Raw genomic sequence first — 113,719 nt, 5'->3', positions numbered from 1 at the left:
CCGATCGATCCCGAATCCGCAGAAGTCCAGCAGTTGAAATCGGCGGCGATGCCGCTGCTCTTCCAGCTGCGTGAAGACCAGAAGAGCGAAGTCCGTTCGCTCGCCCGCATCATCGGCCTGGAAAAAGTCGCCGCGATGATCTGAGCGGCGCGCGCTGCGATTGCGGTGCTGCCGGTTCCAATTCCCTCACCATGACGTGCCGGAACATCGGCCCATGCCACGCGTTGCCCGCGTGGATGATGGAGTCGGATTATGCGGATATCGACGGCGTATTTTGCAGGCGTGGGAACCGTGATCGTGGCGGTCGGCGCCGGTCTCGGCGGTGGCTATCTGGCCGCGAACATTACCAGCCCGCCTTCGCAGACGGTGTCAAAGCTGGAACGCAGGATGTCGGCGGAACCGATAACCGTTTCGACGGCGCCAGCGGAGCCGGTGCCGCATGTGGCAGCGACGGCTGCCGCGCCCGCCCAGGAGCAGACTCAGCAGCAGGCTCAGCAACAGCCGCCAACGCAGCAACCGCCGAACAAGCAGCAGCAGCCACAGCCGCAAATAGAGGGTGCAGCTCCGTCCGCCGGTCCTGCCCGCGCCGAAGAGAAGCCCGCCAACAACGTAGCGGCCGCGCAACCCGTCCAGTCACCGCCGCCACCTTCGAAGCCTGCCGAACAGGCCGAGGAAAAGACGGCCGCGCCTCGGGATACCTTCGCCAGAGCCCGCGACGCCGACATCAAACGCGCGGACGCCGAAAAGCGGCGCGCGGAACGGCGACAGCAATGGGCCGACAAGCGCGGCTTGAAACAGCCCCGTGAGCGGGAGCTCGAGGCGGTCGAAGAGAGAGTCCGGGAAGTGACCGAGCCGCGGCGAATTAGAATCCGGGAAGAAGGCGAGCCAAGGGACTTGTTCGCCGAGCCCAGGAGAAGAGATATGTTCGCCGAGCCGGCCAGAAGCGAAATGCCCCGGATCAGGCTGTTCGATCAGGATGATTGATTCTTTCCGGCGATCGCGACTGCACGTTGGAGCGTGATGACCTTGAAACGTCATCGCGCTCCTTCTGTTTGAGCATGGTCTCCGGGCAAGCCCTTCGTGTTGTCCCGAGAAAACCGGTAACGACTTTTTCCGGATGAGGCGCTAGCCGCCGCGCGATTCCACCACCTTGCGGCAGCCATCCGACAGCTTCGCCTTGTTCGCTTTCAGGCAGGCATTCATCTGCGGCGGCTTGCCGACATGTTCGGCGCAGAATTTTCCGGCATCCGAACGGCAGGCCATCTGCTCCTGGGGCGTGGGGCCGGATTGCGCCTGCGCCAGCGAGCCGGCGGCGAACGACACGATCAGCGCGGCGGCTGCGGCGGCCGGGACGTGGGTTGATTTTATCATGGATCACCTTTCGACGAGAATAGGAGGGCTGAAAGCGCGCGGAAGCTCGTCGAGGTTGCGCCCGTGGTCCATGCCATGTTCATGGCGTCGGAGATCGGCCCTGCGCACGCCCACACCATTTTCATGGGATGTTGCCGCGCCCCTCGATGGACCATGTACATCTCGCGTCGGCTGCGGTGACCGATCGGCACATCGCAAAGAGCTGCACGCCCAATTCGGGAGAGATGACAGATGTTGAAGAAGACAGGTTGGCTGAGCGCTGGTCTGACGCTTACGGCGTTCTCGGCCGTGGCTTCGCTGGGCGGTGTGGGTTCGGCCCAGGCCGCGGTGGTTTACTGCAAGACGGTCGGCGTGTCGAAGGGCTGCGTGGTGCGGCCGACGCCGGTCGCGGCAGCGGTGGTTGCTACACCGGTCGTCGGCGTCGCCCGTGTCGGCGTCGGCGCTCCCGGCGTCGGTGTTCGTGCCGGCACCCCCATGAACCGCGGTGGCCCGGTCAATCGCGTCGGCCGCCGCTGAAGCAAAACACGCTAGTCAACCGACAGCGCCTTCGCTGTCGGGAAAGCGGTGGGGCAATGTCAGTCTCACGCGCGTGCCTGGATGAGTCCCTTGGGCGCAGGAGCTCAGTTCCAGCTCCGCGCCACAGCGCGCCGCGCGGCTTCGCATGTTGCGCAAGCCGCGCGCCGCTTTTATCGCGCCTGCCGCCGCGCCATCAGGCGCGATCTCAAAACCCTTGCCGTCGTCCTCGACGGTGATGCAGCCGCGATCGAGGCCGTCGGCGCCGGCAAGCGTCTCTATCCTTACCGTGATACGCTTCGCATTGGCATGCTTGACCGCGTTGGTCACGGCTTCATCCAGCAGCCGCACGATCTGAATCACATGCCACGGCCGCAGCTCGGGATGCACCGGCAGGCCCTGCGCCGTGACCGCGCGCCAGTCCAGCGCGATATCATGCGGACGCAGCTGTGCCGTGGCGCGTTCGCGCCACGAGCCCAGCGCCAGCATCAGATCGCCGCCGATGTCGTCCATCGAATCGATGACGAGGCGCAGATCCTTCAGCGCCGCGCGCGCTGCATCGCCGATTCCCGCGCTGCCATTGCCGCGCTCGCTCAGCGCCACGATGCTGACGAGCTGGCCGCCGAGCCCGTCATGCAGGTCGCGCATCAGCCGCGTGCGCTCGCGCGCCAGCGCCGCGGCGCGGGCGCGTTCCTCCTCGCGGGCGAAACTGGCCTTCAGCTTCTCCTCGGCTTCGCGTACCTGGGTAACCAGGCGACTGGCAAATCCGTCGACCTCGTTCAGCGCGCGGGCGAACCGCCAGGTCAACCCCGCGCCGATTGCCACCAGCATCGCCGAATAGGACAGCCGCGCGGTGAAGATGCGATTGGGCATCATCTGAAATACCGAGAGCAGGTCGACAATCCAGCAGGTCAGCATGATCGTGACCGCGCAGCCGAGCAGGAGGCTGGCGACATTCCGCCGCTTCAGCATCGAGCGGGCGGTGACAACGGCCATGATGAGAAGCGAGACGCCCACCATCGGCACGGCGAGATACAGGAACAGCGCGCGCACCATCGCCTGGTTTCCGAACAGGCCGGCCAGCGCCAGCAGTGCGCCGGGAATGAAAATGATCCAGCCATAGCGCTGCCATTTCCACCCCGAGAACAGCAGCGCAAATGTCAGCACCAGCCCGCTTTCAATCGGAGCCGAAGAAATCAGGATCACGTTGAGCCGGGAAAATGGCGTCTCGCCCATCGGCGTTTGCAGGAACGCCTGCCCGACACCCACCGCCATTGCCGCGGCCAGAACGCCATAGGCCGGCTCATGGCGCCGCATCACCCACATGATTCCCAGGATGACCGCGAGGATCGCCTGCCAGGACGAGAACACCACCGGCAAGGTGACGAAGATCAGCGTTCTCAGATTATAGCTCGGACGCAACAGCTGGTCCGGGCCGACCCAAATGCGGTCCAGGAAGCCGGAGATCGGGCCCCAGATGAACAATCTGATTGAAACGTCGTTGCTGCCGTCGTGCAGCACCGATGCGGGGATCACCGCGATCTGCGCCGTGTTGCGGTCGGGACGGTTGGCGGCGGGATCGCGCCGGCTGTCGAGGATCACGACGCCGTTGACGGTGACCTCGACGCCGTTGGTGAACCGCGGCAGAAACACCGACCAGGCACGCGCGGCCTCACTGGCCGGCCGGATGAACTGTCCGGCGAAGCGCGGCGGGTCGTTCATCGCGTGGCGCAGCGGTGAAAAATACGGCAGCGTCACCGCGCGCTCGGCGCCGCTTTCCGAGAGCCTGAACGCCGTGACTTGATATTCGGCGGGAGGCCCCGGCAGCGACTGCCGCAGCGCGAAGATGCATGCGGCCACGATCAGCGCCTGCAGCAAAAGGTATTGGACGAGACGGGACGTCTGCAGCCGCCGCCGCTCGCGGGCGGGCAGTTGTTCCGCCGTCGCGTCCTCGTCGTGGTCGTTCACAGCTTTATCAAGCCCTGCTGGACCGCCTCGAACACCGCTTCGCCCCGGGTATGAACCTCGAGCTTGCGATAGATATTCTTGATATGCCCGGGCACGGTCTGGCGCGACAGGCCGAGATGGCTCGCGATCTCCGCGTAGCTGAAACCCTTGGCGATGCCCCAGAGGATGTCGATCTCGCGCGGCGTCAGCTTGGCGGTGTTGAGTGCGGGGCCAGGCGGCGGTTCGGGCGTGTTCTGGGTCCGGCGCACGATGAAGCGCGCGATCGAGGCCGATATCGGCGAATGCCCGGCGACGAGATCGCGCACGGTGGCGGCGATATCGGTCGGGAACGCGTCCTTGAGCAGATAGCCGGTGGCGCCGACGGTGATCGCCGAGATCACGCTCTCCTCGTCGCCGAGGATCGAGATCACCATGATTTCGGTGTCGGGAAAGCGCTGCCGCGTTTCGCGGATCAGGTCGACGCCATGGCCGTCGGGCAGTTGAAGGTCGGTCAGCAGCACCTTTGGTGCGCCTTGCGCGAGGCAGGCGCGGGCTTCCGTGAGCGTGCCGGCGGCCCTGACCTGATATCCGGCCTTGGTCAGCGCGTCCTGCAGCCGCCAAAGCGTCGGCGCGTCGTCCTCGACCAGTACGACCGTGATGGCCTCCACCTTCGGCTCATCGCTCAATGAATTCATCTGAAAAACTCCGGCCGCCTGTCCCTGCGGCCCCCGCAAGTTTAACCCCGCGGCTGCATTTTGCGACACCCATGTTCATGGGGCGGGAGTTTTACGAGATTCGGGGGAGGCACGGCGGGCGAAAAGGCTTATACGGTTGCCTCTCAACGAGGCCCCTTCAGATGCCGAAAGCCCCCAAAAACGCTCCGCCAGACCCGCACGCTTCCGAAGCAGGTCTTGCCGTCACGCCTGGCGACGTCACATCAGCGGCGGCTGCGATCCGCGATTCGGTCATCGTCACCGAATGCGACCAGAGCCGGACGCTGAGCGAGATCTGCGGCTGCAATCTCTGGCTCAAATTCGAGAACCTGCAGTTCACCTCAACGTTCAAGGAGCGCGGTGCGCTCAACCGGCTGCTGGCGCTGTCGCCGGACGAGCGGCGGCGTGGCGTGATCGCGATGTCGGCCGGCAACCATGCGCAGGGCGTGGCCTATCATGCCAACCGGCTCGGCATTCCCGCCGCGATCGTGATGCCGATAGGCACGCCGATGGTGAAGATCGAGAACACAAGACGTCACGGCGCGGAGACGATCATTTCCGGCAAGACGCTGGAAGAGGCCGCCGAGTTCGCGCGCGAGCATGGCAAGGCGAAAAACCTCACCATGATCCATCCCTACGATGATCCGCATGTCATCGCGGGGCAGGGCACCATCGCGCTCGAAATGCTCGCCTCCGTGCCGCAGCTCGATACGCTGGTGGTTCCGATCGGCGGCGGCGGACTGATTTCCGGCATGGCGATTGCTGCCAAATCGCTGAAACCGGAGTTGCAGATTGTCGGCGTGCAGGCCGAGCTCTATCCTTCGATGTACAACGCCATCAAGGACGAAAGCCTGCCGATGCGCGGCGACACGCTCGCCGAAGGCATCGCCGTCAAGTCACCAGGCCGGATCACCACCGAAATCATCCGTCGTCTCGTCGACGACATCGTTCTCGTCACGGAGGATCAGATCGAGCGCGCCGTGGCGATGCTGATCGCGATCGAAAAGACGGTGGTCGAAGGCGCAGGCGCCGCGGGCCTTGCCGCGGTGCTGGCAACGCCGGAGCGTTTTGCCGGGCGCCATGTCGGCCTCGTCCTTACGGGCGGCAACATCGATACGCGGCTGATCGCCTCGGTGCTGACCCGCGAACTCGCGCGCGAGGGGCGGCTGACGCAGATCGCCATCGATATCGTCGACAGGCCCGGCCAATTGGCGGCGGTCTCGGCGCTACTCGCCGAAGCCGGCGCCAACATCATCGAAGTCTCGCATCAGCGCACATTTTCGGACCTGCCTGCCAAGGGCACCCTGCTCGAAGTCGTGATCGAAACGCGCGACCGCGCGCATCTGGACGCGGTGATGAAACGTCTCGGCGAGGCCGGCTTCGTCGCGTGGCTGCCGGGGCGGCGGTAGGCGCAGCATTTCGAGCGAAGCAGATACCGGTTCGCGTAAAGAAAACCGCGTCAAGACAAAATGCCGGGCGCAGACCCGTGCATTCAAAGTGACGGATGGACGCCTGCTTGGGTGACGAGCGCGCGCTGTATCACTGATAACCCGATGGATCGAGAGCGGCGCCAACAACGAGCCGCACCTCCGTTAGTTAGTCAGGGGTCGGGGTTAAACCTCCGCGCGTTTAGAATTCGTGAATTGACTTTGCCCTTAACGAGGTCAGGTTTTGCCCGTCGATCCGTCGCGTGATCGAATGCTAGGTTAGGCATCTCGGCGTACGCTACTCGTTGCGCTCAATGACACGCACGGCTCGAGCCGAGCTGACACGGTTCCTAATGTATCCAGTCAGCCCCACCTTCATCTTTTCGCGACATGTCAGGTGCCGCTGCCTGAATCCTTTGCCGCTGGTGCGATAGCCGCGGTGAGCTACCATCGAAGTTTCGGGTCCGGTACGCCGCGGATTGCAGCTATCGGCACTGTTCACGAAGTACTTCAATTCTCAGATTTCAACGGCCTCCTATGTCTCGATTACCGGGAGAAGAGACATGTTGAAGCGGTCATTTATTTTTTCTTTGGCGGCTGCCGCGAGCTTCGTCGTCATATCGCCAGTTGTCTGGTTTGTTCTGGATGCTGATGTGCAGTTGAAAAAGGCGAATGCCACGACTTCAACCACCGCTCTGTCATCCAAGGCCGTAGCTCCCGAGCCTTTCAAAATGTCCTACGCCGCTAACCAAACGACGGCGAGGCTACTTGCACTGGATCGGAGGCAGCATTTGGCTTTCTGGACCGTCGTTCTGAAAAATAGAAAGCAGGTTTGCGATGTTGTTGTTCGGACCAGGTATCAAGGCGGTACTGAATCCGGGGTCGATAACTGGAGCATTGGCTGTCAGGACGGTCACAAATATTCGATAAATGTTAATCCAGACGCGCAGGACTCAGTCTGCACTCGAAACACATTCGCCCCAAGTGCTGAATAGCGCCTGATCTTTCAGCGCGCAGCGACATCGCCTCTAGATGCCATCGGCTATACCTTCACGCCCTCGTGTGCGCTGACATTTCACAGCGCCTGTTGTGAATTCTGGGGTAGACTGAGGGGTCTGGTGCTCTGCCGATGGGAGACACCCATGAACGTTGCGGCTTGGTTGCGCGGTCTGGGGTTGGGGCAATATGAGAAGGCGTTCAGCGAAAACGACATTGACGCCGCTGTCCTTGCCCGCCTGACCGCCGACGATCTGATCGGGATTGGCGTCACCTCGGTCGGCCACCGCCGCAAACTGCTTACCGCGATCGCGGAGTTGTGTGACGGGGCGACGCCGACGCCTCCTCCTGCCCCGAGCGCACCGGCCTCGATATCGGGCTTGGCTTCGCCGCTGCCGGAGGCCGAGCGGCGGCAGGTGACAGTGCTGTTCGCTGACATCGCCGGCTACACGAAGCTCTCCGACGAACTCGACGCCGAGGAGGTGCACGCCCTGCTCGGAAGCTTCTTCGATCTTGCCGACGCAAGCGTCGTCGATCACGGCGGGACTGTTGACAAGCACATCGGTGATTGCGTGATGGCGGTCTTCGGTGCCCCGGTGGCATATGGCAACGACCCTGAGCGATGCGTCCGGGCTGCCCTCGATATCGGGAGCCGCATGCCCCTGGTCGCGGCCGATCTCGGCCGCCCTATTGGCGTGCACATCGGCATTGCCAGTGGCGAGGTTATGGCCAGCGGCACCGGCAGCGCGCGTCACGTTGAATACACTGTCACCGGCGAGTCCGTGAACCTGGCCTCACGCCTGAAGGATAAGGCGGCCACGGGCGAGATCTTCATTTCGGATTCAGTCTACCGGGCGCTCGCCGAACGGGTCGACTGCTCCGAGGTCGGTGAGCTTGCCATCAAAGGGCTGGCAAAGCCGGTCAGGGCGTGGCGACTGCGCGCCTTTCATGAGCCGGCCCGCTCGGGCCGCCAAGCCTTTGTTGGACGGACCCGCGAACTGCGGCAGCTCGAAGCGGCGCTGGCCCAGTGCCGTGACACGAGACGCGGCCGTGCCATCTACATCCGCGGGGAGGCCGGCATCGGCAAAACCCGCCTGCTCGAGCAGTTCCAGGCGAAGGCCGAAGAGGAAAACTTCGCCTGTCACAGCGGGCTGGTGCTCGACTTCGGAATGGGCTCCGGCCAGGACGCAGTCCGCTCGCTGGTCCGCAGCCTGCTCGGTCTGACGGACGAAAGCAGCCGGGAAGAGATCGGCGCAGCGGCTGAGAAGGCCCGCGACGATGGCATGCTTGCTGACGAGCGACGGGTGTACCTGAACGACCTCTTGAACGTGCCGCAATCAACCGAGCTGCGTACGCTCTATGATGCGATGGACAACGCGGCCCGTGACCGGGGCAAGCGAGCCACCGTCGCCGAGCTCGTCACCCGCGCGAGCGGCCGTCGTCCTCGGCTGCTGGCGATTGAGGATCTGCACTGGGCTGACCAGCCCACACTCGATCATCTAGCGAGCCTTGCCGAGACAGTCCTTGGGTGTCCCGCGCTTTTGGTCCTGACCTCGCGAATTGAGCGCGACCCGCTCCATGAGCTGTGGCGCCCAACGATTGCCGGTGAGCCGATCCTGACGATCGACCTCGGCTCGCTCCAGCCGCGCGAGGCAAACCAGCTCGCCGGGGCCTATCTTGACGCACTCGGCGAACTCGCCCTGCGCTGCATCGAACGGGCCGCCGGCAATCCGCTGTTTCTGGAGCAACTGTTGCGGCATGCCGAGGAGAGCGCCGATGGCGGCGTCCCGGGATCGATTCGGAGTTTGGTACAGGCGCGCCTGGATCGGCTCCCGATGCCCGACAAGCGGGCGCTGCAAGCAGCCTCCATTCTTGGCCAGCGTTTTACTGCCGAAGCGTTGGCAGCTCTGCTCGATCAACCCGGGTGGAATTGCGCTGACTTGATGCGGCATCGCCTGGTGCGCTCGCAGGGCGATCACTTCCTCTTTGCCCACGCGCTGATCCAGGAGGGCGTCTACGACACGCTGCTCAGGAGCCGCCGCCGCGAGTTGCACCGGCGGGCGGCAGAATGGTTCAGGAGCCGTGACCTGACGTTGTGCGCACAACACCTCGACCGGGCCGACGATGAGCACGCCCCTCGGGCCTACCTGGAAGCGGCACGCGCGCAAGCAGCGGAGTACCGCACCGAACGGGCCCAGCGTCTTGTCGAACGCGGGTTGGTCTTGGCCAGGAAGCGGGCCGATGTGAGTGCACTATCGCTGCTCCGGGGTGAGATCCTGCATGACCTCGGTTCAATCTCGGAATCGATTGCGGCTTTTGAGCAAGCCCTCGCAGTCGCCGATGTTGACATCGAGCGGTGTCGAGCCTTGCTTGGGCTCGCTGCCAGCCTGCGTGTGACGGATCGTTTCAACGAGGCCTTTACGATGTTGGACAAGGCCGCGACGGCTGCGGCTACCGACGACCTTGCCGCGGAGCGTGCACGGATCCACCACCTGCGGGGCAACCTCTGCTTCCCGCTCGGAAGGCTCGTCGAGTGCCTGCAGGAGCATGAGCGGGCGCTCGATTGCGCCCAAAGAGCTCGCTCGCCAGAGATGCAGGCGCGTGCGCTTGGCGGCCTGGGTGATGCGGAATACGCACGCGGCCGTATGGCCAGCGCCCATCGGCACTTCAGCCGGTGCGCGGAGCTGTCGCGCGCGTCCGGCGCCGGACGTATCGAAGTCGCTAATCTCAGTATGGTCGCCCACACTCAGGTGTACCTCAACGATTTCTCCGGCGCGCTCGCGACCGCCCAAATGGCAGTCGAGTTGGCGGCGCGGGTTGGGCATCAGCGGGCGGAAATTATCGCCCACAACGCGGCGTGCAACGTGTTTCGCACGAACGGGAAGTTTGCACGTATGAGGATGCCTGCCGAGCGGGCGCTGATGCTTGCTCGGCAGCTCGGCGCCAAAAGATTTGAGGCGATCAGCCTCAATGATCTGGCCATGGTCGCTCGTGCAGAGGCGAGCAGCACGAAAGCGATGGACCTGCTGTACCGTGCCTTGGCGATCAGCCGGGAGACCGGGGTCAGCTTTGCGGGACCGTGGATCCTCGGCCACCTTGCGGTCACGACTGAGGATCCCATCGAACGTCAAACGGCGCTGACGGAAGGCGATGAGATTCTCCGCAAAGGCGCGGTGAGCCACAATCATTTGTGGTTCTTCCGGTACGCGATCGATGCCTCGCTGGACTCTCAGGATTGGGACGGAGCGGAGCACTACAGCGCGGCGCTTGAGGACTATACGCGGCCAGAACCGTTACCCTGGGCCAGCTTCTTCGTCCGATATGGACGCGCCGTTGGTGCACATGGTCGGTGCCCAACCGGACAGGAGACGACATGCAAGCTTGGCGACCTGCTGACAGAGGCCGAGCGCCTTGGCATCGGTCCTGCGCTAGGGGCCCTCGCGTTACTGCAACGGGCCCGTCGCCAGCAAGAAACGTGATGTGAATGCAGACGGGGAATTTTTAGCGGAGGACCGCTCGGGGTCAAATAGAGTCCATCGATACCGCCGGCCGAACTTGATTCTTGACCAACACGACCTTCGCGTGATTTTTCCAAGTGCTGTCAAATGCCATCGAGCACCGCCATGGCCTCGCGGGAATCGACGGTTTCGAAGCCCTCGGTGAACGAGCCGTAGATCTTGGCGAGTTCCTCGTAGGCTACCGCTCGTTGATCGCCTTCCGCCAGAAGTCGCGTGAGCCTTGTACTGCCTCGCAGGAGAAGCGCGCGGGCATTTTGGACTTGTGCGCTCTCCATGGCGTGCCGGAGGCAGCATTCCGCCTTCGCTTGGTCGCGGGTTGCCAGAGCGAGATCGCCCTCGAGCAGGTGCAGACTGGCGTCGGCCCAATGCTCCTCATTGCGCTCGGCGGCCGCGCGGGCCTCGGCGAGAGTGACGATCGCCTCCTCAAGCCGCTGCGCTCGGCGGTAAAGGTCAGCAAGGATTCCCAAATAGTGCGGTAAACGCAGCTCAGCCCCGGTGGCCCGGAGGTCCCGCACGCCGACGCGAACGCGTGCAATACCATCCTCGATGTCGCCTTCCTCGGCGACGGCCCAGCCGTTCATGATCGCGGCCCAGGCATCATAATAGCTGAACCCGTGTTCGGTGCAGATTGAGCGGGCCGCGTCGGCACGAGCGCGGACCTCCGTCGGCTCGAGACGGAACTGGTGCAGCATCGCCGCGTAGGCGAGCGCCACTGCCAAGCTAAACGGGTGGATGAGTCGATGGGCCAGATCGATCGCATCCTGCGCCGCCCGAAGCGCGGTGTCCGCGAACCCAAGATGCCAGTCGACATGAGCCGTATAGGCCCGGCCGAAGACGTGAATGTTGACGCCGAGCGACAAGGCATTGGCGGGATCGCCGGCATGCAGGATCTTTGCACTGCTGATCTCCAGGTGCTCGCGCGCCGATCGGTGCTCGCCCTGGTGGAACAGATTGAACGCCAGGGCATTGTGTGCGTCGGCCTGCATCACGAGATCGTCGCCTTGCTCGACCAGGTCGACGAGTTCGGAGCACAGCTCGCTCGTGCGCAGGATGTGACCGCGTACGTGATTCACATAGCACAGGCCGCGCAACGCTCTGGCGAGATGGCGACGGTGTCCGTATCGTCGCGCTAGATTCTCCGCTCTGGCGTGCGCCGTCTCGACCTCTGGAGCGGCAAAGCCTCTTGTTGCGGTCAGCGGGGGACCCAGCGCAATCTGCACCTCGAGCTCGCGGCACAACTGCTCATCGGTGGGCGGCTGGCTCCCGAGCATCTCAAGGGCCGTGGTCAGATGACTTATCGCCTCCCTGTTTGCCGATCGGCCAACCGCGAGCTGTCCGGCCCGTAACCAGAAGTCGATCGCCCGATCGGCGTTTCCGGCTGCGGTCAGATGGTGCGCAAGGAGCTCGGGCTGACGCGCGACAAGGTCGGCGAACCGCGCCTCGAGGACGGCAGCAATCCGGCCGTGGAGCTCGCTCCGTCGACTCTTAAGCAGCGAGGCGTAGGCGACGTCCTGAACCAGCGCATGCTTGAACGTATAGACCGCCTCGGGCGGTGTGCCGCGCTGAAAGACGAGCTCCGACTTCACGAGCCGGGCGAGCGCCTGGTCGAGATCAGCCGGTTCTCGTGCGGCGACTGCATCGAGGAGCTCGTAGGTGAACTCACGGCCTATGGCGGCGCCAACCTGGACCAGATCCTTGGCCGAAGCCAGGTGATCGAGCCGGGCCATGAGAGAGTCCTGCAGGCTCGCCGGAATGGCAAGCGCGCCACGCGATGCGACCAGAGCGAGACCCTCGGGCGTATTGCGCAGCATGCCCGATTCCAACACGGTCTTGGTAAGTTCTTCGATGAAGAGCGGAACGCCCTCGGTCTTCGCGACAATCTCGTCCACCACTGCCGGAGGAAGACGGCGCGCACCTGATGTTTGCTCGACAAGAGCCGCCGCTGCCCGGCGCGCAAGGCGATTAAGCGTCAAGGCCGTTACATGGGGGAATGACGGCCAGGGCGGCGTCATCTCCAGCCGGAACGTGATGATTACGAGCACCGGCAGGCGCTGCACCCGCTCTAGGATCAGCCCGAGGAGCTCGAGCGATGTTGGATCGAACCAGTGCGCGTCCTCAAGCACTGAGAGAACCGGCCGTCGCTGGGCCAGGCCTTCGAGCTGTGCGAGAAGCACCTCCAGTGTCTTACGCTTCTGGGTCTGCGGCATTAGGTCGAGCGGCGGGTATCGACCGTCCGTAGGAATGCCGAGGAGAGCCGCGATGAGCGGCACGGCTTCGGTGAGATCGTCGGTCCCTTGCGCAAGCAAAGACAAGAGCTTGGAGAGCCGCGTCGGAGGCGTGTCGTCGCGCTCGAACGCCGCTGCTCGCTCAAGCTGGTCGATGAATGGCCAGAGCACAGTATTGGCGTGGTAGGGCGAGGCACGATGGGAGATTCGAGTGTGCGGCTCGTCGGCGATCCGCTCTCGGAGCGCCTCGATGAGTCGCGACTTGCCGATTCCGGCCTCCCCGGCGAGAAGCATCGCCTGACCCTCGCCATTCTTGGCGAGATGCCAGCGCTCGAGGAGAAGTCCCAGTTCCTGCTCCCGCCCAACGAGCGGGTTCAGGCCCGCTGTGTGGAGTGCCTCAAAGCGGCTCTCCGCTGCGCCCGAGCGGACGATCCGCCAAGCGTTGATCGGTTTTCCGAAGCCCCGCAGTTCGCATGGTCCGAGGTCTTCGAGCTCGAACAGCCCGCCGATCAGGCGCCGTGTTTGCTCAGCGACGACGACTTCGCCGCTCCCGGCTACGGCCTGCAGGCGGGCGGCGAGGTTCGGGGTGTCGCCGACGACCGCTTCCTCCTGCGCCGCACCAGTGCCGAGGAGATCACCTACGACGACGAGCCCTGTCGCGATCCCAATCCGCGCGGCAAGCGGGTGGCCGTCTGGCGACCGCAAACGGCCCACGGCCTCGACAGTCGCGAGGCTGGCTGCCACCGCCCTCTCAGCCTCATCTTCGTGCGCGCGCGGCCAGCCGAAGTAAGCCAGCACGCCGTCACCCATGAACTTGGCAAGGTGTCCGTCGAAGCGTGCGATCTCGCCCGCGACTGTGTTCTGGTAGGTAGTCAGCGTCTCCCGCATATCCTCAGGATCGAGCCGGGTGGAAAGGGATGTCGAGCCGACAAGGTCGACGATCATCACAGTGAGTTGGCGGCGCTCCGCGTGCGACGGCCGCCGGATTGAGGCGGTGGACGACGGCGCGGCCTCCAGGGCAGCGATCGCCGTTAGCAGCTTTTTTCGGTGTCCGAGCGGCAGACCAAGCTTCTCGAAGTCGGCGTCTGTGAGCGACGGCAGCACGCCAGCATCGATGGCCTGCTCGCGGAACAGCGCCGCATATTTGGAAAGGCCGAGATCTTCAAGCCACTGCGCGACGTCCATTCCGCGACGCTCCGCCAGCCAGCCGCCGCAGTGAAGTCTAGCAGAGAACGAGGGACCACGCGGGGATTGCTGGCCTGCGCTTGCTGGTCGCAGCAGCCTCTTTCACCCGGCTCGCATCGACCGGACATCCCGCTGGCAACGGCCAGCCATCGACAGGCGACGCGGTGCAATTTAGCAACCGTCCCGTTCAAAACTAACCGACGCATTGATCAAGAATTGATCGGAGCGAGTGGCGAAGCAGGTTTAATGCGAGCACCATTGTGCTAAAGTAGAAAGCATAACGGTCGAGTAGGACTGCTCTTGCGGAGCGGCCTGCATCGTTAGCGAAGTCTGCCGTCCCGCGGTCAATACCGTTCAAGGGAGGATAAGATGTCGCTTGATCGTCGTCATTTCCTTGCAGCTACCGGGGGCGCTGTGGTTGGCCTCGTTGGCGGGTCATGGAGTGGACGTGGTGTCCAAGCTCGCGCACCAGTCTCAAAAAATCAGGTGCCAGGATTCTACCGGTTCAGTCTCGGACAGTTCCAACTCACAGTCGTGAGCGACGGCACAATTGCTTTTCCAGCGGAGATGCTGTGGCCAGAAGCGCCTAAAGTGGAACGCGATGCCGTCCTTGCGTCGGACTTCCAGCCAGTGGACAATTCTACGCTCCAGGTGAATGTGTTGGCCGTGAACGCGGGCGATCGGCTTGTGCTTATCGACGCAGGCTCCCGCGGAAAGATGCAGCCACCGCGGGCCGTCTACTTCAGAACCTCGCCGCCGCCGAGATCAAGCCGGAGGAGGTCGACACGGTCCTGATCACGCATGCCCATCCGGATCACCTGTGGGGGGTCGCTGACGCCAGTGACACCGAGCGGACGTTTCCAAACGCCGAGTATGTGATCGGCGAAGCGGAATTGAACTTCTGGATGCAGCCTGACCACCCGTTGGCAAGTGATGCTGTTTGGGGCGACATTTACCGCCAGAACATGAAAACACTGGCGGCGATCAAGGATCGCACCCGGACTGTGAAGCCAAACGGCGAGGTGGTCCCGGGCATCACGGCGATAGCCACGCCCGGGCACACGCCGGGGCACACCTCGGTGCAGATCGCGTCCGGTTCCAACCAGATTTTTTGCACTGCAGACGTTGTTGGGAACCGCGCTGTCGCCTTCCAGCACCCCGACTGGCGCGGTGGGTTCGACCTGGACCTCGACCAAGGCGCGAAGACACGCCGAGCCTTCCTTGATCGATGCGCGAGCGAGAAGGTGATGGTCTCGACCTACCATCTACCGTTCCCCGGGATTGGCCATGTCGTTCGCGCCGGCACAGCGTTCAGCTGGCTTTCAAGCGATTGGAGCTGGGACGGCGTAAGTCCCACTTAAGTTCACCTAGCCCAACTGGCCGACCATTGTGTGAAAGAGGAGGAGATCATGCAAGCCATGGCCACTGAAACCTTCATCGGCAACATGCGCGGCCCCGTCATCAGGCGAACGGACGCCGACTATGATGCCGTGCGCAGCCTCTACAACGGGATGATCGACAAGAGTCCCGAGATGATTGCGCGATGCACCGACGTCGCTGACGTCGTCACCGCCGTCAATTTTGCAAGGCGGAACGATCTCCGGGTCGCGATCCGCGGAGGCGGGCACAACGGACCAGGCCTTAGTAGTGTCGATGACGGGTTGATGATCGACATGTCTATGATGAAAGGCGTGCGCGTCGATCCCACTGCCCGAACCGTCCGCGTTGGCCCCGGCTGCACACAGGGCGATGTCGACCACGCCACGCATATTTATGGGCTCGCCGTGCCGGCCGGCATAGTCTCGACGACCGGTATCGCCGGCCTCACGCTGGGCGGCGGCATGGGATACCTCACCCGCAAGCATGGCCTCACTATCGACAATCTGCTCGAGGCGGATGTCGTGCTCGCCGACGGTCGCATTGTCACCGCCAATAAGTCTGAGAACGCTGACCTCTACTGGGGGCTGCGCGGCGGCGGCGGTAATTTCGGCATCGTCACGAGCTTCCTGTTCCAGGCTCATCCGGTCAACTTGGTCTATGCCGGTCCAGTCTTCTGGGATCTCGAAAATGCCCGGACCGTCATGCAGAAGTACAGGGATTTCCTGCCTGGCGCTCCCGAGGAGCTCGGGGCCTTTGTAGGGCTGAAGACTGTTCCACCGGTGGACCCGTTCCCAGCAGAGCATCAGGGCAAGCGCGCCTGCGCCATCATCGCATGCTACACTGGCCCAACAGAAGACGGCCAAGCGGTCATGGCCAAGTTGCTCGGTGAACTGCCCGCGCCGCTTTTCAACTGGATGGGCGAAATGCCCTATCCGGCTCTCCAGTCTATGTTCGATCCGTTCTTCCCGAAGGGCTTGCAATGGTACTGGCGTGGCGATTTCGTGAAAGAACTGACCGACGAAGCAATTGATGCTCATATCGCCCAGGCACAGAAACTGCCGAGCACGCTCTCGCTCATGCATCTTTATCCGATCGACGGCGCTGTCCGTCGCGTGGGCAAGAGCGACACCGCGTGGAACACGCGCGACGCGACCTGGTCGATGGTCATCGCCGGCATCGATCCCAATCCGCAGAAGGCGGGCGAAATCACGCGCTGGACCAAGGGCTATTGGGAGGCCGTGCATCCTTACTCGGCTGACGGCTGCTATGTGAATTTCATGATGGACGATGGGGACGCCAATAGGCTCAAGGCCACCTATGGCGACAACTACGACCGCCTCGTCGCATTGAAAGCCAAGTACGATCCGACAAACTTCTTCAGCATCAACCAGAACATCAGGCCACTCAACTCGTAGAGGATCACGTCTGCCGCGCGGTTCAATCGCGCCAAAGAGTCTTGTCGGAGCATTCTTTCGCTTCATGGAACGAAGGAGCGCTCAGGCTTGCCAAACCATCATTTGCGTCCGCCTCTCTTGCCGTTGACCTCCGCATCGGGCTCGACAGCGGACATATTCCACGCCATCCGGCCCGGCCCGCTTCGTGCCGTCAGCCGCGATGCAGGTGCAGACTTTGAACAAACTATCAACGACGAGGTCTATGAACCTGCCGATGCTTTTGTAAGCGGCTCCATCAGTGCCTGCACTGAGAATGGTATCGATAGAAAGCGCGATGCATCCAGAGTCCATCGCAGCCAGCAAGTATTACTGAGCGGCGCGTCTCCGTTGCTATCCGACGCGAGTGCGTTGCTCAATGTTGGCCGCCGGTCCTCCTGCGCGGACGTTGCGAGTGCCCGATGGAGGTGTTTGTGAGCCCGCCATGCTTTTCCACGGACCGATAGTTTCGACGATGATATTTATTCCGGCGACCGCGCTGTCGATTTGGCGCTGCACGCTTTCGACCTCGGACTTCAGGAATTCTTGCATTTTCTGGAGTTCGAAAGCCAACTTGTGAAGTTCGTCTATCGAATTTGTAGTCAACCGGGCGACGGACGAGTTGAATCGTTCGGCGCTGATCTCCAGCGGGCCGGAGGGATTCGATTTCTCTTTGCTGGGTTGTGTCGCCACAGTCGCCTCCGGCGGAGGCGTTTTCTCGTCGGGTGCGGCAGACGTTGGGGTATCCATCAGTTCCTCCCTTGGTGCCCGCAGCCCACTGCAATAGGCGTCGTTGAGTCGTTAGGCGATTTGGTGGCGTGGCGGTGGCGATCCGGGGCCAAGCCCCGAGGTTTCCGGTTGACCCCGGTTAAACTTCGATCATATGGCACTGAGAACGCCACGCCCCTAGTTCACCAGCCGCACCGCGCCTGTGTCGCTGACATCATAGCCGCCGAGTTCGGCGGCACGGTCGCGCAGCACGGAAGAGCGCATGAACTCGAACAGTGCCTGCGGTCCCTGCATGAAATAGTCGCGCTGCCGCAGCACGAGGTCGAAGCGTTCCCAGGCGAGCGGCAGGAAATCGAGCCCGGCCGATTTCGCCACGCTTCGCGTCGCAATGCCGCAATCGATGCGGCCGGCGCGGATGGCCTGGGCGATATCCGGTCCTGTCGGAAAGGCGGGCTTTGCCAGTTTCAATTCGTCGAGGCCGATGCCGCCGCGCGCCAATAGCGCGAGCAGCAGCAATTGCGCGCCGGCGCCGGTGGGGCGTTGCGCCATGCGCGCGCGGGAAGTTGCGATCGAGGCCATGTCGCTTAAGGCCAGCGGATTGCCCGGTGCTACGAGAATGCCTTGCTCGCGCCGTGCAAAGCTGAGCACTACCGCATCGTGCAACCCCGCCGCGTCGGCGACCGCGTCGAGATTGGCCGTTTCGTCATCGCCATCGAGCCAGTGCAGATGGATGGCCGCGACCATCACCTCGCTTTGGGTCAGCCGCCGCAGGCCTTCCTCGCTACCTTCGGGCAGGCTGGCGAGGCCGGAATTGCTTTCGCGTAGCGCCCATTCCAGCAGCGGATCATGACTGCCGCCGACGATCGGCGGCGCCGCCACCTGTGCCAGCGCGGCCGGCGCGATCAGTCCGGCGGAGACCCAGCGGTCCAGTGCCGCGCGGGGAAACAGCCAGCGCCCCGTCACCTTGCTGCAGGGCACGGCGCGCTCCGCCACCAGCTCGTAGAGCTTGCGCTCCGAGAGCCGCAGATACTCGGCCGCCTCGTCAGTGGTGAGCAGTTCCGGCATAGGCACCCTATATGCATATGAATGCAGATGTTACGAAAATTGACCATATTGGCCCCATCTGCGCAAGATGTCTGCCGAACGGAATTTCCATGCCCAGCGACGCAACAGCCCTTCAACTCGTGCTCAGTGGCGATCCCGCGCTGTTCGCCATCGTGCGGCTGTCGCTCTATGTGAGCCTGTCAGCGGTGGCGCTGGCCGCGCTGATCGGCATTCCCCTGGGTGCCTGGATTGCGCTGACGAAATTCCCCGGGCGCCAGGGCGTCATCGTCCTGCTCAACGCACTTATGGGCCTGCCGCCGGTCGTCGTCGGTCTTGCGGTGTATCTGGCGCTGTCGCGCTCCGGGCCGCTCGGCGCGTTCGGCCTGTTGTTCACGGCGGGCGCCATGATCATCGCGCAGTCCGTGCTGGTCACCCCGATCATAGCTGCACTGACGCGCCAGACCATCGAGGATCTCTGGATCGAATACCGCGACGAACTCACCGCGATGAATCTCGGCCCGCTCGGGCGGGTCACGGCGCTGATCTGGGATGCGCGCTTCAGCCTCGTTACCGCGCTGCTCGCCGGGTTCGGCCGTGCGGCGGCGGAGGTCGGCGCCATCATCATCGTCGGCGGCAATATCGAAGGCTTTACCCGCACGATGACGACGGCGATTGCGCTGGAAACTTCCAAGGGCGACCTGCCGCTCGCGGTCGGCCTCGGCCTCGTGCTGATCGCGATCGTGATCGCCGTCAACGCGCTGGCCTGGACCGCCCGCCGCGCCGGCGAACGACTGGCGGGATGACCATGCGCGCGCCTTCGAGCGAACTGCCTATTGTATTCGATGGCGTTATGGTGACGGCAGGCGGTGTTACGATCCTCGACGATATCGCGCTGACGCTGGCGCCGGGTCCGCCCACGGTGCTGATCGGCCCGAACGGTTCGGGGAAATCCACGCTGCTGCGCGTGGCGATGGGGCTGCTCGCGCCTTCGCGTGGACGCATCACCTGGGGCGGCATGGAAAATGTCCCGCCGCTGAAGCGCGCGATCGTGTTTCAGCGCCCGGCGATGCTCCGCCGCAGCGCCGCTGCCAATATCCGCTTCGCGCTGCGCGCCGCCGGCATCCCGCGCGTGGAGCATGCGCGCCGCATCAGCGAACTGCTCGAACTGGTCAGTCTTGGTCATCTTGCGGACCGCGCCGCGCGCAGATTATCCGGCGGAGAGCAGCAGCGGCTGGCGTTGGCGCGGGCGCTCGCGCGCGATCCAGCGGTGCTGTTCCTCGACGAGCCGACCGCGAGCCTCGATCCCACCGCCACCAAGGCGGTGGAAGACATCATCCGCGCGGTAAGTGCACGCAACATCAAGGTCGTGATGGCGACCCATGATCTCGGCGAAGCGCGCAGACTCGCCGGCGACATTGTCATGCTTCACCGCGGCCGCATCGTGGAAACCGCCGCCGCCGCGTCGTTCTTCGATAGGCCGCAAACCGGCGAGGCCAAAACATTCCTCGCGGGCGAACTATTGGTTTAATGGAAGGAAAACACCCCATGAACATGCTCACGCGCCGTTTGCTGATTGCGGCGACCGCCACTCTCGTATTCGCAGGCCACGCCTCCGCAGAGGAGAAATCGATCGTGGTGGCCTCGACCACCTCGACGCAGGATTCCGGCCTGTTCGGCCAGATCCTGCCGATGTTCAAGGCCAAGACCGGCATCGACGTGAAGGTGGTGGCGCAGGGCACCGGGCAGGCGCTCGATACTGCGCGCCGCGGCGATGCCGACGTGGTGTTCGTCCACGCCAAACCTGCGGAGGAAAAGTTTCTCGCCGAAGGCTTTGGCGTCAAGCGCTATCCCGTGATGTACAACGACTTCGTCCTGATCGGCCCGAAGGGCGATCCGGCCGGCATCAAGGGCTCGAAGGATATCGTCGCAGCCCTCGGCGCGATCAAGGCCAAGGGCGCCGACTTCATCTCGCGCGGCGACAAATCAGGCACGCATCAGGCTGAACTCAACCTCTGGAAGGTCGCCGGCATCGACATCGCCAAGGACAAGGGCCCCTGGTACAAGGAAATCGGGCAGGGCATGGGCGCGGCGCTCAACACCGCGTCGGCCTCCAACGCCTATGTGCTCGCCGATCGCGGCACCTGGCTGTCGTTCAAGAACCGCGGCGATCTCGCAATCGCGGTCGAAGGCGACAAGCGCTTGTTCAACCAGTATGGCGTCATGCTGGTGAACCCGGAGAAGCATCCGAGCGTCAAGAAGGATCTCGGCCAGCAGTTGATCGACTGGCTGGTGTCGTCGGAGGGCCAGAAGGCCATCGCCGACTACAAGATCAACGGCGAGCAGTTGTTCTATCCCAACGCCAGCGATTCCGGCGCGTGATACGGCCGCGGCTTTTGGTTGCCCTTGCGGCTCTCGCGATCATGACGGCGCCTGCCATGGCAGAGGAAACAGTCTTGCTTCACGCCGCCGGCAGCCTGCGCGCGGCGCTGACTGAGACGGCAAAAGCTTTCGAAGCCGCAGGCCTCGGCAAGGTGCAGGCGAAGTTCGGCGCATCCGGTCTGTTGAAAGACGAGATCGCCACTGGCGCCAAAGCAGAGGTGTTCGCCTCCGCTAATATGGAGCACCCGCAGGCGCTGGCCGCGGAGAAGCGCAGCGGCCCCGTGGTGCTGTTCGCGCGCAACCGGCTGTGCGCGCTGGCGCGGCCCGGCCTCGAGGTTACGCCGGCCGCGCTCTTGGATCGTATGCTCGACCCGCAAGTGAAACTCGGCACCTCGACGCCGAAGGCCGATCCGTCGGGCGATTACGCCTGGGAGGTTTTTCGCAAAGCCGAGAAGCTCAAGGCAGGCGCCTCGGCCACGCTCGAGAAGAAAGCGCTGCAACTCACCGGCGGGGCCACGAGCCCGCCCGCGCCGCAGGGCCGCTCGATCTATGGCGAGCTCGTCACGCAAGGCGCCGCCGATATCTTCCTGACCTCCTGACATATTGCACCAGCGCGCTCGCCGCGCAGCGCGAGAATCCGGCGCAGCAGATCGTCGCATTGCCCGATGCGCTCGCGGTCGGCGCCGATTACGGCCTGACCGTGATGAACGGCGCCTCGGCGCCGGCGTATCAATTCGCAATGTTCATTCTCTCGGCGGAAGGCCAGCGTATGCTCGCAAAGCACGGTTTTGCCGCGCCCGCTCTGCCGCAATAGGGGATTTTCGATGCTCCGCTCAGGCCTCGTCGCCATTGCGCTGCTCGCTTTGCTCGGACCGGCCGAGGCCGCCGACGACGGCTGCGAAAAATTCGCATGGCCGCTCGCGGGTGAGCGCGTGGCGTTCGCGGCAACCGGCAAGACGACGATTGCGGCCGGCGAGGCGCTATCGGCGCTGCCGGCGGGCGCGCTGGTCATTCGCCTGCAGCCGGCGGCGCAAGCCTCCTTCGAAATGCCGCCGGAGCGCAAGCCGCGAACGGAGCAGTGGCATGGCGGCATGGTGCGATTGCCCGCGCTGGCCAAGCCCGGCGTCTACCAGATCACGCTGTCCGAGGACGCCTGGATCGACGTGATCCAGAACGGCCGCTACGCCCGCTCCGTCGGCAGCACCGGTCGCAGCGATTGCCCGGGCGTGCGCAAGAGCGTTCGGCTCGATCTCGACGCAAGCCCGGTCGTGCTGCAGGTGAGTGGTGTGGCGCCGGATACGATCGCGGTTACGATCGGTCCGGTGCAATAGCGTTGCAGTCGCCGGTCTGCGCGCCCGTGTCGACCTGCTGCTCGGTCTCGATCGCAGGCTCTGCGATCTCGATCGCAGGCTCTGCGATCTCGATCGTCGGCTTCACGATCTCGATCGCAGGCTCCACGATCAATCGATAGGTCGGCACCCACGCGGTATCCCACTTCTCGAGGGTCGCACCGCAAACCGTGCATTCAAAACTATCGATCTCGCGCGAGGGCGCCATCGCTTCGATGCGATAATAGATCGCGCCACATCTGCACTGTCGCTGCTTTTCGATCATCGCAGATCTTTACGTCCGCGCGCATGATCGAACAACGCTACTCTCGTCGCAGACGCGTTGATCTACATGAACATTCGTTCAAGCAACGAGGGAGGTCTTTATGTCGCACGCCGGAACGTCGCGCGCGCCGGCCGGTTAGCCCCGACACGTTTCACTGGAGTTCGATGATGAAGAAACTAGCTATCGTGTTTGCCGTTGGTACCGCCGCTGTGATGGGAGGTTCCGCGGCCTACGCCGCCGACAACGCGGTGAAGTCGAAATCCTCGACGGATGAATCCCGGATTGCCAGGCAATCTCCGACCGACATCAGCGCGCAATACCGCCATCGCCACTGGGGCCACCGTCACTACCGGCCGTATTACGGGAGCTACAACTACTACGCCCCGCGCCGGTACGGCTATTACGGTCCGCGCTACTATGGCGGCTACGGTCCCCGCTACTACGGCGGCGGGCCCGGCGTAACCTTCAGCTTCGGCAGCGGCGGCTATCGCTGGTAGGATGAACCGATGAGACAAGGGAAGCCCGCGAGCGACGCGGGCTTCTTTCGTTTAACGACAGATGGACGATAGTTACAATTCCCGTGCCGCCCTCGATGACCTGGTCCGGCCAGCGGTCGAAGATTCCGACGCGAGACGCACGGCTTGTTTCCCCGGCTTACGCGCAGATCCCTTTGCAGCCAGCAGCACAGCGCGGGCTTTTGTCTTTCGGGATGCCGCACTGGCATGTCGAGCCGCCGAACCTGCGGCAACGCGCAGTCTCCTGGCGGCCGCGGTCTTCCTTTCCTCGGCTTCGCCAGCTTCCGCCTTGCGCAACATCGCGCTGGCGGAAGGCGTCAGGTCGACATTCACGGCGGCGGTCTGGTCTTGCCGTGACAGGCCGCCGACGCCCTCGCATGGCGCTTTCTTTGGCAGATCGGTCGGCATGTGGACGGTGCTCTCTTCGGCAGTCCAGGCTTCGGCCTTGTGACCGGTGATGATCTTGACGTAAGCGCGCGTTTCAGCAGGCAGCGAGCTGCGCCGCGAAAGCCACTTCTCGATTCTGCCGCCGCCCGCATTATACGCTGCCGCCGCAAGCCCGAGATTTCCGAACTGATTATAGAGCTTGCGAAGAAATTTTGCCGACGCAGGGATCGCCTGCAGCGGATCGAACGGGTTTCTCAGACCCATTTCGACGGCCGTTTGCGGCATGAATTGCGCAATGCCCTGCGCGCCTGCCGAACTGACTTCTTCGGAACGAAACCTGCTTTCCTGCCAGAGCAGGCGCACGAAAAATCCGATCGGAATATCGTGTTCCTCGGCGGCAGTCTTGACCGTTTCGCAGATCACATCCGCTGACTTGGACTCATTGTCTCCCGACGCTGACTTGGACTCGTTGTCGACCGAGGCGGCTGCATGAGCATCGGCGTCGGCTGCCGTTGCCTTCTCGTATGGCGCGGCAACGACGTCCAACGCTAGCGAAGACTCAACGGACGCGGTCACAGTTCCAGTGTGCGAATTCGATGTCGTGGCAGGTTCCGATTGCGCTTCGGCAACGACGAAAGATGGTTCCATCCATATCGACCTGATGTCGGAACATTCAAAATCCACCGCAATCACGAACACAGCAATCACGGCGGCGAAAAGATATCGCATCAACTTCCATCCATGTGGTGAAGGCCCGCCGGATAGAAGTCGGATGTGGACATTTCGCGGATGAACTGCGGCAGAGCTGTGTTTTCTGACCCGTAGTTCTACCGTGCGCGTGACGAGTTCCCGGACGTTCGTGCTCAAACGGTGGCGCGCCGATCGAATCCGCTTGACCCGCCACAGTGGTGGCCCCGGCGTAACCTTCAGCTTCGGCACCGGCGGCTGTCGCTGGTTGGACAGGTTGAAGGAAAGCGAGGATCGCGCGAGCGATACGGTTTCTTTGCATGCTCTGATGATGATGACGCGCCATTGATCGATGGCGCCAGTGGCTGGATCAGTGTACGCATGAGCACGCGCCGGCAGCGTGGCGCCAATCCCTCTGTTGAAAGAACCAAAATGAGCGAGCGACTTGAAACGCTGAATAAAGCCCGTGCACGCATGATCGAGGACAGGGACATGCATGCGAAGGTGCTGGCCGCTCCTTTCGACCGCGACAAGGCCGAACGGGCCCGCAACAAGTTCATCGAGATTCAGATGCTGATCGACGCCCTGGACCGCGCGATAAGTGGAGAGGGAGTGCCGCGCCAAATGGTTGAGCCCGGGGCGCAGGCCGGATTGGAGCCGAAGGCGTAATCCGCCGTTCCACGCGATCGCCAGAATCGACCTTCGCGGCTGGTGACGAACGACGAAACGGACGTGAGGTGCTTGCCCGTGCGGCGCGAAGTGCTGCTTCAATGCGAGCGGAGTCCTCACGATCAGACATGCGCGGCCGCTTCTCTCCGGCGCGGCACGCGAGTGCCTGCGAAGGCGTGACGTGTCAATTGAATGCACCGCCACCGTAATCCCCAGTGCCGGCTGACACCGCGTCACCTTGTCTCGGCTGGACTTGGCAAAAATGGACTTGCCATGACGGGATGGCCCGTATCCTGCTTTGACAGGTTCGCGCTGACCTGATCCATTTCCTTGATCGAGCGTGATCAGGCATTCACCACCAGTGAGGGAGCCGGCCCATGAAAGAGCGGGAACTTCGAGACCTGATTGCAGACGTCAAGACCGGCCGGTTGTCGCGGCGGGAATTTGTCCAGCGAATGATTGCCGTAGGCCTTTCGGCGCCGATGGCCGGGATGATGCTGAGCCGGTCCGGGGTTGCGATGGCTGCGACCGCGCTTCCCTACAAGCCGACCAAGGCCGGCGGCGGCGGCGTGCTGAAACTGATGTATTGGCAGGCCGTGACCCTGCTCAATCCGCATTTCGCCGTCGGCACCAAGGACCAGGAAGGCTCCCGGATCTTTTACGAGCCGCTGGCCGGATGGGATGGCGACGGCAACCTCGTTCCGATCCTCGCTGCCGAGATTCCGAGCAAGGAGAATGATGGATTGGCCGAGGACGGCCGCTCGGTGGTTTGGAAGCTGAAGCGCGGCGTCAAATGGCATGACGGCATGCCGTTCACATCAGACGATGTCGTCTTCAATTGGGAATATGCCAAAACGCCGGAGACCGCGGCCGTCTCGATCGCCAACTACAAGGACATCACGGTCGAGAAGATCGACGACTTCACCGTGCGCCTCACTTTTGCCAAGCCGACGCCGTTCTGGGCCGATGCCTTTGTCGGCAACTACGGCATGATCATCCCAAAACACCTGTTCAGGGATTACGTCGGCGCCAGGTCGCGCGAGGCGCCGAACAATCTTAAGCCGGTCGGCACTGGCCCTTATCTGTTCGTGGATTTCAAGCCGGGCGACATGATCCGCGCCAGGATCAATCCCAACTACCACGTCGCCAACCGGCCGCATTTCGACGAGGTGGAGGTCAAGGGCGGCGGCGACGCGGTGTCGGCGGCGCGCGCGGTGCTGCAGACCGGCGAATATGACTATGCCTGGAACATGCTGGTCGAAGAGGAGATCCTGCTGAAGCTGGAGGCCGCCGGAAAGGGCAGGGTGAACATCACGACGTCAGGCAATGTCGAATTCATGTCGCTCAACTCGACCGATCCCTCAGTCGAGGTCGATGGCGAGCGCGCCAGCATCAAGACCAAACATCCGCTGTTCAGCGATCCGGCCGTGCGCCAGGCCATCAATCTCCTGATCGATCGCGCCTCGATCGAGAAATTCATCTATGGCCGCACGGCGCTGGCCACCGCGAACTTTCTCAACAACCCGGAACGCTTCCGGTCGAAGAACACCAGGTTCGAATTCAACATCGAGAAGGCCAACCAGATCCTCGAGGCCGCCGGCTGGAAAAAAGGCGGCGACGGCATTCGCGCCAAGGACGGCAAGCCGCTGAAGTTCGTGTTCCAGACCTCGATCAACGCGCCCCGGCAGAAGACCCAGGCCATCGTCAAGCAGGCGTGCCAGAAAGCGGGCATCGACGTCGAACTGAAGTCGGTGGTGGGATCGGTGTTCTTCTCCTCCGACGCCGCCAATCCCGACACCTACCCGCATTTCTATTGCGACGCGCAGATGTACAACACCACCATGCCGCAGGCCGATCCGCAGTTCTTCATGAACCAGTATGTGTCGTGGCAGGTGGCGAACAAGGAAAACAAGTGGCAGGGGCGCAATGTCTCGCGCTGGCAAAGCAAGGAATATGACGAGATCTACAAGCAGGTCGAACGGGAGCTCGACGCGGTGAAGCGCGCGGCGTTGTTCATCAAGCTCAACGACCTCGTCGTGACAGACAATTACATCCAGCCCATCGTCTCCCGAACCCGGGTCGCGGCGCTCAGCGGCAAGCTGACGGTGCATATCTCGGGCTGGGACAACGATCTGTGGCAGCTCGCGAGCTGGTACCGGGAGGGGTGAGAGCGGGGTTTTGGATGTGCCGGGCGTAGCAGCCCGGCCGCGCGATTGGCCGGCGCTGCACAGAATTCGTGGTGCCCTGGCCGGAATCGAACCAGCGCTTCCTGCTTAATTCGAGCGGGTTTATCGGTGCAGGTCCAAACGCTCTGGATTGCGACTGGCACTCCAGAACAGCAGGATGTCGACGATGCGGGCGTCCTCATCAACGGTGTATACGATCCAGCATTGGGTTCTGCGGCCGACGCGAAAGAGGTACGCGCGATAGGGCGCGCCGGTAAGTGGGAAGTAGCCCCAGGTGAGCGGGGCTTCGCCGAGATTTAGACGCAAGATTTCCGTCAAGGCGCTCGATCTGCTCGATGGCGAAGTCTTCGCTATAGTCCGAGAGCCATGTGGCGAATTGTTCGATCTGGCCAAGCGCAACCGGATCGATCCGCACGCGGTAAGTCATATGGCGTTAACGCTTGCCGCGCCGGTAGATGGCGATCAATCGGTCCTTGAAGGCCTTTGGCTCGTAATCGACGGCCTTGCCGGCATTGATGCGCGCCTCCGCTTCCTTGAGCGAGGTCGTCATTTCGCCGCGCTCCCGCTCGGACAGCACCGGGATCTCTTCCATCGTAGTAACAGGCACCATGGTGGTGCGGCGGCCGATCGATTTCGTCTGATTTGCCATGTGCACAACGTAGCAAATGCTGAGGGATTTTGACAGGTGTTGGTGCCCCTGGCCGGAATCGAACCAGCACTCCTTGCGGAACTCGATTTTGAGTCGAGCGCGTCTACCAGTTCCGCCACAGGGGCCTTCGGTCGCTGGGCGGAGGCCCGGTGCGGCGAAGCGGGCGGAATATAGCGGGCGGCCTGCGCGGGTCAACCCGCGCGGATGTGATTGTGGCGTGGCTCGACACCCGGGCGGAGGCGGGATACGACGCTATTGCCTGTTTGAGCATGAATTGTGCTCCGGAGAACGTCCGTGACATCTGAAGCCGCCCATTCCCGGCCCGTGCGCCATGCCGCCGATCCGGCGGCCGTCGCGGCTCTGGCGATTGCGGCCACAGCCGCGGCGACGCTGGCGGGCGCCTGGTTCTTCGAGCTCGTGCTGGATATCCGCCCCTGTCCGCTCTGCCTCGAACAGCGCTACGCCTATTATCTGGCCCTGCCGCTCGCCCTCGTGGTGGCGTTTGCCGCCTCGCGCGGGGCGCCGCGGCAGGTAGTGCTGGCCGGGTTTGCGGTGCTTCTGCTCGCGGCCCTCGCCAATGCCTGGCTCGGTGGCTATCACGCCGGCGTCGAGTGGCAGTTCTGGCAGGGCCCGACCGATTGCTCCGGCCCGGTCTCCGATCTCGGCAGCGCCGGCACGCTTTTGCAGCGGCTCGACACCGTCAAAGTAATCCGCTGCGACGAGGTGCAGTGGCGCTTCCTCGGCCTCTCGCTCGCCGGCTACAACGTGCTGATCTCGCTGGCAATGGCGATGATGGCCGTGTGGGGCATCGTCTCGGCGAAGCGGACCACGTAGACCGTTGGGCCGTAGGATGGGTGGAGCGAAGCGATACCCATCATCTCAGCCATGACTGCGGTGACCGCGATGGGTTTCGCTTCGCTCCACCCATCCTACGATCCGCCCGCAATGACGAGACTACCCTAATCGTCCACGTCCTCCTGCGGCCGCCCGAACAGATGCACGATCCCCGGCGTCGTGATCGAGACGAACACGAAGCGCGACAGATGATGGGCGCCGACGAAAATCGGATCGATATGCAGCGTGAGCGCCAGCGCCAGCATGGCGTCCATCGCGCCAGGCGCGAACGCCACGACGACGTCGGCGAAGCGCACGTCGGTCGACAGCATGATCACCGTGACGAAGATGGCGGATATGGCGATGGCCACCGCAAACGAGCCCAGCCCGGCATTGATATGGCTGACGAGCGTCGACTTGCTGATCCGCGCAAACCGCGTCCCGATCACCGCACCGATTCCGACCAGCGCCACGCCGCGCATCCAGGGCGGCAGGCCGCCCTCGATCAGGGCGGTGCCGTGCAGCACGCTGGATGCGATCATCGCGCCGAACATCCAGCTTGCCGGAAATTTGGCGAGCCGCAGCAGCAGCGCGACGGCGACGGCCGCGGCGGCCAGCACGGCGAGTTCGAGCGGCGAGGCGATCAGACTGGCCACCTCCACCGGCGCCGTCGACGCAATGCCGGTCAGCGCCAGCAGCAGCGGCAGCGCGGCGGTCAGGATGATCACGCGCATCGTCTGCACCACGGCGATCGCGGCGACATCGGCGCCCTTCTCGGCGGCGAGCATGGTGATCTGCGACAGCGCGCCGGGGCTTCCGGCCAGCAGCGCCGAGGTCTGGTCCCAGCCGTGGAAGCGCTGCAGATAAAAACTCGAGCCGAAGGTCGAGCAGAAGGTCGCGAGCGCCAGGAGGCCGATGGTCAAGGGATAGGCGCTCATGTGCTGGATCAGTTGCCGCGACACCAGCGAGCCCAGCGTGATGCCGAGCAGCACCAGCACGGTCTGCGTCAGAATCGGCGGCATGGTGACCGGCCGCCCCGCCAGCGCGGCGATGCCGACGGCGACCATCGCGCCGGAGATCAGCCCGCCCGGCAGGTTAATCCACAGAAACAGCAGGCCACCGGCGGCGCCGATGACGAGCGTCTCGAGCGTGCCGAAAATTTTGGCGCGGTCGGCAATGGCGGAGGATATCGATGCGGGGATCAGGCTCACGCCGCGTTATGGCAAATCCGTCATCGAGGTACAAATGCGTCACGCGATTGCAGCAATGCGCGGCGGCGCCGGCGATGGCCCGCCGGCGTCATCAAAAATGCGGAAGGTCCCGATATGGCCCTCGCGCAGGAGGGCGGGGCGGTTACTTCGCCTTTTCGGCGGCGGCCTTCTTGCACGCGGAGCGGAATTTCTTGCGCTCCTTGCCGTGAAGCCCCTTGGCATCGGCTTCCTTCGAACATTCGAGCGAGGCGGCGGTGCGCGGCTTCTCGGCCTTCTTTTCCGCCGATGCCTTGGTTTCGGTCTTGGTCGTTTCGGTCTTGGCCGGCGCCGTGGTTTGCGCGAAGGCGGAGCCCATGAGCAGAAGGGAAACGGCGGTTGCAGTGGCGAGGGAGGATATTTTCGTCATGGGGCACCTCGGATTGAAACAAGGACGCAACCGTTGCGTTGCCATGCTGAACCACAGGTGAATGAAGTTGAACTGGCTGACACAAAATTTTTTACCGGAGGGTCGATCTGCGCGTTGTCGCAAGCTGTGGTTGCGCTAGGATGGCGCCCGCAGATGACTTCTCCAAGGAGACCAGGGATGACTATTCAAGCAAAAATACTGGGTGCGATTGCGGTGTCGGGTTTGGCTGCGTTTGCGATGACGACGTCGCCGGCGCAGGCGCTGACCGCGCAGGAATGCAGCGCCAAATACCAGGCTGCGAAAACCGCCGGCACGCTGGGCGGCCAGAAGTGGAACGACTTCCGGAAAGCCCAATGCGGCGCCGACGCTGCGCCGGCTGCCGCCGCCGCTCCGGCGGCTGCACCCGCTGCGGCTCCGGCTGCCGCGCCCAAGGAAGCCAAGAAGGAATCAAAGAAGGAAGCCAAGGAGGCTGCGGCGCCGGCCGCACCGTCAGGCCCTGCGGTCTATCCGAACGCCGTCGATCCCAAATACTCCAAGGAGACCGCCGGCAAGGCCCGCATGCACACCTGCGTGGATCAGTACAACGCCAACAAGGCCACCAACGCCAATGGCGGCATGAAGTGGATCCAGAAGGGCGGCGGCTATTACAGCGAATGCACCAAGAAGCTGAAGGGCGCAGCCTGAGCAGCAACCGACGAGGGCGCGGCCGGATGCTTCGGCCGCGCCTACAATTCGCGAAGCAATGTTTCGGCCGATTTCGCCACCAGTTGCGCGCGCTTGCGCGGGCCCCGTTCGAGAAACAACAGGCTCTGGCCGAACACGAAGCAGTAGAACAGGAACGCCTGCGCATCGGCTTCCTCCGGAGGCAAGCCGGTCGCGCGGTAGAGATGCCCGACATTCTTCAGCCGCGCCGCATCGACGCTCGCCACCGCGTTGGCCGCGAGCTCGTCGGAGCGGGCCCATTGCCGGATCGCGAGCTCAACCGCCATGCCTTCGGTATTCATCCGTTCGGAGTAGAGCGCGATCAGCGCCTTCAGCCGCTCGCGCGCCGTGGCGCCGTCGAGGCTGGTATGCTTTACGATCGCGGCGATGCGCCCCGCGCTCCAGCGTTGCAGCATGGCCTCGAGCAGGGCCGCACGGTCGCGAAAACGGCGGTAGAAGCCGCCTTTGGTCACGCCGAGGTTTTTTGCCAGCACCTCCACCCGCACTCCCCCGACGCCGGACCTGGCGATTTCCTCAAAGCCGGCTTCGATCCAGCTCTCGCTCCGCCCCTCGCCGATTCGCGTGTCTGCCTTGGCGTCGCTCTGGGGATCGCTCATGGTCCGGTCTCACCGATTCTTGATACGGTGCCGTATTGCTAGCCCGAATATGGCCTGATACGCTACCGTATCAGAACTAAAAAAGCGGGAGCAAACGATGGAGACGGACGCGACCTATCGCGGCACGGTCTATCCTTGGCAATGCGATCATGTCGGGCACATGAACATCATGTGGTATGTCGGCAAGTTCGACGAGGCGAACTGGAATCTGTTCGCAAGGCTGGGGCTGACGCCGTCATACTTGCGCGAGTCCGGCCGCGGCATGGCCGCCGTGCAGCAGAACATCACCTACAAGCGCGAGCTGCTGGCCGGCGACATCGTCGAGGTCAGGAGCCGGCTCGTGGAAATCCGCGACAAGTCGATCCGCTTCATGCACGAGATGCGCAACGCCGAAACCGACGAGATTGCCGCGACTTGCGAATTCGTCGGCGTGCACATGGACCGGCAGGCGCGGAAGTCCGCGCCGTTCGCGCCCGCGATCCGTGACGCGGCTGAAAAGCATCTCGAACCGGCGATGGCATGAACCGCGTGTCGCGCTTCGAGCCGAAGAATCCGGATTACCGCGCGATCGCAATCGCCACGTTCGAGCAGCAGCGGGCGATGAAGACGCTCGGCATTTCGATCGCGCGGCTGGAGCCGGGCGAGGTCGATCTCAAGATGGACTATCGGGTCGACCTCACCCAGCAGCATGGCTTCATCCATGCCGGGATCATCACCGCAGGGCTCGATAACGCCTGCGGCATCGCGGCCTTCACGCTGATGCCGGCGGCAACCGGGATTCTCACCGTGGAATTCAAGACCAACCTGCTCGCGCCCGCACGCGGCGAGCGCTTCGCGTTCCGCGCCACCGTCGTCAAGCCCGGCCGCACGCTGACGGTGTGCGAGGGCAGGGCCTATGCCGAGCAAGACGGCAATGAGACACTGATCGCGACCATGAGCGGCACGCTAATGGCGCTGCCGGCCCGTGAAGGTGCGGCGTCGCAGGGGAGTGCGCGGGCATCGGCCTGATGCGCTGATCTCTGTTGCAGTGCAGCTTTGTGCTGCAGCCATGGCGATCCGGAGAAATTCCTTCTATGGTCCCGCCGTGCAACTGAGTCTTTCAATTTGATCATCTCCACCGCGCAAGGCGTGCTGGGACTGGCGTCGGGGATGCTGGTCGGGTTCTCGCTCGGCCTTGTCGGCGGCGGCGGCTCGATCCTCGCGGTACCGCTGATGGTCTATGTGGTCGACGTGGCGGAGCCCCATGTCGCGATCGGCACCAGCGCGATCGCGGTGGCTGCGAACGCCGCGATCAACCTGTCCAACCATGCGCGCGGCGGCACCGTGATCTGGTCCTGCGCGCTGATCTTCGCCGCAGCCGGGATGGCCGGCGCCTTCGGCGGTTCGATCCTCGGCAAGATGGTCGACGGCCAAAAACTGCTGGCGCTGTTCGCACTGGTGATGATCGTCATCGCGCTGTTGATGCTGAAGACGCGTTCGCGCATCGGCCTGCCTGACGTCAAGGTCTCGATGTCGAACATGCCGGCCATCGTCAGTCTTGGTCTGGCGACCGGGACGATATCGGGATTCTTCGGCATCGGCGGCGGCTTCCTGATCGTGCCGGCCCTGATGCTGGCAACCGGCATGCCGATCATGAACGCGGTCTCCTCGTCGCTGGTCGCGGTCACCGCGTTCGGCATGACCACGGCCGCCAGCTATGCCTGGTCCGGGCTGGTGTCGTGGGCATTGGCCGGGCTGTTCGTGGCGGGCGGCATCGCCGGCGGATTGGCCGGCACGCGTTCGGCACGGCACCTCGCCGAGCGCCGCGGTGCGCTCAATATCGTGTTCGCCGTGGTCATTATTGCGGTGGCGCTCTATATGCTGGCGCGTAACATATCCCCATCTCCGGCGTAGACAGGGGATGCAGCCCTTCGCGAGACCCACATGATGCGATCGAACAATCCGGCCGGGACCGGCCCGGGATGCACACGGCGCACGGCGCTCGGCCTGCTTGGCGGCGGTGCCGCGCTGCTCGGCGCCGGCGCGGCACAGCGACCGGCGTTCGCGCAACGAAGCGACGACGTGCTGACCGAGGCGCTGGTGCTGCGCGACCCTGATGTGCCCTCCACCGGCAATCCCGACGGCGACATCAACATCGTCGAATGGTTCGACTACAACTGCCCGTATTGCCGCAAGATCGCGCCCGAGATCAGCCAAGTGGTGCAGGACGACGGCAAGGTTCGCCTGGTGCTGAAAGACTGGCCGATCCTGGGCGAGGTCTCGAAATTCGGGGCGCGGATGGCGCTGGCGGCGAAGTATCAGGGCAAGTACATGGCCGCGCATGAGGCGATGATCGGCGTCAGTTCGAAATTGACCGAACCGCGCATTCGCGAATTGCTGGCCGGCGCCGGCATCGACATGGACCGCCTCAACCGCGACGCCACGGCCAACGCCAAGGCGATCGATGCCATCCTCACCCGCAACCACGATCAGGCGGTGGCCTTTGGATTCAAGGGCACGCCGTCCTTCATCGTCGGCAAGTTCCGCGTGCCGGGAATCCTGACCATGGCGGAATTCGAGATGGTGATTGCCGACGCGCGCAAGGCGAAGAAGACCAACTAGAGATCAGAAAAAAACGCCGTCGCGAATGACGACGGCGTCAATCCTGTGCTCTGTCGCCGAAATTACTTCGACGAAATCTTGACCCATTCCTCATGGGTGCGCGTCTTCAGCGTCTTCCAGTCGGCCGCCGCGACGTCCCAGTTGACGATGGTGCGGTTGGCCTGCGCGACCTGGCCGCTCGCGACGCTCGACGTCTGCATGGAATCGTAGACATAAACGCTGCCAACCAGCAGCAGCGCACCCAAAATCATTCCGACAAACGTCTGCATGGCAATCCCTCCGTTGCGGCTGATAACGCCGCACCCGGAGGATGGTTCCATGTCTACGGGCCATCAAGCCATTGCAGCATTTCCGCATTCATCTCGCGCGGATAGGTATGGCTGAGATCGTCGACTTCGCGGTAGGTGACCTTGGCACCCGCGGCCGACAGCGCCTGGCTGGTCTGCCGCGCCACCTGTACCGGAAACATCCAGTCGAGCCGGCCATGCACGATATGAACGGGCAGGCCGCGCAACCTGTCGGCATCGGCCATTTCCGCCATCAGCGGATGAAACGTCGCCGCCACCGGGGCGAGGTGGGTAAAAGGCGACGCGCTATCGAACCCCGTCACGTAGCAGAAGGTGCCGCCGTCGCTCATTCCGGTCAGCAGCATACGCTCCGCATCGATGTTCCATCGCAAGCGCACGGATTCCAGGATGCGCATCAGGTTCGGCGTATCGCTGTCATCGCCCATCAGCGCCCAGGTGCTGCCGGTGGCGGTCGGTGCGATCACGATCGCGCCGCGGCTGCGGGCGTCGCGCAGCCAGCTCCAGAGGAAGCCGCGGCCATTGCCGCTGCCGCCGTGCAGCGCCATCACCAGCGGCCAGGCGCGATCGGGCGTGTAATATTCCGGCACATACAGCGAGAAGCCGCCGCGGCTGCCGGGCTCGTTCTGATTGTGGAAGACGCCGGTGTTTTCATTGGCCGGCGCCGCCAGCCGCGCCGCGAGATCGGCGTCGCCGTGCAGTGCAGGATCGACAAAGAACTGGTTCACCGGCGGCAATCTTGCCGACAGCGCATACAGCGCCTCCTGCGCGCGCGGAGCGTAACGCAGCGCGCGAAACAGGCTGACGAAATCGCCATGGCCGCTTTGCACGACGCGCAAGGCTTCGAACGCAGCGAGCGCCGCATCGCTTGCTGTTTCGAGCGGAATCTTGATGTCAGCGAAACCCTCGGGCCATTGCTCGAGCCGCGGCCGAAGCGCGCGCAGCGCGTCGTCCGGCTTGCCGGCAGCTTGCATCACGCGGTCGAAATCCGGCGGATTGAGATAGCGCGCGATGAAGCCGAGGGCTTCCAGCGATTGCAACAGCGGCGGCAGCACGGCCACGATGTCGTCCACCACGGCCTCACTCATTATGCATTCCTATCCCAAAGCGTTTTCCAGCAAAGCATGTCCTCGGACTTGATCCGGGGATGGTGATCGGTTCGCGTCAAGAAAACGCGTCAAATCAAAAATCCAGAACCCAGTTTCGATTCCATCGGAACGGGGCTCTAGTGTAACCGTGGCGCCTTCAACAGCCTGGCGCGGTCGGTCGAACTCAGCACCACGTCGAAGGTGACGCCCTCGTGGTAGACGGTGAGCGGCACGTCGACGCCGGCAGCGCCGAGCGACCAGAGTTTTCGGTAGAAGCCGGTCTGGCTGGTGATCTTGTCGCCATTGACCGCGAGGATGACGTCGCCGGTCTTGAGTTCGGCGCGCGCTGCCGGTCCCTTGCTGGCGATGCCGACCACCACGACGCGGTTGTCGATTTCGGTGGTGTACATGCCGAGCCACGGCCGCGCCGGCTTGTTGACGCGGCCGAATTTCCTGATGTCGTCGAGCACGGGCTTCAGCAGATCGATCGGCACGATCATGTTGACGTGCTCGGCCTTGCCCTCGCGCTCGCGTTCGAGCTGCAGCGAGCCGATGCCGATCAGTTCGCCGCGGCCCGAGATCAGCCCGGTGCCGCCCCAATTGGGATGCGCGGGATGGGTGAAGATCGCCTCATCCAGCAGATATTCCCAATAGCCGGCGAATTCCTGCTTGGCCGCGATCTGGCTTGCGACCGAGCGGGTGCGCCCACCGGCGCCGCCGACCACCACGCGATCGCCGATCTGGGCGGCGGCGGAATTGCCGAGCGGCAGCGGCTCGAGATCGAGGTCGCCGAGCGCCTGCACCAGGCCGAAGCCGGATTCGAAATCGAAGCCGAGCGCGTGGCCTTCCACCACGCGGCCGTCGCCGCGATGCAGCCACACCGCTTCGGCCTCAGTGATGAGATAGCCGATCGTCAGCACCAGCCCGTCATCGATCAGCACGCCATTGCCGGCGCGTTCGGTGCCGAGCGTCTCCGCGCTGAAGGCGTCGGACGGAATGATCGAATGCAGCCCGACCACCGACGACAGGGCTTTGTCGAGGTCGAACGCGTAGTCGCCCGGACGCGGCTGGTTTGCGGGCGGCACTCTCCATTCGGTCAAAGAGGGCATCGATGGTCTCCTGGCGAGCCGGCGCGCTTTAATGCGAGGAGCGCGCGGGAATTCATGACAATCTATGCTGCAAACGGCCGTCTTGAAAGTGTCCCCCAAAATGGGCCGTCATGCGACTCATAAGAGGGCAGATTCACAAATGTTCCGTGGCCGTTGAGGATCATTCCGCATTCGCCCGCGCCCGGGCCGGCATGATCCGGAAGTCGCGGTTGTCCTTCAGCCAGCCTGCGCGCTCGTCACGCAGCAGCGTACGGCGAACCTTGCCGGAATCGTCACGCAAGCCGACGGTGCCGGCCTCAAAACTTTCCGGGTGCTTGTAACGGCTGAGCCGGTCGGCCAGGAATGCGGCCATGCCGTCGGCAACCGCTTGCGCATCCGTGCTGCCGTCGAGTTCGAGGATGGCGTGCACGCGCTGTCCGAATTCCGGATCGGGCAGGCCGACGACGACGCAGGAGCGCACCTCGGGATGTTCCGTCACCGCCGCTTCGACCTCGGCCGGATAGATGTTGGCGCCGCCGCGTAAAATCATGTCGGCGAGGCGGTCGCCGAGATAGAGATAGCCTTCCGCATCCAGCATTCCGATATCGCCGAGCGATTCCCAGCCGTCGGCGCGGCGCTTCGGCTCGGCGCCGAGATAGTGATAGGTCGAGCCGGCGCCGTCATTGGGCAGGAAGTAGATCTCGCCGGTTTCGCCGGTGGCGACCTCGTTGCCGTCTTCGCCGATGATGCGCAGGCGCGCGGTCTCGCCGATCTTGCCGACCGAGCCGCGGTGTTCGAGCCATTCAATGCCCGATATGATCGTGGCGCCCTGTGCTTCGGTGCCGCCATAGAGTTCGTAGATGCGCTCGGGCCCCAGCCACTCGATCCATTTTTCCTTCAGCCATGGCGGCATGGGTGCTGCCATGTGAAACACGATCTGCAGGCTCGACAAGTCGTAGCGGTTGCGCACCTCGTCGGGCAGCGCCCAGATCCGGTGCATCATGGTGGGCACGAAATTGACCCACTGTACCCGGCTGGCCTCGATCAGGCGCAAGCATTCCTCGGCGTCGAACTTGATGAGGCCGGTGACGCGTCCGCCGTTGAACAGCGCGGTGTGCGAAACGATGAAGGGGGCGTTGTGGTAGAGCGGGCCGGGGTTGAGCAGGGAAGCGCCGGGTGGCATGCCGAGCGCCGCCGGTCCGGCGGTATCGACCACGGCGGGCTTGTGATCGAGGATCACTTTCGGCCGACCGGTCGAGCCGCCGCTGGTCATCGCCTTCCAGTAGCGCGCCACCGGATTGTTCACGGGCTCGTCTGACACGCCCTCGGGCACGAAATCGGCTGGCAGTGAATTGGGCGCGTTCCAATCCGGCTGGCCGCCGACCACCAGCGATGGCTTGAGAATATCGAGCACCGCGGCAGCCTCGCCGCGCGGCAGCCGCCAGGTCAGCGATGTCGGCGTCGCACCGCATTTCCACACCGCAAAGGTGGTCTCGAAAAACACATTGCTGTTGGGCAGCCCGATGGCGACGAAATCGCCGGGCTTGACGCCCTTGGCGGCAAAGGCGCGCGCGCGGCGGTTGGCGTTGCGCTCGAGTTGCTCCCAGGTGATGGCATCGGCCCCGTGACTGACCGCGATCGTGTCCTTCGGTTTCCGTTCGGCATACCAGCGCGGCACGTCGGCGATGGGAATGAGCATGGCGTTTCCGTTGGCGGGCGTGGATGCCGCTCTTGTGTTCTGACGAGGCGGGCGCCTCAAAAGTATCGTGACAGAATTAGGTGGCTGAGTGAAGGGAGACCGGAGCATGTGTGCTGGGTCGGAACGCATTTGCCCGGACATTGTTACCGGCTTGAATCAGCGCAGTGGCGCCATGTTTGACGCAAGGGATCGGCGCGCTGCGAGGCAGACCGCGAAATGAAAAGGCCCCGCCTCGGCGGGGCCTTCCTACGCGGGCGTCGGGCGTCTACGCGATCAACTCACCAGTCAGAAACGACAATGTTGCCGTAGGGCGCGTAGTCGATAGGCGCCGGCGCGCCAAACGCCGGGGCCGGCACATAGGTCCGGCGGCTCACCACGACGGTGCGTGGCCGCACAATCGGCGGTGCTCCGATAACCGGCCCTGGTGCGACGTAAACGCTGCCCGGAGCCACTGCCACGGGATACGGGTCGGCTACGGGATAGGCGTCGGCATATGAATCGACATAGATTGCCTGTGCCGATGCACCGGTGACGCCGAAGGCCAACAAACCGGCGATTGCCAGGCCGGCCGTCGAGCAAATGCGCGATCTCGTTGTCATGTTCCGCAATCTCCTTCACTGCTTGTTACGGCTTGCAACCGAACAACCGAACCCACACCGCGCGCGGTCGTTCCCGGCGCTCACGAGGTTTTTGACCGCAAGTTCCACCGTGATAGCCTCGCAGCTTACGGACCGGCCAGGATATCGGTATCCAGCGGGCGATCGCGAGAAGCAAACCATTCGGCGCGAAGCGCTGCATGGCGGCGAGCGCGATCGTTGATCGGCAGCTTCAACCCCTCGAGCAGGCCCTCAACCTCGCAGAGCGCGGGGAGGCGAGAGACCTCCCCATCGATGCCGGGCATTGTTTCGCAGAGCGCGTCCAGCGCGGTGAGTCCCCGGGGAAAAAGGTCGCGATAAATCGGGCGGTCGTGAAAGCCGGGTACAACCCGGAAGCCTGCATTGAGGGCCAGCTCCTGCAAGCAGCCGCAAAGAACTTGGGCGGTCGATGATCGTTGCGGCGAAATCCGGTTGCGCACGACCACCCAATCGATGTGGGCGCCATCGACCGGCCGGCGATGGCGACGCGTCTCGCGCACCAACTCGCCGTAATGGCTGATCCCCGTGACCGTCAACGTGACCGGATCGAGCGTCGCCAGCACATCGAGGTCGACAAAACTGTCGCTGAGCGGCGTCACCAAGGTGTCGGTGATCGAATGGGCGAGCCGCATCAGATAGCTGTCATGCGGAGGCGTATCGATCACGACGAAGTCATGGTGATCCTGTGCAGCGGCAATCGCTCGCTGAAAATCGGAGCATTCGGCGGCCTCGTTTTCCGCCACCATGGCACCTTCGACGCGCGCGATGCAGAAATGCGTCGGCAACTCCAGATCGACTTGGTTCCGCCGGGCCCAGCCGCGCCGGCTCTCGACATAATGGGTGAGGGTCCGCTGCCGGCTGTCGAGGTCGACGGTTGCGACGCGCTGGCCGGCCTTCAGCAGCGCAACAGCGAGGTGCATCGCCACCGTGGTTTTTCCCGACCCGCCCTTCTCGTTTCCGACCACGACGACATGCGGCGGCACGCGCAATTGGTGTACGGGCGCGGTAAGCACGGTGCGCCTCGAACTGTCGGTTGCTTTCAAGCCTGCTCAGGAGGCACGCAGCCCCTGCAGGCCAAGGGGTTAAATAACTGCGCAAGCAGCCGGTTTGTTCCTAGACGCCTCCTAGTCGCCCGATGCTACCGGTCATTTTTCGCAAGCCCCAAGGTGACTGGCGGGCCTGCAATGGCGCGCCAATCACCGGAGATTCAATTTCACAATGGCGCGTGTGCCTTCGGGGACGGAACGCATTTGTGTTGATGTCGTTGCCGGCTCGAACCGAAGGCCAACCGATGGATGGCGCGATAAATCCGCGCGACCAAATCCTACGGATCGAGCTCGGTATCCCAATAAAGATAATCCAGCCAGCTATCGTGCAGATAGTTCGGCGGAAACAATCGCCCGTTCCGATGCAGCTGATGCACCGTCGGCGCGAACGGGTGTTGCCTTGGAAACATCCGCGCCTGCTGCGGCGTCAGATTGCCCTTGCGCAGATTGCATGGCGAACAGGCCGCGACGACATTTTCCCAGGTGGTCTGGCCGCCCTTGCTGCGCGGGATGATGTGATCGAAGGTGAGGTCGTCATGCGCGTGGCAGTACTGGCAGACGAAGCGGTCGCGCAGGAAGACGTTGAACCGGGTGAAGGCGGGATGCGTGGTCGGCTTGACGAACGACTTGAGCGACACCACGCTCGGAAGCTGGATCTCGAAGCTCGGGCTGCGCACCGCGCGGTCGTAATGCTCGACGATATTTACGCGATCGAGAAACACCGCCTTGATCGCGTCCTGCCACGACCAGAGAGACAGCGGGTAATAACTCAGCGGCCGGAAATCCGCGTTCAGCACCAGTACCGGCCAACCGCCCTGCGAGACATGTGCGTTCAAGTAACGCTCCTGACCCCCATGTTAGCTGCGAAGCAGCATGCGCCCTGCATACTACAGGCAGCGTGACGGGATTGTGAAGAGCGTTCCGGGGCTTATCCAGCGAGGGGAACGCGGGGTTTGTCGACCGGAGCCCGGAAAAAGCCTCGGTTCCTCACCCGCCCATGCCGGGCGTTTGCAGTCAATCCATCGTGATAGGGGCCGGGGCAGGCGATCTGCGCTCTGACGAGACGCAGGCACACGCCTCCGATGGCTTCAAGCAGGACACCGGCTACGGTTTGGCGGCGCTGGTGACGAGCTTCAGGCCCAGACCGAACATGACAGCACCGGCCGCCCGATCAACCCACGACTTGTACGACAGATAAGCCCGCTGCGGGCCTGACGACGAGAAGAGAAGGGCGACCAGTGCATACCAGGCGGACTCGACGAGAAACACGGCTGCAAGCAGCGCGGCAGCGAACCCCAGCGAGAAGGACGCGGGGAGAAAGGCGGCGAACACGCTGGCATAGACGATGGCTGTCTTCGGGTTGCTCACCTGCGTTGTGAAGCCCAGCCAGAACGCACCAAGGGGCCGGCTGCTGCCCTTGCCGCTGTCGGCGACGGCCACGAGAGGCCGCTGCGCCGATCTGAATATGAGAAAGCCGAGGTAGCAGAGATACAGGCCTCCCAGAACCCTGAGCCCTGCATAAAGCGCCGGCACCGCCAGCAGGACGCTCTGCAGCCCGAGCAGCGCCGCCGCGCCGAAGATGGCGCCCCCTGCGCCCATGCCCAGCGCGGTGGCAAGCGCCCGGATTCTGCTCGATGCGACAGCCACGCGGGCCACCATCACGAAGCTCGGCCCGGGGCTGATCACCCCGACGCTGAGCGCGGCGACGATGCTGGCGAGCGTTGCAAGTTCTTGCATTGTGATCCTCCGGGGTGGCTTGCACGGGCTTGAGCATAACAGGCACGACTATTCAGTGTGCGGCGGAGCTTTGACCGCCCATTCCGGATCGGCACCGAACGGGTGATCCATGAAGAACACCCAGCTGCCATCAGGCAACCGGCGGTGAACCTCCATGCCGTGGTGATGCACCTCGGTCGGCTTGCCGTCTTCGCCGATGCCCTTGATCAGCCATTGCGACCGCGTCATCGCAAAATCGCCGGAGACCGTGGTGTGATGGGTCACGACATCCATATGCGGCTTCAATCCGACATAGGCGGCCATCGTCTGGCGAATGCCGTCCGCGCCGCGCGCAATGCTGCTGCCGCCATGGACTTCGTCGACCTGAACGATCGAGGCGTCGGGGTGGTACATCGCGGCCGCGGCATCGACGTCCTGCGCATTGAACGCGCGTGCCAGCCAGAGATTGCAAAGTTCGGGGGACGGAGCACCCATGGCTCAACTCCCATGTTCAGGGTTGATCGATCAGCGAATTGACGGAGCCGCCTCATGCGCCGGCGTAAAGCTGCACTGGCATCGTGCTGTGTTCCCTCATCTCGCTTTCGCGTTGCTCCGACAGGTAACGTCTGGCGGAGCGGAAAGCACGTTGGAAATACGCCAGCGCGACTTGCGAAACTGCAAGGGACCCCTAGCTGTGCAGCCATGGAGGACTGGAACGAGCCCCAACTCGTGTTGGCGGTGCATCGGGCAAGCAGCCTCACCGGCGCCGCCAAAGCGCTTGATATCGACCATTCGACCGCGTTCCGGCGCCTGAATGCGCTGGAAGCGCGGCTCGGCGTTCGCCTGTTCGAACGGCTTCCCGGCGGCGCATACCAGGCGACGCCGGCGGGCGAGCGCATGGCGACCGCGGCCGAGCGCATGGAAGACGAGGTGCTCGCCATCGACCGTGACATTGCGGGCCGGGACCACCGTCTCTCCGGCCGCTTGCGCGTCACTGCCTCGGAGACGCTCGCGTATCGAAAGCTGACCGGTCATTTGGCAAGGTTCCGGCAAACCCATCCCGGCATCGTCGTCGAACTCGTGGTCGACAATCGCGTGCTCAACCTCTCGCGCCGCGAGGCTGATATCGCGCTTCGCCCGATGCGGCCGAAGGAGGGCGATCTCTGGGGCCGCAAGCTCGCCGACGTCGCATGGACGATCTATGGCGCTGCTGGCTATCTCGAAGAGAGCGGCGGGGCCGTTTCATCCCCGGAAGATCTCGGCCGCCACGCGCTGATCGGATGGGAGGATACCGCTGGCGGCATCATGGCGGCGGACTGGCTGAATCGGATGGTGCCGGGTGACGCCTTCGTTTATCGGACCAACAGCCTCGTCAATCAGTTCATCGCCGCCAAGGCCGGCATCGGTCTTGCGCTGCTTCCCTGCTATCTCGGCGACGAAGATTCCGATCTCGCCCGCGCGCTGCCTGGTCTTGTGCCGGACCTGGCTGGTGAACTCTGGATCGTGACTCACGCTGACCTGAAACGAACCGCGCGGGTCCGCGCCTTCTTCGATATCGTTGGAGAGGGCCTTGCGCGTGAGCACAAGTTGTTTGACGGGCGAGGCCGGTCCCTTCCTGCAGCCTAGATCTTCTCCAGCTTCTGCAGGCAGCGGCTCACCCGAACCTCCGGTGGCATCGGCGTATCCGGAAAACTGGTCTTCCAGTCGGTGACGCCGACTTCGCCGACATAGATGTCGCCCCTCGAATCCATCGCGATGCCGTGGGGCGCGAGGAATTTGCCGGCCTCCAGCCCCGGGCCGTTCTCACCGCCGAGGCGGGCGATGCGCTTGCCTTTTGAATCCACGATCGAAAGCCTTGGGCCGAGATTGGGCACCTTGCGATTGACGGCCATGCCGGGCCCGAGTTCGCCGACAATGAAGGTCGGCTGCTTGCCGCTACCGCAGCGGCACAGCGCGCAGGGCCGGTGCAGAAAGTTCCACTGCGTCTCGTATTTGCCGTCGCCGTCGAACACCTGCACGCGGTGGTTCTCGCGGTCGGCGACATAAACCCAGCCGTCGGCATCGGTTGCGATGTTGTGGACGATGTTGAACTGGCCGGGATCGGTGCCGGGCGCGCCCCAGGTTTTCAGCAGCTTTCCATCAGGCGAATATTTGTGGACGCAGGCATTGCCGTAGCCGTCCGAGACATAGATCTCGCCCTTCGGCGACAGCGCCGTATGGGTACAGCGGTGAAACGGCTCGCCGCTCATGAACAGTGCCGGCTTGTTCGGGATGCCGATCGTCAGCAGCACCTTGCCGTCGGTCGTGCACTTGCGCACGGTGTGGTCGCCGTCATCGGTGCAATAGAGATTGTCGTCGGCGTCGATGTGCAGGCCGTGGGCGCGGTTGAACAGGCCTTCGCCCCAGCTCGTGATGAAATTTCCCTCGCGGTCCAGCACCACCATCGGATGGTCGCCGCGGTTGAAGACGTAGATGCGGTCCTTGCTGTCGACCGCGACCGAAGCGGCGTCGGTCAGGCTCCAGCCGTCAGGCAGCTTGGCAAAATTCTCCACCACGCGGTAGCGGTGCTCGCCCGAGCCGAGAATGGTCGACATGCGTTTCTCCCCATTTGATATTTTGTTGGCGGGAGTGTTGCAGAGACCTGTCCGAAGCACGAGTGGGATTTGCGCATGGCACGTTTCTTCCAGACTAGCTCCCCATATCCTCCGCCGCGATGATCCGCTGGCGAAGCGCCAGGCGTACCAGTTCGATGTCGGAGGCGACGCCGAGCTTGGAGCGGATATGATAGCGCGTGTTGGCTGCGGTCTTGACGCTGATATGCAGCGTGTTTGCGATCTCGTCCACGGATTTCTCCGCCAGCAGCATGCGCAGGATCTCGAATTCCCGTGCGCTCAGCGCATCGATCGCCGAAGGCTCGCCGGCGAGGCTGTTGAGGGCGAGTTCGTGGTCGATGTCGGGGCTGAGCGCGATGCGCCCGGCCATGACCTCGGTGATCGCGCGCAGCAGCGCCTCGGGCGGGTTGCTCTTGGTGACATAGCCGCGTGCGCCGGCCTTGATCGCCTGCACCGCATAGGCGGCGCTCTGGTGCATCGTGAATACGAGGATGCGCGCGGACTTGTCCCATTGCCGGATCCGCCTGATCGCCTCGACTCCGCCAATGCCCGGCATCGACAGGTCCATGATGACGAGGTCGGGCCTGGCTTCCTTGTAGACGCGATAGGCGTCGGCCCCGTTGTCGGCTTCAGCAACGACCTGGAGGCGATCCTGCTTCTGTAACAGCGAGCGATAGCCCTCGCGCACGATGGCATGGTCGTCCGCCAGCATCACGCGCGTGCGGCCTGCGGTGTCCGCCAAGTCTAAGGCTGCCATGGCTAAGGCTCCGCCCGCATGGTGGGAATGCGCGCAACAAGCCGGGCGCCGCCCGCCTCGCGCCGCTCGAATTGCAAGGTCCCTCCGAGCGAAACCACGCGCTCCTGCATGCCGAGCAGTCCCATGCCGGCTTTTGGCGTGAGGCTGGCGCCGGCGACTTCGCCGTCGTCCTCGACGGTCAGGACGATGTCGGCGTCCCCGGCCTCGAGACGCAGCTGCACGTGCCGGGCCTGCGCGTGCTTTGCCGCGTTGGTGATGGCCTCCTGCGCGATCCGATAAAGACTGGCGCTGACGCCGGGCGGCAAATCGTCGGCCTCGCCAATGACGGCAATCTCAAACCGGGTGCGGCCCTTCTCAAAACCGTTCCAGCTCGCCACCAGGCTTTCGAGGCTGAGGGTGAGGCCGAGTTCGTCGACATCGGGCGGACGCAGGCGCACCAGCGCGCCGCGCAGGGTTTCCATCATATGCGCCGTCGTGCGCGAGATGCCCCGGCATTCCTCGTAGAGTGGCGGGCATTCGCGCTCCGCGGTATGGGCGGCGGCGGCAGCCTGCGCCGCGATGGCGGAAAGCGACTGGCCGAATTCGTCGTGCAACTCGCGTGCAAGATGGCGCCGCTCCTCGTCCTGCACTTCGATCAGCTTTCGCGTCAGGGCGTTGCGTTCGGCGAGGGTGGTCTGCAGCCGCTCGGCAAGGGTGTTGAAGACGCCGGAGATGACAGACAGTTCCGCGAGATCGAAACGGGGCAGGCGCGCGGAAAGGTCGTTGGCCGCAAGCTGGTTCAGCCCAGCGCTAATCGCCTGGGTCGGCCGCAGCGCGCGCGCCAGCGCGGCATAGACCGCAACACATAGCCCTGCCAGCGCAAACGCCATGATGGAGAGCAGCCGGCTCGCCTCGCGCCAGCTCTGGCCGATCTGGGTGGCGGGGTCGAAGGTCGCGATTGCCATGCCCCGGGCACTGCCCGCCACGACGACCGGCATCGAGACCGGTTCACCCGGACGAAAGATGGCGCGGTAGAGCGACGCGAAGATTTCGGGCGCGGCGATTTCGTCGGCGAGCGCCCCGCTGCAGACTCCTTGCCGAAACGCGCCGGCGTTGTCGCGGTAGGCGATGCAGAGCCCCGGCTCCATCAGCGCCGCGATCCCCTGCAAATCCGGCGTTGTGTTGATGGACACCGAGACCCATTGCGCCCGCGATTGCTGCAACGAGATATCCCGGGCCACGATCTCGGCGATACGGCTTGCTTTGGCCTTCGCGGCACGGTCGCTGTCAAACAAGGCGTAGGCCGCGACGGCAATGAAGCAAAGGCCAGCGAGCGCCGCGACGCGTAACGCCAGCCGCAGCTTCAGATCGATGGCGGGCGGGCGGCTCGCCACGGAGTTGGATGCCTGTCGCAAGCTTCCCCCTAAGCTTCCTTCCATCAGCTTCGAATAGTGAGGCAAATTTCGCCGGGAAGGAAGCGGGGCAAGAGCGACAGGACAAGATCGGGTATTTCACCCGGCCCTTTCAGGGAAGGCTGCCGTTTCGGCAGGGCAGCAGATAGGGCGATGTCGCAACGATTAAGGTAGTTCTGAGTTGGCAGTTCCGAGGTGATCCATGCGCTCCATCGCCCTTATCCTCGCACCGGCAATGGTGCTTGCAGCGCTCGCGGCGGCTGGGGCCGCCGAGACGGCCGCGCCGTCGCCGATCAAGATTGCGGTGTTTCCGTTCGAGCTGGAGGATTTCAGCGCCGGGGCCGCCTACGTTCCCCCTGATGACATCGACCGCGAGCAATTGCGGCTGTCGACGGAGGAAGCCCGTCGGCTGATCGCGGCATCCGGGCGCTACCAACTGGTCGACGTCGGCGCTGCGAACGACCAGGCGGCGAAAGCAGGCAAGTTGCGCGATTGCGACGGCTGCGACGCCCGGATCGCCGCCGGCCTCGGCGCAGATCAGTCGATGATCGGGATCGTCACGCGCATCACCCGAATGGAATACGCGGTCACTTACAAGCTCCGCGATGCCAGATCCGGCGCGATCGTCGCGGTCGCGCAGACCGACCTGCGGATGGGCGCCAACGTGGCCTGGAGCCGCGGGGCGCGGTGGCTGATCGAGAACCGTCTGCTGGTGCAAGTGAAATAGTTGCCAGAACGAGACGCAAGTTGCAAAGGAACCATTTGCGATGGAAAATCTGATGAAACTACGGATGTTGAGCCTCGCTTTGACCGCCGCCACTGTTGTCTGCGCCTGTTCTGTCCGGCAAGGTCGGGCGCAGGCGCCGACGCTCGTGCTCGCCGTCGCCGAAATCCACTATGTCGACACCTCGGGTGAGGTGATCGATCAAAGCGCCGACCATCGCCGGCGGCTGCGTGAATTCGAAGCCGCGTTGCGCAGCGATCTGGTAGCGAGCGGAAAGATAGCGAATGCAGCGCTTGAATGTCCGCCAAACGCCTGCTCGGTGGGCGACATCCATGACGGTCAACTGCTTGGCAAGGCGAAGGAGGCCGGCGCCACCCATCTATTGATTGGCCGCTTTCACAAGATGAGCACGCTGATACAGCAGGCGAAATTCGACGTCATCGACGTGAAAGCGCGGAAAGTCGTGTTTGATCGCTATATCAGCTTCCGCGGCGACAATGACGAGGCCTGGCGCCGGGCGGAATCCTTCCTTGCCCGGCAAATTCTCGATCACGGCGAATGGTGAGCGGCAGCGCTGGCGTCAGCGCTGCAGCAGCCCCTCCTCGATCGCCTTGATCTGCAGCGCCAGGTGCTTTGAGCCGATGCGGCATTGCGCGAGGCCGCCGGCGATCAGCCAGAGGCCCGGCTGGCCGGTGCGGGTGTAAATGTTGCGCAACTCCTGGGCCTCGCCAAATCCCCAGATCGTGCCGACGCGCTTTTCGACCAACGCGCCGAACAGCTTTCGCACCAGCTCTTCCTGGCGCTTGTAGCCGGTCGCCAGCACGACGAGGTCGGCGGCGACAGTCTCGCCGCTTTTCATCCTCGCGCCGCCGGCCGTGAACGTGTCGATATCGGCGAATTGCCTGAGCGCGATATCGCCTTTGACGATGAGATCGGAGCAGCCGACGTTGAAATAATAGCCGCCGCCGCGCGTGAGATATTTGAACTGCCAGCCGGTATTGTCTTCGCCGAAATCGAGCTTGAAACCGACGCGCTCCAGGCCATCGAGCAATTCCTTGTCGAGCGCCTTGGATTTTTCCGCCGTCAGCGCGTGGCTCTTGCGCGCCAGCTTGAGCGGCATCGAGGTTGCGATCAGGTCGTTATCCTCCAGCGTGCCCTCGTTATAGGGCGCGTAGACCAGCTGCGCCGATGGCTCGATGCTGACGATCAGCGTGGAAGAGCGCTGGAACAGCGTGACGTCAGCGCCGCTGGAATGCAGGTCCTGCGCGATGTCGTGGCCGCTGTTGCCGGTGCCGATCACGATCGCGCGCTTGCCCTTCCAGTTCTCGCCGTCGTCATACTGGCTGGAATGCATCACCTTGCCGGCGAAACCTTTAAGGCCGGGGATGTCAGGCACGCTCGGAATGCCGCTGACGCCGGTCGCCAGCACGACATGGCGCGGATGCATGGTACGCTTAGCTCCGTCGGCGCGGCGCAGCGTCACCGTCCAGCGGCCTTCCTTCTCATCATAGGTGCCGCCCTCGAACTCGGTCTCGGTCCAGAAGTTCAGCTCCATGGCCTCGACATAGGCTTCGAACCAGTTTGCGAGCTTGTCCTTCGGGATGTAGGTCGGCCAGTTCGGCGGGAAATGCAAATAGGGCAGGTGGTTGACCTGCACTTGATTATGCAGCGTCAGCGCGTGGTAGCGCTTGCGCCAGTTGTCGCCGATGCGCTTCTCACGATCGACGATCAGCGTATCGACGTTCAACTGCTTCAGCCGCGCGGCAATGGAAAGACCGGATTGTCCGCCGCCGATGACGAGGACGGTCGGGTCGCGGCCGGCATATTCGGCGGAGGCCTTGCGCAGGTCGAGCCAGTTGGGGCCACGAAAATCGCGCGAATAGGCATTGCCACGCGGGCGCGCGACGCCGAGTTGTTCCTCAAAACCCTTGAGTTCGCCAAGCTCGGTCAGCAGCGTCCAGGCCTTGAGGCGGTTGCCGTCGTCCGCATCCGGAATCAGCCGGATGATGCCGCTGCCGCGCCCGACTTTGGTTTCGAATTTGAAGATCGCCTCGATCGCATTGGTGCCGGCGCGCATCACCTTGCGCGGCGCGGCGCGATCGGGCGCAATGGCAAAGGCGCTCGGCTCAGCGCTGCGGGCCAGTGGCGGCAGCGCCTTCAGGATGGCCTCTCTGCCGTTCAGCGTTTGAATGTTCCAGCTCAGCGCCAGCACGTCGCGCCAGTAGCTGTCGGGATGGAACAGCGTCTTCAGCAAGGCTTCATCGGGTTTCGCCAGCGCCTCCTCGAACTGCGCGAGCCAATTGTCCGCGGCTACCGAACTGTCGTCCGTTCTGTCGAGCATGAGCGTTTCCCGTCACCAGCCGTCTGCGCGGCGTTCCCTGTCCTTCGAGCCTATACCCAACCGGGACGGCGCAGAAAGGGCGCGGGGAGATGCCGCCTATTCCGATAGAGAGAGGATAAGCCCCTGATCCGGCGGCACGCGGCCGTTGAGGGTATCAAGATAGGCGCGTTGAACGGCCGCAGGCCCGTGGCTCTCGCTCACTTTCACCCACTGATCCAGCCTCGGGACGAAGCCTGACCATGCGGCGCCAAACCGCATGTCGACGCCGCCCGGTCCCCATTCCTTGGCCCGCTTGCGGATCTGGTCCGGCGCGAAGAACCAACTCGGCTTCGCGCCCGGCAATTCCGGCTCGTCGGCCGCCGTGCTGCGATGGGTTAGCCCGACCCGGCCGGAGTATTTCATCTGCTCGCCGAAATGCCGGTGCAGTTGTTCGCGCAAGGAACTGTTGCCCGCCATGTCGACATACGCCACGGGCAGGTCCGCCGCCATCGAGTTCACACGGTCATAGGTCACAACGTCGTCGTAGCAGCCGAGCGATTTGACGAACTCGCTATTGCCGGCCGAAGTCAGGCCGATCACCTTGATGCCTCTCGCGTGCACAAGATGCGCAAGGCCATAGGCGGTCTTGCTGGAGGCCGAGGAGAGCATCACGCGCTTTGCGCCATAGAATTCATTCTCGGCGAGAAAGTCATCGACCAGGAACGACAGCATGAACAGCGGTCGCAGCAGCGCCTGATAGTCGCCCTGCTTGCCGGTAAACGCCGGATCGCCGCTAACGCGCGCATAGGCGTTGTAGACCGGCGCCACGCCTTGCCGGTGCGCGGCGCCATCGCGTAGGCCGCGCTTGCTGACGTCCGCGGCTTCGATCACAAGATGCGTCGCCATCGGAAAATAGCCGAACAGCGTTTCGCCTGCGGCAATGGCAGGATGCTTCGAGGCAATCACCTCGCCAAATCCCCATACCGGGACGTTGCCGAAACCTTCGGGCGCCGGAAACAGCTGCCAATACTTCAGACGATCGCCGAGCACGGCATAAGTGATGTTATTGGCGGTGAAGGCGAAGCGGGTGACCTTCACCAGCAGCGCTTCATCGGGCAGTGCAGTTGCGTCAGGCAGTTGCGTCTCGATTACCTTGCATTGCTGAAGATCATTGCGGGCAACGATGAAGTCGGTGGCTTGCATTGTTTCGATCCCTGCTTCTTACATGCAGCGATCTTTGCGCCGTCCGATGACCGTTTTGCAACAGCAATGATGTTTAAAACGCTGTTCGGATTTCATGCAGGAATGCCCGCAATCGCCGGTTCCGTCATTGCCTGCGACAAACGCGAAGCGTTTGCGCAAGGGAGCGCAGCGACGAAGCAATCCATGCCTCCGCGTGTGGCGCTATGGATTGCTTCGCTTCGCTCGCAATGACGCGGAGAGTGCGGAACGTATCCCTCACCCAATCGCACGCAGCCTACCTTCGGCATGGAGATCGCGCAGCTTGCGCTTGAAAATCTTGCCAGTGGCTTCGCGGGGCATCGCGTCCATGAACTGGATGTCCTTTGGCACCTTGAAGTTGGCGAGACGTCCGCGCAAGAACTCCTGCACGGCGCCCGGCGACAGTGCGGCATCCGCCTCCGGCTCGATGCAGGCAAACAGCCGCTCGCCGAACTCGTCGTCGGGGACGCCGAACACCGCGCAGTCGCGCACGCCGTCCATGCCGATCAGCGCGTTCTCGATCTCGGCGGGATAGATGTTGACGCCGCCGGAGATCACCATGTCGCGCTTGCGGTCGCACAGGAACAGATAGCCGTCTTCATCGAGGTAACCGACGTCGCCGACGCTGACGAGGCCGTCGCGGCCTGCTTCAGCGCGAGCCTCGGCCTTGCCGTGATAGTCGAAATCCGGCACCGACATCTGCCGCATGAAGATTTCGCCGGGTTCGTTGACGTCGCACAGCGAACCGTCCGGGCGGAAGATCCTGACGATGCCACCTTCGATGGCGCGACCGACGGTGCCGGGTTTCGCCAGCGCCTCCTCGGCCGAATGCCATACCGGGATTCCGGTTTCGGTCGAGCCGAAATATTCGTTGATGACCGGTCCCCACCACTCGATCATGGCGCGCTTGACCTGCGGCGGGCAGGGGGCCGCCCCGTGCACGATGAAGCGCAGCGACGACAAATCGTAGCGCCGCTTCACCTCATCCGGCAGTCGCAGCAGGCGGACGAACATCGTCGGCACCATGTGCTGGTGTGTGACGCGATGCCGCTCGATCAGTTGCAGCATGTCCTCGGGATCGAAGCGCGGTTCGAGCACGATTGTGCAGCCGCTGCGGAACGCCAGCATGCCATAGGAATTCGGCGCCGAGTGATACATCGGGCCGTTCATGAGAATGATCTGATCCTCGTTCGGCTTGACGCCATAGGCGATGCCGCCGACGCGCGCCGAGGCCGTGGCCTGTTCCGGCGTCATCGGCTTCCGGCGCACCCCCTTGGGCAGGCCGGTCGTGCCCGACGTGTAGAACATCGGTCCGCTGCCGACCGGAGCGTCCTGCAACGGCGCATGCGTGTCGCTCCAGCGGTCCCAGTCGGTCATGCCGTCGGGGACCTGCGTCAGCGAAGGCGCAACGTTGAACGCCGCGGCGATTTCCGGCGGCGTCGTCACCACCAGGAGCCGCACGTCTGCGGGCAGGCCGTCCTTGATCTGCGGCAGAAAATCAGCGTGGCAGACCAGGATTTTCGCGCCGCTGTCGGCCAGGATATAGGCGACCTCCTCGGCCTTCAGATGCCAGTTGATCGGCACCACCGGGCTGCCCAGCGCCGCCGCGCCGCCCGAGACTTCGAAGAACGCAAAATCGTTGCGCAGCATCATGCCGACGGGCGTTCCGCCACTGACGCCGAACGCCCTGAAGCCCGTCGCCGCCCGCGCGATGCGGGCGTGGATCTCGGGATAGCCGATTTGGCGTTCGCCACTGATGATCATGACAGGCACTCCAGTCCTTACGGTTCTTGATCTTCGATCAACTCGCCAAAGCCAATCCAGCTCTTGCCGTCGAATCGCTGCATGCGGAGCTGCTGGAACAGCAGATAGTCGTCGGGACCGGTGGTCACGGTGACGCCCGGCAGCAGCAGCGGCAGCGAGACCTTGTTCAGCGAGGTGGCCTTCTTCAGCACGTTAGCACGGCTCAGATCGTCGCCGCACGCGCGCAGCACGTGCGCCAGCAACACGGTGCCGGTATAGCCGCCGGCGTAGGTGGTGTCGTGCGGATCGGCTGATGGCATGTACTGCTTCATGAAGGCGAAATATTCCTTCACGTCGGCATCATCGGCCCATTGCGGATCGTTGATGTTCTTCTGATAGGCCGAGGACACCAGCCCGGTCGCGTTGTCGAGCCCTGCGGGCGTCAGGATCGTCGCGATCGAGGTCACCGAAGTGGGCACTAGGAACAGGTCCGGCTTGAAGCCCATCTCGGCGCTGCGGCGGATCATTTGCGAGCCGAACTTGCCGATGGCGACGCCGTAGAACACGTTGGCGCCTGAAGCCTTCAGCGTGGCGAGCTGTGAATCGATCGTCGGCTGGGTGGTCTCGTAGACCGCCTCGGCCACGATCATGCTGGCCGCCTTGTCGCCGAGGCCGCGCTTGAACGCGGAGACGTAGTCACGGCCGAAATCGTCGTTCTGCGACAGGATCGCGATCTTGGCATCGGGCTTGGTGCGCAGCACGTGCTTGGCATAGATGACGCCCTCGGACTGGTATGAGGCCATTCCGGCCATCGTCCACGGAAAATTCTTCGGGTCCGCCCATTTGCTGGCGCCGGTGGTGATGAAGAGATGCGGCACCTTCTTGCCGTTCAGGTAGCGGTGGATCGCGCTGTTGGTCGGCGTGCCCAGCGTCCCGAAAATCAACAGGACTTCGTCCTGCTCGACCAGCCGGCGCGTCTGCTCGACGGTCTTGGGTGGCGAATAGGCATCGTCGAGGCTGAGCAGCTTGAGCTTGCGGCCGTTGATGCCACCTTCCGCATTCACCTTCTCGAAATAGGCCTGCGCGATCTTGCCGAGCCCGGAATAGCCCGACAGCGGACCGCTATAGGGCATGGTCTGCCCGATCAGGATTTCGTCGGCGGTAACGCCGTTTTCCGCGCGGGCCGTGCCCCCCGCAAGCGCCAGCAATCCGGCGCAGCATATCGTAACGGCTCTCATCATTTCACTCCCCTTTGGTTTATTTGATCGGCTGTTGAAACCGGCGCGTCTTAGGCGCGCGCTCGGTTGAGAAAGTCACTGCTGGCCTCGGTGAACTCGTACTTGAGGCGTTCCACCAGTTCGGCGACCGGCGGCGCGTCCGCGATCTGGCCGATGCCCTGGCCGGAGCCCCAGATGTCGCGCCATGCCTTGGCCTTGGTGTTGCCGCCGGAGCCGAAATTCATCTTCGACTTGTCGCTGAGCGGCAGATTGTCAGGATCGAGGCCTGCGGCCACGATCGAGGGCCCGAGATAATTGCCGTGCACGCCGGTGAACAGGTTCGAGTAGACGATGTCGTGCGCCGCGTGCTCGACCAGCGCGGCCTTGTAGGCCGGATCGGCGTTGGCTTCCGCCGTCGCGATAAAGCGGGTGCCCATGTAGGCCGCATCAGCGCCAAGCGCGAGCGCCGACGCGATGCCCCAGCCGTCGGAGATCGCGCCCGACAAGAGGACGGTGCCCTTGAACCATTGCTTGACCTCGCGCAGCAGTGCGAACGGCGACAGCGTGCCGGCATGGCCGCCGGCGCCGGCGCAGACCAGAATGAGACCGTCGACGCCATGGTCGGCGGCTTTCCGCGCATGCTTGACGTTGATCACGTCATGGAAAACCACGCCGCCATAGGAATGTGCGGCCTCGACGATTTCGATCGGCGGCCGCAGGGAAGTGATGATGATGGGCACCTGGTGCTTCACGCAGGTCTCCATGTCCTTCATCAGCCGGTCGTTGGAGGCGTGGCAGATCTGGTTGACCGCGTAGGGCGCGACCTTCTTCTCCGGATGCAGCGCCTTGTACTCGCCAAGCTCGTTCTCGATTCGGCTCAGCCACTCGTCGAGCTTCTCCACGGGGCGGGCGTTCAGCGCGGGGAACGAGCCGACGATGCCAGCCTTGCACTGGGCGATCACGAGTTCCGGTCCGGACACGATGAACAGCGGCGAGCCGACCACCGGCAGTTCGAGCGAATTGGCAAGCGAAGCGGGCAGCGGCATTCGGTTCCTCCTTGATGGCGCAGGGCCGGTTACGTCCGGAGCGCATCCATTGATGTTGATTTGAGAGCTTCAGGCCGGGCGGAGCCGCTGGCCTGCGCTTGTTACCGTCCATTATAGGGCTGGACGGCACGCTCCAGCCGTTCAATATTGAACAGATAACCAATCAGGAATGAACAGTGCGGCTATGGCGTCGCGGGGGGAGCCGATGGACTGGGACCTGTGCAAGACCTTCGTCGCGGTGGCCGAGACCCGCAGCTTCGCCGCCGCCGCGCGGCGATTGCGCTCCAGCCATCCGACGGTCGGCCGCAAGATCGCCGAGCTGGAAGGCCAGCTCGGCATTCCCCTGTTCGCGCGCTCCAATGAAGGTCTTTCGCTGACCGCGCAGGGCCGCAAGTTTCGCGAGCATGTCGAGGCCATGGCGGCGGCGGCGCTGCGTGCGGAAGCCGCGGTGTCGGCGACGGGGGCGCAGGCGCGCGGCGTCGTCAAGCTGTCGATCGGTTCGACGCTCGCCTCGCACTGGCTGATGCCGAAGCTCGGTCCGTTCCTGCGCGCGCATGACCATATCCAGCTCGAGATCATCACCCATCCGTATCCGGCCAGCGTGCGCCGACGCGAGGCCGATGTCGTGTTGCGGCCGGTGGACAGCGGCGAAGAGAACTTGATCGGGCGCAAGATCGGCCGCCTCGGCACCGGCTTCTACGCCTCGCGGGATTACGCCGCGCGGCAGCGGCTCCCCGAACGGCGCGACGAATGGAAGGGCCACAGCGTCATCGGCTTCGCCGACCGATTGTCGAACGAACGGCTGGCGCGCTGGAGCGACGCGATCACGCGGCAGGGGTCGATGGTGATGCGATGCTCGTCGCAGGGCGACATGCTCGGTGCGGCGCGCGCGGGCCTGGGGATTTCCACGCTGTCCTGTTTTGTCGCGGCCGCCTATCCGGATCTCGTCCGCGTCGCGCCACAGAAGCTCGCCAGCGTGGCGGACCTCTGGCTGCTGGCGCATCCCGATCTCGTCGAACTTCCGGCGGTGCGTGCCGTGATCGATTTCGTCACGGCTTCCGCGCGGGAAGACCGGGTGAGGTTGCGGGGGTGAGTTTGTCGGCCAGCACGCCCTCGCGCTTTTTCAGCACCCGATAATAACTCCACCACAGATGCGCCGCCGCGCCACGCAAGGGACGCCACGGCTCGGCAAGCGGCGCCATCTGCTTGGCGTTAGGTCGCGCCTGCAGGCCAAGCCCGATCTTGATCGCCTCCTGTATGGCGATATCGCCCGCCGGCCAGGCATCGCCATGGCCGAGACAGAACAGCAGGTAGACGTCGGCGGTCCACGGGCCGATGCCGTGCAGCGCGGTCAGGGTGTGGTGGGCGGCATCCGCATCCTCTTCCGCCAGCACGTCGAGATTGAGCCGCTCGGCGGCGAGTTCGCGCGCGATATTCTTCAGCGTCTTGATCTTGGCGGCCGAAAGCCCGAGCCGGCCGAGGCGGTCGGTGCGGGCCTTGCCGATGGTGTGATGATCGAACGGATCGAACGCGGCCGCCAGCCGCGCCCAGATCGCGCCGGCGCTCGCGGTGGACAATTGCTGTCCGCACACGATCGCGGCCAGCCCAGCAAAACCCGGCTCGCGCTGCCGCAGCGCCGGCATCCCCGTCAGCTCGAGGATGGGTTTCAGCCGCACGTCCTGCTTGACCAGCGCGAGGACGGCGTCTTCGAGGTCGGACTGGCTGCTGAGGTGGATGGTCATCAAGGAATCTTCTTCGTCATGGCCGGGCATGGTAATCTGCCTTGTGCAGACTGCGAATAGCCGTCTGCGGTCTCCGGCTGTCGATATCTTTCTGCCTCGGCGGACAGGTCACAGCCCGCCCCTGAGCTGGAAAGATGAGTTTGAGAAGCATCCCACCCGAGATGGATGGCGAGAAGGTCGCGCTTATCGATGCGCTGCTCGATCGCATAGCCTGCGAGCATAAGGTATTCTTGCCGCTGGCCATTGAGAGCGGAAGCCGTGCATGGGGCTTTTCCTCGCCTGACAGCGACTACGATTGTCGCTTCGTCTACGTGCGGCGTATTGCGGAGCATATCACCCCTTGGCCAGCGCGAGACGTCATCGAGTTCCCGCCCAAAGATGACCTGGACGCGAACGGATGGGATCTTGGCAAGGCGCTCCGGCTGCTGCTGAAGGGCAATGCGGTGATTGTCGAGTGGTTGTTGTCGCCCGTGATCTATCGCGGGCAGGCCTGGTTCCGGGACGGTTTCCTGGAGTTCGCCCGGCATGCCGCGACCCGCGAGGCCATTGGTCGCCATTACCTTCATCTTGGAGAGCGCCAGAGACGGGTTTATTTTGGCGATGGGACAAGCGTGGCGCAGAAGAAAATCTTCTATGCGCTCCGTCCCGCCGCAACCTTGCGCTGGCTGCGGGTGCACCCGATGGAAGCTATCGCGCCAATGCACTTTCCGACACTGATGGCGGAATGCGATCCCCCGGCCGCGTTGAGCAGGGAGGTTGCCGATCTCATGCGCCGCAAGCTTGCGACGCGCGAGCTTGGCGCCGCTCCGCTGCCGCCGATCGTCGCGAGCTTCATCGATTCGGAATTCGAATTGGCGCGGGCGTCGTTTGAGAGCGGTCGCGCGCGGGCGCCCGAAGAAGTCGTCGCGCAGGCCGAACGATTCTACCGGGCGGTCGTCGAGCGCCTGGAGTGGGATGGCCATGGCAGCCCCGATATGCCGGGAACTGCGTGATGCCGCCACCCGTTTTCCGATTCGCGCCGAGCCCGAACGGCTACCTCCATCTTGGCCACGCCTATTCGGCGCTGCTGAATTTCGACCTCGCGCGTCGCGCCGGCGGCCGGTTCCTGCTGCGGATCGAGGATATCGACGCCACAAGATGCCGGGGCGAATTCGAGGCGGCGATCTATGAAGACCTCGCCTGGCTGGGGATATCCTGGGAAACGCCGGTGCGGCGGCAATCGGAACATTTTGCGCGCTATCGGGAGGCGGTCGAAAGATTGGCAGGCTTGGGCCTGATCTATCCGAGCTTCGAGAGCCGCGCGGAAATCGCCCGTCTGGTCGCGCAACGCGAAGCCGATGCACCGTGGCCGTGCGATCCCGACGGGGCGCCGCTCTATCCGGGGCCTGCGAAATCGCTGCCGCCGGACCAACGCCGGCAGTTGATCGCGGAAGGCACGCCTTACGCGCTGCGGCTCGACATGCAGGCCGCGCTCGCGCGCACGAAAGAACTGGCCTGGCACGAGGATGGTGAAGGCCCCGGCGGCGAGACCGGCGTCGTGAGCGCGGAACCCGAAGCCTGGGGCGATGTCATCCTGGCGCGCAAGGAGACGCCAACAAGTTATCATTTGTCCGTCGTGATCGATGACGCGCTGCAGGGCGTGACCGACGTGGTGCGGGGCAGGGACCTGTTCTGGTCGACGAGCGTGCACTTGCTGTTGCAGCAACTGCTCGGTATCCCGCAACCGGTCTATCGGCATCACCGGCTGATCGAAGATTCGTCGGGACACAAGCTCTCGAAATCGACGCGAAGCACCGCCTTGCGCGAACTGCGTGGGCAAGGTGCCACCCCTGCGGATATTCGCAGCCTCGTCGGCTTGTCCGACGACTTCCGTAATACTACTGGGGGTTGTTGAAAACGTCTCCGTGACATCGGCCGCCATCGCGTGTCATGCTGGTTGCGGCAGAGGAAGGGGGACCATGGCGGCGAAGCGGCGCTCACGGCGCATCACACGGCCAGTAAAGAAGCGGCCAGCGAAAAAGCGCGTATCCAGCGCCGCGGCAAAAGTGCGCGGTGCCCGCAAATCCGCCGTCGCCGTCTCCGGTATGGTCGAGACCGCGCTGGCGGCATTTGCGCACGAGGTCCGCACGCCGCTCACGGGCATTCTGGCGATCAGCAATCTGCTCGCGACCTCCGATCTCGACGAGCGCGAACGGCGCTGGGTCGACACCATCAAGGCGGGCGCGGAACATCTGGCGAGTCTGGCGACCCTGTTCGTCGATGCGGCGCGCAACGGCGGTCCCGGGCTCGAGGTGCGGCAGGACTTCTTCGACCTGCGCACGCTCGCGCGCAATGCCGGCGATTCGTTGACCGGGCGTGCGGCGGCGAAGGGCCTGCAGTCGTCGGTCGTTATTTCTGAAAAACTCCCGGGGTTTGCGATCGGCGATCCCGTTCGCCTGCGCGCCGCGGTGGAGAACCTGATCGACAATGCCGTGAAATTCACCGAGCAGGGCAGTGTCGCCCTTCAGGTCACGCCCCTGCGCAGCCCGAAAGGCAAGGTCGCCGTTGCATTCGAGGTCTCCGACAGCGGGATCGGCCTCACGCTGAGCGAGGTCAAACGCCTGTTCCGGCCGTTTTCGCAGGCCAATGTCTCCATTGCATCGCGCTTCGGCGGCGCAGGGCTCGGATTGTCGTCGGTCAAGCAACTGGCGCGCGCCATGGGCGGCGATGTCACCGTGACGCAACGCCGTGGCGGCGGCGCCACCTTTACCTTCAAGGTCGTGATGTCACCGGCAAAGGACGCGGTGACGGCGGCGTCCGGCGCCGATGGCGAGGTATCGATCGGTTCGCCGCGGCCGTTGCGCCTGCTCAGCGTCGAGGACAATCCGTTCGGCCGCGTCGTCCTCAACGCGATCCTGACCGAGCTCGGTCACCAGGCCGAATTCATCGGCCAGGGCGAGGCGGCGCCCGAGCGGCTCACGCAGGGCGCATTCGATGCGGTGCTGATGGACATGGTCCTGCCGGGGATCAACGGAATCGAAGCGATCACGCGCATTCGCGCGCTTCAGCCGCCGCTCGGGCGCATTCCGATCATCGGCATATCCGGTCGCGGCGAGGACGAGGCGGCATCGCGCGCCGCCGGCGCCGATATCTTTCTGGTCAAGCCTGTGTCTCCGCGCGCGCTCGCGACTGCGCTGCATGAAGCGACATCCCCTTCGGCAATCGCGACTTCATGATGGCCGCATTCAGTTCGCCGCCGTAAACGAAAATCGCGGCAATGAAATACAGAAACACCAGCGCGATGATGACCGAGGCAAGCCCCGCATACATCGTCACGTAGTTGCTGGCGAAGCGCGCCAGATATTGGCCGAAAACGATGCCCGAGATCAGCGACGCCACCATCGTAAAGATGATGCCCGGCAGGATCTGCAGAAAACTTCGGCGGCCGCAGGGTAGCCAGGCATGCAGGACGAACAGCGCCACGATCATCGCCGTGATGGTAATGCCGTAGCGGGCGAGATTGAGAAGGCTTTCATTGGACTCGACGAAAAACGGAATGTGGCGGCGTGCCGTTTCCAGGATCAGCGGACCGAGCACGATCAGGAACGCCATCGCGAGCGAGGTGAAGGCCGCGACCAGCGTATAGCCGATCGATTCCAGCCGCAGCCAGTACCACGCCCGCGGCTCGACCACCGAATAGGCGCGGTTGAGCGCGACCCGCACCGCCTCGACGCCGTTGGAAGCGAAATAGACCGCCAGCACCGCGCCGACGGTCAGGATATCGCCGCGCGTCGTGGTCAGCACGTCGTGGATTTCGCCCGACAGCGCGTCCGCGACCTGTTGCGGCCAGGTCTGCAGCAGCAGCCCCACCGCGCCGTCGGCGAGCTCCTTGGAGCCGAAAAAGCCGGCCAGCGACGTCAGCACGATCAGGAACGGGAACAGCGCCATCAACGTCGACAGTGCGATATGGCTCGCGATCGCCCAGCCGTCATCGGCAAGGAACGTATAGAACGCCTCCATGACAACGAGGTAGACGTAGCGAATGAGCCTCACATCTCACCTCGATCAGGGTACGGCGATCCGGTCCCGAAACTTGGGCTAGCATCTGATATTATTGGCTTAAAAGCCAGATCGTCGAGCGGTGCGCGAGGGTTGTGCGAGGGATTGTGAACGTGTGGAAGTCGGCGCTTGCCGGTGTTATGTAGCGCCGATGGCATCCTTTCTGAGTTCGATCGTCCTCCCGGTCGCGGTTGCGGCGGTAGCCATCGTGCTGCTGCTCGGCCTCGTCAACATGATGCGCGGCGGCTCGCCGAGCCGCTCGCAGAACCTGATGCGGCTTCGGGTGTTGCTGCAGTTCGTCGCCATCGTCCTCATCATGGTCACGGTCTGGGCGATGGGCAAATAAGGGCAAGATAAAGGGACGCGCCAATGGTCGTACTCAACCGCATCTATACCAGGACCGGCGATGACGGCACCACGGCGCTCGGCAGCGGCGAACGCCGTCCGAAATACGATCTGCGCATCTCGGCCTATGGCACCGCGGACGAGACCAATGCCGCCATCGGCGTGGTCCGGCTGCACCTTGGCGAGGCCCGCGAACTCGATGCGATGCTGGGACGGATCCAGAACGACCTGTTCGATCTCGGCGCCGATCTCGCGGTGCCCCAGCGCGACGGCAAGGCCGAACGGTTGCGGATGCTCTCAAGCCAGGTCGAACGGCTCGAGCGCGACATCGACAGCCTGAACGAGCATCTCGCGCCCCTGACCTCGTTCGTCCTGCCCGGCGGCACCCCCGCTGCGGCATACCTGCATCTCGCCCGCACCATATGCCGCCGGGCGGAACGGATTATGGTGGAACTCGCCGCCAACCCCGAGGAGCCGGTCAGCGAGGCGGCCATTCAGTATATGAACCGCCTGTCGGATTTCCTGTTCGTCGCCAGCCGCGCCATGAACGATAATGGGGCCGGAGACGTGTTGTGGGTGCCCGGTCAGAACCGTTAAGGTAGGCCTTGTCAGAGGGCCGATTTTTGGCTTTCGCGCGTTGACCGCCGATAGCGGGACCTTTAGGTTCCGCGCCCAAGCCGATAGCTAGCTAATAAAGCCAATTAAACCCAGAATTCAAGCGAAAGAGGATCGATGAAGGTTCTTGTGCCGGTAAAGCGGGTGGTCGATTACAACGTCAAGGTCCGCGTCAAGAGCGACGGAACGGGCGTCGAACTCGCCAACGTCAAGATGTCGATGAATCCGTTCGACGAAATCGCCGTCGAGGAAGCGCTGCGCCTGAAGGAAGCCGGCAAGGCGACCGAGGTGGTGGTGGTGTCGATCGGCCCGGCGCAGGCCTCGGAGACGATCCGGACCGGTCTTGCGATGGGCGCCGACCGCGGCATCCTGGTCAAGGCCGAAGGCAACGTCGAACCGCTGGCGGTCGCCAAGATTCTTAAAGCCATCGCCGAGCAGGAGAAGCCCGGGCTGATCATTCTGGGCAAACAGGCGATCGACGACGATTCGAACCAGACCGGCCAGATGCTGGCGGCGCTGCTCGGATGGTCGCAGGCGACCTTCGCCTCCAAGCTCGAAGTCGAAGGAAGCGATTTCAAGGTCACGCGCGAGGTCGACGGCGGCCTGCAGACCGTGAAGCTGAAGGGGCCTGCCATCGTCACCACCGATTTGCGGCTGAACGAGCCGCGCTACGCGTCGCTGCCCAACATCATGAAGGCGAAGAAGAAGCCGATCGACGACAAGAGCGCGTCCGACTACGGCGTCGATCTCACGCCGCATCTCGAAATCCTCAAGACCACAGAACCGCCCGGCCGCAAGGGAGGCGTCAAGGTCAAGGACGTCGCTGAGCTGATCTCGAAACTCAAGACCGAAGCCGGGGTTCTCTGATGACGACGCTATTGATTGCCGAACACGACAACGCGTCGATCAAGGACGCGACCAACAAGACGCTGACGGCAGCAGCCGCGCTCGGCGCCGACGTACACGTGCTGGTCGCCGGTGAAAACGCCAAGGCGGCGGCCGATGCCGCGGCCAAGCTTGCCGGCGTCACCAAGGTGCTGCTCGCCGATAACGCCGCCTACGCTCACGACCTCGCCGAGCCGCTGGCCGCGCTGATCGTGTCGCTGGCGCCTTCCTACGACGCCTTCGTCGCGCCCGCGACCTCGCGCTTCAAGAACGTGATGCCGCGCGTCGCAGCGCTGCTCGACGTGATGCAGGTGTCGGAAATCATCAAGGTGGTCTCGCCGGATACTTTCGAGCGGCCGATCTATGCCGGTAACGCGATCCAGACGGTGAAATCAAAGGACGCCAAGAAGGTCATCACGGTGCGGACCTCGACTTTCGCCGCGGCAGGTGACGGCGGCAGTGCGCCGGTGGAGAACGCCACTGCTGCGGCCGATCCGGGCCTATCCAGCTTCGTCGGTGAGGAAGTGGCAAAAAGCGACCGTCCGGAACTGACGTCCGCAAAGATCATCGTCTCCGGTGGCCGCGCGATGCAGAGCCGCGAGAACTTTGCCAAATATATCGAGCCGCTCGCCGACAAGCTCGGCGCCGGCGTCGGCGCCTCGCGCGCCGCGGTCGATGCCGGCTATGCGCCCAACGACTGGCAGGTCGGCCAGACCGGCAAGGTGGTCGCCCCGGAACTATATGTCGCGATCGGTATCTCCGGCGCGATCCAGCATCTCGCCGGCATGAAGGATTCCAAGGTGATCGTTGCGATCAACAAGGATGAAGACGCGCCGATCTTCCAGGTTGCCGATTACGGCCTGGTGGCGGACCTCTATCAGGCGGTTCCTGAGCTGACCGAAGCGCTCGGCAAGCTAGGAAAGTAACCACGGCGATAAACGACGGCCGGATGCGCAACATCCGGCCGATGTTTTATGCTAGAGCGATTTCAAGCGAAGTGGATTTGGCCTTCGCGTGAAGAAAACGTGCCAAAGACCAGGACCAGGGGATGAACAGGCGCGAAGTGCGCGCCGTTCCGGTGGATGACAAGATGGCGGTGACAATCAAGAAGGTCGGCGTGATCGGCTCGGGCCAGATGGGCAACGGGATTGCGCATGTGGCGGCGCTCGCCGGCTTCGACGTGGTGCTCAACGATCTGTCCGATGAACGGCTGAAGTCGGCGATGGCGACCATCAACGGCCATTTGTCGCGCCAGGTTGCCAAGCAGACCATCACCGAGGACGCGCGTAAAAAGGCGCTCTCCCGGATTACCTCCAGCGAGACGCTGGACGGTTTGGCGGACTGCGACCTCGTGATCGAGACCGCGGTCGAAAAGGAAGAGGTCAAGCGCAAGATCTTTCACGAACTTTGCGCGGTGCTGAAGCCGGAAGCGATCGTCGCGACCAATTCCTCGTCGATCTCGATCACGCGGCTCGCTGCCTCGACCGACCGCCCCGAGCGCTTCATCGGCATTCATTTCATGAATCCGGTGCCGGCGATGGAACTGGTCGAGCTGATCCGCGGCATCGCCACCGACGATTCCACCTTCGAAACGGCAAAGGAATTTGTCGGCAAGGTCGGCAAGCAGATCGCGGTATCAGAGGATTTTCCGGCCTTCATCGTTAACCGCATCCTGCTGCCGATGATCAACGAGGCGATCTACACGCTCTATGAGGGCGTCGGGAACGTCGAGGCGATCGATGCGGCGATGAAGCTCGGCGCACATCATCCGATGGGGCCGCTGGAACTCGCCGATTTCATCGGCCTCGATACGTGTCTTTCGATCATGCAGGTGCTGCACGAGGGGCTGGCGGATTCGAAATACCGGCCGTGCCCGTTGCTGGTGAAATACGTCGAAGCCGGCTGGCTCGGCCGCAAGACGCAGCGCGGCTTCTACGACTATCGCGGCGACAAGCCGGTCCCGACGCGGTAGGGCTCCACCCTCGACGCCGTAAGGTGGGCAAAGCGCAGCGTGCCCACCATGCCTCCGCAAATTCAAACGTCGACGGGCGCCATCGCCGGTTGTGAAAAAAAGATCGGTGGGCACGCTTCGCTTTGCCCACCCTACTTTTTTTCATTTCACGCCGCTCGGACAGGTTCCACCGCGTCCACCGCACAATCTCCAGAGTTCATTAACCGGTGCCGGGGTAGGGTGCCCTCAGGTTTGAGGAGTGCTGTGTATGGACATGATGGCTATGGTTTCGAGCATGATGGCGATGAAGGCGGCGGGCACGCAGCAGCAGATCCAGACCTCGATCATCAAACAGAACGCCGATGCCGAGAAGGCTGCGGTCCAGACGCTGCTCGGCACCGCCAATCTCGCCCCCGGCGTCGGCGGCAACGTCAATATTGCGGCCTGAGAAATATCCCCCAAGCAGCTCGGTAGGGTGGGCAAAGGCGCGCTTGCGCCGCGCCCACCATTTAATGCAGCGCCGGTGATGGTGGGCACGCTTCGCTTTGCCCACCGATTCTGTCGCCTTACCTTTACGAACCCGCCTTTACCGGCTCCATCGCGGCCTTGATCAGCTTGATCGCGTCCTCGCTGGCCCATTCGGCGGGACCGGCAAGGTTGCCGATTTCGCAGCCCTGGCCGTCGACCAGTATCGAGGTCGGCATGCCGAGCGCCTTGCCTACGCCCTTAAGATCCTGAAAAACCTTGGCTTTTGAGTCGGCGAAATAGCCGAGCCGGGTCAGATTGGCCTCTTTGAGGAAGTTTTTCGGCTTCTCGGGGTCGCGGGTGTCGATATTGACGGCGACCACCTCAAAGTCCTTGCCCCCGAGCTTGGCCTGCAGGCTGTCCAGCGCCGGCATCTCTTTACGACAAGGCACGCACCAGGTGGCCCACAGGTTCACCAGCACGGTCTTGCCGCGCCATTCCGACAGCTTCCTCGGCTTGCCTTCGGCATCCTCAAAAGCGAGATCGGGGAGCCGCAGCGGGGCCGTCGCCATGGTCAGCGCGGCCACCTCGCCATGCGCCAGCGGCGCGATTTTGCGGGCCAGTTCGACCGCTCCGGTACAGGAGGGATCGCCGCCCGTGCCGCGCTTGAAGTCGCCGAGCCCGTAAAACGCGCCCAATCCGATCACGCCCACAGCCGCCACTGCACTGATGGCGAGCGGGATCCGGCGCTTCGTGGCCGGGCGGGGCGGGGACATTTCGGGCATATCGTTTGTCATCCTGTATCAGATACGGCTATGCAGGGCCGAAGATTACGGTCGAGTTACGGCCGAAACCGGCACGGCGTTTCGCAGCCGGTTCGACGATTTTGGCAAGGCTTAAGAAGTAAGGCCAGGGAAGTCATGAGCAACAAGATGTGGGGCGGCCGGTTCACCGAGCGTCCCGATGCGATCATGGAGGAAATCAACGTCTCGATCGACGTCGATCGTCACATGTATGCCCAGGACATTGCCGCGTCCAAGGCCCACGCCGCGATGCTGGGCGCGCGGGGCATTATCACCGCTGTTGATGCGAAAAATATCGGCAAGGGTCTAGACACGATTTTGTCAGAAATCGGCAAGGGCACCTTCGACTTCAAGCGCGCGCTCGAAGACATTCATATGAACGTCGAGAGCCGGCTTTCCGAACTGATCGGGCCGGCCGCGGGACGGCTGCACACCGCGCGGTCGCGCAATGATCAGGTGGCGACCGATTTCCGGCTCTATGTCCGCGACACGATCGACGAGACGGATGCGGCGCTGGCCGCGTTCCAGCATGCGCTGGCCAGCCGCGCGCTGGAACATGCCGCGACCGTGATGCCGGGCTTCACCCATCTGCAGACCGCCCAGCCGGTGACGTTCGGCCATCATCTGCTCGCCTATGTCGAGATGGCCGCGCGCGACCGCGGCCGCTTTGCCGATGCGCGCAAGCGGCTGAACGAATCGCCGCTTGGTGCCGCAGCGCTGGCCGGAACCTCGTTTCCGATCGACCGCCATGCCACCGCGAAGGCGCTCGGCTTCGACCGGCCGATGGCCAATTCGCTGGATGCGGTCTCGGATCGCGACTTCGTGCTCGAAACGCTCTCCGCGGCCTCGATCGCGGCCGTGCACATGTCGCGTTTTGCCGAAGAAATCGTGATCTGGACCTCGCCGCTGGTGGGCCTGGTGCGGCTCTCCGACAAGTTCACCACCGGCTCCTCGATCATGCCGCAGAAGCGTAACCCGGACGCGGCCGAACTGGTGCGCGCCAAGACCGGCCGGGTGATCGGCGCGCTCAACGGTCTCCTGATCGTGATGAAGGGCCTGCCGCTCGCCTATCAAAAGGATATGCAGGAGGACAAGCAGGGTGCGATGGAGGCGTTTTCCGCGCTCTCGCTCGCGATTCGGGCCATGACCGGCATGGTCCTCGATCTCGTCCCCGACGAGAACAGGATGAAGGCCGCCGCCGGCGAGGGCTACGCCACCGCCACCGACCTGGCCGACTGGCTGGTGCGGACGCTGAAAATGCCGTTCCGCGATGCTCATCATGTCACCGGGCGAATCGTCGGCCTGGCCTCGAAGCAGGGCGTGGCGCTGCACGAACTGCCGCTCAAGGCGATGCAGGAGGTCGAGCCGAAGATTTCGGCGGACGCCCTGCGCGTGCTGTCGGTGGAAGCCTCCGTCAAGAGCCGGACCAGCTATGGCGGCACCGCGCCGAAGAACGTGCTTTCCCAGGCCAAAGCCTGGCTGAAGCGGCTGGAAAAAGAGCAAAAATTGGGCTGAGGAAAAAAATCGCTGCAATTTCTTGGGTTTTTCTTGGGTTTCCGTGGCCCATCGGCACTCGCCAGACTACGGCAATCTTTGTATGGTGCCGCGCGCATTGGGGATTTCGTCGTGATCAGTAACTACCGCCCGTCATCGTCGGGATGGGCCATCATCCTGTTGAGCGTGACCGCGCTCGCGCTCGGAGGCTGCGGACGCAAAAGTGGCCTCGACCTGCCGCCGAACGCGGCAGCGCCACAGGCCCAGGCCACGTCGGATACCGAGGCCGAGCGCGCGGCGCAGCCCGGCGTCTTCAATTCGACCTATGGATCCGACGCAGGCCCCAGCGCCCCCAAGGGCGGCAAGAAGAAATTCGTTCTCGATCCGCTGCTGGACTGAGACTGAGCGCACCATGAATCACTTCGACTATCGCAACGGCGTGCTGCACGCCGAGGCGGTCAACCTGTCCGAACTCGCGGATGCCGTCGGCACGCCGTTCTATTGCTATTCGACGGCGACACTGGAGCGCCACTACCGCGTCTTCACCGAGGCCTTTGCTGGCGAGAAGACGCTGGTCTGCTACGCCATGAAGGCGAATTCCAACCAGTCGGTGCTGCGCACGCTGGCGAAGCTTGGCGCCGGCGCCGACGTGGTGTCCGGCGGCGAACTCAAGCGCGCGCTGGCCGCGGGGATTCCGCCGAGCAAGATTCTTTTCTCAGGCGTCGGCAAGACCGAGCCCGAGCTGCGCGCCGCGCTGGCGGCGGACATTCTCTGTATCAACGTCGAATCCGAACCCGAACTGGAGCTACTGTCGAAGCTCGCCGTCGAGACCGGCAAGACCGCGCGGATTTCGTTGCGCGTCAATCCGGACGTCGATGCCGGCACCCACGCCAAGATCGCCACCGGCAAGTCCGAAAACAAGTTCGGCATTCCGATAGGGCGGGCGCGCGAGGTCTATGCCCTCGCGGCAAAGCTGCCGGGCATCGAGGTGACCGGCACCGACATGCATATCGGCAGCCAGATCACTGATCTCAGCAAGATGGAAACCGCGTTCCGGATCCTTTCCGATTTCGTGCAGACGCTGCGCGCCGACGGCCACAAGATCGAGCATATCGATTTCGGCGGCGGCTTAGGCATCCCCTATCACGCCGATCGCGAAGCGCCGCCATTGCCGTCGGCCTATGCCGCGATGGTCAAGCGGGTGACGCATAATCTCGGCTGCACGCTGATGTTCGAGCCCGGGCGGATGATCGTCGGCAATGCCGGTATTCTCGTGTCCCGCGTCATCTATGTGAAGCCGGGCGAGGCCAAGAACTTCGTCATCATCGACGCCGCGATGAACGATCTGATCCGCCCCACGCTGTACGAAGCCCATCACGATATCTTGCCGGTGCGCGAGCCGGCGAAGGGCGCGCGAACGATCACGGCGGACGTCGTCGGTCCGGTCTGCGAGACCGGCGACTATCTCGCCCTCGATCGCAACCTGCCCGAGCCCAAGGCCGGCGATCTCATCGCGATCATGACCGCCGGCGCCTACGGCGCGGTGCAGTCCGGTTTCTACAATACGCGCGCGCTGGTGCCGGAAGTTTTAGTCAAGGACGACCAGTACGCCGTGGTGCGCCCGCGCATCGAGGTCGAGGAACTGATCGCGATGGATAAGCCGGCACCCTGGCTGTGAGCGTTGTCGGTTCGATGCTCTCCTGAAGCGTCCGTCAGACGGTTTCGGCTGTTTTGGCCGTTATCACCGCACTCGTTCTTTGCGCTGCGTCATAGACCTTGACCTGAAGCATCGGGAATTTGGTTTTAAGTTCCCGCGCTTTCTTTTCGGCGGCTTCCTTTGTGTCGAACACCGCCTTCATCTGACCGTCGACCTCTATGCCGAAACCTTCCGTGATCGTGACATCAGCGCGCATGATGTTCCTGGGTATTGGCTCCTCGGTCGTCGTCGTTATGGATTTTCTCATCTCGGACCTCCCTTGTTATGTTCTGTCCACTGCCGCGTCATGGGCACTGGCTGCAAAACGAGGGTGGATGTTTTCGCCAAAGATTCTCATTCAGTCAGCGACTTGAAATCGCTGTCTATGCTCATATCTAAAACGCAGTCGATATGGATTCGTTCGGCTGCCAATCGGGCGCCAGGAACGCATACCGCACCGTCGAAGTTTGAGCGCCGCCCTCAGTGGCCCATCGACTGAATTGCAGCAGGACAATTCCTCCAGCGAACGTCGCACGGCTCTGCCGGAGCGGCATATGGACCAACATGAAATACATTTCGGAACTTAAGCCGGTAACGGCACAACCACGCCCAAATGCGGAAGTTGTGACCGGTGCGGTGCACCGACGATCGCGGCCCGCCCGAAGAAATGAATCTTCCGGGGTCCCTCGCCCTCAGGCGAAGAATGCTCAGAGCGCAGAGAAAAACTATGAACGCTACCTAGCCTTGGCCCGCGCTGAAGCTCTGAGGGGAGACTGGATTGCAGCGGAGAATTATTTCCAGCATGCCGAGCACTATTTCCGGTCGATGGCGAAGAATGCGAATTAGCGTGCCGTAGGATGGGTGGAGCGAAGCGATACCCATCACAGCAGAGCCGATGGGTATCGCTGCGCGCCACCCATCCTACGCAATACTGCTCCCCGAGATCGAACGTCGGGCGAAGTCGGCCGAGGGTGAGGTGAGGCATCCCTGCTTCAAGGGTCCTCGGGAGGACCTCTGATGCAGCCGTACACCCGATGCAAGACGGCGATTGCCGGACTTTCCCTTCCCTGCATTGAGTCCCATCGAGCCTGGAACCGTCTCACACCGTCGGGTTCCATACAGACATCGGCTCGAATCAGATTTTTATTTCGGTCCGCCGGACACCATGCGGATGGGCATGCCCGGCAGAGGACAAGGACGGCCCCAACGGTTGATGCTTAGCTGAAGCTGGGGGGCGTCCTTTTAATGTGCCGCACGGCGGTGCCGGGCACGCGGATTAAACGCGCTCAACTGCGGCGCGTTCGTATGGCAAAAATCCCAACTGAAGGGAGTTGATTCGATGATGCTTGAAACAATTCTGGCATTGTTGGGCCTCGCGACTTGCGCGCTGGTCCTCGTTTCATTCTGGGGCTCCGACCTCTTCGGAAGCCGCACGCGGAAGCGGAGTTAACAACTAGCGCGCCCGGTAAGCGTCCAGGGCGTGGGCTGCTAAGATTGCCAGGTTGAATAGTGCGAGAATCGCTGCAGAGGCGGCGATCACGGCTGCGCTTCCTGCTGGCCTGTTTCGGCGAGGTAATTCCCGCGCGACTGCATCCAAATCAGATCGAAGATGAATTGCATTTTTGGCCATCCCACATGGCTCTCCAGTTGAAAAAGGGATTTCCGAAAGGCGAGCGCCCGAAAAGGCTGTGCGTCAGCGCTACTTCGCCGCGTGGCCACCTTTCGCGCCGCCGACCACGATGCCCGCCGCCTTTTCGATCGGCTTGATCGCGGCGGTGAAATCCGACTCCGCGCCCTCGTCGCGAATGATGACTTCCCACAAGCGGCCGACGGCTTCGGCGACTTCCATCGACAGTCCCAGTGATTTCATCTCCTCCAGCGCGAGCCGCACGTCCTTCACCATCAAGCCGGTGGCGAAGCCGAAATCGAAGCTGCGCGGCAGCACCGCGCGCGGAAACTTGTCGCGGCTCGCGGTATTGAGGCCGGAGCCCGCGTTGATGACGTCGATCATCACAGCCGGATCCAGTCCCGCCTTGACGCCCATCACCACGGCTTCCGACGTCGCCACCATCGCGGTTGCGGAGAGGAAGTTGTTGGCAAGTTTCATCGTCTGCGCCGAGCCGGGTTTCTCGCCGATGAAGAACACCTTTCCGATCACGTCGAGCGCCGGCTTTACCGCCTCATAGTCGGCGCGCGGGCCGGAGGCCATCACCGCCAGCGTTCCCTTCTCGGCGCCGCCGACGCCGCCGCTGACGGGGCTGTCGATCTGCACGATGTTCTTCGCAGCCAGCAGGCCGTGAATTTTCGCCGCCATCTGCGATCCGACGGTGGAGAGATCGACGAAGCGCCTGATGCGCTTGCCCTCGATCACGCCGCCCGCGCCGGTCGCGACATCGAGTGAAGCCTGCAGCGACGGCAGGCTTGCCAGCACGGTCTCGCAGCGGTCGGCGATGTCCCTGGGCGAGGAGGCGACTTGCGCGCCGAGTGCGACCAGCTTGTCGACGGCTTCTTTCCGCGTATCGAACACGGTCAATTGATGCCCGGCTTCGACCAGCCGCCGTGCCATCGGAAAACCCATTTTTCCGAGGCCGATGAATCCGATTTCCATGGTGGTGTTTCCTCTTGCTCCGTCATTGCGAGCGCAGCGAAGCAATCCATGGCGCCGCATAGAAAAAGTGTGGATTGCTTCGCTGCGCTCGCAATGACGGCTGAAATTGCGGTGGCGTTACGGCTGCGTCTCAGCCCTTGTCCAGTTCCGCGAACACTTCGCGCGCGATCCGAAAACTGTCGACGCCGGCGGGGATGCCGGCATAGATCGACACCTGCATGAAGATCTCGCGGATCTCGTCGCGGCTGACGCCGTTGGTCAGCGCGCCCTTGATGTGCGCCTTCAATTCGTGCGGCCGGTTGAGGATCGAGATCATGGCGAGGTTGAGCATGCTGCGCGTCTTGTGCGGCAATTCCTCGCGGCCCCACACTGCGCCCCAGCAATATTCGGTGACCAGTTCCTGGAACGGCTTGTTGAAGCTATCGGCGTTCTTCAGGGCGTTGTTGACATAGGCCTCGCCGAGCACGGCTTTGCGAATTTCCAGTCCCTTGTCGTGTGTCTTCTGGTCCATGACGTTTCCTTAGGTATTTTTACGGTTCGAGGCGACGTTACGGGGCTAAAGCCCGGCAGTCACGCCTTCGTGTTATGCGTAATTCCGGGTGTGGGAACCTCTGGACGCGGGGTGCCTCAATGCCGCCGCCGTGCTAGGGTGATTTGTCGGCAACCCGGAGAATTTTGTTGAACGGAGCCTCCCCCGACCCCTCACAGCCCGCGCGCGAGCCGGATGCTGTCGCGCGGCTTCAACTGACGCAGGCCCTGCAACGGGCTCAGTATGCGATTGCGTGGGAGCGCGCCTGGCCGGGCTTCGCCCGGATTTTGAGCGTCGTCGGGCTGTTTCTGGTGGCGTCCTGGGCCGGATTGTGGCTGGCGCTCCCATTCGTTGCACGCGCGATCGGCATCGGCCTGTTCGTCCTGCTGGCGCTGGCAGCGTTGTCCCCGTTCGCGCGGTTTCGCTGGCCGACCCGCGAAGAGGCGTTGAGCCGGCTCGACCGCGGCACCGGCATTCGCCACCGCCCGGCGACCGCGCTGACCGACACGCTCTCGACCAGGGACCCGATCGCGCAGGCGCTGTGGCAGGAGCAGCGCGAGCGCACGCTGGCCTCGATCAAGCGGATCCGCGCCGGGCTGCCTTCGCCGCGGCTTCCGATCCACGATCCCTGGGCGCTGCGCGCGCTGGTCATGGTGATGCTGGCGGCCGCCTATGTCGCCGCCGGCGACGAACGCACGCTGCGCATCGCCGCGGCGTTCGACTGGAACGGCGTGCTGGCGCCGGCCAACGTCCGGGTCGATGCCTGGGTGACCCCGCCGGTCTATACCGGCAAGCCGCCGGTCATTCTGTCCGCCGCCAGGGATGCGGCTTCGCCCGATAGCGGAGCACCGTTGCCGGTACCGTCAGGCAGCACGCTGCTGGTGCGTTCCAGCGGCGGCACCATCGATGTCGTGGTCGGTGGCGGCGTGACCGAGGTCGCGCCGGGCGAGCAGGCGCCGAAGGGCACCAACGAACGGCATTTCAAGATCACCGCCGACGGCAGCGCGCATGTCCGCGCGCCGTCCGGCCAGCCGCTGTGGCGCTTCGCGGCCACGCCCGACCGCGCGCCGACCATTTCACTTGCCAAGGATCCGGAACGCCAGGCCCGCGGCTCGCTGCAGATGTCCTACAAGCTCGAGGACGATTACGGCGTCACCGAAGCGCGCGCGCAATTCGTCGCCCGCAACCCCGATGCGGCCAAAACTTCCGATGCCAAGACTCCCGATGCCAAGACTCCCGAGGCGAAGGACGGCAAGAACAAGGAGGCCGACAAGGCCGAGCCGCGGCCGCTGTTCGAGTCGCCGCAGTTTGCGCTGGTGCTGCCGAATGCGCGAACCCGCAACGGCGTCGGCCAGACGGTGAAGGATCTCAGCGAGGATCCCTATGCCGGCGCCGACGTCACGCTGACGCTCACGGCCAAGGACGAGGCCGGCAATGAAGGCAAGAGCGAGCCGTTCAACATGCGGCTGCCGGAGCGGCTGTTCACCAAGCCTTTGGCGCGCGCCCTGATCGAGCAGCGCCGCATCCTCGCCCTCGACGCCAACCAGAATGCACAGGTCTATACCGCGCTCGATGCGCTGATGATCGCGCCGGAACTGTTCACGCCGGAGACCGGTCACTATCTCGGTCTCTTTAGCGTGTCCCGCCAGTTGGAGGCCGCGCGCACCGACGCCGCGCTACGCGAGGTCGTCGCCAGCCTGTGGGCGCTGGCCGTCACCATCGAGGATGGCAACATCAGCGATGTCGACAAGGCGTTGCGCGCGGCGCAGGAGGCGCTCAAGCAGGCGCTGGAACGCGGCGCCACCGACGAGGAGATCAAGAAGCTCACGGATAATCTGCGCGCCGCGCTGGACAATTTCCTGCGCCAACTCGCCGAGCAGCTAAAAAACAACCCGCAGCAATTGGCGCGTCCGCTCGATCCCAACACCAAGATGCTGAGCCAGCAGGATCTCAAGAGCATGCTCGACCGGCTGGAGCGGCTGTCGCGGTCCGGCGACAAGGATGCTGCCAAGCAGCTGTTGGAACAGCTGCAGCAGATGCTGGAAAACCTGCAGATGGTGCAGCCCGGCCAGGGCGGCGACGACATGGAGCAGGCGCTGAACGAACTCGGGGACATGATCCGCAAGCAGCAGCAATTGCGCGACAAGACCTACAAGCAGGGCCAGGATTCCAGGCGCGACCGCATGCGCGGCAAGCAGGGAGACAAGCAGGGCGACCAGAGCATGGGCGACCTGCAGCAGGACCAGCAGGGCCTGCGCGATCGGCTCAAGAAATTGCAGGAAGAACTCGCCAAGCGCGGCATGGGGCCGGGCCAGCGCGGCCAACAGGGCCAGCAAGGCCAGCAGGGCCAGCGCGGCGAACGGGGACAGGGTCAGCAGGGCCAGGGCCAGCAGGGCCAGGGCCAGCAGGGTCAAGGCGGCGACCAGGGCGACGGCGAGGACGGGCTCGATCAGGCCGATTCGGCGATGGGCGACGCCACCGGCCGGCTCGGCGAGGGCAATGCCGATGGGGCGGTGGACTCACAAGGTCGCGCGCTGGACGCGCTGCGCAAGGGTGCCCAGAGCCTGGCCGAGGCCATGCAGCAAGGTGACGGCGATCAGCCGGGCGACGGCCCCGGCAATCCCAGAGGCCGCCAGCAGGGCGCGGCCAACTCGACCGATCCGCTGGGACGGCCGATGCGCAACAACGAATTCACCGACGATTATACCGTGAAGATCCCCGGCGAGATCGATGTGCAGCGGGTGCGCCGGATCCTCGAAGAGCTGCGGCGTCGTCTCGCCGATCCGTCCCGCCCGCAGATCGAACTCGATTACATCGAGCGGTTGTTGAAGGATTATTGAAGTTTCCGCGCAGCGCTGAACTGTCATCACCCGCGAAGGGGGTGATCCAGTATTCCAGAGACGCCGGTGATTGAATCGAGAAGCCGCGGCGTACTGGGTCCTCAGCTTTCGCGGGCGATGACAACCGTTGATGTGGCTCATCCGCTCTTCTCGCCGATTCGTCCCGCCCGAAGATCGAGCTCGATTACATCGAGCGGCTCTCGAAGGGATTATCGAACGGCGCCACTATCGGCGCGAATCAGGACGGTTTGCTGCTGCGACGTTTTTTGGCCTTCAGCCATCCAACGATTGCGACCGGAACGCAAAGGCCCGCCCCTATGATCACGGTACCCCAGTCTTTCGTCAGGTAACCCAGTGAGACCAGAATGTGGGCCAAAGCTGCCGATGCGAAGAACCCCACAGCTCCGGCGGTCCACTGCGCAGGGGTCCACCAGTATGGGCCCTTGTTGATTTCCATTTCTGAGGCCTTTTGACACTAGGAATTAGAACATTCCAAAGTGGTGGGCATCATTGCAACGAAAAATTGAAATTCGGTTGCTTCTCTATCCTGCCTTTCGCGCCGCCAGCGCGTCCGCGACTGCGGTGCGGATATCGTGCACCGAGAACGGCTTCGTCACCACGTCGTGCACGATGGCGTTGAGGCCGGAGGCGCGTTCGCGCTGATCGGCGAAACCCGTCATCAACAGGATCTTCAGGCTGGGAAAATCGCGCGCCGCCGTCAGCGCCAATGCGATGCCGTCCATCACGGGCATCTGGATGTCGGTCAGCAGCAGGTCGAACGTGCCTTTTTCGCGGGTCAGGATATCGAGCGCTTCGGCGCCGTCCTCGGCGGTGACGGTCTCGTGGCCGTCCATGGCGATGGCGCGCGCCACCAGCGAACGCATGGAATCTTCGTCATCGGCAATCAGCACGCGTGGCATGAAGTCGTCTCTCTCGCCTCAGCGGAACAGGCGGCCTGGTTCAGGCCTGGCCGGCCAGATCCCGCTTGTTGAAAAAGCGTACGTCAATATTGCGGCCTTCGGGCGGCGGCGAAGCCAGCCGCGACTTGAAGTAGGCGCGCTCGCCGGGCTTGAGCACCGGCTGCTCGAGCACCGCGTTCCAGGCGTAGACCTCCGTGCCCTCCGCGTCGCGGACGGAAAAGCGCAGCCGCGGCAATTCGACCGGTTTCCTGGTCTCGCCGACGATCGTGCCTTCGATGACCAGGACCGGCTTGCCGTCCACGGTCTCGTTGGTGATCTTGATGTCCTTGAACGCCAGCCCGCGCAGGTTCACTTCCAGACCGACCATCTTGTAGAACGTCGCGGTTTGCGGCAGCAGCCGCACGACATCGGCGCGCCAGATCATCAGCGCCAGGATCAGCGCGCCCATCGCGGCGCAGGCGGTCGGCAGGCTGGCGGACGGCATGCGCGGCAGGGAGGGCAGCCGGAAAAGGCGGGCCAACCGCTGACGGTGCGTGGTGATCGGGATTTCCTCATGGTTCTCCGCATCCTGCCGGGCGGCCGACGGCCAGTCGTTGTCGCCGCCTGGTTGCGAACCTTCGCCGTCGGCCGGCCAGCCGGCCGAAATCGAGGGGCTGTCGACCATCGGGGCGTCCTGTCCCTCTTCCTCGCGCGCCAGCGCCTCCCACTCGGCCGCGGCATCGTTCTCGGCCGGCGGGGCCGATTGCGCCGAAGCTGGCATGGCGGCCGGTATGGCTGCCGCCATTTCGATCGCGTCTTCGGGCCGCGCCAGCCAGGTTTCCTTGCAGCGCGAACAGCGGACGGTACGTCCGGCGGGCCCCAGGGTGGCAGGATTGATGGCGTAAGATGTTGTACAATGAGGGCAAACGATATGCATGGAGCCCATCTCTACCGTGTCTTTGCCCGGATGCTACATAGCGACTGTTAACGAATCGGAAACCATAACGGTCGCAAAACCGTTTTGTCCGGTTGGTTCCCAAGCCAGCGGGCCACGAGCCCAAAGTTCAGGTTCGGGTCCAGGTTCAGGTTCAAGTCCGGGGTTTCCAGCCGCGGCCCACGCCGAGCGGAGCTCGGCAACTGTCCATGCCGAGCGGAGCTCGGCAACTGTCCATGCCGAGCGGAGCTCGGCAACTGTCCATGCCGAGCGGAGCTCGGCCACGGTTCATGTCGAGCGGAGCTGAGCTTGGTTCGGTTCGAAAATGTCGGTTTGCGGTACGGGCTCGGCCCGGAGATTCTGCGCGACCTTACTTTCCTGATTCCGGCGCATTCCTTCCAGTTTCTCACCGGCCCCTCGGGCGCGGGCAAGACCTCGCTGTTGCGGCTGTTGTTTCTGTCGCTGCGGCCGACGCGCGGCCTCGTCAACCTGTTCGGCCAGGACGTTTCGCTGCTCGGCAAGGATCAGGTTGCGAACCTGCGCCAGCGCATCGGCATCGTGCTGCAGGATTTTCGCCTGCTCGACCACATGACGACCTATGAGAACGTGGCGCTGCCGTTCCGCGTGATGGGCCGGGAAGAATCCAGCTATCGCCGGGAGGTGATCGATCTCCTGAAGTGGGTCGGCCTCGGCGAGCGCATGGACGCGCTGCCGCCGATCCTGTCGGGCGGCGAGAAGCAGCGCGCCGCGATTGCGCGCGCGGTGATCTCGCGGCCGCAATTGCTGCTGGCGGACGAGCCGACCGGTAGCGTCGACCCGACGCTCGGCCGGCGCCTGCTGCGGCTGTTCATCGAATTGAACAGGCTGGGCACCGCTGTCATCATCGCGACCCACGACATCACGCTGATGGACCAGTACGAGGCGCGGCGGATGGTGCTGCACCAGGGACGGTTGCACATCTATGAGTAGGATGGGTGACGAGCATGGGCCGCTGGTAGACCTCGGCACCGAACGCCCGCAGGTGCCGGCGCAGGCGCGCAACATGTCGCCGATCGTGCCGCGGGCGTCGATCTCCGGCCGCGCGCTGGTCGCCGTCGTCGCCATCATGACGTTCCTCGCATCCATCACCACCGGCACCGTGCTGCTCGTCAGGGCATCGGCCGCGGAATGGCAGTCGGAAGTCGCCAGCGAAATCACCATGCAGGTGCGCCCGCAGGCAGGGCGCGATCTCGATCGCGATGTAACGGCGGCGGTGGAGGCAATGCGGACGCAACCCGGCATCGTCCAGGTCAAGCCGTTCAGCAAGGACGAATCGGCCAGGTTGCTGGAGCCGTGGCTTGGCAGCGGGCTGTCGATCGAACAGTTACCGGTGCCGCGCGTCGTCGTCGCGCGCGTCCAGCCCGGCACCACGCTCGACCTCGCGGCATTGCGCAGGGCGGTGACCCAGGTGGCGCCGTCGGCGAGCGTCGACGATCACCGCGCCTGGATCGAGCGCATGCGCTCGATGACGGGGGCCACCGTGTTTGCCGGCATCGGCATTCTCGTGCTGGTGATCGCGGCGACGATCATTTCGGTTTCGTTCGCGACCCGCGGCGCGATGGCGGCGAACCGCCCGATCGTCGAGGTGCTGCACTTCGTCGGCGCCGGCGACCGCTATATCGCCAACCATTTCCTGCGGCATTTTCTCAGGCTCGGGCTGGAGGGCGGGGTGATCGGCGGCGGCGCCGCCATGCTGGGTTTCGGCTTCTCCGAATCGATCGCCGCCTGGTTCTCGGGCACCCCCGTCGGCGATCAATTCGCTGCACTGCTGGGGACGTTTTCGCTGCCGCCCTCAGGCTATCTGGCGCTCGCGGTACAGGCCGTGGCGATCGCCGCCATTACCGCCTGGGCCTCGCGGCGAACGCTGTTCGCCACGCTGGACGATATCGATTGACGACTCCACTTCGCTCGAAAACGTTATAGAATTCCGTGGGGAGAGGATCGCCGGACCACATGGATTTGCAGCACGACGATAGCATGCCGAGGGCGCCGGCTGCGCGGCCGCGCGGATGGTTGCGCGCGGTCATCGTCGGCGCCATGGCGATCCTGTTCGTCGGCGCGGCGGTGGGCTTCATCGCCTTTCTCTCGCAGTTGCGCGGCGTCGAAATCAAGCCGGCGCGCACCGCCGACGGGATCGTGGTGCTGACCGGCGGCTCGTCGCGGGTGTCCGATGCGATGGAATTGCTGGCCGGCGGGTATGGCAAGCGGCTGTTGATCTCGGGCGTGCATCCGACCAATGCCCTGAGCGACATTTCGCGCTCGCTGCCCGACAATCAGTCGCTGCTGTTGCGCTGTTGCGTCGATCTCGACCGTTCGGCCGTCAATACCAGGAGCAACGCCGCCGAGACACGGCGCTGGGTCCGCGAGCGCGGCTTCAAGTCGCTGATCGTGGTGACGTCGAACTACCACATGCCGCGGGCGATCGTAGAGCTGTCGCATGCGATCCCGGAGGTCACGCTGATTCCGTTCGCGGTGGTCGGCGACCGGTGGCGCGACGAGCCGTGGTGGACCAGTGGTACGACGCTGCGTCTCTTGCTGTCGGAATATGCAAAATATGTCGCCGCCGAGGTGCGCGTGCGACTGGCCGGCGCCGGCATCGATCTGGCGCCCGAACTTTACGATCAGCCCGCGCCGTCGCCGCGCCGGCCGGCGACGGCGCAAGCCAACTGACCGGGCGGAACTATCGGTTTGTGGCTACGGGTGGATGGAACGGATGCTGGTCGTGCAGCATCGCCGCGAGCCGGTGCAGTTGGGAATCGCGAAACCCTTCCGCCTCGATCGCTTTCACGGTGGCCACAACATAGTCGCGGTTGACGCCGGACTGGCCATGCCCTTGCAGCACGTGGCGCAACTGTTCCGCCAGCGACAGCCGCCCGGCATATTGCACGTGGCCGCGGTCGACCACGTAGACGAGTGCGCTGACGCGCTGGCGCGCCTCGTTCTCCAGCCACACCGATCGTTTCACCTCGCGATACACCGAGGTGACCTGCTCACGCTCGCGCAAATAGGCGATGGTCGCAGCGCTGTTCTTCTCCGCGACCCGGAACGCGACGCCGCGGCAGGCACCGCCGCGGTCGAGCCCGAGCACGAGGCCCGGCTTCTCCGGCGTGCCGCGATGGACGAAGGAATAGACGCAGAGCGCGCGGTGTTCGCCGATCAGCCGCGCCGGAACCCGTTCGATGAATTCGAAGCCCGGGCGCCACATCAGGGAGCCGTAACCGAACACCCAGAGGTCGCCTGTCGAGAATTCCGTATCGTTGAAGACAATCGCGGACATGCCCTCGCACCGCTACCAGAACGGAACGACAAAGCGAAGTGAAATCAATGCCTTTTGTTGCGGGGAGCGGATGCTTACATTTGACAAAATCGCTAGCCAAAGGACGCCGCATGCCTGACATGACCCCCGCGCCGCGCCGGCGCCCGCTGTGGCGCCTCTTCATCATGCCCGCACTGCTCGTCGTCGCCGCCGCGGCATGGAGCGCGTTCTGGTTCTATGCCGCTTCCGAAGCCGGCGTGCGCGCCGACGCGTGGGCGGCGCAGGAGGCGAAATCCGGCCGGGTCTATGCGTGCGGCAAGCGCTCGGTGGCCGGCTTCCCGTTCCGCTTCGAGGTTCGCTGCGACGACGCCAGCGTGTCGCTGGTTTCGCAGACGGCAGGCGCGCAGGCGCCGTTCACCGCGCGGCTCGGCGAAATCATGGTGATCGCGCAGATCTACCAGCCGAAATTGCTGATCGCCGAATTCAAGGCGCCGGCCACGCTGGCCGATCGCGGCCAGCCGCCGTCGCTGAAGGTGAACTGGACCGTTGGGCGCAGCAGCGTCAGCGGACTGCCCGACATTCCGCAGCGCGCCGACATCGTGTTCGAAAATCCCTCGATCGATCGCGTCAACGGTCCCGTGCAGACGCCGCTTGCGCGCGCCGGCCGTGCTGAACTGCACGGCCGGTTCGCCGACGGCTCGACGAAGGATCAGCCCGTGATCGAAGCGGTGTTGCAGATAGCGGGCGGCAGCGTGCAGGAAGTGCACCCGCTGCTGGCTGCGCCATTCGACGTCGACGTTCAAACCAGGCTGAGCGGGTTGAAGGATTTCAAGCCAAAGCCGTGGCCGGAACGCTTCAGGGAAATCCAGGCCGCGGGCGGCCATGTCGAGATTGTGCGGTCGCGGATTCGGCAGGGCGATCTGATCTCGGTTGCCGCGGGCACGTTGAGCCTCAACGCCCAGGGTCGGATCGACGGCGAATTGCAGATGACGGTGGTGGGCATCGAGAAAGTGATCCCGGCGCTGGGAATCGAAAAGATGCTGGAGGAGGGCGTGCCGCAGGCAACGCTCGATCGCGTAGCCCCGGGCGTGAAATCGCAGGACCTCAACAATCTGTTCGGCGCGCTCGACCGGGCGATCCCGGGGCTCGGCAAGGTTGTCAAGCAGAACGCCAATACCGGCGTTGCCGCGGGCATCAACGCGCTCGGCAAGGAGGCGGAACTGGAAGGCAAGAAAGCCCGCGCCTTCCCGCTGCGCTTCGTCGACGGCGCGGTGTTTCTCGGGCCGCTGAAGGTCGGGCAGGTGCCGCCGCTGTTTTGATTTGCACCACGCTTCGTAGCCCGGATGAGCGTAGCGAAATCCGGGACTCCTCTAACACCGCCCCGGATATCGCTTCGCTCATCCGGCTACAAGGCTGACGATTTCTCTTCGTCATTGCGAGCGAAGCGAAGCAATCCATCCATCCGTTATGCCGCGAAATGGATTGCTTCGCTTCGCTCGCAATGACGGTCGAGAGAGCGGGGGCCTACTCCGCCTTCTTCTCCAGCGGCGGATGCGGCCGGCCGAAATCGGGCGCCGCCGAATCCTGGCCGATCTCGACGATGCCGCGGCGGATGGCGCGGGTGCGGGTGAAGTGTTCGAACAGCGCTTCGCCGTCGTTGCGGCGGATGGCGCGGGTGAGTTTTGAAAGATCCTCGTTGAAGGTGCCGAGCATTTCCAGCACGGCTTCCTTGTTGTTCAAAAACACATCGCGCCACATCGTCGGATCCGACGCCGCGATGCGGGTGAAATCGCGAAAGCCGCCGGCGGAGAACTTTATCACTTCCGACGACGTTACCTGCGCCAGTTCATCCGCCGTGCCGACGATGGTGTAGGCGATCAGATGCGGCAGGTGGCTCGTGATCGCCAGCACCAGGTCATGATGATCGGGCGTCATGATCTCGACCCTGGCGCCCATGCCGGCCCAGAACGCGCGTAGCGTTTCGACCGCCATCGGATCGGCGCCATCGGGCGGCGTGAGGATGCACCAGCGGTTGATGAAGAGTTCGGCGAAGCCGGAATCAGGCCCGGAATGCTCGGTGCCCGCCACCGGATGGGCCGGAACGAAATGAACATTGCCCGGCAGATGCGGCGCCATCTCGCGGACGATGGCGCCCTTGACCGAGCCGACGTCGGAGACGATCGCACCCGGTTTGAGGAACGGCGCAATCTCCTGCGCGACCGGACCGCAGGCGCCGACCGGGATGCAGAGGATCACGAGGTCGGCGTCCCTGACGGCTTCCGCGTTGGTCTCCAGCACGCGGTCGACGATGGAAAGTTCCACCACCCGTGCGCGGGTTTTCTCCGAGCGTGCGGTGGTGACGATTTCGCTGGCGAGCCCCTGGGCCCGCGCGGCGCGCGCAATCGATCCGCCGATCAGGCCGAAGCCGATCAGCGCGACGCGTCGGAAGATCGGCGCCGTATTCACTTGGCCGCCATGAAGTCGCGCAGGCCATCGACGACGAGGCGGTTGGCCTCCTCGGTGCCGATGGTCATGCGCAGGGCGTGGGGGAGGCCGTAGTTATTGAGCGCGCGCAGCACCAGCCCGCGCTTCGTCAGGAACGCATCCGCATCAGTCGAGGTCTTGCCCTTGTCGAGCGGGAAGTGGATCAGCACAAAATTCGCCACGCTCGGCGTGACCTTTAATCCCAGTTTTCCGATCTCTTCGGTCAGCCAGTTGCGCCACTCTTCGGTGAACGCCTTCGACATCTGGACATGTGCGGTGTCCTCGATCGCGGCGACCGCCGCCAGCATCGCCGGCGTCGAGACGTTGAACGGCCCGCGAATCCGGTTGACGGCGTCGATGATGTTGGCAGGGCCGAACATCCAGCCGATCCGCAGGGCCGCCAGCCCGTGGATCTTGGAGAAGGTGTGCGTCATCACGGTGTTTTCGGTGGTCGCCACCAGCTCAAGGCCGAGCTCGTAATCGTTGCGCGACACGTAGTCGGCATAGGCGGCGTCGAGTACCAGTAGCACATGCGGCGGCAGACCTGCGCGCAGCCGCTTGACCTCGTCGAACGGCACGTAGGTCCCGGTCGGGTTGTTCGGGTTGGCCAGCCACACCAGTTTTGTGCGCGGCGTCACGCGCGCGAGAATGGCGTCGACGTCGGCGGTGAAGTTGGTCTCGGGCGCAACGATGTTCTTCGCGCCGTTCGCCATGGTGGCGATCGGGTACACCAGAAAGCCGTGGGCGGTGGAGATCGCTTCATCGCCCTGGCTGAGATAGGTGTGCGCCAGCAAATTGAGGATTTCGTCCGAGCCGGCGCCGCAGATGATGCGGTTGGGATCGAGCCCGTAGGCGCGGCCGATCGCCTCGCGCAGCACCCGTGACGTGCCTTCCGGATAGTCCTCCAGATGCGCCGCCGCCTGCTTGTAGACTTCGATCGCCTTCGGCGACGGCCCGAACGGGGTCTCGTTGGCGGACAGCTTGAACACCTTGCGGCCCGGCTCCGGCACCGGCGTCTTGCCGGGCGTGTAGGGCGCAATATCGAGAATGCCGGGATTCGGCATGGGGCGGTTCATCTTCTGTCTCCGGATATTCAGGACGGCTTAGAACTTCGGCTTAGGATTTGGCTGCCCCGTTCGAGGGCACCGTATAGCGCGTTGCATGGGTGCCGACGAGGGCCGACGATCGCACCGAGGCGCCGGCCTGGATCAGGGCAGCCTTGATCTTCTCGAAGCCGGTGCCGGCATCCGACACCAGGAGCGCCGCGCCGTCGAAGGCGGTATCGGGCACGGCGACGATTTCGGCGAGCGGCGCCACGGCGCGCGCGATATCGGCGTTCCAGCCGGAGACGCGGACGCTCCACATCTGAACTTCCGTCACCATGGCGTCGTCGGCGACCCGCGAGATCAGGAACACCGGGAGTGCTGCCGGATGATCAGCGCGTTCGAGGAACGGCAGCCGGGCGATGATCTTCGGTGCGCCGCTGGCTTCCAGCGCGAGCCACCACGGCGTGCGGCTCGAGATGGCCGAGACCAGCGCCAGATCGCCCTTCGATTTCGCCACCGCCTCGACGGCGGCCTGCGCGCTGAAATGGCCCACATAAGGCACGACGAAGCCGAAGTGAAAGCGCGCCGAATCCCGCATCGCGGGCTCGCCGACCGAGACGTCCGCATGCACCGCGAACGGCGCCTGGACATAAGTGAACGTCGAGATGATGACGCGCCAGATGCTCTCGATGGTGTCGAGCGGCAGGATGCCGCGATGGCGCTGCACCAGTTGCCGCATCATGCTGGCCTCGCGCGCCGGGCGGAACGCGGAGCCGACTTCCTGGGTTTGCTTCACCTGGATCAGCCGGTCGATGATGTCGCCGCGCGCCATCAAGAGGCGATGGACCTGCTCGTCGATCGCGTCGATTTCCTTGCGCAGCTCCTGCAGCGAGGGCGGGGCGGGGGGTGCCTTGGACATCTGAGAAAACCTTGGTGCCGGAACAGCCCGATGCGCCCGGCAGACAGTCGCATTGATTAGGAAAGACGGGCGCTGAAAGCAAAGAGAAACGTCACGGGGGAGCCCTGCACGATCAGGTTAACCATGGCGCCTGGCCCCCGCCTGCCTTGACGAAATGCTTAGGCGGGACTAGCTTTGTTCCATTCCGTGGTCATTTGAGCCGGCCGGCTTGCAGCCACGTTAAACAACTCGCTAAACAGGCCGGGGACAGAGTTGATCCCGGCCGAACCTTTCGTTCAGGCCGGGTTTTTTATGGCCTGATTCTGTCTGTAGAGCCTCCGCGAGGAGGTCGGTGCCGATATGACCGACGTACCATCGATACCCAGTCCGGCGATCCATAGCGAGGATCGCGCGCAAGAGGCCGATCGTCCTGCTTCGCAGGTAGCGGAATTCGGCATGGACCAGCCCTTGCGGCTCGATTGCGGCGTCGACCTGGCGCCGTTTCAGATTGCCTATCAGACCTATGGCCAACTCAACGCCGATCGTTCCAATGCCATCCTGATCTGTCATGCGTTGACGCTCGACCAGCACGTCGCCAATGCGCATCCGCTGACCGGCAAGGCCGGCTGGTGGGAAATCATGGTCGGTCCCGGCCGTCCGCTCGATACCGACAAGTATTTCATCATCTGTTCGAACGTAATCGGCGGCTGCATGGGATCGACCGGTCCGGCCTCGACCAACCCAGCTACCGGCAAGGTGTGGGGACTGGATTTTCCGGTCGTTACGATCCCCGACATGGTCCGCGCACAGACCATGCTGCTCGACCGCCTCGGCATCGAGACGCTGTTCTGCGTCATCGGCGGATCGATGGGCGGCATGCAGGTGCTGCAATGGACTGCCGCCTATCCCGAGCGCGTGTTCTCGGCATTGCCGGTCGCGTGCTCGACGCGCCACTCGGCGCAGAACATCGCGTTCCACGAACTCGGCCGTCAGGCCGTGATGGCCGATCCCGATTGGCGCGGCGGACGTTATTTCGACCAGGGCACCCATCCGCATCGCGGCCTCGGCGTGGCGCGGATGGCGGGTCACATCACCTATCTCTCCGACGCCGCGCTGCATCGCAAGTTCGGGCGGCGGATGCAGGACCGCGACCTGCCGACATTCTCGTTCGATGCCGATTTCCAGGTCGAAAGCTATCTGCGTTATCAAGGCTCGTCCTTTGTCGAGCGCTTCGACGCCAACAGCTATCTCTATCTGACGCGGGCAATGGACTATTTCGACATCGCCGCCGACCGCAACGGCGTGCTGGCGCACGCGTTTCGCGGCATCAAGACGCGCTTCTGCGTAATCTCGTTTACTTCCGATTGGCTGTTCCCGACCTCGGAATCGCGCGCGCTGGTGCATGCGCTGAACGCGTCGAGCGCGCGGGTGTCGTTCGCCGAAATCGAAACCGATCGCGGCCACGACGCCTTCCTGCTCGACGTGCCGGAGTTCTTCGAAATTTCCCGCGCCTTCCTGCAATCCGCCGGCAAGGCGCGCGGCCTCGGCAATAATACGGGTGGTTGAGATGGCGCTTCAGGAACAGGCCTTGCCGCTCGGCGGCATAGCGCCCGATCGCACGGGCAAGTATCGCACCGATCACCTCCTGGTCGCCGACATGATCGGACGGGGCTCTAAGGTGCTCGACGTCGGCTGCGGCGACGGCGAGTTACTGCAACTCCTGGAGAGCCGCGGCATCGACGGCCGCGGCATCGAGCTGTCGCGCGAGGGCGTCAACCGCTGCGTCGCCGGGGGGCTCGCCGTGGTGCAGGGCGATGCCGACACCGACCTCGTCAATTATCCTGATGACGCCTTCGACTACGTGATCCTGTCGCAGACGCTGCAGGCGACGCGGCAGCCGAAGGTCGTGCTGGAGAACCTGCTGCGGATCGGCCGGCGCGCCATTGTCTCGTTTCCGAACTTCGGCTTCTGGAAGATGCGGCTACAGCTCCTTGTCGGCGGCCACATGCCGCGCACGGAGAATTTGCCGGCGACCTGGTACGACACGGCCAATATCCACTTCTGCACCATCAAGGATTTCGTCGAACTGTGCGACGCGATCAACGTCAAGATGGAGCGCGCGGTGGCGCTCGATCTCTACGGCCGCCCGGTGCCGCTGAACCTGCCCTGGTGGGTCTGGAACATGTTCGGCGAGCAGGGCGTGTTTTTGCTGAGCCGGGGCGGGGCGGGGAAGTAGCGCCACCGCCGTCATTCCGGGGCGATGCGAAGCATCGAGCCCGGAATCCATCGGGCCGCAGGTTACGTGGATGAATGGATTCCGGGCTCGCGACTTCGTCGCGCCCGGAATGACGGCTAGAGCATCGACCGCGCATCCCGCACCAGCCATCGCTCGGCCTCGACCAGCGCAATGAACCGCTCCACCATCTCATTGAACAGCGCCGGCTCCTCCAGATTGAGCACGTGGCCCGACTTCGGAAAGAACGAAAGCCCCGCCGCCGGCAGATGCTGCTTCAGGAACAGGCTCGGCCCGATGCAGTTGTCGTCCTCGTCGCCGCACAGGATCAGCGCCGGTGTCGGCACGCGCCGGATCGCATCGGTCATGGTGTAGATCGAGGGCCGCTGGCCCTGGAAGCTGCGCATCGTGTTGGCTGAACCCTTGGCATCGTGCCGCGCCAGCGCCGCGTAGAAATCAGCGTGCCCGCGCGGGTCCTTCAGCAGGAACGGAATCCGGCTCGGCGCCTCGCGCGTCACCTTGGCGACATCGACCGATCCGATCGCCTCATACTGCTCGGCATTGGCCCGGCATTGCGCGCGGAAGGCGTCGAGGTTTTCGAGCTCCGAGCCGGAGCCCACCGCGGCGAGCGTCATCGACAGCGCGCGCTCCGGCACATTGAGGCCGACCTGCAGCGACGAATAGGAGCCCATCGACAGGCCGACGAAATGCGCCTTCGCGATGCCGAGGTGATCGAGCACGGCGAGCGCGTCGGTGTAGAAATGCTCATAGGTGTAGACGGTGGCGTCAGGCGGCACGTCCGATGGCGTATAGCCGCGCGCCGAATAGGCGATGCAGCGATGGCCGCGCGAGAAGTAGCGCATCTGCGGCTCCCAGTTGGTGTGGTCGGCCGCGAACTCGTGCAGGAAGATGATCGGCGTCCCGCTTCCCGCCTCTTCATAGTGAAGGCGAACGCTATCTTTGGCGACGGCATGGGGCATTTCGGATTCCTCTCCATTTTCTTGTTTTTACGCAACATCATTACGTGGCGGGCCAGCAAAATTGCAGTTAATTCCTGCGGCTGCAATGCAGCAGCTTGGTTTCATTTTCGCCATCGAATCATCGCGGAATCACCCCGGAATTGTTTCCGCAGCGCCACATGAAATCTTCCTCTCGTCACATCGCAACGCAAAACGCCGCCCGCGGTCGTTCGTAGACGAACGCAAAGGGGAAGCGGGGGTGCTAGAGGATTTAGTATGCGTCAGTTGTTTGCGTTTCGCCGGTCGCTTCGCTTCATCGCGCTGGCACTGTGTTCGGTTTCTATCGTTGCATTCGTCACTCCAGCTTCGGCACTGCCTCACCACGGCGCAGGGCGACACGCTCGCGCTTATCACGCCGGCCATCATGTGAAGCATCATTACGCCCATCGTCACTATCGCCATGCCGCCCGGATGTCGCACCGGGATCGCAGCGCGCCGCAAATGCAGGCCGGCGGCTTTGCCGACACCAACCCGAGCTACATGGGAAGCAGCGCCCCGATGGTTGCGCCCAGCGGCTTCGGCTCGCCCAACGTCGTGACTGAAGCGCGCACCGGCCGTCGTGCCCGGCTCAAGCACGCCGCGCACGCGTCGCGCTGGGAGCGTGGCGTCGCCCAGATGCAGGCGCGCGGTCTTGCCGACGCCAATGCAAGCGTCGCAACGAATGCGAGCGTGGGAGCGAACTCAACCATGACGCCGGCCGGCGGTGCGATGTCGTCCAGCTTCACCTCATCGAACGTCGTCGCCGAAGCGCGCCGCTATCTCGGCGGCAACCCCACGGGACGCGGCAGCCTGTGGTGCGCGCGGTTCATGAACATGGTGCTGCAGCATTCCGGCTACCGCGGCACCGGCTCCGACATGGCGAGCTCGTTCTCGAAATACGGCCAGCGCGTTTCCGGTCCGCAGGTCGGCGCGATCGCAGTGATGACGCGCGGCCGCCGCGGCGGCCATGTCGGCGTCATCACCGGCATCGATGCCAAGGGCAATCCGATCATGATCTCCGGCAATAATGGCAACCGCGTCCGCGAAGCCCCGGTCTCGCGCGGCCGGATCTACGCCTACGTCATGCCGACGAGCTGAGGCGATTGGCGTTGCGTCCTCTCCCCGTTGTTGACGGGAGAGGACAACAGCGTCTATCCGTTCGGATGATTCAAGTCGGCCTTGGATTGGCCGCCCGGCATCGCTTCGTCTCCGACGACGTGCAGCACGAACGATTTAGGCGCGCGTTTGCCCCGGCCATCGGCTGGGACCAATGTCTTTCGGCTTGCCCGCTTTGGTCGTGGTGCCACAAGGTTCTCGGAGGAGCGAAACAGCGCGTAGTCGCGGCCGAATAGCCAGCACGAAATCTGAAAGACGCCGTGGGTGATGAACAGTGCGGCAAGCACATCGATCGAATAGTGATAGTGGCCGAGCAGCACGACCGAGCCGAAGAAGCCGGTCAGCGCGAGATAGAACATTCGCCATTGCGGAATGTGCCAGAAGGCAAGCGCGGCGAGAAATGGCAGGCCCGTGTGGCCGGAGAAAAATAGATCGCTGCCGTAGAAAATCGAATTGAAGAACGGCGCCGCCTTCTGCGGATCGATCGGCGATGGCGCCATGTGGGTGAGCGCCACGAACACGGCGCGGACCAGCAGGAACAGCGCGGTGACCTTGAGCGCGAATGGCAACCTGTTCGGCCGCCAGGCCAGCATGCTCACCGTAATGGCGAACGCCGCAAAGGTGCCGTAAATGAACAGGAAGCGCACGTTGAAGGGGCCGACGCGGCTCAGCACAAAATCGGTGACGTAGTTGCTGGCGTGGACCGTGGCGTAGGTGACCGAGGCGAAGATCGCGATGGCACTGGCGGCGAGGAAGGCGGCGCCCTCGCACAGCGAGCGCAGATACGCGCGATTGCCCAACAGCGTTCGGTAGAGCTGTATAGCGTCCTCCATGGCTAATCCTCCGTTCGCAGATTTCTGCTGGGGCCAAGCCAATTGTCCTATCGGGAGCGCGCTACTGTAATCTTGGGCGTGATGTCCGCATGTGAAGCACGCCACATCTCGGAAATTCGTCTCGCTGAGCGGAATGATGGGGCCTGTCCCGATGCCCGCCGGGCTCTCACTGCCGTGAAGATACTTCGTGCGGCGTCCGGCACGTAACAGTAGAGTCGCCCAATGAAGTCATTTTCTGGGTGCGACGAAGGCATCCTGAAACGAATTGATGGTTCAATGATCTTTGCCTGATTGAGGCATAGGTGTCGTCATGCGCGAAGATATTACTTCTTCCAGTTTCCTTGCGGTTATCATTGTCGGCTTGATTGTGCTTTGTACCGGCTTTCTCGCGCTTGGAATCTGAAACCATCCGCTCACGGCAGCGGTTCGACCTTCGCGGCCATGTCGGGCGCGCGCGTGACGCGGTATGTCGCGTTGCTGCATTTGAGAATCCAGACGGCGCGGTCCGGCTGGGAGCGCTTCCTGTCCCTCGTGGCGCCGAGCGCCTTGTCACAGGCAAACCCCTGCGTACGAATCTGAGCCGCCAGCATGGTCTGCGGCGTTTCCGCCGCAACCTGTTGCGCCCGCACCTGCGGGCTGAGAAGAACAGCAGCGATAGTCAGGGGTAATGATCGGAGCAATGATTCAGGTGCTTTGTACATGACCTCAATCCTCAGGGCAGGCGTCCCGCTCATCTGAATGCCGGACTATACAGCAAAAACACCCGCGTTGTCCGCTTGGGCTCAGATGCAGACGAACACATCGCAGCAAAAAACTGATAAGTTTGGAATTGCAGTGACGACATCGGACTTCCATGCACCCACAATAGCTTCAAGCCCAGCGCACTCGATCTGAGTTGGCCATTGCTGTTGTAAGCGAAAATGGACGTGAAGCAGCTCCCCGCCGTGGCGGCCATGGTTCGCAAGCAACTCCATCTCCGTCGCGATCGTGGCGCTTCCAATAGCCGGGCTCCCCCCGTTTCGCGGGTGCCAAGCCAACCAAGCGGGCAAAATCACAGTTGGGGGCTGACGCAATATGTTTGAGCGTTGTCGTGACCGGCCAAGGGCTCGAACCCAGGCCCCAAGCGACCGCAAAGGCAGTCGCAAAGGCAACGACCACGGCCGCTGCCCTTATAACCCGGCGCAACTTAACAGCACGATCATGGCGCGCCGATACCGCACGGAAACGACGCTGTAAGTTGCGCAGTCGCTGTTGAGGACCTGGGCCGGGACGAACGGGATTGGGGTTTGGAAGGTGCGGCATGGGCTGGTCTGGGCAAGCAATGCGGCCACGGCGGAAAAATGATTTAGAACAACATCTCTAGAACCTTGTATCACGAATTAAGCGACGAGGCGCGCCCGCCTTGGGGAGACGCCCCCTGTTTTTCTCGGATCCAAAATGTCCGATATGGGTTAGGACCGGAACTTCGTTGCCGGATGGCCTTATCAATGAAGCTCGCCGAGCAGCGCCTTGGCCGCTCGAAGGTCGCTTGTGTCAAAACCTTCGGTGAACCAATCGTAGACGGGGGCGAGAAGGTCACGTGCCGTTTGCCGTTTTCCCTGATCGCTCAAGAGCCGCGCCAGGCTCATGGCCGCGCGCAATTCCCACGACTTTGCCTGCTGTGCTCGCGCAACGGTCAGGGAATGCTCGAAATGCGCTTTCGCTTTCGCCACGTCCCGCTGCGGCGACTTGAGCGCGATTTCACCGGCAACGCGATGAACCTCAGCCTCGCACCACCTTTCCTTGGTTGCGTGCATCGCCGTCATTGCTTTGTCGATGCAGCGCCAGGCATCGTCGAATTGGCCCGAATTGGCATGGGCGATCGCCAACATGAACTCGTGCTCTGGCGTAAATATTGTCGATCCGGCCGACCGCCATAAATCAATGCCCGCCGTGACGATCTCGGCTGCTTTCGCGGCCCCCGTGAGTGTCAGGATGTAGCCCCGCCGTAACACGCCTTCCGCTTTTCGGAACGGGGCACCTTTCTCCTCGGCCAACACGACAAGCTCTTTGAGACGCTCGTTTGCCGCGTGGTAATTCCCGCAGTAGGTATTGATAAGAATCGGGAAATTCAGCGTAAACATCAAAGTGGCAGCGTGCTCGATCTGGCGCGCTTCCGTTAGCGCGCAGTCTGCATCGTTGAGCGCAGCCTCGGGATAACCGAGCAGCCACGAAGCCATCGAACGAAAGGCCAGGCACGTTACCCGGAGGTCCTGGCCAAATCGCGTCATCAATCGCCGGTGCTCGGCGGGGCGGTAAAGGGCGAGGGCTTCATTGTAGTGCGCTCTGGCCCCAACGAGATCGCCCATAAGCGCGAGCGTGCTCGCCATGGTGCGGTGTCCAATCATGCGCGGTGCCGCCGCTTCCTCCTTCTCGCCAAGCACCAGAAACCGCGCTGCGAGCTCTCGCGCAACGTCACCATTGAAGTTTATGAAATTGACGATCCACTGGCCAAACAGGGCCGAGAGCAGCAATGAAGGGTCATCGGGAGGTTCTCCGAGCCGTTCCGCTTGCTCGATCAACGCTCTCACCTGAGCGACCGCAGCCTTCGTTTCGGGCGCGCCATATCCTTTGACATGCATGAGCGTGTTCAAGAGCGCGACTTGTAAAACGATCTGCTCGCGCCGCAGGTCGGGCGTGCTGGGCAAGGTTGCGATTTGTTCCAGAGCGTGGCTGAGTTGTTCAGCGGCTTCGACCAGCGCCGAACGCTCCTGTGAGCGCTGTCCCGCCTTGCCCCACAGGCGCGCTGACTTCTCGATCAGGTCGGCCTTTGCGTAGTGACGCGCCAGCAGCTCGGGCTGGCTCTCGGCGATTTCTGCGAACTGACTTTCGAGGATTTCGGCGATGCGCGCATGCAGCACGCGCCTTTGCTCCCGCAGCAGCGTACTGTAGGCTGCGTCCTGCACCAGCGCATGCTTGAACAGGTAGCTCGCATACGGCGGGGTGCCGTGCCGAAACAACAAACCCGCCGCAATGAGCCGGTCGAGGTCGGCGTCCAGTTCTTCCTTTGGCTTTCGCACGAGCGCGGCCAGCAACATGTGGGGAAATGCCCGGCCGATCGCTGCGCCGACCTGCGCCACGTTCTTCGCCGGCCCGAGCCGATCGAGCCGCGACATCAGCGAAGCCTGCAGGCTTGCCGGAACCGCCACAACAGGCGTTGGGCCCCCTGCGAAGGCCCGCTGCGCATCACTCTCACCCTCCGCGTCCAGCACCGCCTTGGTCATCTCCTCGGCGAACAGCGGAATGCCGTCGGTACGCTCGATGATGTCCTGGCGGATGCCCGCCGGCAACGATCGGTTGCCGACGACTCTCTCGATCAGGAAATCGATGTCGCACGGCGCCAGCCGATTGAGGGTCAGTTCAGTCACGTGTGGCCGTCCGATCCCGGGCGGGCTGAATTCCGGCCTGAAAGTGACAAGTAACAGGAGCCGGTGACTCACGGCCCAGTCCACCGCCTGGGCGAACAATTCGAGGCTGGTTGGATCGGTCCAATGCGCATCTTCGAAAATCATCAGCACGGGATTGATCCGCACCAGCACCTCGATTTGCGAACCAAGCGCTTTCAGCGTTTTCTGACGACGGAGCTGCGGCTCAACTTCAACCGGAGGGTAGCGTCCATCGTTGGGCAGCGACAGCATTTCGGCAAACAGCGCCGCATCCTCTGAAGGCGTCGAGCTTTGCGCCAGCAGCGCGTCAAGCTTGTCCATTTTCGCTTGCTGGCTGTCATCGTGAGCAAAGCCAGCGGCGCGCAACATCTCGCCGATCACCGGATAGAGCGGGCTGTCGGTATGCTGCGGCGAGCAGAAGAACCGCAGGCGTATGTGTGGCTCGCGAGCAAGCTGTTCCAGCAGCGCGATGGTGAGCCGTGATTTGCCGATCCCCGCTTCACCGGAAAGCAGCACCACCTGACCTTCGCCACTCTTGGCCCGCTCCCATCGGCGCAGAAGCAGCTCCATTTCTTCATCACGACCGATCAGCGGCAGCAAATCGCTACTTTGGAGAGCATGCGATCGGCTGGTCACTGCTGTCTTGCCCGCGACTTGCCAGGCCGCGACTGGCTTTACGAATCCCTTGAACTCGACTTTACCGAGATCGAGATACTCGAATTGCGGTCCAGCGATCGTCTTTGTGCGACCCGAGATAATGACGGCGCCGGGTTGCGCGAGCGATTGCAGTCGGGCGGCAAGATTCGGGGTGTCGCCGAGGATGCCATGCTCCTCGGAAATCGCGCTTTCCGACATATCGCCGACCAGCGCGACGCCCGTGGCGACACCGACGCGCGCGCTCAATTTTTCTTTCGCGGGCAGGGCGGCGACCGCCTGCACCAATGCAAGGCTGGCGTGAACGGCGCGCTCCGCGTCGTCTTCGTGTGCGTGAGGATAGCCAAAATATGCCACCGCACCGTCGCCATGATGTCGCGCGACAAAGCCGTCGAAGCCGGCAACGGTTTCAGTAATGCAGCGCCGGTAGCCGGCGATGATTGCGCCGAAGTCTTCGGGATCGAGCCGCGCGGAGAGCGCAGTCGATCCGACCAGGTCACAAAACAGTACCGTAAGCTGCCGGCGTTCGATCGGGCGCGCGTCCCGCGCCATCGGTACCACCGCGGGAGAATCCACGCGCAACTTGGCCCCGCAGTCGCCGCAAAACTTGTTCAGGGCCGGGTTTGCCGCGCCGCAGGCCAGGCAGCGCCGCACCACCGCCGCTCCGCACTGTCCACAAAATTTCCTTTGCTCCGGGACTTCGGCTGCGCAATTCGTGCAGTGCATCCGGACCTCAACGGATATCAATAACGCCATTACAATGCGCCAGAAGTCGAGCGATCCATGTGATCGTAGTCACAACTTCGGTTGATCCGTATCGAGGTTCCGTTCGGGCTCAAAGGTGGCAGTCGGCTCGCTGAGACGGACCGCCCGTTTCTGTCCCGAAAGAAGACGTCGTCGGGCTGCCCGCTCAGGTCTGCAGAGGCCAATTCCAGACGCGTGCTCCCGGAGAGCACCGTAGTCCGGACCTGGCCGGGACTTGGCAATGGCTCCTGAACGGATCATTGCTTCCGTTCATTGAGCACGGGCGTTGCCGTGCGCAGCGCCTGTTCGTACCGCTTCAGTTGGTCTTGCGGAAACTTCTGCATGGCCAGAAGTTCGTCAACCGTCTTGTTCTTCAAATGAATGATGCCGGATGATGTCAAGATATCATCATCCATCGGTGCCGCGCTGCGTCGAAGTGCAAGCATTCGCTCGATACGCTGCAGGACGAGACGATTGCGTTGCTCTCCGCTCCTCGCGTGGTCAACGTAGTGCGACAGCCGCTCGGTGGACATGGCCCGGGCGCTCTCCTCGTCGCCTTCGATTAGCCGGAGCAGTTGCTCGTCGATGATGTCGTTGCACAAATCGACGCATTCGTCGCAGATAAACACTGCCGGGCCGGCAACCAGCTTCTTCACTTCATGCTGGGTCTTGCCACAGAAGGAACAATAGAGGAGCGCTTGTGGCGCTGGACTCTGGGGTCCGGCAGTCGAGCCGGACCGCGGTTGCACCGTATCGATCCTGGCGGACAGGATGTTCCAGTTGTCGTAGCCGAACGTCTTCGCGATCAGCTCCAGGGATTCGCTATGGGTGATCTCCATAGCCCTGGCCTTCAAGGCATCGCGCAGGGAATGCGCCATGACTTTCGCATCGCGGAAATCGCGCATGAGAGCACCTCTCTATCGACGAACGGAGGAGATCGGTGCCTGCCTTGCCGACCCGTTCGCCAATGGCGAGGGCGCGGAGATAGATTGATACGTTCACCATCCCCGTAGGGCGCAGGCGGCGGGTGTATCGACCCGGTCATGATGATGGCGCGGCAACGCGCGTTGTCAACTCAAAATGATCGGGGTGGCGACGCCGAGGACCTACGAGCTTTTAATCCCAATAATGACTCGCCCGTCGGGTAAGTCGGCTGCATTCCGCTTTGCTCCTGCATGCGATCGCCCAAAAACCCGCTGCGCGCAAAATCTAGTTTGCTGAACAGTTTCAATCTGATTTGGGTCGTCCAGTTTCCTTGGCAAAAATAATTCGCTTCCCCGTCGCCCCAAATCAGTGGCTATTTCTGCCCGTCTCGTCCCGGCAAGAGGGGCGTATCGCGATCGTCACGAACGCGGGATGGGATGCGGTGGACGCGGCAGCGCCGGCGCGCAGATGGAGTCGCAGGGCAGGTTTATCCTGTGAGCGAAATCCGGCGTGCAGGACGAAAGGCGCTGAAGCGTACGGCAAAACCGTGTGGTCCCGACACCCGTGGCTGGTGCCAAGCTGCCGGTGGCGAATTCGATCCGACCGGATCGATTTAGCCATCAAGCCGGCAGTGATGGAGGCAAGACGAATTCGTCTCCAGGGAGAGCGCGGCATAAGCCGTCAAACCATTGCGCAGGGAATGCCGGAGTGCTTCGGCTGTACCTGTATGCTCGTGTGCGCCTCTATCTCCATCTTGCACACGAGACCGCGGGTGCAGCAAGCACCCGGCATTCCCTGCTCCCTCTCAGGAGGGACAAGGTTCATGCAAGCCTCGGACGCAAGTCGCGTCGCGAGAACGCGCGGTCGTACTCAGCCGTCATTCCGGGCGCGCGAAGCGCGAGCTATGATGTGCGATTGCACATCAGAGAATCCATCGAGCCGCGGAACAGGTAGAGAAATGGATTCCGGGCCTGCGCCAAGTGGCGCATCCCGGAATGACGAGAAGAGAGAGCCAGCCATGGTGTACGCCGTCATTGCGAGGAGCGAATGCGACGAAGCAATCCATGTCTCAGCAAGCGGTGAAATGGATTGCTTCGCTTCGCTCGCAATGACGTGGATAGGTCCGGGAGTCGAACTACAACAACTCCGGCTGCTCCGCCGCGATCGTATCGTCGGCACTGATCGTGCCGCCCGTGATCACCTCGGCATAGATCCCGCAGTCGGCGTGGCCGAGCCTGCGCTGCAGCGCTTGCGGGATGGCGAGGTCGCGCTGGGCCGTATCGGGATCGACATTGATGGCGGCGCAGCGGACGATGCGTTTCACCACCTTCAGGCGCACATCGCCAATGGCGAGCGTTTGGTCGAGCAAATCGAATTCGTGCCAGGCCGGCCAGCCCTCGACATAGAGGTTGGCGCGGAAGCGAAGCGGATGGACCGGCGCGCCCACCATGTTCTCGATGGCGCGGACGCTGGCGAGATTGATGATGGAAACGACCTTGCGGGCGACATCCGAAAAACTGTGGCCGGGACTTTCGAGCACTTTGGGCGGGCCCTTGATCTGGCCGGCATAGGCGGTGGCGAAGAAGTTCTCGATTGTCCGCCGGCCCTCGGGGGTGCTCAGGTCGCCCTGGGCCACGATCCGGCCGTTGTGGTTAATCGAGAGGACGTTGCTCGCATCGTCGAACTGGGTGCGCAGGCCGGCCAGCCATTCGTCCCGCATCAACATCAGGAAGTGCGGTTTCGGCAGCCATTTCGGCTCAGTCGGATCGAAGCCGGAGGGACCGTTTTCGATGGCATAGCGGCGGTCGGCCAAAAGGGTCTGGCCGGGACTCAGCTCGGTGCGGCTGAGCTGCTCCGGAGTCAGGCCTTTGACGGGGTAGCGGTAGATCCCGGTGATCCGGGCGGGAAGGTCGGTGACAGGCATGGCGCTTCTTAAGGGATTCCTCCCGTCCACGCCACCGCTCCCGAATTTGTGACCGGGCCTCTTCCGTTTTGCGCCGCGATGCCCACATTTGCGTCAAGCTTGAAAACAGGGCGACGACCCGCGGGCTGGTTGAGAAATGTCAATGCGGTTCGCGGATACCCAATGAAGATGCCGTAATCATGCCTCAGGGGTGGGGACGGCAGGCCGAGGGAAGTAGACGATATGAATATTGAAAAATACACCGAGCGTGCGCGCGGCTTCATCCAGTCTGCGCAATCGCTCGCCATGCGCGACGGACACCAGCAGTTCTCGTCGCTGCATATGCTCAAGGTACTGCTTGATGACAGCGAGGGGCTGGCCGGCGGTCTGATCGACCGCGCCGGCGGTAACTCCCGCGCCATCCTCAAGGCCACCGAGGACGCGCTGAAGAAGCTGCCGAAAGTCTCGGGAAGTGGCGCCGGACAGATCTATCTTGCGCCCGATATGGCGCGTGCCTTCGGTGCGGCGGAAAAGGCCGCCGAGAAGGCCGGCGACGGCTTTGTCACGGTCGAGCGGCTGCTGCTGGGCCTCGCGCTCGAGAAGGGCAGCGAGGCCGGCAGCATCCTCAGCAAGGGCGGTGTCACGCCGCAGAACCTCAATTCGGCGATCGAATCGCTGCGCAAGGGCCGGACCGCCGACAGCGCGACGGCCGAAAATGCCTACGACGCGCTGAAGAAATATGCCCGCGACCTGACGCAGGCCGCGCGCGACGGCAAGCTCGACCCGGTGATCGGCCGCGACGAGGAAATCCGCCGCACCATCCAGGTGCTCTCCCGCCGCACCAAGAACAATCCCGTGCTGATCGGCGAACCCGGTGTCGGCAAGACCGCCATCGTCGAGGGCCTGGCGCTGCGTATCCTCAACGGTGACGTGCCGGAAAGCCTGAAGGACAAGAAGCTGCTGTCGCTCGACATGGGCTCGCTGATCGCGGGCGCCAAATACCGCGGCGAGTTCGAGGAGCGGCTGAAGGCCGTGCTGCAGGAAGTCACCACCGCCGAGGGCTCGATCATCCTGTTCATCGACGAGATGCACACCCTGGTCGGCGCCGGCAAGGCCGACGGCGCGATGGACGCGTCCAACCTGTTGAAGCCCGCATTGGCGCGCGGCGAGCTGCATTGCATCGGCGCCACCACGCTCGACGAATACCGCAAGCATGTCGAGAAGGATGCCGCGCTGGCACGCCGCTTTCAGCCGGTGTTCGTCTCAGAGCCGACAGTCGAGGATACGATCTCGATCCTGCGCGGGTTAAAGGACAAGTATGAGCAGCACCACGGCGTTCGCATCACGGATTCCGCGCTGGTCGCCGCGACCACGCTGTCGAACCGCTACATCACCGACCGTTTCCTGCCCGACAAGGCGATCGACCTGATGGATGAGGCCGCGGCGCGGCTGAAGATGCAGGTCGATTCCAAGCCGGAAGAGCTCGATTTGATGGACCGGGAAATCATCCGGCTGAAGATCGAGCAGGAAGCGCTGAAGAAGGAAACCGACATCGGCTCCAAGAGCCGCCTGCAGGCCCTGGAAAAGGAGCTGGCCGATCTCGAGGACAAGTCGGCGGCGCTGACGGCGCGCTGGAGCGCGGAGAAAAACAAGCTCTCCGATGCACAGAAGCTGAAAAGCGAGCTCGACGCCTTGCGCATCGAGCTGGCGAACGCGCAACGCCGCGGAGAATTCCAGCGCGCGGGCGAGCTCGCCTATGGCCGGATTCCGGAATTGGAAAAGAAGCTGGCGGACATCGAAGCCAAAGAAGATGCCGGCGAGATGATGGAGGAGGCGGTGACCGCCAACCACATCGCGCAGGTGGTGTCGCGCTGGACCGGCGTTCCCGTCGACAAGATGCTGGAGGGCGAAAAGGACAAGCTCCTGAAGATGGAGGGCCAGCTCGGCAAGCGCGTGGTCGGCCAGGCCGAAGCCGTGCGTGCGGTGGCAACCGCGGTGCGTCGTTCGCGCGCGGGGCTGCAGGACCCGAACCGGCCGATGGGCTCGTTCATGTTCTTAGGGCCAACCGGCGTCGGCAAGACCGAGCTGACGAAGGCGCTGGCGGAATATCTGTTCAACGACGAGACCGCGATGGTCCGCCTCGACATGTCCGAATACATGGAGAAGCATTCGGTGTCGCGGCTGATCGGCGCGCCTCCCGGCTATGTCGGCTATGACGAGGGCGGGGCGCTCACCGAAGCGGTGCGGCGCAGGCCCTACCAGGTCGTCTTGTTCGACGAGATCGAGAAGGCGCATCCCGATGTCTTCAACGTGCTGCTGCAGGTGCTCGACGACGGCCGCCTGACCGACGGCCAGGGCCGCACCGTCGACTTCCGCAACACGCTGATCATCATGACCTCGAACCTCGGTTCGGAATTTTTGGTCAACCAGCCGGAGGGCGAGGATACGTCAGCGGTGCGCGAGCAGGTGATGGGCATGGTGCGGGCGCATTTCCGGCCCGAATTCCTCAACCGCGTCGACGAGATCATCCTGTTCCACCGGTTGCAGAAGAGCGAGATGGGCCGGATCGTCGAGATCCAGTTCGCTCGCCTGCAGAAGCTGTTGGAGGATCGCAAGATCACGCTGACGCTGGATGCCGCGGCGCGCGACTGGCTGGCCGCCAAGGGTTGGGATCCCGCCTACGGCGCCAGGCCCCTGAAGCGTGTGATCCAGCGCAACCTGCAGGACCCGCTCGCCGAGATGATCCTCGCCGGCGAAATCGCTGACGGCGATCGCGTCGTGATCTCCTCGGAAGGCAACGTGCTGACCTTCAACGGCCAGGCGGCGCAGACCGCTGAGATCTCCCAGTTCGAAGCGCCGGTGCCGAAGCGTAAGCTGAACTGACCTAACAGGATGTGCTCCGGCGCGCGGCCCGCGCGTGCCGGGGCATCTCATTCCTGACTGATGGGAGCAGGCGCTCCCCGGCCATCCTCGTCATCGTCGGGCTCGAGTTCGGCGAGAATATCGACGAGCTCGCGAACCCGCCCCGTCGCCAGCGGCCTGCCTGAATTCATCATTGGCTCGTCATTGGCCATCCAGGCCTGGGCCTCAGCCAGTTCGTCGACGGTCGCACCGGTCGCGATCATCTGGGCGATGGTCACGTCGTCGGCGGCACCGATCGCCTTGATAACGTCGTCCCGGGTAATGCGCAGGGATCCCGACAGGCTTGCCATGACACTCCTCCATCGAGGGCTTGCCGATCAAACCAAACAGTCCGCTCCCATTCCGTTCCCCGGCAACGAATGAAAATTGGAGGCGGTGGGACGAGAAAAAGCGAAGACGCCCACGCCCGCACGAAGCACCTCCTGATACCGCAACTTCACCGTGCGCACGGCTCGTGCACGGAAAGAGGGTGTTGTCGAAAAGAGACACGTATCGCGTCATCTCGCATGAGCTGTGAGATTCTCCTTGAACAACTTAGTTCCCGGTCCCCACAATCCCTAACAGGGAGTTAAGGGGAGCGTGCGATGCGTGGCGTGGCGTGGGTATCGTAGAGCTGGCGTTGGTTTGGACTGTTGAGGAATCCTTGACTTCGCGCGCTTTTTTGAGAATCGACAATTTTAAGTTGAGACAGCAATTTTGAACTGGAATGGCTGAAAGCCAGAACGACATTTTTAGGTGTGCTCTTTTCGCGCGGGGAGGGGACGGCCGTGTTGAGCGTTAGTTTGTTCGGTGCCAGTCGAGTTACCAGTAGTAACGAACAGATTTGGTCGGATCTCGGCCCAGCCGGGCGGCGATTGGCTGGATTCCTCTTCACGTTTCCGGATCGTCCGCATCGCCGCGAGCGGCTTATCGACTTGTTTTGGCCGGAGCTGGATACCGAGAGGGGGCGCCGAGCCATGAACTCTGCGGTTTGGCGGCTGCGGAAGCTGCTTGCGTCGTCTCCCGAATACCAGGACGGCCACGGTTTGAGGACCGTTGGCCCCGAGACCATTCTTGAGAAGACGCCGTGGCTGGACGTTGACACTTGGGCGTTGCTTCACGCCGCACGGAGCACGCTCAGTGGGCCCGAGGCCCAGCCGGAACCAGCGAGAATGAAGGAGGTTCTCGCGGTTCTGTATCGGTACGAGGGGCCGTTTCTGGACGGCGAAGATGCCGAATGGATCCTGGAAGAACGCGAGCGGCTTCACTCCCTTTTCATCCAGTCGGCCATGATCATGGTTCGTCATCTCGGGCTTTGTGGTTACTACCACGACGCGATCCAGCTCGCCCGTCATTCGCTGCGCTTCGATCCCTATCGTGAAGAGCTGGTTCGGCATCTCCTGACCCTGCTCGCGCTCGATGAAAGACGAATCGATGCCATCAGGTACTACGATCATTGGATCGGCCTGATCCGGAAGGAGCTCGGCATTTCGCCGCTTCCGGCGACACGTGCGATCATCGAAGAGATCAAGAACCTGCATAATGCCGAAAACGCTCAGCGCCTGCGCGCGCGCCTGATCGGTCGGGACGAGAAGCAGATTTTTGCAATTTAAGCGCTAGCCGCCCGGCCTCGGACGGCAGCTTTACCCGGCAAACTCCGCACTCACACCGTCGACCAAGTCCGGACAGGGCGAAACCCGCGGCTTTCCCGGGGCGCGCCGTGATCTTGCCGTGATCCATAGCCGATCCGCCGGGTAGCGGATCGTGGACCGGCCGTGAGCGGACGACGACAATTCCCGAACGATCGCAGGATTGTCCCGAGTTCAGGCCATGCGACCGTCGGCGCATGGATTCACAACGACCACTGCTCGATCAGGTTTTCATTCTTCGCTTCTGGCGTGAAAGCGCCGATGCCAGCGAACACGCGCGTTGGCGGGTCCTGGTCCGCAACATCAACACCCGCCGGCGCGACGTGGTCGACGATGTGCAGCGCGCCTTTGCGATTGTCACCTCCAACTTGAATGCAGCCGCCGGCGAGCATGACGGGCAGGAGCGTTTGGACATTGAACCATCAAAACCTGAGCATTGAGAGATATCGCGTGTGCGGAGCCGATCACCCAACCAGTAAGAGCCAACCGCCGCGAGCGAAAGCCCCGCGGGGCCGCGACTTCGCTCGTGCTTGTCACGATGGGCCGATTGCCATCGTGCGCCACGCGGCAGTTTTTTTTGCTTTTGCCGCGGCACTCTCGCTTAGGAATTACAAGGGATTTGTGCGGGAGATGTGGGAGCGTGCGATGCGTGCGGGTATCGTTGCGAGCGGTGTTGCGTTGGCGCTGTTGGTGAGCAGCTGTAGCGTCCTCGAAGAGAAGCTGATTCAGGAAGGAATCGGCACGGAGCTACCGGTTGCGGACATGGCGGAAGCGACCCGCCGGCTTGATGCCTATCTCACCTATCTATGCGCGCAGGCTGGAGGAACCAGGCTTGTCGCCGAGACATCTGATGCCATGGTTTCCTGTGACATGAGCCGGTACGGAGCCGCCCAATGGTCGGCTTTGGTGAGCGCCGGTTTCAACGATATCGATCGTCGCTGCGACGGTTATCTCGCTTGGCTCGCCAGTCGGCGTCGCGACCGAAACGCCATCTTAAGCCAGATTAGCGACACGAGGACTTTTACCGAAGCGCTGATGTTCACGACCGGCGTTGGCGCCGCGCCGATAGCGATCGCAGGCTTGGCCTTCGGCCTGGCGAGCAATTCCTTCACAAACTACTACTCGCGTTTGCTGTTCGAAATTGAGAAATCAACTGTCTCGGTTCTGGTCCGTGAGAAACGCCTGCAATATCGCGAGACGCTGAATGTGCGGATCGCATTTCAACCGGACGCCGTGCACGTGTTGCGTGAATATTTGTTGATCTGTACGCCATTCTATATCGAAGATTTGGTCAATCAGCGGACTCGCGACAGCGTCGCCGGCAACACGCCGGCCGACAAGGGCAATGCCGAGCAAATCCGCAGGTCGATCCTGGCGAACACCTTGATCAGGTCCATTCCGCCGGAGGGCCCGCGGGGGAAACTGCCGGGCGTTGCGGGTCAATCCGGTGGCCCTCCGCCTGCGGTGAAAATGGCAGGTGGCTCTACGGAAGTTGAAAAACAATTGCCCAAGTCCAGTGGACAGATGCTGCAGGCAAATTTGTGTACCGATGCGACCGGAGAATTCGACGGGTCCACCAGGGAAGCCATTCGGCAAGCCAAAGTGGCTGCAAATATGAGTAGAGTCGCAAAGAGGACAGAGCCTCTGTTCAGGCCCGTCAACAACGAGATCAGAACCGCGACTGAACTGCAAATATTCCTGGATGCAAGGGTTTGCAGCAGGGATTCTTCAGGCGCAGACCGTGGTTATGTCACGGCATTTGAAAAATTCCGATTTCCAGACGATGTCGCAATTAAGAGTTTCCAGACCGCACTTGCCAGCTGCGATCCGAACGTAAGGCCTACGGGCATCTTTGATGCGTCGACGCGAGCCGGCATCATGGCCGCAACAGGCAAGACCGGTTCAACTGTTCCAAAGGCCGACCGCTTAAACCAAAAGTCATATGACTGGGTCAGCGGCGTCTGTGTTCCTTCTTGATGTGAGTCGCCCTTAATTCCCGGAGCAGATCATGGCTGTGGTCGTAAAAAAGGTCTTGCTTTCGCAGTTTTTGCGCAAAGAACCGAAGTTCTTGCCGCTCACTTTCATCGACCCGGGCGATGGCAACGGGAATCTACAGGTCCTCGAAGGTGAGAAGGTGAATACCGGCGCAAAACCGGAGGTCAATGAAGCCACTGATGGCAAATCGTTCAAGTGGGTATTCGTCGAGGCGATAGGTGGAATCGATCCCGCAAGCCGAAAGGGATTTATTTCGGATAAATTGCTCGTCGACGAAGGTACCGAAGTTGCGGAATCGCCGGGCTTCGAACCGTTTCCCATCAAGGTCACGCGGGAGGCATTTGCGGATGCGTGCTATGTGCAGGCGGAGTTGAACAAGACCAATCCGGCTTACCTGTATGCACTGGCTTTTGCCCAAAGTGGGGGGCAGTGGACCGCCACCGACGTTACAACCAATGACCCTGCCGGGGCGTTGGCATTTGGCGTATATCAATTCACGAAGGAAACCTGGGCGGAACTGCTGAAACTGGCCGATAACGAAGGCCTCACCGCCGATCAGATCAAGTTTCCTACCGCTCAGTGCGTCGTTGCCGCAGTGCTAGCGGCAAAATCGGCGAGCTTGCTCAAGGGCCTCATCACGGATCGCGGCGTGAGCGCGGTGGATCTGTATCTTGCGCACATGTTCTCCGACGACAAAAGCTTCGGATCGAATGCCACGGCAAAGTTCCTCGAGGCAGAGAAGACTAATGCCGGCCAGGCGTCGGTGGAGGTGGTCAAGCAGATTTACCCCGACGACGCTGTTCGGGACGCTTTCCTCCAACGTAACCAGGCCATTTTCAACGCAAACGGCTCCGCCACGATAGCAACGGCGTTGGAAAACTGCACGAAGAAGCTCGCCGACGGATTTAAAGAAGTCGAGAAGCTGGCGAACGAAATCAAGAAAAGTATTCCTGCGGATGTGGATGATCCGATCTTCGGCGTCCAGTTCAGCGGAAACGTCATCACGATTACGGATCAGGATGTCGATGCGCTGGCGCGTGTCAGCGAAAGCGAGGTGGGAAACTTCGGAGAACAGTTCGGCGTCAATGTGCTGACCGATGCACTCGCCGCTGTCGTCGACACGATCTTCAATCGCAGCATTTATCCCTCCAAGGAATTTCCAAAGACAATTCAAGGCGTCATCGATCAGAGCCAGCAATTTTCGGCAATCAATGCCATTGGCACCTGGAAACATCTGCCCGAAGCGCCGGCTGCGCACTTCCAGATTGTGCTGAACCACATTCAAGGCAGGGCAAAAGGGGCCGCCAGCAAGATTGGAGGAGCTACCCACTTCTTTAACCCCACCACGTCGCATCCTAGTTGGGGGCCGCCGATCGCAGCCAACCCGATAGCCCGGTACGGCACGGCTCCAAATTCGCACGTTCATGGCTTCCCGGACGACTATCATCCCCCGGAAGGCCACGCGATTCAGCTAGGCAAGGACGCTTGGGTGTTCTCGGGTGACGGCAAGCCGCAGGGCCCGCTTATCACGCCGGACAAATCGACTTTGTCGATTGTTGCCGCCGCCATCAAGGAATGGGATTTCTGGGGTAATTCAGTGCCCGGAAAAATCCATCATACGGACAACGAGCCCGCATTCGCGACCTATGTCCTGGAGACTTATTGCAAGCCGTTGGGCGCTACCCCCTCGCTCTCGGCGATAGCAAATGACACATATTTTTGGTCGGCTGTCGCCATCTCCTGCATGGTCAGGCAGTCGGGCGCATCCGCGTCGGAGTTCACGTTCTCGCAGTCACACTCAACCTATATTCGTGAGGCCATCAAGGCTCGCAGGGACAAAGACAAGAGCAAGGCCTACTGGGGCTTCCGTATCGACGAAGCCGAAGCAGTTTTGGCGCCCGGCGACATCGTCGGTGCCGGGCGCACGAGAGGGATGACTTTCGAACAAGCCCAAGCGCTCTTCGACAAAAGGACGGACTATGAGAGTCACAGCGACATAGTGGTTGCAGTCAGAGCTGGTGAAGCCGACTTGATTGGCGGCAACGTTAGTGATTCTGTCACGAAAAAGACGCTCAAGCTGGATGCTAAGGGCCGGCTTCGCGACAAGAAGAATCTCTCGTTTGTGGTGATGAAGAAGAACTAGCGTCAGCGCTGGCAGCGTCTTTGCTACTTCCTCACCACCTTGTAAATCGCGTTCTCGATATCCGACGAGAAGTAGATCACCCCCGTGGCCCCAACTCCGACACCCGTCGGAATGTTGCTCGGCAGTCCGCCGGGGGCGGCCGGCAATCCGATCGGCAGGTTGGCGGCGATCTCGGTGACGGCTCCGCTGGCTGGATCGATAGATACGATCAGCTTGCCGTCGGGTGCCAGCGCGATGCCTTCGGGTCCCTTCAGATCCTTGGCGACCACGGTCTTCTCGCCGCTGGCTTCGACCTTCGAGACCTGGCCGGCAAAGGCTTCGGTCAGATAGACCGTGCCGCCCGATCCGGCGGCGAGGCCGACCGGCCCCTCGAGGTTGCCAAGCACCACGGTGCGGTCCTTGCCGTGCTCGCCGCTGACGCGGACCAGCGATTTGCTGCCGAGTTCGTTGACGAGCATGCTGCCGTCGCCAAGCTTGACCGCGTCGTGCGGAGCCTTGAAACCGTGCAGCATCTCCTCCGTCTTGCCGCTCAGTTGCACCGTACCGATGAAACCAGTTCAAGCGCGGGCCGTCATCGCCTTTACAGTCGGACCGGGATCGGTAGCAACAAGTGCAATATTGAAAATTCCGGAGCGGTGACGCACAAACCACTATCGCCGCACCGTTCGAGTTCATTCACCAACCCGGCGCCGGGCAGACTTGTCCAACGCCGGGGCCGGCTTATCAAAAAGTTTGGCCTCAGCGGCTCGTCGTCAGCCGAGGCGGGTTCTGGGACATCATCCAGAGTTCGATCGCCGCCAGGATCGCCACGGCCCCGCCGATCACCACATGTACGGTCATCGCGGTGGTTCCCTGGAAGCCCAGGACCCAGGGCGAAACCAGCGCCCAAAGTCCGACGACGAGGTTCAACCACTCTTCCCAGACCGCGTATGCCGCCAGTGCCGCGACCGCAAGAACCGCGATAACGAGACCGGTAATATTAGCATTCGCAGAGACCATTCCGGCGTCGAACCCAAATATCCAGGGCGATAACAGAAGAACCGCACCAAGGACCAAGTTCGCGACGTCACAGAATTTTGCGTTCGTCCAGTTCTCCATGACAGCCTCCATTGGAGGTTTTCCTATGCAAATCAACCGGATAACCGTGTGCCGGTTCCGCGGTCGGGCGGAAAATTTGATGAAACCGGGGTGGCCACGGTCGGTTGTTGCCTGAGCAGGAGGGCGTGCTCCGGTAGAAATCTTCCCGATCCCGAGGCAGGAGGCGCTTTTATGACCAGGGAACTCGTTGCCCGCGACGCACCCGTGTTCGATCAGTTTCACCCGGGCATTTACGGCGCCGCGGTCGGTCTTGTCGTTTGGTTCGCCGCCGCGGCCTGGATCTTGTTCGACCGCCAAAGTGACATCGGGCTTCCGCTCGCGATGGTGAGTGTCCTGCTGCTGGTCGCGGTGATGCTGCCTTGGTCGCTGTCCTTGGTCTGGAGCAGGCACCGGATGCCCAACGAGCGGCATCCGAACAGCATTTCACTGCGCGATTGGAGAAGGGGCGACTTCGTGGTCTGGGGCGGCCGGCTTCGTGGCACGCAGGCCGCCATCGACATGCTGCTGCCGCTTGCGGCCGTGGCATTCGGTCTTACGGCGCTGGGAATCGTCTTTCTAATCTGCGCCAACGGCGCTCGCTAGACGGCTGCGGCCCGTCGTCCGCTCGCTATCGCCAAAAGGCGCGGAGCCGGCGTTGTTAGCGCGGCTACTTCCTCACTACCTTGTAAATCGCGTTCTCGATATCCGACGAGAAGTAGATCACGCCCGTAGCTCCAACACCGACGCCGGTCGGAATGTTGCTCGGCAGTCCGCCGGGTGCGGCCGGTAATCCGATCGGCAGGTTGGCGGCGATCTCGGTGACGGCTCCGCTGGCCGGGTCGATCGATACGATGCGTTTGGCGCCGACCTCGGCCACGATCAGCTTGCCGTCGGGTGCCAGCGCGATGCCTTCGGGTCCCTTCAGATCCTTGGCGACCACGGTCTTCTCGCCGTTGGCTTCGACCTTCGAGACCTGGCCGGCAAAGGCTTCGGTCAGATAGACCGTGCCGCCCGATCCGGCGGCGAGGCCGACCGGGCCCTCGAGGCCGCCAATCACCACGGTGCGGTCCTTGCCGTGCTCGCCGCTGGCGCGGACCAGCGATTTGCTGCCGAGTTCGTTGACGAGAATGCTGCCGTCGCCAAGCTTGACCGCGTCGTGCGGCGCCTTGAAGTCGTGCAGCATCTCCTTCGTCTTGCCGGTCTTGCGGTCGATCAGTTGCACCGTGCCGGTGAACCAGCTCGACAGCAGCACATCGTCGCCGTTGGCGGTGGCGCTCATCGGATATTCCAGCGTCACGCCATCGGCATGCATGCGGGCCGGTTCGGAGACCTCGCCGGTCGCGCCGTCCACGGTGCGGTAAGCGAACACGTCGGCGATGTAGATCGTGTCCTTGCCTCCGTCGGAGACGACGCCGATGCCGCCGGGCAGCGCCAGCTTGCCTGATATCACCTGCCTGGCAGCGCCGGTTTCCGGATCGACCTCCTGAATGCCGTTGTCGGCCATGTTGGAGACGAAGATGCGGTCCTTGTCGTCGATGGCGAGATTGTCGAGCGAGGGCTTGAGCTGCGCGACCATCTTCTTCGCGCCGGTCTTCGGATCGACCCGCACCAACTGGCCGAGCGCGGTATCGACCACAAAGAGATTGCCCTTGGAATCGAAATTGACCGCGGCCGGAATCTTGAAGCCGTCGGCGACCACGGAGAGTTCGGCCTTGTCGACGTCGACCCTGGCGACCTGGCCCTTGAACCACAGCGGGCCGTATAGCATGTCGTCGGGTCCGAACTCGAAGCCGTTGAGGCCGCCCATCTTTTCCATGATCTTGCGCGGCGGTTTCACGCCCTCGACGTCGATCTCATAGAGCGCGTCGCCGAGGAACACTTGGGTCGCGTACAGCCGTCCGTCCTTGCGGAACGCGAGCGAGTTGATGCCGGGCAGGCCGGAGGCGAGTTTCTTCACTGGGCCGTCACCCTTGCGCGAATAGAGATCGCCGGTGAGGAAGGCCGTCCAGGCCATGGTGCCGTCGGGCGCAAAAGCGATGTCGTCGGACATGCCTTCGGGGGAGGGGACCGCAATCTTCGCCGTGCCGTTATTGCGATCGACCTCGTAGAGCGCGGCGCCCGCGACGCTGCCGGCGAACAGGCGACCGGACTTGTCGATCCCGAGCCCGTGCACGCCATGAACCGCTGAGCCCGGAACGAGCTTGGTAACCTCATAGGTCTGCGCCGATGCGCCGGCCGTGGTGCCTGCAACGATCACAGTCGCCCAAAGTGCAAGCTTGCTCGTCATGACGCGTCCTCCCAGTGTTTTTATGGGCGGCAGTATTTGTCGCGGCTGGCCGTTTGGCAAACGAAACTGTCGCAAAAAGCGCTGTGCCGCCGCCATAAATCCGACACGGGGCGTGAGAAGCCCCATTCGATTTTCAAGATATTATCGAAGGCTTAGCGGCTCACTTGACGCGTCTGCGGCGCGGCGCCGGCGGCTTCGGAGACGCGGGCCGCACTGCCGCGGTTGTTCATCTGGACATCGAGGCGGTCGCGCTCTTTTTCGAAGCTCGCCATCATCGTGCCTTCGAGCGAGCGGCCGCGCGGCAGCTTGACACGCATCGGGTCGACGAAGCGGCCGTTGACCAGGATTTCGTAATGGACATGGGCGCCGGTCGACATGCCGGTCGATCCGACGAAGCCGATCACCTGGCCCTGGCGCACGCGCTTGCCGGGCTCCATGCCCTTGGCAAAGGCCGACATGTGGCCGTAGGCGGTCTCGTAGCCGTTGTTGTGTTTCAGGCGGACATATTTGCCGTAACCGCCTTCCCAGCCGACTTTCTCGACCACGCCGTTGCCGGAGGCGAAAATCGGCGTGCCGTAGGGGGTCGCCCAGTCCACGCCGGTGTGCATCTTGGTATAGCCCAGGATCGGATGGCGGCGGCCGCCGAAGCCCGAACGCATGATCGCGTTGTTGACGGGCTTGCGCACCAGGAACTTCTTCGCGCTCTTGCCGGTCTCGTCGTAAAAGTCGACGACGGAATCGTCGGAGGTCACGAAACGATAATATTTCTTGGTCTCGCCGCCGACGGTGAGCGAGGCGAACAGCACTTCCGTCTTTTCGGTGCTGCTGGTGCCTTCGTCCTCGCCGGCGAAGAACACGTCGAAGGAGTCGCCCGGCTGCACCTTGCGCTGGAAATCGACGTCGTAGGAATAGATCCGGACCATGTCCTCGATCACGGCGGCCGGCACCTTGTTGCGCAGGGCGGTCTCGTAGATGCTCTGGTAAAGCCGGACGCCGCTGCCGTCATCCTCATCGTCGTCATCGTCATCCTTGCCGGTGGCGGCCTCGGCGACGGTATTCATGCTCTGCACGTCGACGGCGACGTATTTGCCGACGTCCGACAGGGCAGCCACGGCTTCGACGGTGGTGTCGTTGGCGACAATCACGCGATAGGGCTGCAGCCGGGCGGCGGGACCGAGCCCCGAGGGCGCCATCAGGATGCGGACCTTCTGGCCTTCCTTCAGGCCGCCGTCGCGGCCGCGGGGGCCAAGGGTCAACGCAACTGCCCTGGCTTCATCGGGTGTCGCGCCCAGATCGCGCAGGATCGAAGCGATCGTGTCGCCCTTCTTCACAACGTGAACGCGTTCGCCGGACGGATTGCCGCCAGTGATCTGGTCCTTGGTCTTCGGAAGCAACGTGACGTTTTCCGGCACCACGCGGGTTTCAAAGCCGGCATAGGGATCGGAGACGTTGCCTTCGGTGGCGTAGGCGAGCTTGAGATCGGACTGCACGCCGCTGGCGTCGGCTGCGGCATTGGCAAGTGACGTGTAGCGGACGCCGCCCGAGCCGCGCCAGTTCGCGGCATCGCGCACCCGCATCAGGACTTCGTCGAGCGCGACCACGGCGGCGAGTTTCGCCTTCGGCAGCACCGTCGCGAGATCCTTGGTTACGAAGGAAACCTCCGCGTCGGGTTCGACGGCCTCGGGATTGTTCGGATCCTCGGAAGCGGCCTGCGTCGTGGTGCCGACATCGATCAGCATGCGCTGGGCGTTGAACGGAGGGATTTTTGAGCTGAGATCGCTCGTCGTCATCGACAGATTGCCGGAGATGCGGACGAACGGCCTAACCCGCATCACGTCGCGGTTGCCGACCCGGGTAACGGTGGATACCCGCTGTACGTTGCGCGAGGCGGTGGATTCGCCTGGAGGCGGCAGGCGGTCGCTTTTGTGCAGGCTGGCGGTGCGGTCGTTGGCGCTGAACGCCCCGCGCAATGCGCCTTCGACGCGCTCCGGCACCTTGGCAAAGGTCATTTCGCCGTCGAGCGACGCAAAAACGGCGCCGCCGATGAGGGCCGCGCCGCACAGACCGGTCAGGATAGTTCCGCTAAACCATTGTACGGAGACACGGCGGCGATCGATCATCGCGGCCTCGGAGCCATCGACGGAAAGTGGCGGCTCGTGACCGAGATCGATGATCCCGATCTCGCGTCCATAGCCGCTCCCGCGTGGCGCCTTCTGGCTCAACCCTGTGTCCCCCCAAATTCCATCGACATCCGACAAGACCCTCGCCCGATCCAGACCCACGTTTCCGCCCTTTTGAGGGAGCGATTCCGGAGCATGGCGTTGCCGCACGCATGGAAATTCGGGAATCAGAGGCCGGAAGAAGAACCGGCCGGAGACTCGAACGTCAATGGTGAGCAGATCTCTCGAAGTTTCCTGGCCGCGTGGGAAAGGCGACGGGTTCCTCGAGACCGCCTGTCCCAGGTAGATGAAAGCCGACAGCCCCCACTGGTACCGGCGATTCAATGCATACCTTATAGTCAGAACGTCGCAGGAATGTGGCTCAAGTGCGGCCAAAGGCCCGAAACATAGGGACTTCTTGGCGTCCCAAAAAACTTGCGAGCGATGCGACAATTTGTTGACGATGGGCGTTGACAACCCCAATCGGGCGGGCCTATAACCCGGCCACTGAGCGCGGCGATGCATTGGCCCCCGAGGCCAACGCATCTTTTCGCGCCCCGTAAGCTCCTCATTACGATGAGTGACTCAACAGCCGATAACAGTCGGTTGTTATTTGTCGTCGGATGAGGTGCGCGGGAACCTTCCAGAAGTGGAAGGGTGGGGTCCCAGCGATCCCGGGCTGTTTGACAAGTGAAGATGAAGAAAGAGAAACGTGGACGGCGGAGTCCTTGCGTAGTCTCGAATATTTGAAAACTTCGGTTTTCATCTTTCGAGGCTGGACGAAAGACTTCGGCGGTACACGTTTACATAGGTTACACCATCGTCGTCCGCGATGTGAATCGCAGGCGATAAATATGGTGGGACCTCGTCAAACGTTGTGATCAGCCGGTTTAAAGTTTCAAGTCCAACTTGAGAGTTTGATCCTGGCTCAGAGCGAACGCTGGCGGCAGGCTTAACACATGCAAGTCGAGCGGGCGTAGCAATACGTCAGCGGCAGACGGGTGAGTAACGCGTGGGAACGTACCTTTTGGTTCGGAACAACACAGGGAAACTTGTGCTAATACCGGATAAGCCCTTACGGGGAAAGATTTATCGCCGAAAGATCGGCCCGCGTCTGATTAGCTAGTTGGTGAGGTAATGGCTCACCAAGGCGACGATCAGTAGCTGGTCTGAGAGGATGATCAGCCACATTGGGACTGAGACACGGCCCAAACTCCTACGGGAGGCAGCAGTGGGGAATATTGGACAATGGGCGCAAGCCTGATCCAGCCATGCCGCGTGAGTGATGAAGGCCCTAGGGTTGTAAAGCTCTTTTGTGCGGGAAGATAATGACGGTACCGCAAGAATAAGCCCCGGCTAACTTCGTGCCAGCAGCCGCGGTAATACGAAGGGGGCTAGCGTTGCTCGGAATCACTGGGCGTAAAGGGTGCGTAGGCGGGTCTTTAAGTCAGGGGTGAAATCCTGGAGCTCAACTCCAGAACTGCCTTTGATACTGAAGATCTTGAGTTCGGGAGAGGTGAGTGGAACTGCGAGTGTAGAGGTGAAATTCGTAGATATTCGCAAGAACACCAGTGGCGAAGGCGGCTCACTGGCCCGATACTGACGCTGAGGCACGAAAGCGTGGGGAGCAAACAGGATTAGATACCCTGGTAGTCCACGCCGTAAACGATGAATGCCAGCCGTTAGTGGGTTTACTCACTAGTGGCGCAGCTAACGCTTTAAGCATTCCGCCTGGGGAGTACGGTCGCAAGATTAAAACTCAAAGGAATTGACGGGGGCCCGCACAAGCGGTGGAGCATGTGGTTTAATTCGACGCAACGCGCAGAACCTTACCAGCCCTTGACATCCCGGTCGCGGACTCCAGAGATGGAGTTCTTCAGTTCGGCTGGACCGGAGACAGGTGCTGCATGGCTGTCGTCAGCTCGTGTCGTGAGATGTTGGGTTAAGTCCCGCAACGAGCGCAACCCCCGTCCTTAGTTGCTACCATTTAGTTGAGCACTCTAAGGAGACTGCCGGTGATAAGCCGCGAGGAAGGTGGGGATGACGTCAAGTCCTCATGGCCCTTACGGGCTGGGCTACACACGTGCTACAATGGCGGTGACAATGGGATGCTAAGGGGCGACCCTTCGCAAATCTCAAAAAGCCGTCTCAGTTCGGATTGGGCTCTGCAACTCGAGCCCATGAAGTTGGAATCGCTAGTAATCGTGGATCAGCACGCCACGGTGAATACGTTCCCGGGCCTTGTACACACCGCCCGTCACACCATGGGAGTTGGTTTTACCTGAAGACGGTGCGCTAACCCGCAAGGGAGGCAGCCGGCCACGGTAGGGTCAGCGACTGGGGTGAAGTCGTAACAAGGTAGCCGTAGGGGAACCTGCGGCTGGATCACCTCCTTTCTAAGGATGGTTCTTCAGAAGCTTGCTTCTATCGAACCGTTTTAGAAACATCAGTGGCCAACGATCGTCAGGATTGTTGAGCTGCATTGGCGGGATTTCGCCGTCTACGTTTCTCTTTCTTCGCGGACGAACACGCGCCAGGGGCTTAGCGCTTGTGCGATGCAGCTGGCGT

At 63.1% G+C, this 113,719-nt stretch carries 105 protein-coding genes, 1 tRNA gene, 1 rRNA gene, 5 pseudogenes and 1 riboswitch (1 of these 113 only partly in view); of the genes and pseudogenes, 55 read left to right on the top strand and 57 right to left on the bottom strand.

The annotated features are described in order from the left end of the window. Together IVB05_RS39590 and IVB05_RS39585 are read left to right on the top strand one after the other, a co-directional pair. A protein-coding gene (locus tag IVB05_RS39590) for a hypothetical protein (protein ID WP_247781494.1) crosses the window boundary here: on the top strand, positions 1–144 show its end. The gene continues 528 nt to the left of window position 1, outside the view; only the last 144 of its 672 coding nucleotides appear in the window; its start codon lies off the left edge, out of view; the stop codon is at positions 142–144. Positions 145–291: 147 nt separating this feature from the next. Continuing rightward, positions 292–984: a hypothetical protein gene (locus tag IVB05_RS39585; protein ID WP_247781493.1), complete on the top strand. Its 693-nt coding sequence runs from the start codon at positions 292–294 to the stop codon at positions 982–984. A gap of 141 nt (positions 985–1,125) precedes the next feature. Here IVB05_RS39585 and IVB05_RS39580 read toward each other — a convergent pair whose 3' ends face one another. Further along, positions 1,126–1,371, bottom strand: a complete 246-nt coding sequence (locus tag IVB05_RS39580) for a cysteine rich repeat-containing protein (protein WP_247781492.1) — start codon at positions 1,369–1,371, stop codon at positions 1,126–1,128. 231 nt (positions 1,372–1,602) lie between these two features. On the opposite strand from IVB05_RS39580, the gene IVB05_RS39575 reads away from it, so the two are divergent. Beyond that, the gene (locus IVB05_RS39575) at positions 1,603–1,887 is read left to right on the top strand and encodes a hypothetical protein (RefSeq protein WP_247781491.1); all 285 of its coding nucleotides are present in this window, start codon (positions 1,603–1,605) and stop codon (positions 1,885–1,887) included. Between the two features lie 15 nt (positions 1,888–1,902). On the opposite strand, the gene IVB05_RS39570 is transcribed toward IVB05_RS39575, so the two are convergent. Together IVB05_RS39570 and IVB05_RS39565 are read right to left on the bottom strand one after the other, a co-directional pair. Further along, on the bottom strand, positions 1,903–3,852 hold the full coding sequence (locus IVB05_RS39570; protein ID WP_247781490.1) for an ATP-binding protein: 1,950 nt from the start codon (positions 3,850–3,852) through the stop codon (positions 1,903–1,905). Then, positions 3,849–4,517 (bottom strand): response regulator transcription factor, encoded by a 669-nt coding sequence (locus IVB05_RS39565; protein ID WP_247787337.1) that lies wholly within the window; start codon positions 4,515–4,517, stop codon positions 3,849–3,851. Before IVB05_RS39565 ends, IVB05_RS39570 begins: the two co-directional genes overlap by 4 nt. Positions 4,518–4,687: 170 nt before the next feature. On the opposite strand from IVB05_RS39565, the gene IVB05_RS39560 reads away from it, so the two are divergent. The 3 genes from IVB05_RS39560 (at position 4,688) to IVB05_RS39550 (ending at position 10,446) form a co-directional block, all read left to right on the top strand. Continuing rightward, positions 4,688–5,953: a threonine ammonia-lyase gene (locus tag IVB05_RS39560; protein ID WP_247781489.1), complete on the top strand. Its 1,266-nt coding sequence runs from the start codon at positions 4,688–4,690 to the stop codon at positions 5,951–5,953. 581 nt (positions 5,954–6,534) lie between these two features. Beyond that, positions 6,535–6,966, top strand: coding sequence for a hypothetical protein (locus IVB05_RS39555; protein WP_247781488.1), 432 nt, complete (start codon positions 6,535–6,537; stop codon positions 6,964–6,966). A 147-nt stretch (positions 6,967–7,113) separates the two neighbouring features. Then, positions 7,114–10,446: an adenylate/guanylate cyclase domain-containing protein gene (locus tag IVB05_RS39550; RefSeq protein ID WP_247781487.1), complete on the top strand. Its 3,333-nt coding sequence runs from the start codon at positions 7,114–7,116 to the stop codon at positions 10,444–10,446. A 122-nt stretch (positions 10,447–10,568) separates the two neighbouring features. Here IVB05_RS39550 and IVB05_RS39545 read toward each other — a convergent pair whose 3' ends face one another. Next, positions 10,569–13,895, bottom strand: coding sequence for an AAA family ATPase (locus IVB05_RS39545; RefSeq protein ID WP_247781486.1), 3,327 nt, complete (start codon positions 13,893–13,895; stop codon positions 10,569–10,571). Positions 13,896–14,635: 740 nt separating this feature from the next. Here IVB05_RS39545 and IVB05_RS39540 point away from each other — a divergent pair. Continuing rightward, positions 14,636–15,256: pseudogene (locus IVB05_RS39540) on the top strand (MBL fold metallo-hydrolase); the annotation flags it as partial. A 48-nt stretch (positions 15,257–15,304) separates the two neighbouring features. Next, complete coding sequence (locus IVB05_RS39535) at positions 15,305–16,690, top strand: FAD-binding oxidoreductase (protein ID WP_247781485.1); 1,386 nt, start codon at positions 15,305–15,307, stop codon at positions 16,688–16,690. 369 nt (positions 16,691–17,059) lie between these two features. Here IVB05_RS39535 and IVB05_RS39530 read toward each other — a convergent pair whose 3' ends face one another. Next, a complete protein-coding gene (locus tag IVB05_RS39530; RefSeq protein ID WP_247781484.1) occupies positions 17,060–17,455 on the bottom strand; it encodes a hypothetical protein in 396 nt (131 codons plus the stop codon). Between the two features lie 156 nt (positions 17,456–17,611). Next, complete coding sequence (locus IVB05_RS39525) at positions 17,612–18,499, bottom strand: helix-turn-helix transcriptional regulator (protein ID WP_247781483.1); 888 nt, start codon at positions 18,497–18,499, stop codon at positions 17,612–17,614. 89 nt (positions 18,500–18,588) lie between these two features. Here IVB05_RS39525 and IVB05_RS39520 point away from each other — a divergent pair, with 89 nt between their 5' ends. The 6 genes from IVB05_RS39520 to IVB05_RS39495 are packed head-to-tail and all read left to right on the top strand — an operon-like array spanning position 18,589 to position 22,188. Beyond that, positions 18,589–19,281, top strand: coding sequence for an ABC transporter permease (locus IVB05_RS39520; protein WP_247781482.1), 693 nt, complete (start codon positions 18,589–18,591; stop codon positions 19,279–19,281). A gap of 2 nt (positions 19,282–19,283) precedes the next feature. Beyond that, positions 19,284–20,006: an ATP-binding cassette domain-containing protein gene (locus IVB05_RS39515; RefSeq protein ID WP_247781481.1), complete on the top strand. Its 723-nt coding sequence runs from the start codon at positions 19,284–19,286 to the stop codon at positions 20,004–20,006. Between the two features lie 23 nt (positions 20,007–20,029). Next, the gene (locus tag IVB05_RS39510) at positions 20,030–20,857 is read left to right on the top strand and encodes a substrate-binding domain-containing protein (protein ID WP_247787334.1); all 828 of its coding nucleotides are present in this window, start codon (positions 20,030–20,032) and stop codon (positions 20,855–20,857) included. A gap of 56 nt (positions 20,858–20,913) precedes the next feature. Then, positions 20,914–21,456, top strand: a complete 543-nt coding sequence (locus tag IVB05_RS39505; RefSeq protein WP_247781480.1) for a substrate-binding domain-containing protein — start codon at positions 20,914–20,916, stop codon at positions 21,454–21,456. Beyond that, entirely contained in the window at positions 21,453–21,671 is a 219-nt protein-coding gene (locus tag IVB05_RS39500; protein WP_247787332.1) for a substrate-binding domain-containing protein, read from the top strand. The genes IVB05_RS39505 and IVB05_RS39500 overlap by 4 nt, the downstream gene beginning before the upstream one ends. Before the next feature lie 10 nt (positions 21,672–21,681). Then, positions 21,682–22,188, top strand: coding sequence for a hypothetical protein (locus tag IVB05_RS39495; protein ID WP_247781479.1), 507 nt, complete (start codon positions 21,682–21,684; stop codon positions 22,186–22,188). On the opposite strand, the gene IVB05_RS39490 is transcribed toward IVB05_RS39495, so the two are convergent. Beyond that, entirely contained in the window at positions 22,166–22,471 is a 306-nt protein-coding gene (locus IVB05_RS39490; RefSeq protein WP_247781478.1) for a hypothetical protein, read from the bottom strand. The genes IVB05_RS39495 and IVB05_RS39490 overlap by 23 nt on opposite strands. A gap of 167 nt (positions 22,472–22,638) precedes the next feature. On the opposite strand from IVB05_RS39490, the gene IVB05_RS39485 reads away from it, so the two are divergent. Next, positions 22,639–22,968 carry a hypothetical protein gene (locus IVB05_RS39485; protein ID WP_247781477.1) on the top strand — a complete coding sequence of 110 codons (330 nt, stop codon included), beginning with the start codon at positions 22,639–22,641 and terminating at the stop codon, positions 22,966–22,968. Between the two features lie 72 nt (positions 22,969–23,040). On the opposite strand, the gene IVB05_RS39480 is transcribed toward IVB05_RS39485, so the two are convergent. Further along, a complete protein-coding gene (locus IVB05_RS39480) occupies positions 23,041–24,102 on the bottom strand; it encodes a lytic transglycosylase domain-containing protein (RefSeq protein ID WP_247781476.1) in 1,062 nt (353 codons plus the stop codon). Positions 24,103–24,492: 390 nt separating this feature from the next. On the opposite strand from IVB05_RS39480, the gene IVB05_RS39475 reads away from it, so the two are divergent. Together IVB05_RS39475 and IVB05_RS39470 are read left to right on the top strand one after the other, a co-directional pair. Further along, entirely contained in the window at positions 24,493–24,729 is a 237-nt protein-coding gene (locus IVB05_RS39475) for a hypothetical protein (RefSeq protein WP_346771891.1), read from the top strand. Positions 24,730–25,106: 377 nt separating this feature from the next. After that, positions 25,107–26,897: a peptide ABC transporter substrate-binding protein gene (locus tag IVB05_RS39470; RefSeq protein WP_247781474.1), complete on the top strand. Its 1,791-nt coding sequence runs from the start codon at positions 25,107–25,109 to the stop codon at positions 26,895–26,897. A 120-nt stretch (positions 26,898–27,017) separates the two neighbouring features. Here the strand turns inward: IVB05_RS39470 and IVB05_RS39465 are convergent, their stop codons facing one another. The 3 genes from IVB05_RS39465 to IVB05_RS39455 form a co-directional block, all read right to left on the bottom strand. Next, positions 27,018–27,233 carry a hypothetical protein gene (locus tag IVB05_RS39465; protein WP_247781473.1) on the bottom strand — a complete coding sequence of 72 codons (216 nt, stop codon included), beginning with the start codon at positions 27,231–27,233 and terminating at the stop codon, positions 27,018–27,020. Between the two features lie 115 nt (positions 27,234–27,348). After that, positions 27,349–27,564 (bottom strand): hypothetical protein, encoded by a 216-nt coding sequence (locus tag IVB05_RS39460; protein WP_247781472.1) that lies wholly within the window; start codon positions 27,562–27,564, stop codon positions 27,349–27,351. Positions 27,565–27,604: 40 nt separating this feature from the next. After that, positions 27,605–27,689 (bottom strand) — tRNA-Leu (locus IVB05_RS39455). A gap of 169 nt (positions 27,690–27,858) precedes the next feature. Here IVB05_RS39455 and IVB05_RS39450 point away from each other — a divergent pair. Then, entirely contained in the window at positions 27,859–28,398 is a 540-nt protein-coding gene (locus IVB05_RS39450; RefSeq protein ID WP_247781471.1) for a disulfide bond formation protein B, read from the top strand. Positions 28,399–28,523: 125 nt separating this feature from the next. Here the strand turns inward: IVB05_RS39450 and IVB05_RS39445 are convergent, their stop codons facing one another. Beyond that, positions 28,524–29,603, bottom strand: coding sequence for an AbrB family transcriptional regulator (locus IVB05_RS39445; protein ID WP_247787330.1), 1,080 nt, complete (start codon positions 29,601–29,603; stop codon positions 28,524–28,526). 148 nt (positions 29,604–29,751) lie between these two features. Beyond that, positions 29,752–30,015 carry a PsiF family protein gene (locus tag IVB05_RS39440; protein ID WP_247781470.1) on the bottom strand — a complete coding sequence of 88 codons (264 nt, stop codon included), beginning with the start codon at positions 30,013–30,015 and terminating at the stop codon, positions 29,752–29,754. A gap of 177 nt (positions 30,016–30,192) precedes the next feature. On the opposite strand from IVB05_RS39440, the gene IVB05_RS39435 reads away from it, so the two are divergent. Continuing rightward, the gene (locus IVB05_RS39435; protein ID WP_247781469.1) at positions 30,193–30,699 is read left to right on the top strand and encodes a hypothetical protein; all 507 of its coding nucleotides are present in this window, start codon (positions 30,193–30,195) and stop codon (positions 30,697–30,699) included. Between the two features lie 41 nt (positions 30,700–30,740). On the opposite strand, the gene IVB05_RS39430 is transcribed toward IVB05_RS39435, so the two are convergent. Further along, positions 30,741–31,295, bottom strand: a complete 555-nt coding sequence (locus tag IVB05_RS39430; protein ID WP_346771890.1) for a TetR/AcrR family transcriptional regulator — start codon at positions 31,293–31,295, stop codon at positions 30,741–30,743. Positions 31,296–31,431: 136 nt separating this feature from the next. Here IVB05_RS39430 and IVB05_RS39425 point away from each other — a divergent pair, with 136 nt between their 5' ends. The 4 genes from IVB05_RS39425 to IVB05_RS39410 all read left to right on the top strand — a co-directional run bounded on the left by IVB05_RS39425 (position 31,432) and on the right by IVB05_RS39410 (position 33,935). Next, on the top strand, positions 31,432–31,857 hold the full coding sequence (locus tag IVB05_RS39425; protein ID WP_247781467.1) for an acyl-CoA thioesterase: 426 nt from the start codon (positions 31,432–31,434) through the stop codon (positions 31,855–31,857). A gap of 5 nt (positions 31,858–31,862) precedes the next feature. After that, positions 31,863–32,342, top strand: coding sequence for a PaaI family thioesterase (locus IVB05_RS39420; protein WP_247787328.1), 480 nt, complete (start codon positions 31,863–31,865; stop codon positions 32,340–32,342). A 99-nt stretch (positions 32,343–32,441) separates the two neighbouring features. Further along, positions 32,442–33,227 (top strand): sulfite exporter TauE/SafE family protein, encoded by a 786-nt coding sequence (locus IVB05_RS39415; RefSeq protein ID WP_247787327.1) that lies wholly within the window; start codon positions 32,442–32,444, stop codon positions 33,225–33,227. Between the two features lie 30 nt (positions 33,228–33,257). Beyond that, on the top strand, positions 33,258–33,935 hold the full coding sequence (locus IVB05_RS39410; RefSeq protein WP_247781466.1) for a DsbA family protein: 678 nt from the start codon (positions 33,258–33,260) through the stop codon (positions 33,933–33,935). A gap of 62 nt (positions 33,936–33,997) precedes the next feature. On the opposite strand, the gene IVB05_RS39405 is transcribed toward IVB05_RS39410, so the two are convergent. The 9 genes from IVB05_RS39405 to IVB05_RS39365 form a co-directional block, all read right to left on the bottom strand. Then, on the bottom strand, positions 33,998–34,204 hold the full coding sequence (locus IVB05_RS39405; RefSeq protein ID WP_247781465.1) for a hypothetical protein: 207 nt from the start codon (positions 34,202–34,204) through the stop codon (positions 33,998–34,000). A 53-nt stretch (positions 34,205–34,257) separates the two neighbouring features. Beyond that, entirely contained in the window at positions 34,258–35,328 is a 1,071-nt protein-coding gene (locus tag IVB05_RS39400; protein WP_247781464.1) for a phospholipase, read from the bottom strand. 137 nt (positions 35,329–35,465) lie between these two features. Then, positions 35,466–36,437: a S1C family serine protease gene (locus tag IVB05_RS39395; protein WP_247781463.1), complete on the bottom strand. Its 972-nt coding sequence runs from the start codon at positions 36,435–36,437 to the stop codon at positions 35,466–35,468. Between the two features lie 160 nt (positions 36,438–36,597). Continuing rightward, complete coding sequence (locus tag IVB05_RS39390; RefSeq protein WP_247781462.1) at positions 36,598–38,115, bottom strand: AMP-binding protein; 1,518 nt, start codon at positions 38,113–38,115, stop codon at positions 36,598–36,600. A gap of 278 nt (positions 38,116–38,393) precedes the next feature. Further along, positions 38,394–38,714 (bottom strand): hypothetical protein, encoded by a 321-nt coding sequence (locus tag IVB05_RS39385; RefSeq protein WP_247781461.1) that lies wholly within the window; start codon positions 38,712–38,714, stop codon positions 38,394–38,396. 125 nt (positions 38,715–38,839) lie between these two features. After that, positions 38,840–39,763 carry a division plane positioning ATPase MipZ gene (locus IVB05_RS39380; protein WP_247781460.1) on the bottom strand — a complete coding sequence of 308 codons (924 nt, stop codon included), beginning with the start codon at positions 39,761–39,763 and terminating at the stop codon, positions 38,840–38,842. A gap of 311 nt (positions 39,764–40,074) precedes the next feature. Further along, positions 40,075–40,632, bottom strand: a complete 558-nt coding sequence (locus IVB05_RS39375) for an HNH endonuclease (RefSeq protein ID WP_247781459.1) — start codon at positions 40,630–40,632, stop codon at positions 40,075–40,077. Positions 40,633–40,900: 268 nt separating this feature from the next. After that, a complete protein-coding gene (locus IVB05_RS39370; protein ID WP_247781458.1) occupies positions 40,901–41,533 on the bottom strand; it encodes a LysE family transporter in 633 nt (210 codons plus the stop codon). 48 nt (positions 41,534–41,581) lie between these two features. Continuing rightward, positions 41,582–42,007, bottom strand: coding sequence for a nuclear transport factor 2 family protein (locus IVB05_RS39365; RefSeq protein WP_247781457.1), 426 nt, complete (start codon positions 42,005–42,007; stop codon positions 41,582–41,584). A 207-nt stretch (positions 42,008–42,214) separates the two neighbouring features. Here IVB05_RS39365 and IVB05_RS39360 point away from each other — a divergent pair, with 207 nt between their 5' ends. Further along, positions 42,215–43,138 carry a LysR family transcriptional regulator gene (locus IVB05_RS39360; RefSeq protein WP_247781456.1) on the top strand — a complete coding sequence of 308 codons (924 nt, stop codon included), beginning with the start codon at positions 42,215–42,217 and terminating at the stop codon, positions 43,136–43,138. Here the strand turns inward: IVB05_RS39360 and IVB05_RS39355 are convergent. The 3 genes from IVB05_RS39355 to IVB05_RS39345 all read right to left on the bottom strand — a co-directional run bounded on the left by IVB05_RS39355 (position 43,135) and on the right by IVB05_RS39345 (position 46,275). Next, positions 43,135–44,106 carry a peptidyl-alpha-hydroxyglycine alpha-amidating lyase family protein gene (locus IVB05_RS39355; RefSeq protein ID WP_247781455.1) on the bottom strand — a complete coding sequence of 324 codons (972 nt, stop codon included), beginning with the start codon at positions 44,104–44,106 and terminating at the stop codon, positions 43,135–43,137. The genes IVB05_RS39360 and IVB05_RS39355 overlap by 4 nt on opposite strands. 94 nt (positions 44,107–44,200) lie before the next feature. After that, a complete protein-coding gene (locus IVB05_RS39350) occupies positions 44,201–44,881 on the bottom strand; it encodes a response regulator transcription factor (RefSeq protein WP_247781454.1) in 681 nt (226 codons plus the stop codon). A 2-nt stretch (positions 44,882–44,883) separates the two neighbouring features. After that, positions 44,884–46,275, bottom strand: a complete 1,392-nt coding sequence (locus tag IVB05_RS39345) for a histidine kinase (RefSeq protein ID WP_247781453.1) — start codon at positions 46,273–46,275, stop codon at positions 44,884–44,886. A 199-nt stretch (positions 46,276–46,474) separates the two neighbouring features. Here IVB05_RS39345 and IVB05_RS39340 point away from each other — a divergent pair, with 199 nt between their 5' ends. Then, positions 46,475–46,999: a DUF3280 domain-containing protein gene (locus tag IVB05_RS39340; RefSeq protein ID WP_247781452.1), complete on the top strand. Its 525-nt coding sequence runs from the start codon at positions 46,475–46,477 to the stop codon at positions 46,997–46,999. A gap of 52 nt (positions 47,000–47,051) precedes the next feature. Continuing rightward, on the top strand, positions 47,052–47,561 hold the full coding sequence (locus tag IVB05_RS39335) for a DUF2380 domain-containing protein (RefSeq protein WP_247781451.1): 510 nt from the start codon (positions 47,052–47,054) through the stop codon (positions 47,559–47,561). Positions 47,562–47,576: 15 nt separating this feature from the next. On the opposite strand, the gene IVB05_RS39330 is transcribed toward IVB05_RS39335, so the two are convergent. Next, complete coding sequence (locus IVB05_RS39330) at positions 47,577–49,337, bottom strand: NAD(P)/FAD-dependent oxidoreductase (RefSeq protein ID WP_247781450.1); 1,761 nt, start codon at positions 49,335–49,337, stop codon at positions 47,577–47,579. Positions 49,338–49,433: 96 nt separating this feature from the next. Beyond that, positions 49,434–50,519: a DUF2855 family protein gene (locus IVB05_RS39325; RefSeq protein ID WP_247781449.1), complete on the bottom strand. Its 1,086-nt coding sequence runs from the start codon at positions 50,517–50,519 to the stop codon at positions 49,434–49,436. Between IVB05_RS39325 and IVB05_RS39320 the strand changes: the two genes are divergently transcribed. After that, positions 50,475–50,750, top strand: a complete 276-nt coding sequence (locus IVB05_RS39320; RefSeq protein WP_247781448.1) for a hypothetical protein — start codon at positions 50,475–50,477, stop codon at positions 50,748–50,750. The two genes, IVB05_RS39325 and IVB05_RS39320, sit on opposite strands and share 45 nt — an antisense overlap. A gap of 24 nt (positions 50,751–50,774) precedes the next feature. Here the strand turns inward: IVB05_RS39320 and IVB05_RS39315 are convergent, their stop codons facing one another. From IVB05_RS39315 to IVB05_RS39305, 3 genes are read right to left on the bottom strand one after another with little or no spacing between them, the layout of a single operon-like run. Further along, a complete protein-coding gene (locus IVB05_RS39315) occupies positions 50,775–52,301 on the bottom strand; it encodes an acyl-CoA synthetase (protein WP_247781447.1) in 1,527 nt (508 codons plus the stop codon). A 17-nt stretch (positions 52,302–52,318) separates the two neighbouring features. Then, positions 52,319–53,518, bottom strand: a complete 1,200-nt coding sequence (locus IVB05_RS39310; RefSeq protein ID WP_247787325.1) for an ABC transporter substrate-binding protein — start codon at positions 53,516–53,518, stop codon at positions 52,319–52,321. Positions 53,519–53,568: 50 nt separating this feature from the next. Beyond that, a complete protein-coding gene (locus tag IVB05_RS39305; protein ID WP_247781446.1) occupies positions 53,569–54,543 on the bottom strand; it encodes a nitronate monooxygenase family protein in 975 nt (324 codons plus the stop codon). A gap of 205 nt (positions 54,544–54,748) precedes the next feature. Between IVB05_RS39305 and IVB05_RS39300 the strand changes: the two genes are divergently transcribed. Then, a complete protein-coding gene (locus IVB05_RS39300; RefSeq protein WP_247781445.1) occupies positions 54,749–55,636 on the top strand; it encodes a LysR family transcriptional regulator in 888 nt (295 codons plus the stop codon). Here IVB05_RS39300 and IVB05_RS39295 read toward each other — a convergent pair. Further along, positions 55,593–56,285 carry a DNA-3-methyladenine glycosylase 2 family protein gene (locus tag IVB05_RS39295; RefSeq protein WP_247781444.1) on the bottom strand — a complete coding sequence of 231 codons (693 nt, stop codon included), beginning with the start codon at positions 56,283–56,285 and terminating at the stop codon, positions 55,593–55,595. The two genes, IVB05_RS39300 and IVB05_RS39295, sit on opposite strands and share 44 nt — an antisense overlap. Before the next feature lie 161 nt (positions 56,286–56,446). Here IVB05_RS39295 and IVB05_RS39290 point away from each other — a divergent pair, with 161 nt between their 5' ends. The 3 genes from IVB05_RS39290 (at position 56,447) to IVB05_RS39280 (ending at position 59,500) form a co-directional block, all read left to right on the top strand. Then, positions 56,447–57,277 carry a nucleotidyltransferase domain-containing protein gene (locus tag IVB05_RS39290; RefSeq protein WP_247781443.1) on the top strand — a complete coding sequence of 277 codons (831 nt, stop codon included), beginning with the start codon at positions 56,447–56,449 and terminating at the stop codon, positions 57,275–57,277. Continuing rightward, complete coding sequence (gene gluQRS / locus IVB05_RS39285; RefSeq protein WP_247781442.1) at positions 57,277–58,179, top strand: tRNA glutamyl-Q(34) synthetase GluQRS; 903 nt, start codon at positions 57,277–57,279, stop codon at positions 58,177–58,179. Before IVB05_RS39290 ends, gluQRS begins: the two co-directional genes overlap by 1 nt. A 64-nt stretch (positions 58,180–58,243) precedes the next feature. Next, positions 58,244–59,500 (top strand): ATP-binding protein, encoded by a 1,257-nt coding sequence (locus tag IVB05_RS39280; RefSeq protein ID WP_247781441.1) that lies wholly within the window; start codon positions 58,244–58,246, stop codon positions 59,498–59,500. Here the strand turns inward: IVB05_RS39280 and IVB05_RS39275 are convergent. Next, a complete protein-coding gene (locus IVB05_RS39275) occupies positions 59,424–60,317 on the bottom strand; it encodes a YihY/virulence factor BrkB family protein (protein WP_247781440.1) in 894 nt (297 codons plus the stop codon). The two genes, IVB05_RS39280 and IVB05_RS39275, sit on opposite strands and share 77 nt — an antisense overlap. A gap of 157 nt (positions 60,318–60,474) precedes the next feature. Here IVB05_RS39275 and IVB05_RS39270 point away from each other — a divergent pair, with 157 nt between their 5' ends. From IVB05_RS39270 to IVB05_RS39245, 6 genes are all read left to right on the top strand, one after another. Then, the gene (locus tag IVB05_RS39270; protein ID WP_247781439.1) at positions 60,475–60,669 is read left to right on the top strand and encodes a twin transmembrane helix small protein; all 195 of its coding nucleotides are present in this window, start codon (positions 60,475–60,477) and stop codon (positions 60,667–60,669) included. A gap of 23 nt (positions 60,670–60,692) precedes the next feature. Continuing rightward, positions 60,693–61,265 carry a cob(I)yrinic acid a,c-diamide adenosyltransferase gene (locus tag IVB05_RS39265; protein ID WP_247781438.1) on the top strand — a complete coding sequence of 191 codons (573 nt, stop codon included), beginning with the start codon at positions 60,693–60,695 and terminating at the stop codon, positions 61,263–61,265. A gap of 135 nt (positions 61,266–61,400) precedes the next feature. Next, positions 61,401–62,150 (top strand): electron transfer flavoprotein subunit beta/FixA family protein, encoded by a 750-nt coding sequence (locus IVB05_RS39260; RefSeq protein WP_247781437.1) that lies wholly within the window; start codon positions 61,401–61,403, stop codon positions 62,148–62,150. Then, positions 62,150–63,094, top strand: a complete 945-nt coding sequence (locus IVB05_RS39255) for an FAD-binding protein (RefSeq protein ID WP_247781436.1) — start codon at positions 62,150–62,152, stop codon at positions 63,092–63,094. The genes IVB05_RS39260 and IVB05_RS39255 overlap by 1 nt, the downstream gene beginning before the upstream one ends. 164 nt (positions 63,095–63,258) lie before the next feature. Then, positions 63,259–64,140 carry a 3-hydroxybutyryl-CoA dehydrogenase gene (locus tag IVB05_RS39250; protein WP_247787323.1) on the top strand — a complete coding sequence of 294 codons (882 nt, stop codon included), beginning with the start codon at positions 63,259–63,261 and terminating at the stop codon, positions 64,138–64,140. A 247-nt stretch (positions 64,141–64,387) separates the two neighbouring features. Then, positions 64,388–64,567, top strand: coding sequence for a putative motility protein (locus IVB05_RS39245; RefSeq protein WP_247781435.1), 180 nt, complete (start codon positions 64,388–64,390; stop codon positions 64,565–64,567). Positions 64,568–64,691: 124 nt separating this feature from the next. Here IVB05_RS39245 and IVB05_RS39240 read toward each other — a convergent pair whose 3' ends face one another. Next, positions 64,692–65,360, bottom strand: coding sequence for a TlpA disulfide reductase family protein (locus IVB05_RS39240; RefSeq protein ID WP_247781434.1), 669 nt, complete (start codon positions 65,358–65,360; stop codon positions 64,692–64,694). 144 nt (positions 65,361–65,504) lie between these two features. Between IVB05_RS39240 and argH the strand changes: the two genes are divergently transcribed. From argH to lysA, 3 genes are all read left to right on the top strand, one after another. After that, positions 65,505–66,902, top strand: a complete 1,398-nt coding sequence (gene argH / locus IVB05_RS39235) for an argininosuccinate lyase (protein WP_247781433.1) — start codon at positions 65,505–65,507, stop codon at positions 66,900–66,902. 111 nt (positions 66,903–67,013) lie between these two features. Then, complete coding sequence (locus tag IVB05_RS39230) at positions 67,014–67,280, top strand: lipoprotein (RefSeq protein ID WP_247781432.1); 267 nt, start codon at positions 67,014–67,016, stop codon at positions 67,278–67,280. A 13-nt stretch (positions 67,281–67,293) separates the two neighbouring features. Then, a complete protein-coding gene (gene lysA, locus IVB05_RS39225; RefSeq protein ID WP_247781431.1) occupies positions 67,294–68,559 on the top strand; it encodes a diaminopimelate decarboxylase in 1,266 nt (421 codons plus the stop codon). 34 nt (positions 68,560–68,593) lie between these two features. Here the strand turns inward: lysA and IVB05_RS39220 are convergent, their stop codons facing one another. Beyond that, on the bottom strand, positions 68,594–68,794 hold the full coding sequence (locus IVB05_RS39220; protein ID WP_247781430.1) for a hypothetical protein: 201 nt from the start codon (positions 68,792–68,794) through the stop codon (positions 68,594–68,596). 347 nt (positions 68,795–69,141) lie between these two features. Here IVB05_RS39220 and IVB05_RS39215 point away from each other — a divergent pair. Beyond that, positions 69,142–69,408: pseudogene (locus IVB05_RS39215) on the top strand (DUF4167 domain-containing protein); the annotation flags it as partial. Positions 69,409–70,276: 868 nt separating this feature from the next. Here IVB05_RS39215 and IVB05_RS39210 read toward each other — a convergent pair. Beyond that, the gene (locus tag IVB05_RS39210) at positions 70,277–71,185 is read right to left on the bottom strand and encodes an NAD(P)-dependent oxidoreductase (RefSeq protein ID WP_247781429.1); all 909 of its coding nucleotides are present in this window, start codon (positions 71,183–71,185) and stop codon (positions 70,277–70,279) included. A gap of 130 nt (positions 71,186–71,315) precedes the next feature. Then, positions 71,316–71,696 carry a carboxymuconolactone decarboxylase family protein gene (locus IVB05_RS39205; RefSeq protein ID WP_212418832.1) on the bottom strand — a complete coding sequence of 127 codons (381 nt, stop codon included), beginning with the start codon at positions 71,694–71,696 and terminating at the stop codon, positions 71,316–71,318. Between the two features lie 167 nt (positions 71,697–71,863). Here IVB05_RS39205 and IVB05_RS39200 point away from each other — a divergent pair, with 167 nt between their 5' ends. Next, positions 71,864–74,554 (top strand): TIGR02302 family protein, encoded by a 2,691-nt coding sequence (locus IVB05_RS39200; RefSeq protein WP_247781428.1) that lies wholly within the window; start codon positions 71,864–71,866, stop codon positions 74,552–74,554. A 542-nt stretch (positions 74,555–75,096) separates the two neighbouring features. Here IVB05_RS39200 and IVB05_RS39195 read toward each other — a convergent pair. Further along, the gene (locus tag IVB05_RS39195; RefSeq protein ID WP_247781427.1) at positions 75,097–75,474 is read right to left on the bottom strand and encodes a response regulator; all 378 of its coding nucleotides are present in this window, start codon (positions 75,472–75,474) and stop codon (positions 75,097–75,099) included. Between the two features lie 40 nt (positions 75,475–75,514). Next, on the bottom strand, positions 75,515–76,390 hold the full coding sequence (locus IVB05_RS39190; RefSeq protein WP_247781426.1) for an MJ0042-type zinc finger domain-containing protein: 876 nt from the start codon (positions 76,388–76,390) through the stop codon (positions 75,515–75,517). A gap of 306 nt (positions 76,391–76,696) precedes the next feature. On the opposite strand from IVB05_RS39190, the gene ftsE reads away from it, so the two are divergent. Genes ftsE through IVB05_RS39175 form a run of 3 tightly spaced genes read left to right on the top strand, consistent with a single transcriptional unit; the run spans position 76,697 to position 79,096 of the window. Next, entirely contained in the window at positions 76,697–77,356 is a 660-nt protein-coding gene (ftsE, locus tag IVB05_RS39185; RefSeq protein WP_247781425.1) for a cell division ATP-binding protein FtsE, read from the top strand. Further along, on the top strand, positions 77,349–78,320 hold the full coding sequence (locus tag IVB05_RS39180; protein ID WP_247781424.1) for an ABC transporter permease: 972 nt from the start codon (positions 77,349–77,351) through the stop codon (positions 78,318–78,320). The genes ftsE and IVB05_RS39180 overlap by 8 nt, the downstream gene beginning before the upstream one ends. 59 nt (positions 78,321–78,379) lie before the next feature. Further along, positions 78,380–79,096 (top strand): YdcF family protein, encoded by a 717-nt coding sequence (locus IVB05_RS39175; protein ID WP_247781423.1) that lies wholly within the window; start codon positions 78,380–78,382, stop codon positions 79,094–79,096. Between the two features lie 10 nt (positions 79,097–79,106). On the opposite strand, the gene IVB05_RS39170 is transcribed toward IVB05_RS39175, so the two are convergent. Further along, a complete protein-coding gene (locus tag IVB05_RS39170) occupies positions 79,107–79,703 on the bottom strand; it encodes a gamma-glutamylcyclotransferase (protein ID WP_247781422.1) in 597 nt (198 codons plus the stop codon). Between the two features lie 110 nt (positions 79,704–79,813). On the opposite strand from IVB05_RS39170, the gene IVB05_RS39165 reads away from it, so the two are divergent. Beyond that, positions 79,814–81,001 carry a DUF2125 domain-containing protein gene (locus IVB05_RS39165; protein WP_247781421.1) on the top strand — a complete coding sequence of 396 codons (1,188 nt, stop codon included), beginning with the start codon at positions 79,814–79,816 and terminating at the stop codon, positions 80,999–81,001. Positions 81,002–81,206: 205 nt separating this feature from the next. Here IVB05_RS39165 and IVB05_RS39160 read toward each other — a convergent pair whose 3' ends face one another. The 3 genes from IVB05_RS39160 to IVB05_RS39150 are packed head-to-tail and all read right to left on the bottom strand — an operon-like array spanning position 81,207 to position 84,131. After that, complete coding sequence (locus IVB05_RS39160; RefSeq protein WP_247781420.1) at positions 81,207–82,148, bottom strand: prephenate/arogenate dehydrogenase family protein; 942 nt, start codon at positions 82,146–82,148, stop codon at positions 81,207–81,209. Continuing rightward, complete coding sequence (gene hisC, locus IVB05_RS39155; protein WP_247781419.1) at positions 82,145–83,242, bottom strand: histidinol-phosphate transaminase; 1,098 nt, start codon at positions 83,240–83,242, stop codon at positions 82,145–82,147. The genes IVB05_RS39160 and hisC overlap by 4 nt, the downstream gene beginning before the upstream one ends. Positions 83,243–83,282: 40 nt before the next feature. Beyond that, positions 83,283–84,131 carry a chorismate mutase gene (locus IVB05_RS39150; protein ID WP_247781418.1) on the bottom strand — a complete coding sequence of 283 codons (849 nt, stop codon included), beginning with the start codon at positions 84,129–84,131 and terminating at the stop codon, positions 83,283–83,285. Between the two features lie 176 nt (positions 84,132–84,307). Further along, positions 84,308–84,387: riboswitch (SAM riboswitch) on the top strand. Between the two features lie 83 nt (positions 84,388–84,470). Here IVB05_RS39150 and IVB05_RS39145 point away from each other — a divergent pair. Next, complete coding sequence (locus IVB05_RS39145) at positions 84,471–85,676, top strand: homoserine O-acetyltransferase (protein ID WP_247781417.1); 1,206 nt, start codon at positions 84,471–84,473, stop codon at positions 85,674–85,676. Between the two features lies 1 nt (position 85,677). Beyond that, complete coding sequence (metW, locus tag IVB05_RS39140) at positions 85,678–86,346, top strand: methionine biosynthesis protein MetW (protein WP_247781416.1); 669 nt, start codon at positions 85,678–85,680, stop codon at positions 86,344–86,346. A gap of 116 nt (positions 86,347–86,462) precedes the next feature. On the opposite strand, the gene IVB05_RS39135 is transcribed toward metW, so the two are convergent. Then, a complete protein-coding gene (locus IVB05_RS39135) occupies positions 86,463–87,323 on the bottom strand; it encodes an alpha/beta hydrolase (protein ID WP_247781415.1) in 861 nt (286 codons plus the stop codon). A gap of 255 nt (positions 87,324–87,578) precedes the next feature. Here IVB05_RS39135 and IVB05_RS39130 point away from each other — a divergent pair, with 255 nt between their 5' ends. After that, positions 87,579–88,439 carry a TIGR02594 family protein gene (locus tag IVB05_RS39130; RefSeq protein WP_247781414.1) on the top strand — a complete coding sequence of 287 codons (861 nt, stop codon included), beginning with the start codon at positions 87,579–87,581 and terminating at the stop codon, positions 88,437–88,439. Positions 88,440–88,492: 53 nt separating this feature from the next. Here the strand turns inward: IVB05_RS39130 and IVB05_RS39125 are convergent, their stop codons facing one another. The 7 genes and pseudogenes from IVB05_RS39125 to IVB05_RS39095 all read right to left on the bottom strand — a co-directional run bounded on the left by IVB05_RS39125 (position 88,493) and on the right by IVB05_RS39095 (position 96,961). After that, positions 88,493–89,290: a sphingomyelin synthase family protein gene (locus tag IVB05_RS39125; protein WP_247781413.1), complete on the bottom strand. Its 798-nt coding sequence runs from the start codon at positions 89,288–89,290 to the stop codon at positions 88,493–88,495. Positions 89,291–89,703: 413 nt separating this feature from the next. Next, the gene (locus IVB05_RS39120) at positions 89,704–89,991 is read right to left on the bottom strand and encodes a hypothetical protein (RefSeq protein ID WP_247781412.1); all 288 of its coding nucleotides are present in this window, start codon (positions 89,989–89,991) and stop codon (positions 89,704–89,706) included. A 169-nt stretch (positions 89,992–90,160) separates the two neighbouring features. Next, positions 90,161–90,592, bottom strand: a complete 432-nt coding sequence (locus IVB05_RS39115; RefSeq protein ID WP_247781411.1) for an excalibur calcium-binding domain-containing protein — start codon at positions 90,590–90,592, stop codon at positions 90,161–90,163. A 182-nt stretch (positions 90,593–90,774) separates the two neighbouring features. Next, positions 90,775–94,125 carry an adenylate/guanylate cyclase domain-containing protein gene (locus IVB05_RS39110; RefSeq protein ID WP_247781410.1) on the bottom strand — a complete coding sequence of 1,117 codons (3,351 nt, stop codon included), beginning with the start codon at positions 94,123–94,125 and terminating at the stop codon, positions 90,775–90,777. 563 nt (positions 94,126–94,688) lie between these two features. Continuing rightward, positions 94,689–94,862 (bottom strand): annotated as a pseudogene (locus IVB05_RS43865) (ClpX C4-type zinc finger protein); the annotation flags it as partial. A gap of 3 nt (positions 94,863–94,865) precedes the next feature. Continuing rightward, positions 94,866–94,997 (bottom strand): annotated as a pseudogene (locus IVB05_RS43860) (glyoxalase superfamily protein); the annotation flags it as partial. A 1,175-nt stretch (positions 94,998–96,172) separates the two neighbouring features. Further along, positions 96,173–96,961 carry an MOSC domain-containing protein gene (locus IVB05_RS39095; protein ID WP_247781409.1) on the bottom strand — a complete coding sequence of 263 codons (789 nt, stop codon included), beginning with the start codon at positions 96,959–96,961 and terminating at the stop codon, positions 96,173–96,175. Positions 96,962–97,183: 222 nt separating this feature from the next. Here IVB05_RS39095 and clpB point away from each other — a divergent pair, with 222 nt between their 5' ends. Continuing rightward, the gene (gene clpB, locus IVB05_RS39090; RefSeq protein WP_247781408.1) at positions 97,184–99,823 is read left to right on the top strand and encodes an ATP-dependent chaperone ClpB; all 2,640 of its coding nucleotides are present in this window, start codon (positions 97,184–97,186) and stop codon (positions 99,821–99,823) included. Between the two features lie 47 nt (positions 99,824–99,870). Here clpB and IVB05_RS39085 read toward each other — a convergent pair whose 3' ends face one another. Then, positions 99,871–100,152 carry a hypothetical protein gene (locus IVB05_RS39085; protein ID WP_247781407.1) on the bottom strand — a complete coding sequence of 94 codons (282 nt, stop codon included), beginning with the start codon at positions 100,150–100,152 and terminating at the stop codon, positions 99,871–99,873. A 477-nt stretch (positions 100,153–100,629) separates the two neighbouring features. On the opposite strand from IVB05_RS39085, the gene IVB05_RS39080 reads away from it, so the two are divergent. Continuing rightward, on the top strand, positions 100,630–101,454 hold the full coding sequence (locus IVB05_RS39080) for a BTAD domain-containing putative transcriptional regulator (RefSeq protein WP_247781406.1): 825 nt from the start codon (positions 100,630–100,632) through the stop codon (positions 101,452–101,454). 239 nt (positions 101,455–101,693) lie between these two features. Here IVB05_RS39080 and IVB05_RS39075 read toward each other — a convergent pair whose 3' ends face one another. Further along, positions 101,694–101,882 carry a hypothetical protein gene (locus tag IVB05_RS39075; RefSeq protein ID WP_247781405.1) on the bottom strand — a complete coding sequence of 63 codons (189 nt, stop codon included), beginning with the start codon at positions 101,880–101,882 and terminating at the stop codon, positions 101,694–101,696. Positions 101,883–101,904: 22 nt separating this feature from the next. Between IVB05_RS39075 and IVB05_RS39070 the strand changes: the two genes are divergently transcribed. Next, positions 101,905–103,467 carry a hypothetical protein gene (locus tag IVB05_RS39070; RefSeq protein WP_247781404.1) on the top strand — a complete coding sequence of 521 codons (1,563 nt, stop codon included), beginning with the start codon at positions 101,905–101,907 and terminating at the stop codon, positions 103,465–103,467. A 31-nt stretch (positions 103,468–103,498) separates the two neighbouring features. Continuing rightward, the gene (locus IVB05_RS39065; protein ID WP_247781403.1) at positions 103,499–105,628 is read left to right on the top strand and encodes a DUF2272 domain-containing protein; all 2,130 of its coding nucleotides are present in this window, start codon (positions 103,499–103,501) and stop codon (positions 105,626–105,628) included. Positions 105,629–105,651: 23 nt separating this feature from the next. On the opposite strand, the pseudogene IVB05_RS39060 reads toward IVB05_RS39065, so the two are convergent. Together IVB05_RS39060 and IVB05_RS39055 are read right to left on the bottom strand one after the other, a co-directional pair. Next, positions 105,652–106,185: pseudogene (locus IVB05_RS39060) on the bottom strand (hypothetical protein); the annotation flags it as partial. Between the two features lie 181 nt (positions 106,186–106,366). After that, a complete protein-coding gene (locus IVB05_RS39055) occupies positions 106,367–106,726 on the bottom strand; it encodes an SPW repeat protein (RefSeq protein ID WP_247781402.1) in 360 nt (119 codons plus the stop codon). 171 nt (positions 106,727–106,897) lie between these two features. Here IVB05_RS39055 and IVB05_RS39050 point away from each other — a divergent pair, with 171 nt between their 5' ends. Beyond that, positions 106,898–107,308, top strand: a complete 411-nt coding sequence (locus IVB05_RS39050) for a hypothetical protein (protein ID WP_247781401.1) — start codon at positions 106,898–106,900, stop codon at positions 107,306–107,308. Positions 107,309–107,372: 64 nt separating this feature from the next. Here the strand turns inward: IVB05_RS39050 and IVB05_RS39045 are convergent, their stop codons facing one another. Next, positions 107,373–108,992 (bottom strand): SMP-30/gluconolactonase/LRE family protein, encoded by a 1,620-nt coding sequence (locus tag IVB05_RS39045; protein ID WP_247781400.1) that lies wholly within the window; start codon positions 108,990–108,992, stop codon positions 107,373–107,375. 152 nt (positions 108,993–109,144) lie between these two features. After that, a complete protein-coding gene (locus IVB05_RS39040; RefSeq protein ID WP_247781399.1) occupies positions 109,145–111,214 on the bottom strand; it encodes a M23 family metallopeptidase in 2,070 nt (689 codons plus the stop codon). 842 nt (positions 111,215–112,056) lie between these two features. On the opposite strand from IVB05_RS39040, the gene IVB05_RS39035 reads away from it, so the two are divergent. Further along, positions 112,057–113,547: ribosomal RNA gene (locus IVB05_RS39035) — 16S ribosomal RNA — on the top strand. Positions 113,548–113,719: the final 172 nt, after the last annotated feature.

This window comes from Bradyrhizobium sp. 170 (assembly GCF_023101085.1).
In the GTDB taxonomy this organism is placed as follows: domain Bacteria; phylum Pseudomonadota; class Alphaproteobacteria; order Rhizobiales; family Xanthobacteraceae; genus Bradyrhizobium.
This window is presented reverse-complemented; position numbering and strand designations above follow the sequence as displayed.

Coding starts and splice junctions, on each gene's coding strand:
- IVB05_RS39580 (WP_247781492.1), bottom strand. CDS start 1,371: ATGATAAAATCAACCCACGTCCCGGCCGCCGCAGCCGCCGCGCTGATC.
- IVB05_RS39575 (WP_247781491.1), top strand. CDS start 1,603: ATGTTGAAGAAGACAGGTTGGCTGAGCGCTGGTCTGACGCTTACGGCG.
- IVB05_RS39560 (WP_247781489.1), top strand. CDS start 4,688: ATGCCGAAAGCCCCCAAAAACGCTCCGCCAGACCCGCACGCTTCCGAA.
- IVB05_RS39555 (WP_247781488.1), top strand. CDS start 6,535: ATGTTGAAGCGGTCATTTATTTTTTCTTTGGCGGCTGCCGCGAGCTTC.
- IVB05_RS39550 (WP_247781487.1), top strand. CDS start 7,114: ATGAACGTTGCGGCTTGGTTGCGCGGTCTGGGGTTGGGGCAATATGAG.
- IVB05_RS39545 (WP_247781486.1), bottom strand. CDS start 13,895: ATGGACGTCGCGCAGTGGCTTGAAGATCTCGGCCTTTCCAAATATGCG.
- IVB05_RS39535 (WP_247781485.1), top strand. CDS start 15,305: ATGCAAGCCATGGCCACTGAAACCTTCATCGGCAACATGCGCGGCCCC.
- IVB05_RS39530 (WP_247781484.1), bottom strand. CDS start 17,455: ATGGATACCCCAACGTCTGCCGCACCCGACGAGAAAACGCCTCCGCCG.
- IVB05_RS39525 (WP_247781483.1), bottom strand. CDS start 18,499: ATGCCGGAACTGCTCACCACTGACGAGGCGGCCGAGTATCTGCGGCTC.
- IVB05_RS39520 (WP_247781482.1), top strand. CDS start 18,589: ATGCCCAGCGACGCAACAGCCCTTCAACTCGTGCTCAGTGGCGATCCC.
- IVB05_RS39515 (WP_247781481.1), top strand. CDS start 19,284: ATGCGCGCGCCTTCGAGCGAACTGCCTATTGTATTCGATGGCGTTATG.
- IVB05_RS39510 (WP_247787334.1), top strand. CDS start 20,030: ATGCTCACGCGCCGTTTGCTGATTGCGGCGACCGCCACTCTCGTATTC.
- IVB05_RS39505 (WP_247781480.1), top strand. CDS start 20,914: ATGGCAGAGGAAACAGTCTTGCTTCACGCCGCCGGCAGCCTGCGCGCG.
- IVB05_RS39495 (WP_247781479.1), top strand. CDS start 21,682: ATGCTCCGCTCAGGCCTCGTCGCCATTGCGCTGCTCGCTTTGCTCGGA.
- IVB05_RS39490 (WP_247781478.1), bottom strand. CDS start 22,471: ATGATCGAAAAGCAGCGACAGTGCAGATGTGGCGCGATCTATTATCGC.
- IVB05_RS39485 (WP_247781477.1), top strand. CDS start 22,639: ATGAAGAAACTAGCTATCGTGTTTGCCGTTGGTACCGCCGCTGTGATG.
- IVB05_RS39480 (WP_247781476.1), bottom strand. CDS start 24,102: ATGCGATATCTTTTCGCCGCCGTGATTGCTGTGTTCGTGATTGCGGTG.
- IVB05_RS39475 (WP_346771891.1), top strand. CDS start 24,493: ATGAGCGAGCGACTTGAAACGCTGAATAAAGCCCGTGCACGCATGATC.
- IVB05_RS39470 (WP_247781474.1), top strand. CDS start 25,107: ATGAAAGAGCGGGAACTTCGAGACCTGATTGCAGACGTCAAGACCGGC.
- IVB05_RS39460 (WP_247781472.1), bottom strand. CDS start 27,564: ATGGCAAATCAGACGAAATCGATCGGCCGCCGCACCACCATGGTGCCT.
- IVB05_RS39440 (WP_247781470.1), bottom strand. CDS start 30,015: ATGACGAAAATATCCTCCCTCGCCACTGCAACCGCCGTTTCCCTTCTG.
- IVB05_RS39435 (WP_247781469.1), top strand. CDS start 30,193: ATGACTATTCAAGCAAAAATACTGGGTGCGATTGCGGTGTCGGGTTTG.
- IVB05_RS39425 (WP_247781467.1), top strand. CDS start 31,432: ATGGAGACGGACGCGACCTATCGCGGCACGGTCTATCCTTGGCAATGC.
- IVB05_RS39410 (WP_247781466.1), top strand. CDS start 33,258: ATGATGCGATCGAACAATCCGGCCGGGACCGGCCCGGGATGCACACGG.
- IVB05_RS39405 (WP_247781465.1), bottom strand. CDS start 34,204: ATGCAGACGTTTGTCGGAATGATTTTGGGTGCGCTGCTGCTGGTTGGC.
- IVB05_RS39400 (WP_247781464.1), bottom strand. CDS start 35,328: ATGAGTGAGGCCGTGGTGGACGACATCGTGGCCGTGCTGCCGCCGCTG.
- IVB05_RS39395 (WP_247781463.1), bottom strand. CDS start 36,437: ATGCCCTCTTTGACCGAATGGAGAGTGCCGCCCGCAAACCAGCCGCGT.
- IVB05_RS39390 (WP_247781462.1), bottom strand. CDS start 38,115: ATGCTCATTCCCATCGCCGACGTGCCGCGCTGGTATGCCGAACGGAAA.
- IVB05_RS39385 (WP_247781461.1), bottom strand. CDS start 38,714: ATGACAACGAGATCGCGCATTTGCTCGACGGCCGGCCTGGCAATCGCC.
- IVB05_RS39370 (WP_247781458.1), bottom strand. CDS start 41,533: ATGCAAGAACTTGCAACGCTCGCCAGCATCGTCGCCGCGCTCAGCGTC.
- IVB05_RS39365 (WP_247781457.1), bottom strand. CDS start 42,007: ATGGGTGCTCCGTCCCCCGAACTTTGCAATCTCTGGCTGGCACGCGCG.
- IVB05_RS39360 (WP_247781456.1), top strand. CDS start 42,215: ATGGAGGACTGGAACGAGCCCCAACTCGTGTTGGCGGTGCATCGGGCA.
- IVB05_RS39355 (WP_247781455.1), bottom strand. CDS start 44,106: ATGTCGACCATTCTCGGCTCGGGCGAGCACCGCTACCGCGTGGTGGAG.
- IVB05_RS39350 (WP_247781454.1), bottom strand. CDS start 44,881: ATGGCAGCCTTAGACTTGGCGGACACCGCAGGCCGCACGCGCGTGATG.
- IVB05_RS39340 (WP_247781452.1), top strand. CDS start 46,475: ATGCGCTCCATCGCCCTTATCCTCGCACCGGCAATGGTGCTTGCAGCG.
- IVB05_RS39335 (WP_247781451.1), top strand. CDS start 47,052: ATGAAACTACGGATGTTGAGCCTCGCTTTGACCGCCGCCACTGTTGTC.
- IVB05_RS39330 (WP_247781450.1), bottom strand. CDS start 49,337: ATGCTCGACAGAACGGACGACAGTTCGGTAGCCGCGGACAATTGGCTC.
- IVB05_RS39325 (WP_247781449.1), bottom strand. CDS start 50,519: ATGCAAGCCACCGACTTCATCGTTGCCCGCAATGATCTTCAGCAATGC.
- IVB05_RS39315 (WP_247781447.1), bottom strand. CDS start 52,301: ATGATCATCAGTGGCGAACGCCAAATCGGCTATCCCGAGATCCACGCC.
- IVB05_RS39310 (WP_247787325.1), bottom strand. CDS start 53,518: ATGAGAGCCGTTACGATATGCTGCGCCGGATTGCTGGCGCTTGCGGGG.
- IVB05_RS39305 (WP_247781446.1), bottom strand. CDS start 54,543: ATGCCGCTGCCCGCTTCGCTTGCCAATTCGCTCGAACTGCCGGTGGTC.
- IVB05_RS39300 (WP_247781445.1), top strand. CDS start 54,749: ATGGACTGGGACCTGTGCAAGACCTTCGTCGCGGTGGCCGAGACCCGC.
- IVB05_RS39295 (WP_247781444.1), bottom strand. CDS start 56,285: ATGACCATCCACCTCAGCAGCCAGTCCGACCTCGAAGACGCCGTCCTC.
- IVB05_RS39290 (WP_247781443.1), top strand. CDS start 56,447: ATGGATGGCGAGAAGGTCGCGCTTATCGATGCGCTGCTCGATCGCATA.
- gluQRS (WP_247781442.1), top strand. CDS start 57,277: ATGCCGCCACCCGTTTTCCGATTCGCGCCGAGCCCGAACGGCTACCTC.
- IVB05_RS39280 (WP_247781441.1), top strand. CDS start 58,244: ATGGCGGCGAAGCGGCGCTCACGGCGCATCACACGGCCAGTAAAGAAG.
- IVB05_RS39270 (WP_247781439.1), top strand. CDS start 60,475: ATGGCATCCTTTCTGAGTTCGATCGTCCTCCCGGTCGCGGTTGCGGCG.
- IVB05_RS39265 (WP_247781438.1), top strand. CDS start 60,693: ATGGTCGTACTCAACCGCATCTATACCAGGACCGGCGATGACGGCACC.
- IVB05_RS39260 (WP_247781437.1), top strand. CDS start 61,401: ATGAAGGTTCTTGTGCCGGTAAAGCGGGTGGTCGATTACAACGTCAAG.
- IVB05_RS39255 (WP_247781436.1), top strand. CDS start 62,150: ATGACGACGCTATTGATTGCCGAACACGACAACGCGTCGATCAAGGAC.
- IVB05_RS39250 (WP_247787323.1), top strand. CDS start 63,259: ATGGCGGTGACAATCAAGAAGGTCGGCGTGATCGGCTCGGGCCAGATG.
- IVB05_RS39245 (WP_247781435.1), top strand. CDS start 64,388: ATGGACATGATGGCTATGGTTTCGAGCATGATGGCGATGAAGGCGGCG.
- IVB05_RS39240 (WP_247781434.1), bottom strand. CDS start 65,360: ATGTCCCCGCCCCGCCCGGCCACGAAGCGCCGGATCCCGCTCGCCATC.
- argH (WP_247781433.1), top strand. CDS start 65,505: ATGAGCAACAAGATGTGGGGCGGCCGGTTCACCGAGCGTCCCGATGCG.
- lysA (WP_247781431.1), top strand. CDS start 67,294: ATGAATCACTTCGACTATCGCAACGGCGTGCTGCACGCCGAGGCGGTC.
- IVB05_RS39220 (WP_247781430.1), bottom strand. CDS start 68,794: ATGCGCGCTGATGTCACGATCACGGAAGGTTTCGGCATAGAGGTCGAC.
- IVB05_RS39210 (WP_247781429.1), bottom strand. CDS start 71,185: ATGGAAATCGGATTCATCGGCCTCGGAAAAATGGGTTTTCCGATGGCA.
- IVB05_RS39205 (WP_212418832.1), bottom strand. CDS start 71,696: ATGGACCAGAAGACACACGACAAGGGACTGGAAATTCGCAAAGCCGTG.
- IVB05_RS39195 (WP_247781427.1), bottom strand. CDS start 75,474: ATGCCACGCGTGCTGATTGCCGATGACGAAGATTCCATGCGTTCGCTG.
- IVB05_RS39190 (WP_247781426.1), bottom strand. CDS start 76,390: ATGCATATCGTTTGCCCTCATTGTACAACATCTTACGCCATCAATCCT.
- IVB05_RS39180 (WP_247781424.1), top strand. CDS start 77,349: ATGAGTAGGATGGGTGACGAGCATGGGCCGCTGGTAGACCTCGGCACC.
- IVB05_RS39175 (WP_247781423.1), top strand. CDS start 78,380: ATGGATTTGCAGCACGACGATAGCATGCCGAGGGCGCCGGCTGCGCGG.
- IVB05_RS39170 (WP_247781422.1), bottom strand. CDS start 79,703: ATGTCCGCGATTGTCTTCAACGATACGGAATTCTCGACAGGCGACCTC.
- IVB05_RS39165 (WP_247781421.1), top strand. CDS start 79,814: ATGCCTGACATGACCCCCGCGCCGCGCCGGCGCCCGCTGTGGCGCCTC.
- hisC (WP_247781419.1), bottom strand. CDS start 83,242: ATGAACCGCCCCATGCCGAATCCCGGCATTCTCGATATTGCGCCCTAC.
- IVB05_RS39150 (WP_247781418.1), bottom strand. CDS start 84,131: ATGTCCAAGGCACCCCCCGCCCCGCCCTCGCTGCAGGAGCTGCGCAAG.
- IVB05_RS39145 (WP_247781417.1), top strand. CDS start 84,471: ATGACCGACGTACCATCGATACCCAGTCCGGCGATCCATAGCGAGGAT.
- metW (WP_247781416.1), top strand. CDS start 85,678: ATGGCGCTTCAGGAACAGGCCTTGCCGCTCGGCGGCATAGCGCCCGAT.
- IVB05_RS39135 (WP_247781415.1), bottom strand. CDS start 87,323: ATGCCCCATGCCGTCGCCAAAGATAGCGTTCGCCTTCACTATGAAGAG.
- IVB05_RS39130 (WP_247781414.1), top strand. CDS start 87,579: ATGCGTCAGTTGTTTGCGTTTCGCCGGTCGCTTCGCTTCATCGCGCTG.
- IVB05_RS39125 (WP_247781413.1), bottom strand. CDS start 89,290: ATGGAGGACGCTATACAGCTCTACCGAACGCTGTTGGGCAATCGCGCG.
- IVB05_RS39120 (WP_247781412.1), bottom strand. CDS start 89,991: ATGTACAAAGCACCTGAATCATTGCTCCGATCATTACCCCTGACTATC.
- IVB05_RS39115 (WP_247781411.1), bottom strand. CDS start 90,592: ATGCCGCACCTTCCAAACCCCAATCCCGTTCGTCCCGGCCCAGGTCCT.
- IVB05_RS39110 (WP_247781410.1), bottom strand. CDS start 94,125: ATGGCGTTATTGATATCCGTTGAGGTCCGGATGCACTGCACGAATTGC.
- IVB05_RS39095 (WP_247781409.1), bottom strand. CDS start 96,961: ATGCCTGTCACCGACCTTCCCGCCCGGATCACCGGGATCTACCGCTAC.
- clpB (WP_247781408.1), top strand. CDS start 97,184: ATGAATATTGAAAAATACACCGAGCGTGCGCGCGGCTTCATCCAGTCT.
- IVB05_RS39085 (WP_247781407.1), bottom strand. CDS start 100,152: ATGGCAAGCCTGTCGGGATCCCTGCGCATTACCCGGGACGACGTTATC.
- IVB05_RS39075 (WP_247781405.1), bottom strand. CDS start 101,882: ATGCTCGCCGGCGGCTGCATTCAAGTTGGAGGTGACAATCGCAAAGGC.
- IVB05_RS39065 (WP_247781403.1), top strand. CDS start 103,499: ATGGCTGTGGTCGTAAAAAAGGTCTTGCTTTCGCAGTTTTTGCGCAAA.
- IVB05_RS39055 (WP_247781402.1), bottom strand. CDS start 106,726: ATGGAGAACTGGACGAACGCAAAATTCTGTGACGTCGCGAACTTGGTC.
- IVB05_RS39050 (WP_247781401.1), top strand. CDS start 106,898: ATGACCAGGGAACTCGTTGCCCGCGACGCACCCGTGTTCGATCAGTTT.
- IVB05_RS39045 (WP_247781400.1), bottom strand. CDS start 108,992: ATGACGAGCAAGCTTGCACTTTGGGCGACTGTGATCGTTGCAGGCACC.